The 115343-nt window shown below is 54.3% G+C and carries 101 protein-coding genes, 2 tRNA genes and 2 pseudogenes (2 of these 105 cut by a window edge); 63 read left to right on the top strand and 42 right to left on the bottom strand.

What is annotated here, in order from left to right; translation table 11 throughout:
• The 4 genes from ACOSDR_RS01060 to ACOSDR_RS01045 form a co-directional block, all read left to right on the top strand.
• Positions 1-994 carry the 3' portion of an ABC transporter permease gene (locus ACOSDR_RS01060; RefSeq protein WP_420730138.1) on the top strand. The gene continues 1526 nt to the left of window position 1, outside the view, so the window shows 994 of its 2520 coding nt (coding positions 1527-2520); its start codon lies off the left edge, out of view; the stop codon is at positions 992-994.
• A 177-nt stretch (positions 995-1171) separates the two neighbouring features.
• Positions 1172-1906 carry a Bax inhibitor-1 family protein gene (locus tag ACOSDR_RS01055; RefSeq protein WP_420722976.1) on the top strand — a complete coding sequence of 245 codons (735 nt, stop codon included), beginning with the start codon at positions 1172-1174 and terminating at the stop codon, positions 1904-1906.
• A gap of 181 nt (positions 1907-2087) precedes the next feature.
• Complete coding sequence (locus tag ACOSDR_RS01050; RefSeq protein WP_420722975.1) at positions 2088-3305, top strand: MFS transporter; 1218 nt, start codon at positions 2088-2090, stop codon at positions 3303-3305.
• A 101-nt stretch (positions 3306-3406) separates the two neighbouring features.
• The gene (locus tag ACOSDR_RS01045; protein ID WP_420730137.1) at positions 3407-3937 is read left to right on the top strand and encodes a class I SAM-dependent methyltransferase; all 531 of its coding nucleotides are present in this window, start codon (positions 3407-3409) and stop codon (positions 3935-3937) included.
• A gap of 16 nt (positions 3938-3953) precedes the next feature.
• Here ACOSDR_RS01045 and pobA read toward each other — a convergent pair whose 3' ends face one another.
• Positions 3954-5150 carry a 4-hydroxybenzoate 3-monooxygenase gene (gene pobA / locus ACOSDR_RS01040; RefSeq protein ID WP_420730136.1) on the bottom strand — a complete coding sequence of 399 codons (1197 nt, stop codon included), beginning with the start codon at positions 5148-5150 and terminating at the stop codon, positions 3954-3956.
• A gap of 153 nt (positions 5151-5303) precedes the next feature.
• Here pobA and ACOSDR_RS01035 point away from each other — a divergent pair, with 153 nt between their 5' ends.
• The 7 genes from ACOSDR_RS01035 (at position 5304) to ACOSDR_RS01005 (ending at position 13657) form a co-directional block, all read left to right on the top strand.
• On the top strand, positions 5304-6638 hold the full coding sequence (locus tag ACOSDR_RS01035) for a Rieske 2Fe-2S domain-containing protein (RefSeq protein WP_420730135.1): 1335 nt from the start codon (positions 5304-5306) through the stop codon (positions 6636-6638).
• An 8-nt stretch (positions 6639-6646) separates the two neighbouring features.
• On the top strand, positions 6647-8071 hold the full coding sequence (locus ACOSDR_RS01030) for a glutamine synthetase family protein (protein ID WP_420730134.1): 1425 nt from the start codon (positions 6647-6649) through the stop codon (positions 8069-8071).
• A gap of 1 nt (position 8072) precedes the next feature.
• Positions 8073-8849 (top strand): IclR family transcriptional regulator domain-containing protein, encoded by a 777-nt coding sequence (locus ACOSDR_RS01025; RefSeq protein WP_420722969.1) that lies wholly within the window; start codon positions 8073-8075, stop codon positions 8847-8849.
• A gap of 290 nt (positions 8850-9139) precedes the next feature.
• Positions 9140-9745, top strand: a complete 606-nt coding sequence (locus ACOSDR_RS01020) for a helix-turn-helix domain-containing protein (RefSeq protein WP_420730133.1) — start codon at positions 9140-9142, stop codon at positions 9743-9745.
• Between the two features lie 56 nt (positions 9746-9801).
• Complete coding sequence (locus tag ACOSDR_RS01015; RefSeq protein WP_420730132.1) at positions 9802-11001, top strand: glycine C-acetyltransferase; 1200 nt, start codon at positions 9802-9804, stop codon at positions 10999-11001.
• Positions 11002-11025: 24 nt separating this feature from the next.
• A complete protein-coding gene (tdh, locus tag ACOSDR_RS01010) occupies positions 11026-12054 on the top strand; it encodes an L-threonine 3-dehydrogenase (protein ID WP_420730131.1) in 1029 nt (342 codons plus the stop codon).
• Positions 12055-12100: 46 nt separating this feature from the next.
• Entirely contained in the window at positions 12101-13657 is a 1557-nt protein-coding gene (locus tag ACOSDR_RS01005; RefSeq protein WP_420730130.1) for a trimethylamine methyltransferase family protein, read from the top strand.
• Positions 13658-13681: 24 nt separating this feature from the next.
• On the opposite strand, the gene dgcA is transcribed toward ACOSDR_RS01005, so the two are convergent.
• Positions 13682-14665: an N-acetyl-D-Glu racemase DgcA gene (gene dgcA / locus ACOSDR_RS01000; protein WP_420730129.1), complete on the bottom strand. Its 984-nt coding sequence runs from the start codon at positions 14663-14665 to the stop codon at positions 13682-13684.
• Positions 14666-14669: 4 nt separating this feature from the next.
• Positions 14670-15665: an N-acetyltransferase DgcN gene (dgcN, locus tag ACOSDR_RS00995; RefSeq protein WP_420730128.1), complete on the bottom strand. Its 996-nt coding sequence runs from the start codon at positions 15663-15665 to the stop codon at positions 14670-14672.
• Between the two features lie 151 nt (positions 15666-15816).
• Between dgcN and ACOSDR_RS00990 the strand changes: the two genes are divergently transcribed.
• Both ACOSDR_RS00990 and ACOSDR_RS00985 read left to right on the top strand, forming a co-directional pair.
• Entirely contained in the window at positions 15817-17184 is a 1368-nt protein-coding gene (locus ACOSDR_RS00990) for a DUF1800 domain-containing protein (RefSeq protein ID WP_420722962.1), read from the top strand.
• Positions 17185-17191: 7 nt separating this feature from the next.
• Positions 17192-18400 (top strand): DUF1501 domain-containing protein, encoded by a 1209-nt coding sequence (locus ACOSDR_RS00985; RefSeq protein ID WP_420722961.1) that lies wholly within the window; start codon positions 17192-17194, stop codon positions 18398-18400.
• Between the two features lie 7 nt (positions 18401-18407).
• Here the strand turns inward: ACOSDR_RS00985 and ACOSDR_RS00980 are convergent, their stop codons facing one another.
• From ACOSDR_RS00980 to rfaD, 7 genes are all read right to left on the bottom strand, one after another.
• A complete protein-coding gene (locus tag ACOSDR_RS00980; RefSeq protein ID WP_420722960.1) occupies positions 18408-18854 on the bottom strand; it encodes a VOC family protein in 447 nt (148 codons plus the stop codon).
• Between the two features lie 105 nt (positions 18855-18959).
• Positions 18960-19838, bottom strand: coding sequence for a hypothetical protein (locus ACOSDR_RS00975; RefSeq protein WP_420730127.1), 879 nt, complete (start codon positions 19836-19838; stop codon positions 18960-18962).
• Between the two features lie 85 nt (positions 19839-19923).
• Positions 19924-21075 carry a M24 family metallopeptidase gene (locus ACOSDR_RS00970; RefSeq protein WP_420730126.1) on the bottom strand — a complete coding sequence of 384 codons (1152 nt, stop codon included), beginning with the start codon at positions 21073-21075 and terminating at the stop codon, positions 19924-19926.
• An 11-nt stretch (positions 21076-21086) separates the two neighbouring features.
• Positions 21087-21893: a peptidoglycan editing factor PgeF gene (gene pgeF / locus ACOSDR_RS00965; protein ID WP_420730125.1), complete on the bottom strand. Its 807-nt coding sequence runs from the start codon at positions 21891-21893 to the stop codon at positions 21087-21089.
• 3 nt (positions 21894-21896) lie between these two features.
• Positions 21897-23045 (bottom strand): class I SAM-dependent methyltransferase, encoded by a 1149-nt coding sequence (locus ACOSDR_RS00960; RefSeq protein ID WP_420722956.1) that lies wholly within the window; start codon positions 23043-23045, stop codon positions 21897-21899.
• Positions 23046-23053: 8 nt separating this feature from the next.
• Positions 23054-23878, bottom strand: a complete 825-nt coding sequence (lgt, locus tag ACOSDR_RS00955; protein WP_420722955.1) for a prolipoprotein diacylglyceryl transferase — start codon at positions 23876-23878, stop codon at positions 23054-23056.
• 16 nt (positions 23879-23894) lie between these two features.
• Complete coding sequence (rfaD, locus tag ACOSDR_RS00950) at positions 23895-24878, bottom strand: ADP-glyceromanno-heptose 6-epimerase (RefSeq protein ID WP_420722954.1); 984 nt, start codon at positions 24876-24878, stop codon at positions 23895-23897.
• 163 nt (positions 24879-25041) lie between these two features.
• Here rfaD and ACOSDR_RS00945 point away from each other — a divergent pair, with 163 nt between their 5' ends.
• Complete coding sequence (locus ACOSDR_RS00945) at positions 25042-25398, top strand: accessory factor UbiK family protein (RefSeq protein WP_420722953.1); 357 nt, start codon at positions 25042-25044, stop codon at positions 25396-25398.
• Here ACOSDR_RS00945 and ACOSDR_RS00940 read toward each other — a convergent pair.
• Complete coding sequence (locus tag ACOSDR_RS00940) at positions 25395-26012, bottom strand: LysE family translocator (RefSeq protein WP_420722952.1); 618 nt, start codon at positions 26010-26012, stop codon at positions 25395-25397. The two genes, ACOSDR_RS00945 and ACOSDR_RS00940, sit on opposite strands and share 4 nt — an antisense overlap.
• Positions 26013-26097: 85 nt before the next feature.
• Here ACOSDR_RS00940 and ACOSDR_RS00935 point away from each other — a divergent pair, with 85 nt between their 5' ends.
• Complete coding sequence (locus tag ACOSDR_RS00935) at positions 26098-27627, top strand: trimethylamine methyltransferase family protein (protein ID WP_420730124.1); 1530 nt, start codon at positions 26098-26100, stop codon at positions 27625-27627.
• Positions 27628-27635: 8 nt separating this feature from the next.
• Here the strand turns inward: ACOSDR_RS00935 and ACOSDR_RS00930 are convergent, their stop codons facing one another.
• A complete protein-coding gene (locus tag ACOSDR_RS00930) occupies positions 27636-28544 on the bottom strand; it encodes a helix-turn-helix transcriptional regulator (RefSeq protein ID WP_420730123.1) in 909 nt (302 codons plus the stop codon).
• A gap of 169 nt (positions 28545-28713) precedes the next feature.
• On the opposite strand from ACOSDR_RS00930, the gene ACOSDR_RS00925 reads away from it, so the two are divergent.
• The 6 genes from ACOSDR_RS00925 to ACOSDR_RS00900 all read left to right on the top strand — a co-directional run bounded on the left by ACOSDR_RS00925 (position 28714) and on the right by ACOSDR_RS00900 (position 33116).
• Positions 28714-29394: a hydrolase gene (locus ACOSDR_RS00925; protein ID WP_420730122.1), complete on the top strand. Its 681-nt coding sequence runs from the start codon at positions 28714-28716 to the stop codon at positions 29392-29394.
• A gap of 61 nt (positions 29395-29455) precedes the next feature.
• Entirely contained in the window at positions 29456-29740 is a 285-nt protein-coding gene (locus tag ACOSDR_RS00920) for a XapX domain-containing protein (RefSeq protein ID WP_420730121.1), read from the top strand.
• A gap of 29 nt (positions 29741-29769) precedes the next feature.
• Positions 29770-31635 carry an amidohydrolase gene (locus tag ACOSDR_RS00915; protein ID WP_420730120.1) on the top strand — a complete coding sequence of 622 codons (1866 nt, stop codon included), beginning with the start codon at positions 29770-29772 and terminating at the stop codon, positions 31633-31635.
• Position 31636: 1 nt separating this feature from the next.
• A complete protein-coding gene (locus tag ACOSDR_RS00910) occupies positions 31637-32059 on the top strand; it encodes a DoxX family protein (protein ID WP_420730119.1) in 423 nt (140 codons plus the stop codon).
• A 1-nt stretch (position 32060) separates the two neighbouring features.
• Positions 32061-32747, top strand: coding sequence for a YoaK family protein (locus ACOSDR_RS00905; RefSeq protein ID WP_420730118.1), 687 nt, complete (start codon positions 32061-32063; stop codon positions 32745-32747).
• A gap of 192 nt (positions 32748-32939) precedes the next feature.
• On the top strand, positions 32940-33116 hold the full coding sequence (locus tag ACOSDR_RS00900) for a hypothetical protein (RefSeq protein ID WP_420730117.1): 177 nt from the start codon (positions 32940-32942) through the stop codon (positions 33114-33116).
• Between the two features lie 73 nt (positions 33117-33189).
• Here ACOSDR_RS00900 and ACOSDR_RS00895 read toward each other — a convergent pair whose 3' ends face one another.
• Positions 33190-35532 carry a sulfotransferase gene (locus tag ACOSDR_RS00895; RefSeq protein WP_420722943.1) on the bottom strand — a complete coding sequence of 781 codons (2343 nt, stop codon included), beginning with the start codon at positions 35530-35532 and terminating at the stop codon, positions 33190-33192.
• A gap of 362 nt (positions 35533-35894) precedes the next feature.
• Between ACOSDR_RS00895 and ACOSDR_RS00890 the strand changes: the two genes are divergently transcribed.
• Positions 35895-36314: a Tat pathway signal sequence domain protein gene (locus ACOSDR_RS00890; RefSeq protein ID WP_420722942.1), complete on the top strand. Its 420-nt coding sequence runs from the start codon at positions 35895-35897 to the stop codon at positions 36312-36314.
• A gap of 25 nt (positions 36315-36339) precedes the next feature.
• On the opposite strand, the gene ACOSDR_RS00885 is transcribed toward ACOSDR_RS00890, so the two are convergent.
• The 3 genes from ACOSDR_RS00885 to ACOSDR_RS00875 are packed head-to-tail and all read right to left on the bottom strand — an operon-like array spanning position 36340 to position 40508.
• Positions 36340-37488, bottom strand: a complete 1149-nt coding sequence (locus ACOSDR_RS00885) for a PepSY-associated TM helix domain-containing protein (protein WP_420730116.1) — start codon at positions 37486-37488, stop codon at positions 36340-36342.
• A 47-nt stretch (positions 37489-37535) separates the two neighbouring features.
• Complete coding sequence (locus tag ACOSDR_RS00880; RefSeq protein ID WP_420722940.1) at positions 37536-38216, bottom strand: Fe2+-dependent dioxygenase; 681 nt, start codon at positions 38214-38216, stop codon at positions 37536-37538.
• A gap of 57 nt (positions 38217-38273) precedes the next feature.
• Positions 38274-40508 (bottom strand): TonB-dependent receptor, encoded by a 2235-nt coding sequence (locus ACOSDR_RS00875; RefSeq protein WP_420722939.1) that lies wholly within the window; start codon positions 40506-40508, stop codon positions 38274-38276.
• Between the two features lie 304 nt (positions 40509-40812).
• On the opposite strand from ACOSDR_RS00875, the gene ACOSDR_RS00870 reads away from it, so the two are divergent.
• The 4 genes from ACOSDR_RS00870 to ACOSDR_RS00855 all read left to right on the top strand — a co-directional run bounded on the left by ACOSDR_RS00870 (position 40813) and on the right by ACOSDR_RS00855 (position 43092).
• Positions 40813-41517 (top strand): Crp/Fnr family transcriptional regulator, encoded by a 705-nt coding sequence (locus ACOSDR_RS00870; protein ID WP_420722938.1) that lies wholly within the window; start codon positions 40813-40815, stop codon positions 41515-41517.
• A gap of 113 nt (positions 41518-41630) precedes the next feature.
• Positions 41631-41843 carry a YgaP family membrane protein gene (locus ACOSDR_RS00865; RefSeq protein ID WP_420722937.1) on the top strand — a complete coding sequence of 71 codons (213 nt, stop codon included), beginning with the start codon at positions 41631-41633 and terminating at the stop codon, positions 41841-41843.
• Positions 41844-41860: 17 nt separating this feature from the next.
• Positions 41861-42745: an MBL fold metallo-hydrolase gene (locus ACOSDR_RS00860; protein ID WP_420722936.1), complete on the top strand. Its 885-nt coding sequence runs from the start codon at positions 41861-41863 to the stop codon at positions 42743-42745.
• Positions 42746-42759: 14 nt separating this feature from the next.
• Positions 42760-43092 carry a TIGR01244 family sulfur transferase gene (locus tag ACOSDR_RS00855; protein ID WP_420722935.1) on the top strand — a complete coding sequence of 111 codons (333 nt, stop codon included), beginning with the start codon at positions 42760-42762 and terminating at the stop codon, positions 43090-43092.
• Between the two features lie 60 nt (positions 43093-43152).
• On the opposite strand, the gene ACOSDR_RS00850 is transcribed toward ACOSDR_RS00855, so the two are convergent.
• Together ACOSDR_RS00850 and ACOSDR_RS00845 are read right to left on the bottom strand one after the other, a co-directional pair.
• Positions 43153-43228, bottom strand: a tRNA-Gln gene (locus ACOSDR_RS00850).
• Positions 43229-43335: 107 nt separating this feature from the next.
• Positions 43336-43623: a hypothetical protein gene (locus tag ACOSDR_RS00845; RefSeq protein ID WP_420722925.1), complete on the bottom strand. Its 288-nt coding sequence runs from the start codon at positions 43621-43623 to the stop codon at positions 43336-43338.
• A gap of 237 nt (positions 43624-43860) precedes the next feature.
• Between ACOSDR_RS00845 and dnaG the strand changes: the two genes are divergently transcribed.
• The 7 genes from dnaG (at position 43861) to ACOSDR_RS00810 (ending at position 52776) form a co-directional block, all read left to right on the top strand.
• Positions 43861-45789, top strand: a complete 1929-nt coding sequence (gene dnaG / locus ACOSDR_RS00840; RefSeq protein WP_420730115.1) for a DNA primase — start codon at positions 43861-43863, stop codon at positions 45787-45789.
• A 50-nt stretch (positions 45790-45839) separates the two neighbouring features.
• Positions 45840-47945 carry an RNA polymerase sigma factor RpoD gene (gene rpoD / locus ACOSDR_RS00835; RefSeq protein WP_420730114.1) on the top strand — a complete coding sequence of 702 codons (2106 nt, stop codon included), beginning with the start codon at positions 45840-45842 and terminating at the stop codon, positions 47943-47945.
• Positions 47946-48276: 331 nt separating this feature from the next.
• On the top strand, positions 48277-48543 hold the full coding sequence (locus ACOSDR_RS00830) for a helix-turn-helix transcriptional regulator (protein ID WP_420722922.1): 267 nt from the start codon (positions 48277-48279) through the stop codon (positions 48541-48543).
• Complete coding sequence (locus tag ACOSDR_RS00825; RefSeq protein ID WP_420730113.1) at positions 48544-49833, top strand: type II toxin-antitoxin system HipA family toxin; 1290 nt, start codon at positions 48544-48546, stop codon at positions 49831-49833.
• 154 nt (positions 49834-49987) lie between these two features.
• Complete coding sequence (locus ACOSDR_RS00820) at positions 49988-51115, top strand: peptidase C39 family protein (RefSeq protein WP_420730112.1); 1128 nt, start codon at positions 49988-49990, stop codon at positions 51113-51115.
• Positions 51116-51138: 23 nt separating this feature from the next.
• Positions 51139-52614, top strand: a complete 1476-nt coding sequence (locus tag ACOSDR_RS00815) for a RimK family protein (protein ID WP_420722919.1) — start codon at positions 51139-51141, stop codon at positions 52612-52614.
• 85 nt (positions 52615-52699) lie between these two features.
• Positions 52700-52776: transfer RNA gene (locus tag ACOSDR_RS00810), tRNA-Ile, on the top strand.
• 358 nt (positions 52777-53134) lie between these two features.
• Here the strand turns inward: ACOSDR_RS00810 and ACOSDR_RS00805 are convergent.
• A complete protein-coding gene (locus ACOSDR_RS00805) occupies positions 53135-56965 on the bottom strand; it encodes a hypothetical protein (RefSeq protein WP_420730111.1) in 3831 nt (1276 codons plus the stop codon).
• Between the two features lie 877 nt (positions 56966-57842).
• On the opposite strand from ACOSDR_RS00805, the gene ACOSDR_RS00800 reads away from it, so the two are divergent.
• From ACOSDR_RS00800 to ACOSDR_RS00745, 12 genes and pseudogenes are all read left to right on the top strand, one after another.
• Positions 57843-58175: a type II toxin-antitoxin system RelE/ParE family toxin gene (locus tag ACOSDR_RS00800; protein ID WP_420730110.1), complete on the top strand. Its 333-nt coding sequence runs from the start codon at positions 57843-57845 to the stop codon at positions 58173-58175.
• Position 58176: 1 nt separating this feature from the next.
• Positions 58177-58545, top strand: a complete 369-nt coding sequence (locus ACOSDR_RS00795; RefSeq protein WP_420730109.1) for an XRE family transcriptional regulator — start codon at positions 58177-58179, stop codon at positions 58543-58545.
• Positions 58538-59449, top strand: coding sequence for an ABC-three component system protein (locus ACOSDR_RS00790; RefSeq protein WP_420730108.1), 912 nt, complete (start codon positions 58538-58540; stop codon positions 59447-59449). Before ACOSDR_RS00795 ends, ACOSDR_RS00790 begins: the two co-directional genes overlap by 8 nt.
• Positions 59446-59691 (top strand): ABC-three component system middle component 6, encoded by a 246-nt coding sequence (locus ACOSDR_RS00785; protein ID WP_420730107.1) that lies wholly within the window; start codon positions 59446-59448, stop codon positions 59689-59691. The genes ACOSDR_RS00790 and ACOSDR_RS00785 overlap by 4 nt, the downstream gene beginning before the upstream one ends.
• Complete coding sequence (locus ACOSDR_RS00780) at positions 59688-61451, top strand: ABC-three component system protein (protein ID WP_420730106.1); 1764 nt, start codon at positions 59688-59690, stop codon at positions 61449-61451. Before ACOSDR_RS00785 ends, ACOSDR_RS00780 begins: the two co-directional genes overlap by 4 nt.
• Before the next feature lie 8 nt (positions 61452-61459).
• Positions 61460-62275 carry a hypothetical protein gene (locus ACOSDR_RS00775; protein WP_420730105.1) on the top strand — a complete coding sequence of 272 codons (816 nt, stop codon included), beginning with the start codon at positions 61460-61462 and terminating at the stop codon, positions 62273-62275.
• Between the two features lie 8 nt (positions 62276-62283).
• Positions 62284-63081, top strand: a complete 798-nt coding sequence (locus tag ACOSDR_RS00770) for a TIGR02391 family protein (RefSeq protein ID WP_420730104.1) — start codon at positions 62284-62286, stop codon at positions 63079-63081.
• A 637-nt stretch (positions 63082-63718) separates the two neighbouring features.
• Positions 63719-64363, top strand: a complete 645-nt coding sequence (locus ACOSDR_RS00765) for a Tn7 transposase TnsA N-terminal domain-containing protein (RefSeq protein WP_420730103.1) — start codon at positions 63719-63721, stop codon at positions 64361-64363.
• The gene (locus tag ACOSDR_RS00760) at positions 64360-66237 is read left to right on the top strand and encodes a Mu transposase C-terminal domain-containing protein (protein WP_420730102.1); all 1878 of its coding nucleotides are present in this window, start codon (positions 64360-64362) and stop codon (positions 66235-66237) included. The genes ACOSDR_RS00765 and ACOSDR_RS00760 overlap by 4 nt, the downstream gene beginning before the upstream one ends.
• Complete coding sequence (locus tag ACOSDR_RS00755) at positions 66234-67223, top strand: TniB family NTP-binding protein (protein ID WP_420730101.1); 990 nt, start codon at positions 66234-66236, stop codon at positions 67221-67223. Before ACOSDR_RS00760 ends, ACOSDR_RS00755 begins: the two co-directional genes overlap by 4 nt.
• Positions 67220-67618, top strand: a pseudogene (locus ACOSDR_RS00750) (TniQ family protein); the annotation flags it as partial. The gene ACOSDR_RS00755 and the pseudogene ACOSDR_RS00750, both read left to right, overlap by 4 nt.
• Before the next feature lie 186 nt (positions 67619-67804).
• On the top strand, positions 67805-68791 hold the full coding sequence (locus ACOSDR_RS00745) for a hypothetical protein (protein ID WP_420730487.1): 987 nt from the start codon (positions 67805-67807) through the stop codon (positions 68789-68791).
• Positions 68792-68857: 66 nt separating this feature from the next.
• Here the strand turns inward: ACOSDR_RS00745 and ACOSDR_RS00740 are convergent, their stop codons facing one another.
• The 3 genes from ACOSDR_RS00740 to ACOSDR_RS00730 all read right to left on the bottom strand — a co-directional run bounded on the left by ACOSDR_RS00740 (position 68858) and on the right by ACOSDR_RS00730 (position 70648).
• Positions 68858-69751 carry a 3'-5' exonuclease gene (locus ACOSDR_RS00740; protein ID WP_420730100.1) on the bottom strand — a complete coding sequence of 298 codons (894 nt, stop codon included), beginning with the start codon at positions 69749-69751 and terminating at the stop codon, positions 68858-68860.
• A gap of 198 nt (positions 69752-69949) precedes the next feature.
• The gene (locus ACOSDR_RS00735; protein WP_420730099.1) at positions 69950-70234 is read right to left on the bottom strand and encodes a HigA family addiction module antitoxin; all 285 of its coding nucleotides are present in this window, start codon (positions 70232-70234) and stop codon (positions 69950-69952) included.
• A gap of 30 nt (positions 70235-70264) precedes the next feature.
• Positions 70265-70648, bottom strand: coding sequence for a helix-turn-helix domain-containing protein (locus ACOSDR_RS00730; protein WP_420730098.1), 384 nt, complete (start codon positions 70646-70648; stop codon positions 70265-70267).
• Between the two features lie 156 nt (positions 70649-70804).
• On the opposite strand from ACOSDR_RS00730, the gene ACOSDR_RS00725 reads away from it, so the two are divergent.
• The gene (locus ACOSDR_RS00725) at positions 70805-71152 is read left to right on the top strand and encodes a hypothetical protein (RefSeq protein ID WP_420730096.1); all 348 of its coding nucleotides are present in this window, start codon (positions 70805-70807) and stop codon (positions 71150-71152) included.
• 71 nt (positions 71153-71223) lie between these two features.
• Here ACOSDR_RS00725 and ACOSDR_RS00720 read toward each other — a convergent pair whose 3' ends face one another.
• The 18 genes and pseudogenes from ACOSDR_RS00720 to ACOSDR_RS00635 form a co-directional block, all read right to left on the bottom strand.
• Positions 71224-71532 (bottom strand): DUF3325 domain-containing protein, encoded by a 309-nt coding sequence (locus tag ACOSDR_RS00720; protein WP_420730094.1) that lies wholly within the window; start codon positions 71530-71532, stop codon positions 71224-71226.
• Positions 71529-73073 (bottom strand): PepSY-associated TM helix domain-containing protein, encoded by a 1545-nt coding sequence (locus ACOSDR_RS00715; protein ID WP_420730093.1) that lies wholly within the window; start codon positions 73071-73073, stop codon positions 71529-71531. Before ACOSDR_RS00715 ends, ACOSDR_RS00720 begins: the two co-directional genes overlap by 4 nt.
• Positions 73074-73093: 20 nt before the next feature.
• Complete coding sequence (locus ACOSDR_RS00710; protein ID WP_420730092.1) at positions 73094-73378, bottom strand: DUF3649 domain-containing protein; 285 nt, start codon at positions 73376-73378, stop codon at positions 73094-73096.
• A gap of 10 nt (positions 73379-73388) precedes the next feature.
• Positions 73389-75842, bottom strand: a complete 2454-nt coding sequence (locus ACOSDR_RS00705) for a TonB-dependent siderophore receptor (protein ID WP_420730091.1) — start codon at positions 75840-75842, stop codon at positions 73389-73391.
• A gap of 139 nt (positions 75843-75981) precedes the next feature.
• On the bottom strand, positions 75982-76935 hold the full coding sequence (locus tag ACOSDR_RS00700) for a FecR family protein (protein WP_420730090.1): 954 nt from the start codon (positions 76933-76935) through the stop codon (positions 75982-75984).
• 115 nt (positions 76936-77050) lie between these two features.
• Positions 77051-77563 carry a sigma-70 family RNA polymerase sigma factor gene (locus ACOSDR_RS00695; protein WP_420730477.1) on the bottom strand — a complete coding sequence of 171 codons (513 nt, stop codon included), beginning with the start codon at positions 77561-77563 and terminating at the stop codon, positions 77051-77053.
• Between the two features lie 297 nt (positions 77564-77860).
• Positions 77861-78369: pseudogene (locus ACOSDR_RS00690) on the bottom strand (transposase); the annotation flags it as partial.
• A 161-nt stretch (positions 78370-78530) separates the two neighbouring features.
• Entirely contained in the window at positions 78531-79388 is an 858-nt protein-coding gene (locus ACOSDR_RS00685) for a TauD/TfdA dioxygenase family protein (RefSeq protein ID WP_420730089.1), read from the bottom strand.
• A 28-nt stretch (positions 79389-79416) separates the two neighbouring features.
• Positions 79417-80250, bottom strand: coding sequence for an ABC transporter permease (locus ACOSDR_RS00680; protein ID WP_420730088.1), 834 nt, complete (start codon positions 80248-80250; stop codon positions 79417-79419).
• On the bottom strand, positions 80247-81068 hold the full coding sequence (locus tag ACOSDR_RS00675) for an ABC transporter ATP-binding protein (protein ID WP_420730087.1): 822 nt from the start codon (positions 81066-81068) through the stop codon (positions 80247-80249). Before ACOSDR_RS00675 ends, ACOSDR_RS00680 begins: the two co-directional genes overlap by 4 nt.
• Entirely contained in the window at positions 81061-81576 is a 516-nt protein-coding gene (locus ACOSDR_RS00670; RefSeq protein ID WP_420730085.1) for a hypothetical protein, read from the bottom strand. Before ACOSDR_RS00670 ends, ACOSDR_RS00675 begins: the two co-directional genes overlap by 8 nt.
• Positions 81573-82850 carry a 3-isopropylmalate dehydratase large subunit gene (locus ACOSDR_RS00665; protein ID WP_420730084.1) on the bottom strand — a complete coding sequence of 426 codons (1278 nt, stop codon included), beginning with the start codon at positions 82848-82850 and terminating at the stop codon, positions 81573-81575. The genes ACOSDR_RS00670 and ACOSDR_RS00665 overlap by 4 nt, the downstream gene beginning before the upstream one ends.
• Positions 82847-83716 carry an isocitrate lyase/PEP mutase family protein gene (locus ACOSDR_RS00660; RefSeq protein ID WP_420730083.1) on the bottom strand — a complete coding sequence of 290 codons (870 nt, stop codon included), beginning with the start codon at positions 83714-83716 and terminating at the stop codon, positions 82847-82849. Before ACOSDR_RS00660 ends, ACOSDR_RS00665 begins: the two co-directional genes overlap by 4 nt.
• A 39-nt stretch (positions 83717-83755) precedes the next feature.
• On the bottom strand, positions 83756-84823 hold the full coding sequence (locus ACOSDR_RS00655) for an ABC transporter substrate-binding protein (protein WP_420730082.1): 1068 nt from the start codon (positions 84821-84823) through the stop codon (positions 83756-83758).
• A 192-nt stretch (positions 84824-85015) separates the two neighbouring features.
• Positions 85016-85792: an enoyl-CoA hydratase/isomerase family protein gene (locus ACOSDR_RS00650; RefSeq protein ID WP_420730081.1), complete on the bottom strand. Its 777-nt coding sequence runs from the start codon at positions 85790-85792 to the stop codon at positions 85016-85018.
• Positions 85789-87120 (bottom strand): phenylacetate--CoA ligase family protein, encoded by a 1332-nt coding sequence (locus tag ACOSDR_RS00645; RefSeq protein WP_420730080.1) that lies wholly within the window; start codon positions 87118-87120, stop codon positions 85789-85791. Before ACOSDR_RS00645 ends, ACOSDR_RS00650 begins: the two co-directional genes overlap by 4 nt.
• Positions 87117-87767 (bottom strand): TetR/AcrR family transcriptional regulator, encoded by a 651-nt coding sequence (locus ACOSDR_RS00640; protein ID WP_420730079.1) that lies wholly within the window; start codon positions 87765-87767, stop codon positions 87117-87119. The genes ACOSDR_RS00645 and ACOSDR_RS00640 overlap by 4 nt, the downstream gene beginning before the upstream one ends.
• On the bottom strand, positions 87764-88951 hold the full coding sequence (locus ACOSDR_RS00635; RefSeq protein ID WP_420730078.1) for an acyl-CoA dehydrogenase family protein: 1188 nt from the start codon (positions 88949-88951) through the stop codon (positions 87764-87766). The genes ACOSDR_RS00640 and ACOSDR_RS00635 overlap by 4 nt, the downstream gene beginning before the upstream one ends.
• A gap of 193 nt (positions 88952-89144) precedes the next feature.
• Between ACOSDR_RS00635 and ACOSDR_RS00630 the strand changes: the two genes are divergently transcribed.
• From ACOSDR_RS00630 to ACOSDR_RS00555, 16 genes are all read left to right on the top strand, one after another.
• On the top strand, positions 89145-90008 hold the full coding sequence (locus ACOSDR_RS00630; RefSeq protein ID WP_420730077.1) for a MaoC/PaaZ C-terminal domain-containing protein: 864 nt from the start codon (positions 89145-89147) through the stop codon (positions 90006-90008).
• Between the two features lie 29 nt (positions 90009-90037).
• On the top strand, positions 90038-91201 hold the full coding sequence (locus ACOSDR_RS00625; RefSeq protein ID WP_420730076.1) for an acyl-CoA dehydrogenase family protein: 1164 nt from the start codon (positions 90038-90040) through the stop codon (positions 91199-91201).
• A gap of 12 nt (positions 91202-91213) precedes the next feature.
• Positions 91214-92146 (top strand): SDR family NAD(P)-dependent oxidoreductase, encoded by a 933-nt coding sequence (locus tag ACOSDR_RS00620; RefSeq protein WP_420730075.1) that lies wholly within the window; start codon positions 91214-91216, stop codon positions 92144-92146.
• Positions 92147-92159: 13 nt separating this feature from the next.
• Positions 92160-93623, top strand: a complete 1464-nt coding sequence (locus ACOSDR_RS00615; RefSeq protein ID WP_420730074.1) for an OB-fold domain-containing protein — start codon at positions 92160-92162, stop codon at positions 93621-93623.
• A 30-nt stretch (positions 93624-93653) separates the two neighbouring features.
• Positions 93654-94853: an acetyl-CoA acetyltransferase gene (locus ACOSDR_RS00610; RefSeq protein WP_420730073.1), complete on the top strand. Its 1200-nt coding sequence runs from the start codon at positions 93654-93656 to the stop codon at positions 94851-94853.
• Positions 94850-95641, top strand: coding sequence for an SDR family NAD(P)-dependent oxidoreductase (locus ACOSDR_RS00605; protein WP_420730072.1), 792 nt, complete (start codon positions 94850-94852; stop codon positions 95639-95641). The genes ACOSDR_RS00610 and ACOSDR_RS00605 overlap by 4 nt, the downstream gene beginning before the upstream one ends.
• 49 nt (positions 95642-95690) lie before the next feature.
• Entirely contained in the window at positions 95691-97775 is a 2085-nt protein-coding gene (locus ACOSDR_RS00600) for a 3-hydroxyacyl-CoA dehydrogenase NAD-binding domain-containing protein (RefSeq protein WP_420730071.1), read from the top strand.
• 515 nt (positions 97776-98290) lie between these two features.
• On the top strand, positions 98291-99484 hold the full coding sequence (locus ACOSDR_RS00595; RefSeq protein WP_420730070.1) for a tyrosine-type recombinase/integrase: 1194 nt from the start codon (positions 98291-98293) through the stop codon (positions 99482-99484).
• Positions 99485-99660: 176 nt separating this feature from the next.
• A complete protein-coding gene (locus ACOSDR_RS00590) occupies positions 99661-99855 on the top strand; it encodes a hypothetical protein (RefSeq protein ID WP_420730069.1) in 195 nt (64 codons plus the stop codon).
• 440 nt (positions 99856-100295) lie between these two features.
• On the top strand, positions 100296-101000 hold the full coding sequence (locus ACOSDR_RS00585; RefSeq protein ID WP_420730068.1) for a hypothetical protein: 705 nt from the start codon (positions 100296-100298) through the stop codon (positions 100998-101000).
• A gap of 534 nt (positions 101001-101534) precedes the next feature.
• Positions 101535-107981 (top strand): hypothetical protein, encoded by a 6447-nt coding sequence (locus ACOSDR_RS00580; protein WP_420730067.1) that lies wholly within the window; start codon positions 101535-101537, stop codon positions 107979-107981.
• Positions 107982-108237: 256 nt separating this feature from the next.
• Positions 108238-108381 carry an IS66 family insertion sequence element accessory protein TnpB gene (tnpB, locus tag ACOSDR_RS00575; protein WP_420730476.1) on the top strand — a complete coding sequence of 48 codons (144 nt, stop codon included), beginning with the start codon at positions 108238-108240 and terminating at the stop codon, positions 108379-108381.
• A gap of 375 nt (positions 108382-108756) precedes the next feature.
• Positions 108757-108969 (top strand): helix-turn-helix transcriptional regulator, encoded by a 213-nt coding sequence (locus tag ACOSDR_RS00570; RefSeq protein WP_420730066.1) that lies wholly within the window; start codon positions 108757-108759, stop codon positions 108967-108969.
• A gap of 434 nt (positions 108970-109403) precedes the next feature.
• A complete protein-coding gene (locus tag ACOSDR_RS00565) occupies positions 109404-110045 on the top strand; it encodes a hypothetical protein (RefSeq protein WP_420730065.1) in 642 nt (213 codons plus the stop codon).
• A 592-nt stretch (positions 110046-110637) separates the two neighbouring features.
• On the top strand, positions 110638-111534 hold the full coding sequence (locus ACOSDR_RS00560) for a hypothetical protein (RefSeq protein WP_420730064.1): 897 nt from the start codon (positions 110638-110640) through the stop codon (positions 111532-111534).
• Positions 111535-111721: 187 nt separating this feature from the next.
• Positions 111722-112399 carry a hypothetical protein gene (locus tag ACOSDR_RS00555; protein WP_420730063.1) on the top strand — a complete coding sequence of 226 codons (678 nt, stop codon included), beginning with the start codon at positions 111722-111724 and terminating at the stop codon, positions 112397-112399.
• 497 nt (positions 112400-112896) lie between these two features.
• Here the strand turns inward: ACOSDR_RS00555 and ACOSDR_RS00550 are convergent, their stop codons facing one another.
• Complete coding sequence (locus ACOSDR_RS00550) at positions 112897-113718, bottom strand: N-acyl homoserine lactonase family protein (protein ID WP_420730062.1); 822 nt, start codon at positions 113716-113718, stop codon at positions 112897-112899.
• Positions 113719-113748: 30 nt separating this feature from the next.
• Positions 113749-114465, bottom strand: a complete 717-nt coding sequence (locus ACOSDR_RS00545) for a GntR family transcriptional regulator (protein WP_420730061.1) — start codon at positions 114463-114465, stop codon at positions 113749-113751.
• A 194-nt stretch (positions 114466-114659) separates the two neighbouring features.
• Between ACOSDR_RS00545 and ACOSDR_RS00540 the strand changes: the two genes are divergently transcribed.
• Positions 114660-115343 carry the 5' end (the start) of a thiamine pyrophosphate-binding protein gene (locus ACOSDR_RS00540; protein WP_420730060.1) on the top strand. It continues 1011 nt past the right edge of the window, so the window shows 684 of its 1695 coding nt (coding positions 1-684); its start codon is at positions 114660-114662; the stop codon falls past the right edge of the window.

Below are 115343 nucleotides of genomic sequence, written 5' to 3'. Positions count from 1 at the left end.
GCCAGGATTCTATTTCATCGATATTCAGCCGGATCAGATTGATGATTTCCGCACAGATCTGGACAATTTCAATGGATTGGATCGATATGACACGGTCCCCATGCTGCGCGGGCGTATAACCGCCTTAGCCGGGGTTCCTGTGGAACAGATTGAACCCCCGTCAGAGGTCGCGTGGATTTTGAGGGGGGATCGCGGCATCACATGGTCGCGCACGCCCCCAATCCAAGGAAGCGAAATCGTCGAAGGTGACTGGTGGCCGGAAGACTATTCCGATGCCAGCCGGACCCTGGTCAGCTTTGATGCAGAAGCCGCCGAACTGCTGAATCTCAAGATCGGTGATAAAATTACGGTTAATGTCCTGGGCCGGGAGATTGAGGCAGAAATCTCAAACCTTCGGGATATCGACTGGACCACTCTGGGGATCAATTTCGTCATGATCTTTTCCCCCGGTGTAATTGAAAGCGCCCCGCAGATGTATATCGCCACCGCCTATTTGCCTGCGGATCGCGAAGTCGCCCTGGAACAGGAACTGACCGACCAATTCCCCAATGTGTCAGCCATCCGGGTCAAGGAAGTCCTGGAAGGCGTCGATAAAATTCTGAAAGACCTGGGGACGGCTGTGACCGCCATCGCTGGCATCGCCATACTGGCCGGTATTCTGGTTCTGGCAGGTGCCGTGGCCGCAGGGCACAATCGGCGGATTTATGAATCCGTCGTGCTGAAGGTATTGGGGGCAACCCGCCGGGATATCCTGATCGCCTATTTGCTGGAATTTGGCCTGTTAGGGCTTATGACAGCGGTGATTGCCGGTGTGGTTGGGGGCATCGCAGCCTATGTTGTGATTGAATTTGTGATGCAGGCAGAATGGATCTTTGTGCCCGAAGCCGCTGCCCTGACAGTGGTGGTCGCCCTGATCGCAACCGTGTCTATGGGCTTTGTCGGAACATGGTCCGCCCTGGGCAAGAAAGCGGCCCCCCTGATGCGAAATGAATAAGCCAAAAAGATGAAATTTTTGGCACATCTTACTGTTGAAACAGTGTATAAGAATGTCCATATGAGTTAAGAAAATCGCGCTTCGGTGACCGGCATGGGCATCACCCTCCCCATACCGGCCACGACCGGGCGCGGCTGGAGAGTTTCACGGGGGTGACTACTAAAGGGGCAATGAGCCATGGCTCTCAATCCGAATCGTTATGCATCACAGACTGGTAGCGTCAGTCAGGCGGAAATCGACGCTGGCCTGCGGTCCTATATGCTGCGCGTCTATAATTACATGGCGCTGGGCGTCGCCTTCACAGGCGTGCTGGTCTTCGCATTGGCGCAAAATCCTGAAATCATGGTCACCATCGCCGTTGGGCCCATGAAATGGGTTCTGTTTGCGGCCTTGATTGGTATGGGCTTCTTCTCCCACCGCATTATCTCAATGAAATCCACTGCGGCTGCACACGCCTTCTACTGGGTCTATTGCGCGCTCTGGGGCGTGATGATTTCCCCCATGGTGGCCTATTTCCTGCAATCAACCGAAGGGTCGATGGATGTCGCGCGGGCGTTCTTCATCACCTCTGGCATGTTTGCGGGTGTCAGCCTGTTTGGCTACACCACCAAAAAGAACCTCAGCGGGTTCGCAACATTCTTCATGATGGCGATGATCGGCCTGGTGATTGCCATGGTCGTGAATATGTTCCTGGCCTCCACGGGCTTTGCCCTGCTGATTTCGTTTGCTGTCGTGGTTATTTTTGCCGGGGTTACCGCCTATGAAACCCAGATGATCAAGAACATGTACCACGAAAATCTGGGTGATGATCAGGTGACCAAGTTCGCCCTGTTCGGTGCCTTGGCGCTGTATGGCAGCTTCGTTACGCTGTTCATTCACATCCTGAACATCCTCAGCATCATGCGGAACTGATCCCGCATCATCTGAATAATGTTACGCCGCCCGGCAGGTCTCTGCCGGGCGGTTTTGCTTTTGGACAGCCCCATAAAGCTGATCCGTGATATCCAGGCGAAAAGCTCTTGCAGCGATTTCGCAAGACGAAGCCCGTCTTCACGTCTATGAAGAGCGCCTAATCTATTCTGGAGTGATCGATATGACATCGGAACGCAACGCCGCCCTGGTTCTATTCGCAGGCTTCCTGATTCTGGCCGTTGGCTTTGGCGCGAGAATTTCGTTTGGCGTTTTCCTGCCCAGCATGCCGGCAGAAACCGGTTTTACCATCGCCTCATTGTCGCTGGTCCTGGCGGTTCAGAATCTGATGTGGGGTGCGGCACAGCCGTTTGCCGGTCGTTTGTCAGATCGATTTGGGGCAGCACCCGTCGTGTTCTTTGGTGCAGTTCTATACGCTGGCGGCCTAGCAATGACTGCAATGGCGGAAAACTTTTGGGTCTTTGGGATGTCTGCCGGTCTGATCCTGGGCGTTGCACAGGCCGCCGTTGGCTTTCCTGTTCTGTTGGGTGCCATCGGGCGCACGGCGTCGGACAAACGCCGTGGTCTGTATCTGGGCATCGCAACGGCGGGGGGCAGCTTTGGACAATTGGTCTTCTCCCCCGTCAGTCAGTTATTTCTGCAAAGTTTCGGATTGATTGATGCATTTCTGGCGATGGCGGCTGTCTGCCTGGCTGCGTCGGCACTTGCCTTAGTCATTCGCCGCGAAACCAGGCCTACTGCCACGCAGCGGGCCTTTATCGCCGCACAGCCCGGTGAAAATCTGAAAGCCGTTCTTGGACGCGCCATGACTGATCGCAGCTTCCAGCTCTTGATCGCGGGATTCTTTGTCTGTGGCTTCCATTTGGCCTTCATCGCTGTTCATTTACCGAATTTCGCCCTGGTCTGTGGCCTATCCGCCGCCGCTGGGACGGCTGGGCTGGCGCTGATCGGTGCGTTCAATATCATCGGCACAATTACGGCGGGCCAGATCAGCGGCACATTTCGCCCAAAATACCCGCTGTCGATCATATATGCTTTGCGCGGTGTGGCCGCGATGGGCCTGTTGATCGTTCCCGTAACTGAAACCGTGCTGCTGGTATTCAGTGCCGTCATTGGTTTGTTGTGGCTGTCCACTGTGCCGCTGACCAGCATGACAGTTGCCAAGCTGCACGGTCCGAACAATGTCGGCATGCTGTTTGGCATCGTCTTCTTCAGCCATCAGGTTGGCAGCTTCACTGGTTTGGTCATGGCGGGGGAATTCTATGAGATGTTCGGCAATTATGACGCCATGTGGATCGCCAGCGCGATCCTGGGCTTTGCCGCCGCCATCGTCCATCTCCCCATCGAAGACAACCGCAAACTGACCCCGGCAGGGGCTTAGGACTCCTCACCTCCTCGTGAGGTGGGGTTGGAATGTGCCGGTTTGGCCCTACATGAGTTTTGTATCGCTATGGTGCGATGCACACTTTAATGGGAATTCTCATGTCACGTTTAGACTCGGCTATCCGGCGGTTGCAGGCGCAGCGGCGGTTATTGGATCAGGCAGCGTCAGACATCCAGTCCTTGGAGGGGGTTGTTCTGGAACTGGGTCTTGGCAATGGCCGGACCTACGATCATTTGCGGCATATTCTGCCAAACCACGACATCTATGTGTTTGAACGGGAAGTTCAGGCCCATCCGGATTGCGTTCCAGAGGATGACCACTTGTTTCTAGGAGATGTGATCGACGGGCTGCACCGCGCGCAGAAAACACTAAGGGCCAGAGCTGTGCTGGTGCATGCAGATTTGGGAACCGGCGACAGTCAGGCTAGCCGTGATTTCGCAAAGAATCATCTTAGCCCCGCCATCATTCCGTTACTGGCCGAAGGTGCACAGATACTCAGCGATCAGCCGCTCTCCCTCCCTGGCGCGACCAAGGTTCCTTTGCCCGAAGGAATGGATGCGGATCGATATCACGTCTACCGGGTGGATGGGCCATTAGAGGCGCACAAGCGCTTTCATAAGGCAGCCTGAAATCCGCCTGCCCCTCCTAAAAGGGCAGGCCCACATAATTCTCCGCAACGACGGTCTGGGCCGCGCGCGAAGACATAAGATAGGCGATTTCCGCCTCCTGCATGCGGTTTTCAAAGGCGCGATCATAGCCAGCCTCATTCGGGAACTTGTGTAACAGGCTGGTCATCCACCAGGAGAATCGCTCTGCCTTCCATACCCGGGCCAGGGCTTGATCAGAATATCGATCCAACAGATCAGACATGCTTTGTTTATAAAACTGGACCAGGGCGCGGTACAGGTAATAAATATCTGATACCGCTAGGTTCAGCCCTTTCGCGCCGGTGGGCGGCACGATATGGGCAGCATCCCCAGCCAGAAACAGCGATCCATGGCGCATCGGTTCGGCGACAAAGCTGCGCATGGGGGTGATGCTTTTATCCAATAGGGGACCTTCATTGATGTGGTGCCCATCTGTATCGCCTATGCGATGGCGCAATTCATCCCAGATACGGGCATCCGGCCATTTCGACAGATCCTCATTCGGGCTGCATTGCACATAATGGCGGGAAATCGATTCCGAACGCATGCTGCACAAGGCAAAGCCCCGGTCATGGTGAGCATAGATCAATTCATCCGCCGCCGGCGCCGCCTTGGCCAATATCCCCAACCAGGCAAAAGGATAGGTCCGTTCAAATGTGCGGATTGCATTCTGTGGCAGGGATTGTCGGCACACCCCGTGAAAGCCATCACAGCCAGCAATAAAGTCGCAGTCCAACCGATGTTCTTGTCCCTGGTGGGAATACGTCACAAACGGCTTTGAACCATCGAAAGCATTCGGCGTTACATCCGCCGCTTCGAAGACGATCTCCCCCCCAGCCGCCAGGCGGGCTGCGATCAAATCCTTCGTGACCTCTGTCTGACCATAGACCGTGACAACCTTGCCATTGGTCAATTCATCCAGCGCGATGCGGTGGCGTCGCCCATTGCCTGCAATTTCAAATCCGTCATGAACCAACCCTTCCCGGTCCAGCCTGTCCGCAACTCCAGCCTCCCGCAGCAAATCAACCGTGCCCTGTTCCAGAACACCGGCGCGAATGCGGCCTTCGACATAGGCGCGATCTCTTCGCTCCAGTATTACCGACTCGATACCCTGTCGGTGAAGCAACTGTGACAACAGCAGGCCCGCCGGACCACTGCCGACAATGCAAACCTGCGTGCGACGTGATTTGCCCATGAAAAGGGTCTCCTGAAATAGCGCGTTTCCTTCCGACAGATTAGGCCTGCCCCGGTCAGGAACCCAGAAAATGAAACAGTTTACGCCCATAGATTCTTTTGGCATACTATATATCGAACAAATGTTCGATATTCGAACAAATTGGAGGATGAGATGATCAATGCAGAGATGAACCGGAAACTGACCGAAATTGGCGCAGGGACAGAGGCCGGGGCCGTGCTGCGTCGTTATTGGCAGCCAGTCGCACTGGTCGATGAATTCGACGGGCCACGCCCGGTCCGCCCGGTCACTCTGTTGGGGGAAAAGCTGGTCGCCTTTCGCAACGAAGACGGAACCTATGGGCTGATCGATCGCCACTGCCCCCATCGCGGGGCAGATTTATGCTATGGGCGGTTAGAAGATGGCGGCATTCGCTGTCCCTTCCATGGCTGGAAATTTGATACGGATGGCCAATGTCTGGAAACCCCTGCGGAGCCAGAGGAAAGCCAACTGGCCAGCCGCATCAAGACCACGGCCTATCCGGTCGCGGTGCGCAACGGCATCCTGTTTGGCTATCTGGGCACGGGCGAGCCTCCAGCCTTTCCCAAACTGGATTGCTTCACCGCACCCGACAGCCACACCTTTGCCTTTAAAGGCCTGATCGAAAGCAATTGGCTGCAGGCGCTGGAAGTGGGGATCGACCCGGCCCATGCGTCCTTCCTGCATCGGTATCTGGAAGACGATGACCCGGCAGATGCCTATGGGAAACAATTTCGCGATTATGTCGGGGATACCGATATCCCGATGACTCGCATTCTGCGTGATTTCCCGCGCCCAAAGATTGATGTGGAAACGACCGATTACGGCCTGCGGATCATGGCGCTGCGGGATCTGGATGGACAGGCGATGCATGTCCGCGTCACCAATCAGGTCTTCCCCCAGGCGATTACCATCCCGATGTCCAACGAAATGACCATCACCCAATGGCATGTGCCGATTGATGATGAAAACTGCTATTGGTATGCGATCTTCACCAGTTTCGGGAATACCGTGGACAAGGTCAAAATGCGCCAACAACGTGAAGCCCTGTATATCATGCCGGATTATATCCCGAAGGTCGGCAAGCAGAATGGTTATGGCTATGACCCGGTAGAACAGAAAATGCGCACCTATACCGGCATGGGCGATGATATTAATGTCCATGATCAATGGGCGGTCGAATCGCCCGGCCCGATTCAGGACCGGACCAAGGAACATCTGGGCCAGACCGATGTTGCCATCGCCGCCTATCGCCGTCTGTTGCTGCGGGCGATCAAAACCGTCGCAAAAGGTGAAGGAACGCTGCCAATCCTGGATACACCGGGCGGCCCTGGCGCTATCAAGGGGCCAATCGCCATCGATACATTGGCCCCGCATGACACCTGGCGCAGCGCATGGCTTGCCAGCGAGCAAAAACGGCGCGAGGCTGCTCCCTGGTATTTGGGCACTGACAGTATTGCTGCGGAATAGGGTCAAACATGAAGCTTTCATTTGAAACCGTCGGTCCATCGGACCGGCGCACCCGGATTCAGGATATCCTTGATCGCGTTTCCTCCGCCGGGGTCGAAAGTGTCCGGCTGTCCTTCGCCGATCAGCATGGATTGTTGCGGGGCAAGACCATCCCTGTTTCAGGGCTTAAAGACGCCTTGGAAAACGGTTGTGCCATGACATCCACCCTGCTGCTGAAGGACACATCCCACCGCACCGTCTTTCCGGTATGGACCAAAGAAGGCGGCTATGACTTGCCCGGCCTGAAGGGGGCCGGCGACATCTTGATGATGCCCGACCCCGACACGTTTCAAATTCTGCCCTGGGCGGAAAAGACCGGTTGGCTGTTATGTGACCTGGCGCTGAAGGACGGAACGGCCATGCCATTCTGTACCCGCTCTCGCCTGCGCAATGCCTTAAGTCTGCTGGCAGAGGCCGGCTATGAGCATCGCACTGGGTTGGAATTGGAATTCACGGTCCTGAAATTGGAAAACAAGAAGCTTGCCTACCAGGATGCGGGCCATCCACCGGCCCCTGTTGAAACATCGCTGGTCACGCGCGGCTATCAATACCTGACCGAAAGTCAGGCAGATGAACTGGAACCGGTTTTCGAGACCATCCGAACCGTCTGTGAAGGCCTGTCCCTGCCCTTGCGCAGTCTGGAAGTGGAATTCGGCCCCAGCCAGGTTGAGGCGACGTTCCACCCCCAGGAGACGATGAAAACCGCCGACTGTACCGTGCTGTTCCGAAGCGCCATCAAACAAGCGCTGCGCCGCATCGGCTATCACGCGACCTTCATGTGCCGCCCGGCCTTGCCAGAAGTATTCTCCAATGGCTGGCATGTGCATCAGTCCCTGATCCATCGCGACACGGGCAAACCCGCCTTTGTCGATGCGCAAGAGCCCCTGTCCCCATTGTGCAAGAATTTCCTGGCCGGATTGCTGGACCACGCGGCCGCAAGCTGCCTGCTGACCACCCCGACAATCAATGGTTACAAGCGCTATCGACCCTTCGTCCTGGCGCCAGATCGCATATTATGGGGCATGGATAATAAGGGGGCGATGCTGCGCGTCGTCGGTGCCCCAGGAGAGTCTGCAACCCGGATTGAGAATCGCGCACCGGAACCCGCCGCCAACCCCTATCTGTGCATGGCGTCTCAAGTCCTGTGCGGTATGGACGGCATGAAGCGCAAGGCCGAACCGCCACCCCCGACCGAAGCCCCCTATGCCGAAGGTGTCTTGTTGCCCCGCACGATATTGGAAGCCATTGATGCTTTCAGCGGCAGCGCCTTCTATCGTAAAGCCTGGGGCGATGCCTTTGTCGATTATCTGGTCACCTTGAAAAAAGCGGAACTGGCCCGATTCTTTGCAGAAGTCACCGATTGGGAACAGCGCGAATATTTCGAGATTTTCTAGAATGAACGATGTCACGGAGGTCAAAGACAGCGAAATCGTCCAGACGCTGGCCAAAGGCCTGACGTTGATTGCTGCTTTCGGTCCAGACACCCAGACTATGACAATTGCGGATGCCGCCCGGTTGACGGGGTTCAGTCGCGCCGGGGCAAGGCGAATTCTGCGCACTCTTGAGGCAATGGGCTATGCATCCCAGGAAAATGGGCGGTTCAATTTAACACCCAAGATCTTAACCCTGGGATTTTCCTTCCTGCGATCCAGCGAGATTGGCGACCGGGTAAACCCGATCCTGCGTAAGGCGTCGAATGCCATGCGGGAAACCTGTTCTCTGGGTCTGCCCAGCGGCACGGATATGGTCTATGTTGCCCATGCTATTTGTGAGGATCGCCTGTTCTCCACACGGTTTACCATTGGGGCAAGATTACCCATGGCGGCCACGGCCATCGGGCGCGCCTATTTGGCCCATGTCAGTGAAACAGAGCGTGATCGTTTGATGGCCCAGATCGCCCCAAGATCAGAAACCCCCAACACCGTGATCGATCGCGGCGCATTAAAGGTGATCCTGGATCGCACTAGAAAGCAGGGGTATGCTGCCACCGATGAAGAATTTGAAATGGGGGCGCTTTCGGTCGCTGTCCCGGTCCTGGGTGTTTCAGGCACTGCGGTAGGGGCGCTGAATGTTGTCGTCAATAAGGGCCGTGTCGCGGTCAAGGACATGATCGAAGAATTCACCCCTGCCCTGAAAGAAGCCGCCCATGATGTGGGTCTGGCCCTAGGTTAGCGTCGCCTTCCCTTTGCCATTCCAACGCAGGCGTGACTCCAGAGCGGAACGCCCGACTCACGACCTGCCGCCCTGGACCCCGGATCATGTCCGGGGTGACTAAATAGAGAGGCCGTCATTCCCGCGCAGGCGGGAATCCAGAGCCACACGCACCAAATTCACCCGCCGCCCCTGAACCCCGCAACAAGTGCGGGGTGACGAAATGAGTAAAGACAACACTGTTCTATGTTTTTATTTCAGTTTTTCGATATATTGAACTTTCGGAATGCTTAGACTTGGGAGAACCCTGCGTGAAAGACAACCTGGTGCCACCGCCACAGCTTGGCGCAATCGTCCGCAAGGCGCGTAAACAGCACCGCCTGACCCTGGAACAGGTGTCGGAACGCAGTGGCGTGTCAAAATCCATGTTAAGCCAGGTAGAGCGCGGCACCGTCAACCCGACCTTTGCCGTGGTCTGGAACCTGATGCAATCGCTGGGGCTGGATATGGCCGATTTGACCGAAACGATTCAGGCGGAAACGCCGGTCATCGAACACAGCCACGCCTATTCGACACCCACCCGCAAGAGCCGCGATGGATTGGTAACATTACAGATGTTAAGTCCCTATCGCACCGTGCTGCCAATAGAATGGTATGAAATGCGGATGGAGCCCGGCGGTGTGCTGGCTTCTGACCCCCATGCCATGGGCACGTATGAGCATTTAACCTGTCTGGATGGGTCTGTTGCCGTCGAAGTTGCCGACACGCGGGTTGAAGCCAGGGCGGGAGACACGTTACGCTATCAGGCAGATCGGGCGCATCAGATCATCAACACAGCCACCGGTCCATCGCGTGCGATCCTGCTGGTTGCCCTGCCCCAACAATATGATGCGCAGGCTAGGCAAATCATCCGTTGACAGTGAATTCCAGTATATCATACAAATTCCTGGATATCGAAAATAAAGGTAATGCCATGACACGCTCCCTTATCCAACATGCACAAGATGCCCTGTCACAAATTGATGCCGACGGGCTGATGAAGCGGGAGCGCACGATCACCAGCGCCCAATCCAGCGAGATTGATACCCTGGATAACGGGACCGCCCAGCATGTTATCAATTTATGCGCAAATAATTATCTGGGGTTGGCCGATGATCCCCGCTTGATCCACGCCGCCAAGGAAGCGCTGGACAGCCATGGATTTGGCATGGCGTCGGTTCGGTTTATCTGTGGTACCCAGGACCTGCACCGCCAGTTGGAAAGTCGTCTGGCAGATTTCCTGAAGACCGAAGATGCGATCCTCTTTTCCTCCTGTTTTGATGCCAATGCTGGGGTTTTCGAGGCATTGTTGGGTCCGGAAGACGCGATTATCTCAGATGCTTTGAACCATGCTTCGATCATCGATGGGGTGCGGCTGTGCAAGGCACAGCGCTATCGCTATGCCAATAATGATATGGAGGAACTGGAAGCCCGCCTGAAAGAAAGTCAGGATGCCCGCCTACGCCTGATCGTCACCGATGGTGTCTTCTCTATGGATGGCATTATCGCGGATTTACCGGCCATTTGTGCCTTGGCCGAACGCTATGACGCCACCGTCATGGTCGATGACAGCCACGCTGTTGGCTTCATGGGACCCCGTGGAGCCGGAACGCCCGACCACCACGGCGTCGAAGGGCGTGTGCAATTGCTCAGCGGCACATTTGGGAAGGCTCTGGGCGGCGCGTCAGGCGGCTATATCGCCGGCCCTGCCCCCATTGTCGCCCTGTTGCGCCAAAGGGCACGGCCGTATCTGTTCTCAAACGCGTTGGCCCCATCGATCTGTGCAGCCACTCTGGCCGCGCTGGATTTGCTGCAGAGTGGTGGGGAACTGCGCGAAACCTTGCGGCAGAATGCCAAACATTTCCGCCAGGGCATAATGCAGGCCGGTTTTGATCTGGTGCCCGGTGATCACCCGATCATCCCTGTCATGACCGGGGATGCGGTTCTGGCAACCAAGCTGGCCGCGGGATTGATGGCGGAAGGCCTGTATGTGACGGCTTTTTCCTATCCCGTCGTGCCAAAGGGCAAGGCACGAATCCGCACCCAGATGTCTGCTGCCCATACCCGCCAACAATTGGATCATGCCATTAGTGCCTTCACCAAAGTCGGTCGCGACATCGGACTGATCGCCTGACCCTCGTTTCTAAGGACCCCAGCAATGCGCGCACTGTACAAATCTGAACGAGCCGTCGGCCTGTCTATGGGAACAGCGGATAAACCTGTTCCCGGCCCGCATGACGTGTTGATCAAGGTTCAGCGGGTCGCAATTTGCGGCACTGATTTGCACATCTATAACTGGGATGCCTGGGCACAGAAGACCATTCCCGTGCCCATGGTGGTCGGCCATGAATATTGCGGAATCGTTGAGGCCGTGGGCGAAGAAGTGACCCTGGTGAAACCAGGCCAGCGCGTTTCAGGGGAAGGGCATCTGGTCTGTGGGAAATGTCGCAATTGCCGCGCGGGGCGGGAGCATTTGTGCAATCACACCGTCGGTGTTGGCGTCAATCGCCAGGGGGCCTTTGCCGACTATCTGACAATCCCTGAACACAATGTCTGTGCCATTCCAGACGGCATTTCAGACGATATCGTCGCGATCATGGACCCGTTGGGCAATGCCGTACACACGGCCCTGTCCTATGACCTTGTGGGCGAAGACGTGCTGATCACAGGCGCGGGACCCATCGGCCTGATGGCAGCCGCCGTCGCCCGGCATGTGGGGGCACGCCATATCGTTGTCACCGATTTGTCCGATGATCGTCTGCGCCTGGCAGAAAAAATGGGCGCGACCCGTGGCGTGCGGGCCGATAAGGAAAAGCTGTCCGATGTGATGCGGGACCTGGACATGACCGAAGGCTTTGATGTCGGGCTGGAAATGTCCGGGGCCGGGCGTGCCCTGAATGACATGGTTGGTGCCATGAACCACGGGGGCAAGATGGCGCTTCTAGGACTTTTTGCGACGCCGGTAGAGCTAGATTTAACCGCCGCGATCTTTAAAGGTTTACAGTTCAAGGGCGTCTATGGGCGCGAAATGTTTGAGACCTGGTACAAAATGATCGCCATGCTGCAAAGCGGCCTGGATGTCAGCCCGGTGATTACGCACCGATTGCCCTTTGAGAAATTCGAAGACGGTTTCACCGCCTTAAATTCAGGCCAAGCCTGCAAGGTCGTTCTGGATCTGGCCGCCTGAAATATCGCCTAGTTCTACAATCATCGGCCTTTGAAAAGGATCGTGTATGGCCCGCCCCGGACGCTCATCAGGACGCTCAACCCGCCTCCAAAACCGCGACACTGCCGATACGGCAAGCGCCCTGCATCAAATGCCCTGGGGACAGCTGACCTATATTGATAAACCCACCGAACCATTGGATGAAGAGGGGGTGAACAAGATCCACGACACCGCGATGCGCGTGCTGGAAGAAGTCGGTATTCTGTTCCTGAACGAAGAAGCCCGGGACATCTTGAAAGAGGCCGGATGTGACGTGGATCCGGTCACATTCAATGTGAAATTTGATCGCAATTTTGTCATGGAAATGGTTGCCCGTGCCCCGGAAAGCTTTTCCATAACCCCCAGAAACCCGGCACGAAAGATTGAGATTGGAAATGGCCGCGCCGCCTTTGGCATGGTCGCAAGCCCGCCCAATACGATGGATCTGGAAAAGGGCCGCCGGGTCGGCAATCGCGCGGATTATCAGAATATGCTGCGCCTGTCGCAGTCCTTCAATTGTATCAATTTCAATGGCGGCTATCCGGTGGAGCCCATCGACATCCATGCATCGATCCGACATCTGGATGCGATCTATGACCTGTTGACCCTGACAGATAAGGTTTTCCACGCCTATTCCCTGGGCCCGGACCGGGTTGAGGATGCGATGGAAATGGCCCGGATCGGGGCCGGATTGACCCATGCGGAATTCGACGAAGAACCCCGCATGTTCACCAATATCAATTCCTCCTCCCCCCTGAAACATGACTGGCCGATGCTGGATGGTGCCATGCGTCTGGCGCGTCGTCGCCAACCGGTGATCATTGCGCCTTTCACGCTGGCCGGTGCCATGGCACCGGTCACGATTGTCGGCTCCATTGTGCAGCAGACGGCGGAATGTCTGGCCGCTGTCGCCCTGTTGGAATACATCACCCCTGGCACACCGGTCGTATTCGGGGCGTTTACTTCCAATGTGGATATGAAGTCCGGCTCCCCCGCATTCGGCACACCGGAATATATGCGCGCCATGCAGATTTCCGGTCAGATGGCGCGATTCTATAAGCTGCCCTGGCGCGGGTCTAACGCCAATGCCTCCAACGCGCCGGATGGCCAAGCGATCTGGGAAAGTCAGAACTCGCTGTTTAGTGTTCTAAGCGGCCATTGTGGGGTGATATTCCATGCAGCGGGCTGGGTTGAAGGGGGGTTGAGTGCCTCCTTCGAAAAGGTCGTGATGGACTGTGAAATGATCCAACAATGGATGTATTACAACCGTCCGATTGATATGTCCGATGATGAATTGGGGCTGGATGCGATGAAAGAAGTCGGCCCGAACGGCCATTTCTTTGGCTGTCAGCACACGCAAAGCCGCTATCGCAATGCCTTCTATAACCCATTCCTGTCCGACTGGCGGAATTATGAGGCCTGGGCCGAAGCTGGGTCGCAGATGGCGCATGAGCGTGCCCATACGCTGTATAAGGAAATCCTGGCGGAATACACACCGCCCCCTATCGATCCGGCGATCAAGGAAGAATTGGAAGCCTTTGTCGCCCGTCGCAAGGAAGAAGGCGGCGCACCAACCGATTTCTAGCATTCTGCAGGCAGGAAGTCAGTATCACCCCCAAAGCTCAGGCTTTGGCGGATGCATCAGGGAGCCTTCGAATTCGAAGCCCGGTTCACGATCCACCGCCAACAGCAAGGGGCCATCCAGATCAACGAATTTGGCCCCCTGGGCGACCAGAAAGGCGGGGGCCATGCCCAGGGACGTCGCCAGCATACAGCCGATCATGATTTCCATACCCGCCGCTTCTGCCTCTGCCCGCAACAGCAGGGCCTCTGTCAGACCGCCGGTCTTATCCAGCTTGATGTTGATCACATCATATTTGCCGATCAGCGACGGCAACCCCTTACGGGCATGGGCGCTTTCATCCGCACATAGGGGCACCGGATGGGCCAGATCGGCCAGGATCGCGTCCTGTGCGGCGGGCAAGGGTTGCTCGATCATCTCAACCCCCAGCGCGCCCAGTTTCTCCGAAAACGGCTCCACCATTTCCGGCGACCAGCCTTCATTGGCATCAACGATCAAGCGGGTATCGGGGGCGGCGGATCGCACGGCAGCAACCCGGTCCAGATCGCCGTCGCCCGTCAATTTCAGTTTGAACAAAGGGCGCGCGGCGTTCTTTTCCGCCGCCTTTGCCATATTCTCCGGCGTATCCAGACTGAGCGTATAGGCGGTCACCAGGGCCTGTGGTGCCTGCTTGAAACCCGCTGCCTTCCAGGCTGGCACCCCACTGCGCTTTGCGTCCAAATCCCACAGGGCGCAATCAATGGCATTGCGGGCCGCCCCGGCGGGCATGGCGGCATTCAAAGCATCACGACCCATGCCCTGACCCAAGGCACCTTCCATGTCCTGGATTTGCGCCATGACAGACGCGATGCTTTCCCCATAGCGGGCATAGGGAACGCATTCACCGCGCCCCGTTACACCATTTTCAGTCAATTCCACGACAACAACTTCCACCGTTGTCTTCGACCCGCGAGAGATCGTGAAGGTTCCGGCGATGGGAAAGCTTTCGTGCTTCGCTGTCAGCTTTATCATCGGGTTACAGCGCGTCTACCAACCGGCCCGCGCCCTGGCGGAAGGCATCGACCGTCGGCAGACCGACCTCCCGTTCCACACTTTCCAGATAGTCGTCCTGACGATCCTTGGGCAGGCCTGATGTGTTGACCGAAACGCCGATCACGCGACAGGCCGGATTGACCATGCGCCCCATCTGTTCGTTGACCGCGATGCAATCCTTAAGAGACGGCAAGGCGAAATCAGGCAGGCCGCGCATATGGGTCCGCGTCGGTTCATGACATATCACCAAGGCATCGGGCTGTGCCCCATGCAACAGGCCAAGGCTAACCCCGGCGAAGGATGCATGAAACAAGGACCCTTGCCCTTCCACGACATCCCAGTGATCGGGTTCGTTGGCGGGGCACAGCTTTTCCGTCGCACCGGAAATGAAATCGGCGATCACCGCATCAACAGAAACACCGCCCCCTGCGATAAAAATTCCAGTTTGTCCGGTCGCGCGGAAACTGGCCTTCATGCCGCGTTCCCGCATCGTCTTTTCAACCGCCAGAGACGTGAACATTTTCCCAACCGAACAATCGGTCCCGACCGTCAGCAGACGCAGGCCGGGGCGCTTTGTGCCGCTGGCGACCTCAAAAGTTTCCGTTGGGTGGCGCACATCATACAGCTTGCGCCCATGTTCCTGCGCCAGGCTGGAAAGCGTTTCAATATCCGTCAGCTTGTTGTGCAGGCCGGATGCAACGTCAAAGCCCATGACCAGCGCTTTTTCCAGCGTCGCCCGCCAGGACGGAGGAATAACGCCCCCGCGATTGGCAACACCAACGATCACGGTCTTGCACCCAGCCGCCTGGGCCTGTTCCAAGGTCATATCGGGCAGGCCAAGGTCGGCCTTGCAACCATCCAGGCGCAGCTGGCCCTTGCACCAGTCCGGGCGCCATTTCGCAACACCATTGGCAACCTTTGCCGCCAGATCATCAGCAGCATCACCCAAAAACATCAGATAAGGATTCTCAATTTTCATGCGCGTGGAGCCTTTTCAATTTTGTGTATTTCACTGTTTCGTCGTTGCACCGCACTATAAAGAGGCCAATGCGGTGCGTCACGCCTTGTTGCAATCAGGAATCGCGCTAGGCTGAATTCCAGCGATAACAGAAAGCTTTTCGGCACCTGCCATGGTCCAGCCTTATCCGAAACAGTTCCCCCCCGGTTTGCGTGATGCTGCTATTGCCGCGTCACGGTTTGGATATGGCGCGCGCGCCGGGGAATTGCAGGGCATTTCCGCTGACCCACAAGGCTGGCTGTTGGCCCAATTGGAAGAAAGCGCCGTACCGACGGATTATTTCCAGGGACTGCCCGAAACCTCTGAAATCACGTCCCAATTGGTGATCGCCCAGGCATCAGGCGATCCTGCCTTACAAGCCCTGAGGCGCAGTCGCAGCACCGAATCCCAGGCGGAGGCAAAAGTGCATGCGGCTTATGCCATGGCAACCGGCGCGCCATTTCGCGAACGGCTGGTGCGGTTCTGGTGCAATCATTTCAGTCTATCGGCCCTGAATCCCCGAATTTTTCCGCTGACCTATGCCTTCGAACGCGATGTTATCCGTCCAAATCTAAGGGGCAGTTTCGTCAATCTGCTGACCGAAGCCGTGCGCCATCCGGCCATGCTGCTGAATTTTGAGAATGCCCGTTCCATCGGGGCCTATTCCTATGCGGGGCTGAAGGGGGCAGCGGCGCTGGATGATCGCCTGGCGCAAGCCATTCTGAAACTCTACACGTTTGGGCCACAGCGTGAACCCACGCCAAAGGATATCTTTTCCCTGGCGAAAATGCTGACCGGCTGGTCGGTCACCGGCCCGGAAGAACCCAATCCAGGCAGTTTTATCTTCCGACCGAAATGGCATGAACCGAATGCGAAATATTTCCTGGAACACAGCTTTCCCCCCGCGGGCGTTCTGGAAGCGGAGGCCGCCCTGGACAAGCTGGGCCGCACGGAACAGGCGGCGACCTATATCGCGACCCAAATGGCGCAGTATTTCATAACCGACACACCACCGTCTGAGTTGATTAACAGCATGCTGCGCGGTTTCACCGACGGCGCGAACAGCCTGGCAGGAATGGCCAAGGGCATGGTCACATCTGAAGCGGCCTGGTCGCCCATACAAAACAAGATAAAGACGCCGGAAGACCTGGTCCTGTCCACCGCGCGTGCGCTGGGGATGGGGGGAGAGGCTGGCAGCATGACCCTGCGGGCCCAGCGGGTTCTGGGTCAGTCCCCCAAACATGCCCCATCGCCCGAAGGGTGGCCCCAGCAGGCGGGGGCCTGGATTGCACCACAGCAGATGATGGATCGGTTGGCCTGGACAGGTGCCATAGCCAGACGCGGTGCCGCCCTGATGCCCGACGCACCGGTTACAGAAACCGCACTGGACATTCTGGGTCCCCTTCTGTCGCCGGTCACCTATCGGCGGATTGCGGTCGCAGCAGACCGGGGTGAAGGATTGGCCGTGCTGTTCGCATCCCCGGAATTCCAAAGGCGGTGAAGAGACGATGACACACGCCCCCCATCATTTCACCCGCCGACGCTTGCTGGCCCTGACCGGCGCGACCGTCGCAACCGCCGCGCTGGCGCCCCAGATCAGCTTTGCCGATGGACCAAAAGACAGGCCCCTGATCCTCATTCTGTTGCGGGGTGGGTTGGACAGTCAGGCCCTGTTCCCGTTATACACCGACCCCAATTACCGATCCCTGCGCGGGCCGCTGGCGCTGGCACCGCCTGGCAGTTATGGCGGATTGCTGGACCTGGATGGCAGTTTGGGACTGCATCCGGTTGCAGAACCGCTATTAGCCTATTGGCAGGCCGGACAGATGGCGGTCGCCCCAGCCGTCGCCAGCCCCTATCGCGGGCAATCCCATCAGGAAGCGCAGACCATCCTGGAATCAGGCCTGCAAAGCTATGACCCTAGCAACGCCGCAGGGGGATGGCTGAACCGTGCCCTATCGGCCAGCGGCGCTGGCGATGGATCTATTCGCGCCCTATCCCTGGGCACGACCGTTCCCCTGATTCTGTCAGGGGCAACACCGACCGAGCCATGGCTGCCATCGGAACTGGCCCCCAATCGGGCCGGATATCTGGAGCGGATTTCAACCCTTTATGCCAATGATCCGATCCTGTCAGAAGCCCTGACGACCGGCATTCGGGCGCGAAGCCTGCGCCATTCTGTCATGGGGCCTGATCATGTCGCCGCTGATACCGCAGGCATCGCCGCCCAGAATTTAAGCATTGCAACCGAAATGGTCGGACGCGCAGTATCGGCACCAGACGGACCGCGCGTGGCCGTTCTGGAATGCGGGGGATGGGACAGCCACCTGCAACAAGGGTCCCTGGAAGGACCGCTGGCCCGTGCGATGGCAGGGCTGGCAAGCGGCCTGAGCGCCCTGGCGGATGGGTTAGGGCCCGTTTGGGACAACACCATGATTGTCACAATCGGGGAATTCGGGCGGACAGTTCGCCCAAATGATCAGGGTGGCACGGATCATGGCACGGCAGGAATGGCGCTGATCCTGGGAGGGGCCTTAAAGAAATCCCAGCGGCTGGGCGATCTGCCAATGCTGCAAGCAGGGGGCCTGGACCCGACCCTGGACAGCCGCGCCCTGTTTAAAGGCATCCTGGCCCAACATTGGGGACTGACCCGATCCGTATTGGATAAACGTGTGTTTCCAGACTCCGCCAGCGTTGCGCCGATCAGCGGTCTTTAAGCGGTCATTAAATAAGTGGGACGGACGGCACCCAACAATACCAATCGGGATCAAAGATATAGCACTCGCGAAGGCCGTGGGGCTTGTCTATCGTGCCTTCCAGCATCTGATAGCCCCATTCCCGCGCCCGTGCCTCGGCTGCATCGGGATCGACACCATACAGGCGCAATTCCACCCCGGCACCGCGCCCCTGCACCGACCGCACCAGCCCGGAAAGACGATGCTTGTTATAGGTATGATCGGCATGCAAAAGCCATTGCGCGCCGCTGACCGGTTCCGCCATCACAGCAAAGTCTTCATCTTCATAGACGGCCTTGGCCCCCAGAACATGGCTGCAAAACCCGACAGAGGCGGCAACATCTTTCACCAGCAGATTGATGCCTAATCCCTTTGGAATAGATTTACCGAAATCCGCCGGCTCCATCCATGGCTCTTTAGTGCTTTTCGCTGTCATTTGCTGTGATCCAATCCTTAAACCTTTTGGGACTTTCGTCCCATGCCTTGCGGCCTATGACAAGCCGTGCCTCGATACAACGTGTGCCAGTCCACAAAGACAAACCTATTGAACAGACGGTTGCACTGATCGAACATTATCAATCTTGCCCAGAATATCTTGAATCGCCTGAACATTGGCCAGGGTCGCGTCAAAAGCAGCGCCGCCCCATTTGTCATTCAGGCTGCCTTCCGGCACACGGTTTGATTGTTGAAGGGTACCCAGAACCGTCCCTGTGGCATCCATCAACCACCAGCGGATGGTTATCTCCTGGAATCCATTCTCGGGCTCCCCCTGAAGGACCGATCCGGCCAACAGTAGGGTCGCATCTTCGGGATTGTCCGCAATGTTCACACCCCCTTCTTTCAGCACGGCCGTCATGGCGTTTGCGAGGGCGGTGTTTCCATCCCCCGGCGCGCCTTCCACCCCCATGACAGCAACGCTGCGTGGTCCCGTCTGTTCTATCAGAACAGCCGTATCCGGGCGCAGGGAATCTACCACCAGATCGGCCCCCGCATCCGCTAATTCCTGGATCAGCAAAGGATAGCCCTGATCATAGGCGGTGCGGGTCGCAGGTACTTCCGCCTGAACCAACGCCACCTGATTGCCCAGATGATCCGTCAGACGCCAATCAACCTGCACCTTGCGGTCCTGCCAATGGGCGGCGCCTTCCAGTAATAGGCCATTCGTAAGCGACCCTCCGGCGGTGGCGGGGATTTCGCGCGCGATCAATGCTGCCACAAGGGCTTCGGTCAACGGACCGGACACATTGGCGTTTGCCCCTTCCACCGGGGTGACCGTCACGCCGGCCCCGTCGGGGATCGCCAGCAAAGGGTTGGACAGTTTTGCCGCCGGGGCGGAATGAAAAGGTTGGGGAATTGGGCCGCACGCGCCGAGCATGCTGAACCCGATAAACAACACAGACAGCCACCCGCGCTTAAACAAGGCACGCCACCATAACAAGCAGCAGGCTGACCACCACCATCTGAATAAGCCACGGCATAGGCGCTGATCGCTTCCCTTATCCTACCTACAGACGAACCATGTCCAGGGGACTGCGTGACACGGTTTTTGACCCGGTTTCATCCAGGATCGAACTGCGCCCCAGACACATGGCCAGCCCTTTGTCAGAATTTACGATAATGATATGGATGAAAAACGCCATATTGGAAGCCAGAACCACCGGATTATCCGCATAGAACATCGGATAATCCATCCAGCAGGGCGTAAAGCGTGCGCTCATGCCATAGCCACAGGCATTCAACCGATGTTCCCGCAGACCATAGGAATCCAGCACCGTCGCATGGGCCTGAAATACATCCCCCATCGTATTGCCGGGCTTCAGCGTCGCCTCACATTCTAACAAGGCGGCCTTTCCGGCCTCATACATATGCAGATGTTCCGGCTGAGGCTGGCCGATAATAAAGGTATTCATCATTGCAGCGTGATAGCGGCGATAGGACCCCGCCCATTCCAATGTCAGTTGATCATTCGGCGACAAGGCGCGACGACCTGATTTATAGCGGCACAGCAAGGCATCCCGGTCCGACCCAATGATGAATTCATTGCCCGCATAATCACCGCCGCCTTCAAACACAGCACCTTGCATGCGCGAGAGAATAAGGCCTTCATCCACGCCAGCCGCAGTTACGGCAACCGCCGCGTCATAGGCATCATCCGCCAATTCCCCGGCGCGCCGGATACAATCCAGCTCAGCAGGGCTTTTCACAATGCGTTGCTGGCTGATCAGGTCATTGGCGGGAACAAGGGTGCAGAACCCGTCCAGCGCCGCCTCAACCTGTTTTCCGCGATAGGCGGTCAGGCCGGCGGCTTCATACTCCACGCCCAGTTTCTTGCCCTTCGCGCCATAACTGTCCAGCAGGTCGCGCAATTGCAGGGCGGGTTGTGCGCCTTCCTTGTCGACCCAGATCTGAATGTCTTCAATAACGCTGGTATGCTGGGCCTGCCGCAGGTCTGGCGCGCGCGTCAACAGGAAGAATTTCCCATCCGCCCCCAGATAGAATGCCTGAAAGAAGCAGAAGCCGAATGTGTCATAGCCGGTGAGCCAATACATGCTTTCCTGAAGGAAGATCAGCATGCCATCCAGACCTTGATCCTGCATCGCCGCACAGGCTTTGGCGCGACGGGCGGCAAGTTCTTCAACGCTGAAATGAACGGCCATGTTGGGGTCTCCTATTCTGATACAAGGGCAATTGCTGACAGTAACCGCCCATAATCAATGGAACCATCCGCGTTGCGCTCTTTTCGGTGCGTCGCGCGACGGAAGCTGTAAAAGCGATCAGGATCGGCATAGGTGTCTTCCGCGATATGGGCAATACGCCCAACACCGCTAACCCGCATACGATCCAGCACAAATCCGGGCAGATCGAACTGAAAATGTCCGACCTGCGCAGAGGACACAAAGAAACGATCCAATGCGGGATCCTGGGCCACAAACTGCGCCTGAAACTCAGGTCCGACCTCGTAGGAGGGTTGATGAATGCAGGGGCCTAGAACCGCCGTGATATTGGATCGATTGGCCCCCAGGCTTTCCATCGCCGCCACGGTCGCCTGGACGACGCCACCAATCGCGCCCTTCCACCCGGAATGGCAGGCACCGATAACACCCGCGCGACCATCCGCAAACAATACCGGTGCGCAATCTGCTGTCGCGATCCCCAGGGCCAGTCCAGGCCTGTCGGTCACCATGCCATCCGCCTTGGGCAAAGCGTCTGGATCAAACGCCCGATCCACCACGACCACATCCGGGCTGTGAACCTGATATAAAGTGTTTAAGACATTTGCGGGTAAGTCCAGGGCCGCCATGGCCCGGGCGCGATTGTCCGCGACCACCGCCTGATCATCAGCAGACCCCAGGCCGATATTCAGACCGGCAAATATCCCCTGGCTGACACCGCCCTTTCGCGTGAAAAAGCCATGCACAATCCCTGAAAGTCCAGATAAAGCATCATCCTGCAGGGGGATCGGCGCATCGGTCATGGATCAGGCGGGCTCCAAACCTGGCAACAGGGGCGTCATTGGACCGGCAAGGCCCAGAACTTTGAACAGAGTGCCCATTCCATCGGCCCCGATCAAGCGATCGCGTGCACTTTCAATCTGTTTCGCCCCTGAACCGGATGCCACCTTCATAAGATTCTGGGCACGGATCTCAATGCCCAGCGCCCGCAGGAAATCCCCCTGGGTGCGCAAGGGCGAAACGCGCGCGCCTGCTTCTGCCGCAGCTTTTGCCAGGGCCGTGAAATCAACATGGGCGGTCAGGTCCGCCTCCCCCGGTGTTTCCAGAACGCCACAGGGCTTATGTGCCTTCACCGCCTGCAAGGTATCGCCTGTAGCGGGACCCGCATAGCCGTAATCGATGATCAGCGCCGCGCCGCCCTGGGCCGCCAAACGTGCCCCCAGATCCGCGGCTATACGCCAGGCCAGGGGGGCCAGTTCAACCACACGGCCCACCTTTGCGCGGTCCCTCAGCGTCTTATCGATCAAGGGCTCCAGGACGCTAGGGCCCGGCGAAAGGGTCAATGCCAAGGCATGGTTTCGGGGGTCAATCGCCAGCAAACGTTCCCGCCATCCGCCTTGAACGCGCTGAATCTGACGGATCGGTAAGGCGTCAAAGAACTCATTCGCGACGATCAACAGGGGCGCATCTTCTGGCAGGGTTGCGATATCACTGTGCCAGGATACAGGCACGGGTGCGCGTTCCAGACTGCGGGCCTGAACATCGCGCAGGACTGGGCTGGTTTCCACCAGATGCAGATCACTGGCCTTCAGGAAGCCCGGCAAACGTTTTCCCGCCCGCAGCAGATCGGCAGACAAGGTGCCGCGCCCAGGGCCAATTTCCACCAGATGAAGTTTATCAGGCGCCCCCATCTGTTGCCAGACTTCGGCGCACCACAAACCAATCAATTCCCCAAACATCTGAGAGATTTCCGGGGCCGTCGTGAAATCGCCTGCCCGCCCGAATGGATCGCGGGTGATATAATAGCCATGCTGAGGATGGCCCAACGCATCCCCCATGAAATCAGCGATGGTCAGCGGCCCTTCATGCAAAATGCGCCGGCGAAGATGTTCCTCGCAAGGCGTCATAAGGGCAGAGACTGGTGTCTGAGCGGGCATAGAATACGGTACCGTCACTTGCTTTGTTAAGCCTTCTTGGGGGATTTCGACAAAGGCGCTTGCTGCAAGGCCCGATAGACCAGATAGGCACCGCCCAACAGCATGGGAAGGGATAGCCACTGGCCCCATGTCGTGCCAAAGGGCAATGTCTGCATCAGGATTTCAGGCTCGCGGAAGATTTCCCCCGCCATTCGCGCACAGGCATACCCAATCAGAAACACACCAGATTGCAGCCCGGGGCGCGCCAATCCATTGAACCGCCGCTGGACGATGATCAGAATGGTCAGCAGCAACACACCTTCCATCGCACATTCATAGAGCTGGCTGGGATGGCGGGGCAGCAAGTCACCGGAATGAGGAAATGCGATTGCCCAAGGCACATCGGTAACACGTCCCCAATGTTCCCCATTGATGAAATTGGCGATCCGCCCCAGCATGATGCCAAAGGGCGCTACGGTGCAGACGATATCGGTCAGGGAAAACAAAGGAATCTTGTTCATCCGGGCGAAAATCAGCATCGCCACAAGGACGCCCAGCACCCCGCCATGGAACGACATCCCGCCCTTCCAGACCATTAGAATCTGGATCGGGTCCGCGAAGTAAGCCGCTGGATGATAGAACAAGACAACGCCCAAACGCCCGCCGACAATCACCCCGATTACCGCCCAGTTCAGGAAGCGATCAACATGATCGGGCTGAATGGCTTGCGGGCTTTTTGCGGCCAATCGCATGCCCCAGCGCCACCCGACGACCAGCCCTACGATATAGGCCAGGGCGTACCAGCGAAGATCAAATGGGCCGATTGAGAAAATCACCGGATCCAAATCATGTATCCAGACGCTTTGTTCCATAATCTGTCGCCTTTATTCAGCGGTACGGATCGTCTGTCGCCAGATAATCACGAATATAGCAGGCAACGCCCGATTCCAGTGTCGTTGCGGGCAGAGTATAGCCCGCCTGAACGATGCGGTCCATGCGCGCTTCTGTGAAATATTGATAATGGCGGCGAATTTCCTCTGGCGTGTCGCGCCAATCAATCGCCTCGGGCAAGCCCATGGCGGCAAAGACAGCCCGTGCGAGGTCCAGGAAACTGCGGGCCTTGCCCGACCCACAATTAAAAATACCGGAAACGGGTTCGTTGTCATACAGCCACAGCATCAAATTGACGCAGTCGTGGACCCAAACGAAATCGCGCATCTGACCACCATCCTCATAATCTGGATGGTGCGAGCGGAACAGCGTCGCGCGTCCTGTCTCCTGAACCTGACCAAACACCTGATGGACGACGGACCGCATACCGCCTTTGTGATACTCATTCGGGCCATAGACATTAAAGAACTTCAGCCCAGCCCATTGCGGCGGGGCCGCCCCTTGATCCGACAACCGTCTGGCATTGCAATCAAATAACTGTTTTGACCAGCCATAGGGATTTAACGGTCGCAATGCGGCCAGGGCCTGGGGGTCATTATCATCGTCAAAGCCCAGCGCCCCATTCCCATAGGTCGCCGCAGACGAGGCATAGATGAAGCGAACATCATTTTCCGCACACCAATACCACAGCTTCATAGACAGGTTCAGATTGTTTTCCAGAATCGCATCAACATCCGTCTCTGTCGTCGCGGAAATCGCGCCCATATGGAAGACACAGTGAATGCTGCCACCATTCTCCCCCAGCCAATCCATCAGGTTTTCCGGCAGGATCGTTGCGGCAATCTTATGCTTCGCAACATTCTTCCATTTGGCATCCGTGCCGAAGCGATCACAGACTGCGATCTGTCGCGTCCCTCGGGCAGCCAGGGCCGCCACAAGGTTGGACCCTATAAAGCCCGCACCGCCGGTTACCAGGATCATTCGGCTCTCCTAACCTGACACACTGAATACAGGGTTCCTTCATAATCCCCAAGACCGGGGCCCGCAACCATTGCCCCACCCGATTACCCCGCCCCATTGCCCTATAGGGGGATCAGGAATATGTATAGGGCAACTAGTCCTTCGCAATCAGGGAGCCTGTATCATGCAGACCAAAGGCAAATTCTTCGACGACGTCGCGAAAGTGGCCGGTGGTGCCATGGGCACCCTGGGCGGCATGAAACAGGAAGCGGAATCTGCGGTGCGGCAGCGGGTGGAACGCCTGTTGTCCGATATGGATCTGGTCCCCCGCGATGAATTCGACGCCATGGCCGCCGTGGCACGCCGTGCGCGGGAAGAACAGGAAAAGCTGACCGTTGTAGTGAAAGACCTTGAGGCCCGCCTGGCAAAGCTGGAAAAGGCATCAGGTACCAAGCAGGCGGCACCTGCCAAGAAAGCGCGCGTCAAGAAGACGACTGTGAAGGCGAAGGCTGCTGAACCGACGGCCAAACCCGCCTCTTAAGCTGATTTCGCTGCAACGACGACTGCGGCCCCGGTCAAGCATCCTGCTGCTGTGCGATTAAGCAATCGCAATGCCTTTGGTGTGCGCAATAAGGTCCGCGCTCGCCCGGCCAGAATGACATAGGGCAACAGGACAAGTATCAATACGACGAATGTAAGCCCAATCAGAAGACCTAAATCCAAGCCCGTAACGCTTCGCAGGTCGACAAAAGTCGGCAACAGCGCAAGATAAAACACAATCACCTTTGGATTTCCTAAGGAAATCGCCAAGCCCCCCAGAAAGCTTACAATTGGCCCTTGCGCTCTCTGCGTCTGGAACTGACTTGTCTCTGGCTTCGCCTGAAAGAATTTCCAGGCCAGAAACAGCAAATAGGCCGCGCCAAGATATCGAATGATCGTAAAGACCATCCCAAATGTGCTGGCAATATAGGCCAGGCCCAGCACCGCAGCGGTCAGATACACCACATCCCCCAGTGCCATGCCCATCATCATAGGCAGGGTCGGACGATAACCAGCCCCTAAAGATCGGGCCACAAGCGCGATCACGCCGGGACCGGGAATAGCCACAGCAATCCCCAGTGCAACCGCATACGTGATAAATCCAGAGACTTCCATCGCCACAAATCCTCTTTGAACTATGATCAGGCTATAGCGTATGGTCTCCCGATTGGGAAGATCAGTGCGACACTTAGGGGGAACAATGGACAGACGGCGCGGCGGCAGAAAATCAAGATCCGTAGCAGCAATTGCCCGGCAGCCAGATTACAGACAGCTACGCCATCCTTTTTCTCAACAATCTGTTTTCTCAGACGAAACCATCGCCGCCATTCATGACAAAGCCTTGCGGGTTCTGGAGGAATTGGGGATGAAAATCCTGCATTCGGAAGCCAGAGAGCTTTTGCAAAGTGCCGGTGCTCTGGTTGATTCTGACACGCATATGGTGCGGATCGGGCGCGATATCGTACAGGCGGCCCTGACCACGGCGCCTAAGTCCTTTCAAATGCGCGGTGCCAACCCTGCACGATATCAACAGTATGAACCTGGCGCGATGTTGTTCGCCGCCGGAGCGGGTTGTCCCAATGCCACAGACTTAACACGGGGACGACGCCCAGGGTCGCTGCGTGATCTGGAGGAGATCACCAAATTGGTGCAGTCCTTTGATGTCCTGCACATGTTCGGACCGAATGTGGAGCCACAGGATGTTCCCAGCAATTTGCGGCATTACGCCACGCTGAAAACGCAACTGGCCTATGGCGACAAGCTGATGTTCGTTTATGCGCGCGGTCGAGCGCAGGCGATGGAGAGTTTCGAACTGATCCGCCTCGCTCTTGACCTCAGTGACGCAGACTTCGATAGCGCTGTTTGGGCCTCCACCGTGATCAACACCAATTCTCCACGCCAGATTGATATCCCGATGGCCGAAGGCATCATTGATTTCGCCCGTGCCAATCAATTGAGCATCATCACCCCCTTTTGTCTGGCGGGCGCCATGGCACCGGTCTCCATTGCCGGGGCGCTGGTGCTGCAACATGCAGAAGCCCTGGCGGCCATCACACTGGCGCAAGTCACCCGCGCTGGTGCCCCGGTCAGCTATGGTGGTTTTGGGTCCAATGTCGATATGAAATCCGGCTCCCCTGCCTTTGGCACGCCGTCGCATATGCAAATGACCATCGGGTCCGGGCAATTGGCGCGCCATATCGGCCTGCCCTGGCGATCGGCCGCCGGATCTGCCTCCAATGCCAATGACATGCAGGCCGCTGGAGAGAACCATATGGGCCTTTGGGCTGCGATGATGGGGCATGCGACACTGACAGTGCATGCTGCAGGCTGGCTAGAGGGGGGACTGACCTTCGGCTATGAGAAATTCATCAACGATGTGGAAGCATTGCAAACCTTAGCCGAACTGTGCCCACAACTCCCTCAGGACGATGACAGCTTGGCCTGGGATGCGATCAGCGATGTCCAACCCGGCGGGCATTTCTTTGACACTGCCCATACAATGTCCCGGTTCAGCACGGCATTCTATGCGCCGCTGGTGGCGGACCTGCGAAACCATGGCACATGGGAGGAGTCTGGCGCAGTCCATTCTGCCGAACGGGCCACTAAAATCTGGCAACAGCGACTGGCACAATACACACCTCCACCGACAGCCGCCGACGCCTGTGACCGCATCGCAGCCTATATCGAAAGCCACACTAAAGCGGGCGGCGCAGCGCCAGTTGGTGGGTAACGCCCGCCTTAATGCTCAGCATTTCGCAGCTTTGCGGGTGGCAATCCATATTCCTCTTTCAAGCGTCGTGTCAGATGGGACTGACTGGAAAAACCAACCTGAAACGCGATTTCCGAAATGGGCATCTGCGTCTCCCTTAGTAACTTAACGGCCTGGGAAAGGCGTATTCTCATCAGATACGCATTCGGGGTTTCACCGGTTGTGGCCTTAAACTTTCTGGCAAAATGATAGGGGCTGAAACCGGCAATCTCCGCCATGTCGTTCAGGCGAATTTTTTCGTTCAAACGGGACAGCAGGTATTGTTTGATTTTGCTTACTTCCCGTTCCTTCAGGCCCGCCTGCAAAACTGCAGTGTTCTGAAGAGCCGTTCCTTCAACAACCCGCAATAATCCCTGGATCAAAACGATGGCCCGCGCGTCCATTTCCAACGTTGTTGGTGGACACAGCGTGTCTTTGGCCCGTTCCAGATAGGTCATAATATCCCGCTGCCATGTGATATCTACCAGACCAAAAAAGTCTTCTTTTGGCTGCTTCTGAGACGTAACAGACACTGTCTCTAACGCCGCATCCAACAGGGATTGTTGGAAATAAAGATGCGCATATTCAACCGCACCATTGCCTAAGGACCGGAAACTTCCCCCACTGCCTGGCAATTGCAACGAAATGGACCCGGTTCTGGCAAGCTGGGTTGATTCTTTACGATCAGCACGTTGCACGGGGGATCCTGAGATATGATAGGTAAGCACATAGTGTGACACACCTGCGAAATCTGCCCCCTCCCCCAAAATGCTTCGGTGGCGCACAACGGGCATATCCCAGGCATCACCCAAGCCATAAATTCTCGGCAAAGGGTCTACTGTGATCCGCCGATAGGCCAGACAATGTTCTGGATCTTCTGTGAAGGCGTGTTTTCCCATGCCGTTAAGCTCTTCGTGTACCAGAACCGTCACAAATTCTAGTCAGCTCAAAAAAGCAAAATCGTGCAAAACCAAATCGTGGAATTATAGAAGATATGGTTTGGGAAGTATGTAAAGACTTCGTCGGAAACAATGACCCTATCACCAACCGACGAATGGATGGCGCATAATGACCAAAAAGCTGGAATTGCTGACCCCTCACAATTGCCAAATCATCTTCATTGATCATCAACCGCAAATGGCTTTCGGCGTTCAATCGATTGACCGCCAAGTGCTTAAAAATAATACGGTTGGATTGGCGAAGGCTGCGAAGATTTTCAATATCCCAACGACCATTACGACCGTCGAAACAGAGAGCTTTTCTGGGCATACCTATCCTGAACTCTTAGCTGTCTTTCCTGAGACCCCTCTGTTGGAACGCACCTCCATGAATTCCTGGGATGATCAGAAGGTGCGCGATGCCCTGGCAACGAATGGCCAGAAGAAAGTCGTCGTGTCTGGTCTGTGGACGGAAGTGTGCAACAACTCTTTCGCCTTCTCCGCGATGCTGGAAGGGGGATATGAGATCTACATGGTGGCGGACGCCTCCGGCGGCACTTCAGCCGATGCGCATAAATATTCTATGGATCGCATGGTCCAAGCCGGCGTTGTGCCGGTGACGTGGCAACAGGTCCTGCTGGAATGGCAGCGCGATTGGGCCCGTCGGGATACCTATGATGCCGTTATGGACCTGGTGAAGGAACATTCCGGTGCCTACGGTATGGGCGTCGATTATGCCTATACCATGGTTCACAAGGCCCCGGAGCGGGTCCCCCACAGCGATCGACTGGCACCGGTTCCCGCGAAGTAACCGTCGCCCCTATCCTTGAAACAAGCCGCGCAGCATTGGCTGTGCGGCTTTTGGAGGCATCATGAAGATGTATATCATCGCAATCGCCGTTGGGCTATTGGTTGGCATTATTTATGGGGTGTTGAACGTCCGTTCTCCCGCACCGCCGATTGTGGCGCTGGTTGGACTGTTGGGCATTTTGGTTGGGGAACAAATCCCACCCCTGGTCAAGAAAATGATCAGCGAGCAAACAGTATCCCTCTCAGTCATCAAAGAAACCTGTGCCAATCATATGTTCGGCGCCCTGCCCGAGCGTCATGGTGAAACCGATAAGAACGATCAAAACCCGCCTAAGACCGTTGGTTGAGTGATCCACTGTTTTTAAGGGACGAAAACATGACAGCGCCTGACACGATCCTGATCAATGGCAAGTTCGCGACGTTGGACCCGGCAAATCCCGCGCCCGAAGCCGTTGCAATTACTGATAAATATTTTTCTGCCGTCGGCGATGCATCCGAAATCCTAAACAGCGCTGGACCATCCACAAAGGTCATCAATTTGTCGGGCCGTCGGGCCATTCCCGGCCTGTGCGACAATCATATTCATGTCATCCGCGGGGGGCTGAATTTTAACATGGAACTGCGCTGGGATGGCGTTCCCAGCTTGGCAGATGCCATGCGCATGTTGCGCCATCAGGTCAGCATCACCCCACCCCCGCAATGGGTTCGGGTCGTTGGCGGTTTCAGTGAACATCAATTTGCCGAAAAGCGGTTGCCGACCTTGGATGAAATCAACGCGGTCGCACCCGATACGCCGGTCTTCATTCTGCACCTATATGACAGGGCCTTGTTAAACGCCGCCGCCTTACGCGCTGTCGGATATACCAAGGACACACCAAATCCGCCGGGTGGGGAAATCCAGAGGGATGCCGCAGGCAATCCAACAGGATTGCTGATCGCCAGCCCCAATGCAGGGATTCTTTATGCGACCCTGGCGAGGGGACCGACTTTGCCGTTTGACTATCAGGTCAATTCAACCCGCCACTTCATGCGGGACCTGAACCGGCTTGGCGTCACCTCCGTGATCGATGCCGGGGGTGGGTTTCAGAATTACCCCGATGACTACAAGGTTATCCAACAACTGCATGATGAGGGTCAGCTAACCTTGCGGATTGCCTATAACCTGTTCACGCAGAAGGCAAAAGAAGAGAAGGAAGATTTCCTGCGCTGGACCAAGGAGAACAAATATCAACAGGGCGATGATTACTTCCGTCTGAATGGTGCTGGGGAAATGCTGGTTTTCTCAGCCGCCGATTTTGAAGACTTTCGCATGCCCCGCCCGGACATGGCCCCGGAAATGGAAGGGGAATTGGAAGATGTTATCCGCATTCTAGCCCAGAACCGATGGCCGTGGCGTTTGCATGCGACCTATGACGAAACCATCTCCCGCGCCCTGGATGTGTTTGAAAAGGTCGATAAGGATATTCCGCTGGAAGGAATCCATTGGTTCTTTGACCATGCCGAGACAATTTCAAAGCGCTCCATTGATCGGGTTGCGGCGCTGGGGGGAGGAGTCGCTGTTCAGCACCGGATGGCCTATCAGGGCGAATATTTTGTGGAGCGTTATGGTGCCACCGCTGCTGAGTCGACACCGCCCTTTAAGGCGATTTTGGATGCTGGCGTGGAGGTCTCAGCCGGAACCGATGCAACCCGTGTGGCGTCTTACGATCCATGGGTTTCGCTGTCCTGGCTGGTGACGGGGCGCACCTTGGGGGGAACGCGTTTGTATCCCGATGCAAATTGCCTGGACCGCGAGACGGCTTTACGCATGTGGACAGAAAAGGTCACCTGGTTTTCAAACGAAATAGGCAAGAAGGGCCAAATCAAGATTGGACAACTGGCCGATTTGGCCGTTCTGGATCGGGACTTCTTTTCTATTCCCGGCGATGAGATCCGCCAGACGACATCTGTGCTGACGCTCTTGGGTGGGCGGGTGGTTTGGGGATCGGAAGAATTCGGCCCCCTGGCACCACCGCCCCCCAAAGCCATGCCAGATTGGTCACCGGTCAATTCCTTCGGGGGTTATCACAAGGAAGCATCCGTTCCCAACACTGTGCAACGGGCCGCCGCAACGTCCTGTGGCTGTGACATTGGCTGTGCCGTACATGGTCATGATCATGCCCAGGCCTGGACAGCATCCGCCCCCGTTTCTGACCTGAAATCCTTCTGGGGGGCCTTGGGATGTGCCTGCTGGGCGGTATGACATGGCATCCTATTCGGTAACGTCCGCAATCAATACTCTGTTGGAAAACAACGTGCTGCGATGGGTCGCCCTGGTTCTTTTGACCTGTCCATACTGGACCAGCGGCATTGCCAAATTGACCGCCTTCTCTGATGCCATGGCAGAAACGGCAGGGCTGGGTTTACCAGCACCAATGCTGATCACGGCTCTGATAATTCTGGTGCAATTGCTGGGCTCGCTGTCTCTGATTATCGGCAGGTTTGGTTGGTTGGGGGCGGGTGCTTTGGGGGTCTTCAGCTTCCTGGCAACCTTGATCGCTCATAATTTCTGGAACGCCCCACCGGAAGACACCATACGTCAATTCATTACCTTTACGGAGCATATGGGGTTAATTGGCGGTCTGATGGTTGCCGCCATCCTGGCCCGAATGAGGGAAATTCTCTGATATGCCCGCCTTCCGCGCAAATCTTCTTCTGTCTTTAATTCTAGCCTTTCTGTCGGGCTATATTGATACGGCGGTTTTCGTGCATATGGGTGGATTGTTCGTCGCCCACGTCACAGGCAACTTTGTTCTGTTGGGTGCAACTGTTGCGGGGTTGGAAAGTGTCGGACATGGCAGTTCAACCGTGCTGCAATTGATTTCCTTCCCCTTGTTCTTCCTTTCTGCCGCGCTTGCAGGCGGTGTTTCCGGGCGCCTTTCCAAAGACAGTCAAACTCTGCTCCTGCTCTTCCTTTCTGCCCTGCTGATCACAGGGATTGGGGCCGCGTGTCTGAGCCCATCCATACCCGATACCATCGCCTCCATGGGCTTGGTGGTCGCGATGGCTTGGCTCAACGCGGCCCATCGGCTTGATAGTCGGCTGGGCGCGCCCTTTACGGTAATGACCGGCAATGTGACCGGCATTGCGCTGGAATTGGCCTATACGCTGAAGATCGGCAAACGTGAAGAGACTCCCAACACTACCAAGCCTAATGCTTCCCCAAAATTTCGCATGCTGTATCTGGTTTTAAGTTTTGCGGTCGGTTGTGCCCTGGGCGCACTGTCTCAGCGTGCATATGGGTTAGAAACCATGCTGTTGCCCGGTTTCGTGTTGGTTTTGGGATTATTGAGTATAACCCTGCGCCGCCCCTGAACAATTTTTCACCATCGGGTAGATTCACAAGCACTTCCTTCCATAAAGTCGCGATTTTTTTACAGCAAACAGCTTTATTTGAGAATGATTATCATTATTATTGTGCAGCTTGATCCTTATCCCAGCCTTGTTGGGACGGGTACATCACCACGAATTTAAAGCCAGCGTGTAAATCGCCGGAAAGGAAAAGAAATGAAAAAGAGTCTCGCATCCGCGCTTCTTGCGGTGTCCATGTTAGCCAACACCCCAGCCTATGCTGCAGAACAGACGATCCATGTCGAATTGAACAAGACCGAAACCAAAGGGGATGCCTGCCGCGTTTATATGATCGTTGGAAATGAAAGCGGGCGGCGCAGCGCCAGTTGGTGAATAGAATCAGCGATAATTCTTTGGTATTTGCAGCCCATCCGAACCATCAATCTGGTGCCTTCCGATAGGCCCGTTAACTTTGCACCGCTTTCTCATTTGCGGGGGTGATGATGGGAAACGTAGTTTGATCAGAGGGAGAATATGGAATTTTGAGATGTTTCGCCACCTGTGCAATCACAGTTTCAATCTCAGATTTCTCTTGCGCAACCAGGGAGGCGAAGGAAATCTTGACCAGACGATGCGGTGGGATCTGAGCAAGTTGTTCTGCGATGGCTATCTCTAGACCGCGTTGCTGTGCCGCAGCGGTTTCCTGCGCTTTCCCAACCGGGGCCACGCGAGGGAAATCAGGTGTGGGGCGTAATCCCCAAATAAATCGCACATCACCGTAGAATGCTTTGTTTGCAGTTAGAACCGATCGAATCACGGCGTCGGGGTCGCGCTCAACATAAACAAAAATTGCCTCAGGCAGAGCCAGGGCAAGCATTCCTGCTGATAATGTCGCCCTGTTATTCTTTGCGAGAACCGCTGTGTTGGCTGCATCTGCCAGACAGGAGAAGTAATTCTGGATGTCAACAGCAGCACGATGCCTGTCATCCGGCATTCTGGGATGGCTGTGATCAACACCAAACCAGCGGTCCCAGACCTCATAACAATCGCTTATTCCAAAAAAGCCCGCAGAAAAGCCGTAAAAGTTCTTACTGGTCGTCGCGACCGTGCCCTTTACGAACCGAAACAGGCTGTAGACGACCGGGGCGTTTGGAAACAGAATCGACATATTTCCCATGGGCGCCAGGGGCAGGGTGTTTTGCAGCACCTGAGCAAGGATTGTTGTCCCACTGCGGTGGTTTCCGATGACGATTACCGGACCAAGATGCCGCGCTGCCCTGTCATCGCGGGGGCCTTGCCAACTGAACCATGAAAGAATGAAATCTAACGGAAAACATACCATGCGAAGAAGCTTGAATAAGATTATCTGATACGCCACCGAATTGCGGCTTCCCAGAATGGTTACAGCGATCATGAGGACCTTGCGGGGGCTGCTTTGACTCCACCAGTCCCGGACATCGCGTCCGAGAGCGGACCATCCAAACGTAGCCAGCAACACTAGGGCGGCGATGAAGGGTGTCCGAAAGCGGGAATCCAATGAGGCACTGGATGACAGCACAATGAAATACGCAGACACAATAAACAGAACGAAGAAAAAGCTCTTGATGTCATTTGGCCAGCGGGGAAAGCGAAGAAGTGCCAGTATCGTCCCCATCGCGACACACAAAGTCAACGCACTGGAAAAAATCAGCACAAGAAAGAATCCAGGGACCTTCGCTATATAGGTTCCCCACAGGGTACGGGTTTCTTGACTGAACCCCAAGAAATCAAGGTTTCCCGCATTACCATCAAGTTCATCCGCAAAAAAGCGTTCCAATGGCCCTTGAGACGGAGCGAGTAACAGCTTTGCACCACCGACAGCGACATCGGTTACAAACGCCACCGGATACCGAGCAATGATTTTAAGGAATTCCTGGCGTTGATAGGCGTCACGGGCTGCGGGATCATCTCGGATATCTTCGGGAATGGCAGCTTCCATCTCAGCCCGGACAACCCATCGATCCTGGCCTGTTGCGCGCGACACAATTGACGGGCCGCGCCACAGATGCAGATGCTGCCCCACTGAGCGGACGCTCTCTATACCCAATTCCTTCTGGTTATAAGCGCTCCAGGCCGTGGCAACACCGATAGACGGGGCTGTCGCGATCACAAATACCAGAAAAGCCTCTCGCCACCGCATCGTTTTGGTAAGCGCATGAATTAGAAAAATAGCTGCGAGAACTGCGGGAAACATCAGCATGACATGCCGAACCGTCAGCGCCAGGGCCGCAATCCCCCCTAATACGACGGCATATAGGAACAGCTTTCTGCGGCTCCCCAATTCCAGCGTCAAAGGGACACACAGAATCCAAAGGATCAATGTCACCAGAAACGCAAAAAGCGTCTCTGTTAAGACCATCGTCTGGTAGTAAAAAAGTGTTGGATCGACACTGATGATCAAGGCGGCAACACACCCGATGCGCCAATGTCCGGCGCGACGCGCAATATCAAAAACCAGCAACGCCATGCCCAGACCAAGCGCCACATTGGCCAATACAAAATGGATTGACTGATCAAATCCCAGCAACCGCATTCCAGCCAGAAATGCCGGATAACCAGGTGCCCGAATTAAGTAGTCTGATGTGTACCAATCAGGACTTTCCTGTGCGATCAACCGCGAAAGATCAATGTAATCTGCGGCATCCCCAACTACTGAAAACTCCGGATTCTGCGTCAGGAATGAAAGAATGAACCCAACCTTAGCAAACGCTATGATCCCGATTGTTACTAATAACCACGCCGGTTTTATTTTTAGTCTACCTGTGTCCATAGGTCCCCAAATATCCAATTCTGAATTCATATCGATAAAATTCAACTCACAACATTATCTAAACAATTATTGAGGATAACCTTCCCATTTCATCGCAAGAAATAGCATGCAATTCAGTGCACGCATATCAGAAAACCCAGTTGCCCTAATGCTTCAATAAATCTGCATGTCACTAATCAGCATGCCCACGGCTCAGGCATTCTGACGCAGATCAATGTGAAAAAGTATTTTCTGTTTAAAGACTTTATTTGAGAATGATTATCATTATTATTGTGCAGCCTGATCCTTATCCCAGCCTTATTGGGACGGGTACATCACCACGAATTTAATGCCAGCGTGTAAATCGCCGGAAAGGAAAAGAAATGAAAAAGAGTCTCGCATCCGCGCTTCTTGCGGTGTCCATGTTAGCCAACACCCCAGCCTATGCTGCAGAACAGACGATCCATGTCGAATTGAACAAGACCGAAACCAAAGGGGATGCCTGCCGCGTTTATATGATCGTTGGAAATGAAAGCGGGCGGGCGTTGGAAACGTTGAAGCTGGATCTTGTCCTGTTTGATACAGACGGCGTTGTCGCCAAGCGGTTGGCAGTTGAGACTGCGCCACTGCCCATCGGCAAGACAGGTCTGAAGATTTTCGACATCGCCGACATGGCCTGCCCGACCCTGGGCCGGATGTTGCTGAATGATGTCCTGGCCTGTGCGGACGCCAATGGCCCTGTGGCCAACTGTCTGAGCTACATTACACCCACGGCAAAAGGGGACCTGACTTTTATCAAATAACCAATCGCATAACGCCAGTGCGGGGTCAGGCAGCCCGCCCCCGCTTCTGGCGTGCGCGGCGTTTGATCCACCACATTGAAATGCCCGTAATCGAAAACAACAGCGGCAGAAAGCCGGAGATAAACACCAGACCATTCCAGATTGGTCCCAGTCCAACGCCCGCATGAAGCGGACGCTGCCATGCGACAGCCATATCCGTTCGGCCAAAGGCTCGGGGATCTTCGACTTTTACAACATCAATCTTCCAAGGATCGATCATCACCGTCACTTTTGGGGCGCCTTCTGCTGAACCAGGCACGTTATACTGAACGCGCAGGGGTTGTCCGGGGCGGAACGGCATCATCGCCAGAACAAAGTCCACATCAGACACGACCGTATCAGCCAGACGCACCGCATCCTGCAATCCCATTTCAGGAACGCCCTCAGCCGCCTTCACCGGGGGACCTGGCGGGGATGAGCGTTCCTCCATCAAGACTGTTTCCATCAGGCTGGCGACCGGATTGGGAAATGCGATATAAACGCCCGTGAAGCTGACAATGGTAAAGACAATCAAGGTCCAGAACCCCACAGCGCCATGCAGGTCACGATGCAAACGCAAACCGCGCGCCCCCCGCTTTATGGTCAGGGCCGCCCATAATTTTCGGGGCTTGGGCCACCAGATAATTAATCCCGATCCACACAGGAACAGCATGATAACACCCAGCCACCCAACAATAGGGCGTCCAATTCCACCCGGAATCAGCGCGTGACTGTGAATATCATGCATAATCCCTGTTAACAGGCTACGCCCGCCAACGACCTCTCCCAAAACATCCAGAGTGACGGGATCAACGGCAATGCTTTTCGCACGGGGATCCCGAAAGCTTGCGCCATCGGGCCCAATGCGCGCGATGACAGGTTCCCCTGCCCCGTCTGGCATTCTGATCATGCGCAGACTAAAGCCCTGGGGCGCGGCGGCGGCGGCCACAGCGATAATGGCGTCAACACTTTGGGATGTGCCATCTGATACTTCAAAAGCCGGCCCCCCCGCCACTAGGGCGTCGAGTTCGTCATGATACATCAGATAACTGCCGCTTAATCCTAACAGCACCAGGGGTGCACATAGAATTAGTCCGAACCATAGATGGATTTCCGCCAACAGCCAGCGCAGCCCTTTGCCACTAACTTTAGTCATAAAGGACTTGCTTTCAGATTGCGTCGTATCAAGGTTGCTCATCTTGGCTAAAGCTCCGCCCATTGCCGCAAAAGGTTGTGATAAATCGCCGTCAATTCCATGATGCTTGAATGATCCGGGTGATCCCGCCCCAGGCGTTGAATGGACTGGTCCAGATCGAACAGGATTGTGCGATGCCCGTCGTCCCGGATCAGGCTTTGCATCCAAAAGAAGGAACACACACGTGCGCCGCGCGTGACGGGGCGGACATGATGCAGGCTGGTGGACGGGTAGAGCACCATGTCACCCGCCCCCAGTTTTGCAGAATGGCTGCCATAGGTGTCTTCAACGATCAGTTCCCCGCCGTCATAGTCTTCCGGTGCACATAGAAACAGGGTGGCGGACAGGTCCGTTCTGATTCGCTCATTGGTGCCTGGAATCTGGCGAATGGAATTATCAACATGGCTGCCAAAGCTGTGCCCCCCGGCATAACTGTTGAAAAGAGGTGGGAAAATTCGCTTCGGCAACGCCGCAGAAATAAACAAAGGATGCCTGTTGAGGATCGACACAATGGCATCCCCAATCTGGCGAGCGACCGGGTGGTCTTCCGGTATCTGCTGATTTTTCTTAACCTGTGCGGATTGATGTCCCGCAGTCACCCGCCCATCAACCCATTCAGCAGCATCCAAATGCTTTCTGCATTCAGCGACCTGATCCAGGTCCAGAACATTTGGAATCTGCAACATCATGAATAGAGCCCTCCGACCGACCCCCCACAGGACGCAGGGGGTCGGGTATTTCCGTCGTTAGAATTTAAAGCTGGTGGACACTACGGCTGATCGACCTGTCCCTACCGTCGCAAAATGGGTCGCATACGGTTTCACATAATAGGTCGTATCGAACACATTGTTCACGTTCAGGCGCAGGTCGACATTCTCCTGGACGGTGTATGTCGCGACCGCATCGAACAACCAATAGGCTGGGACTTTCTTGTCATTTGACGAATTGGCAAAGCGATGGGAGACATAGGTGACCCCACCCCCCAGATTCACATCTGGAAGAATGTCATAGGTCGACCAAATGCTCATGCTATGGGCAGGAACATTGGGGATCTTGTTGCCTTCATCTGTCGAAACGGGGCCGTCATCGACAATTTCGGAATGCATGAAGGTATATCCCCCAAAGACATGCCACGCATCGGTGATATCCCCGGACACGCCAAGTTCGAGCCCATTGACTACCTGCTCACCTCCCAATGCCTGAGGTGCCCCGCGCCCCGGTGCCGTTGAATATCGCGCATTGGTCTTTTCGGTCCGGAAAACAGCCGCCGTTGCCGCAAGCTTTTGTTCGAACAGATCCCATTTTGTCCCGATCTCATAACTGCGGGATTCTTCCGGATCCAGGTCGGCATTGCTGGTTGAGATGTTATCACCCCCCTCTCCAGCGGTGGAACCCGGAGGTTCTGAAGACGTACCATAGGACACATAAATGCTGCCGTTAGACGCCGGCTTGTAGACCGCCCCCAACTGGTAATTAACGAATGTCGATTCATTCTCCAGCGCGCCGGATGTCGTTTTATAGTCATCTACCCGCAGACCAAAGTTCACCAGCCATTGCGGATCCAATTCGATCGTATCAAAGCCATAGATCGACCGCGTGCTGACCGTAGTTTTCGTAGAGTTTGCACTCGGCGTGATGGATCCGGTCCATGGATCGTTTGGATTCGGTGCGGCCAGGGTCGTACAATTGAACCCACCCGCAGCACCGACACCGCCAACAGAACAATCACGATTGCCGGTATCGACAACATAGTTCCGGTTGCGGCTGGTTTCATAGCTGATTTCAATCCCGGCATTGAAGCTGTGCTTCAGATTGTAGGTTTCAAAATCACCAGACAGATCGGTTTGATTGGACACGACTGTGGTGTCTGAATTGCGGCTTTTAATGGCGCGCCAAACACTGCCTTCAGAAATGTTATCCGCCGCACTGTCATTCGGGTTGGTAACGATATAATCATTCTCAGACCAGCTATAGCGCGACACGTTGCGCAGGGTCAGGCTGTCATTCAGTTCATGTTCAAAATCGAACGTGGCTGAATCAACCTGGGTTTCCTGAAAATCACGGTTGGTCAAACCATAGAAGTTATCACGATCAACATCGACAGGCTTTCCGGTCGCAGGATCATAGGGATGACCATAGTCAGGCATATCATCGGTTTGCAGGTGATACAGACTCACCGTCGCCTTGGTCGTGTCATTAAATTGCAGGGCCATTGACGGGGCAAAGCCTAAGCTGCTGGTTGTCACTTCGTCACGCCCTGGGACTTCGCTGTCTTCTACCAGCACATTCAATCGAATTGCCGCATGTTCGGATAGGACATAGTTCGCATCCCCGGCCGCCCGCTTGCTGAAAGGCCATCCAACAGACACGTTCCCACCAAGGAAATCTTCATCCAGGGTGGCTTTCTTCGTCACCAGGTTAATGCTGCCCCCGGTAGAGCCGCGCCCGCTATAGGCGGATCCTGGACCTTTGACAATTTCCACTTGTTCCACATTGAACGTGTCGCGTGTTTGTGACCCGGTATCACGAATACCATCGACAAAGATGTTTCCTTCAGAAGAAAACCCGCGAATATTCGGTCGGTCCGCACTGGGGATGCCCCCCTCACCCGCACCCAAGGTAATGCCCGGCGTGGTTCTAAGAACCTCATCAAGGCTGGTTGCATTCCGTTGTTCAATAATTTCCTGAGGAATGACGGTGACGCTTTTGGGTGTATCAACCAATGGTGCGGTAAATTTGCTGGACGCTGATTTATCCGTCTTGTAGCCGCTGTCTTCTTTCCCTTCGACAGCGATCGGCGCCAATTGAATGGGGGTGTCACTGGCCTGCGTTCCATTGGCGGGCTGATTGGTCGATTGTGCATGCGCCGGTGCGGCCATCATACAGGCCAATAGTGCCCCAATGGCTGTTCCCGCCTTAAGGCGATGACTAAAAGGGATGTCTGTTGCGGTAAGTCTATTCAGGGATAAGTCGTTATACATGTCTTACAGCTCCAATAGCTTCAGGTTTCGTTGAAATCCTGGCTGGCTATAAGAAGTGCAAACGCGCAGATCTTGGCTGGCTGGTTCAGTGTGTGTCACGCGCCCTTCACTGGCTGCGCGACCACAGCGTTCTGTAAAGAGCGAATGGGGTCATAGAGATGAAAAGATTAATATGCAAGTGATAATTATTCGCAGCGTTAAGTCTTAGCGAATATATACAGCGGTTTAGAACCGCAGATTAATCTCCCCTCGCCATTCATCACGTGCAGATATATCGTCGTAAGAAAGGGTGAAGGGTGAGCATATGCAAGAAAAAGACACCTCCCTGGAAACGGGAAAGCCTGCTGAGCTTTGGATCGAAAAGTTTGAAGGCCTTTCAAAACTGGAGGGCACGATCAAACAAACCCTGATGCGGGAAAGCACGATTGTAACCGTACCCGAAGGCACGATTATATTCGGTCCCGGCAAGCCCCCGGAAAATCTATTGCTGCTGTTGGAGGGGCGCGTTCGGGTGCACCAAACCTCAGAAGGTGGTCGCGAAATTGTGCTGTATCGCGTCGAAGCCGGGCAAAGCTGTGTCCTTACGACAGCGTGTCTATTGGCCTATGAGGATTATTCAGCGGAAGGCGTTGCGGAAACAGATATTCGGGCAGCCGCAATCCCCCGCCCTGTATTCGATACCCTGATTTCCCAGTCGGTCGATTTTCGAAATTTTATCTTCACCGCCTATTCAAAACGGATAACGGATCTGTTCCTGGTGATAGAAGAAATAGCCTTCCAAAGGCTGGATATCCGGCTTGCCCAGAAGCTACTGAATCTTGCGCGGGGGTCGGATCACATCAAGGTGACCCATCAGCAGCTTGCAGCAGAGCTGGGCACGGCACGCGAAGTTATCTCGCGCCAATTGGGTGAATTTCAGCGGCGTGGGTGGATTCTACAAGCACGGGGAACCCTGGGCCTGTTGGACAGAAACGGCCTGACGCATCTGGCTTCTTTAGATCCAGCATAGATTTCCACATTCAACAGATGATGCATCAAAAGCCGACGGTTTGGTGACTTCGTCACCGACAGCGTGCTTCCCGGGCGTTACAGTCAGGAACATTCTAACCGGAGGATCATTTTATGACAGTAAATGTTGGAGGTCTCGATCGATTGGTGCGTCTCGTAATAGGTGCCGCCTTGACCGCATGTGCCTTGCTCAGCGGCCTGGAGATTTTCGATGACGCATTCGTCAAATATGGTGCCGTCGTCGTCGGCCTGGTGCTGATCATCACAGGACTGGTGCGTCTGTGCCCACTGTATTCCATTCTGGGTATACGTACCTGCAAAACCTGAAATCTTAGGGGACGGAGATGACCTCCTATCCAATAAACATCACCATCAAACCCAAAGTCGCGGCTTTCTTTGACCCCGCAACCAACACCATCAGCTATGTGGTAGCGGATCCTGCCTCCCCGGCCTGTGCGTTGATCGATCCCGTATTGGATATCGACTATGCTGCGGGGCGGATCAGCTTCGACAATGCAGACCGGATCATCGATCATATCCGCCAGCAGAACCTATCGCTGGAATGGATTATCGAAACCCATGTGCATGCCGATCATCTATCGGCGGCCCCCTATATTCAGGGGCTCTTGGGAGGCAAAATCGGCATTGGCAGCAATATTACCATCGTGCAGGATACATTCGGAAAAGTCTTTAACGAGGGCACTGAGTTTCAGCGGGATGGCAGTCAGTTCGACGCCTTGTTCAAGGACGGGGATACCTATTCAATCGGGCAGATGCAGGCCATCGCCCTTCATACACCAGGGCACACCCCGGCCTGTATGACCCATGTCGTTGGCGATGCCGCCTTTGTCGGGGATACTTTGTTTATGCCAGACGGCGGGTCAGCCCGTGCGGATTTCCCGGGCGGTGACGCAGGAACACTGTATGACAGCATACAAAAGGTTCTGTCCCTGCCGGACGCCATGCGCCTGTTCATGTGTCACGACTATGGTCCAAACGGTCGTGACATTCAGTGGGAAACCACTGTCGCAGATCAGAAGGCACAGAATATCCATGTCGGCCAGGGCAATACCAAAGCTGCCTTCGTGCGGTTCCGGACCGAACGAGACGCAACACTGGGAATGCCGAAATTGATCATTCCCGCCTTACAGGTCAATATGCGTGCCGGAGCCATACCCACTGACAAAGACGGTCGCCGGATGTTGAAAGTGCCCGTCAACGCCCTTTAACCCATAGGAGCATCATGCAGCCCTATCCCGTATCCCCAACCCTGTCCGTCAGCCCCCAAATCTCACCTGATGATGTCATTCAGGCACAGAATCTGGGGTTTCAATCCATCATATGCAATCGACCCGATGGGGAAGAGTTGGGCCAGCCGACATTTCAAGAAATCGAAGCGGCTGCAAACAAGATCGGGCTGCCGATCCGTTATATCCCAATCTCACCGGTAGGAATTTCAGAAGTGGATGCCACAGCCTTCCGCACGGCAATGGACGACCTGCCCACCCCAATCCTGGCCTATTGCCGCTCGGGCACACGCTCCGCCACACTATGGAGACTTGTCGGAAAGAGCTAAAAGGGCAGCCAAACCTCGCTATTCAGATCTGACAACTATGTTGGATTGGGTGCAAGAGAGTGGCTGGGGCGCTAGGATTCGAACCTAGGTATGCCGGTACCAAAAACCGGTGCGTTAACCGCTTCGCCACGCCCCATTCGCCGCTCTTGCTGAGCGGGCCGCACTTTAATCGGAGCGTCCGGTTGGGGCAAGACAGCAAAATCATCAAAAGTGACGATTTTTGTCATGCGGCAAAATTAACTGCTATTTCTGCTTTGCCGCGATCATCAGCATAAAAGGCGCCGGATCTTCGCCATGTTCAAAATGCAAATCACCCATGGCGGTCACAACATGGCGCTGTTTGTTCTTCAATGCCGCGTTCAGTTCATAGTCGACATGCTGTGTCGGCAATACATCGCGATCGATATATTCCATAAAATGACGAACGATTCGCACTGGTGTTTGGCCCATAAGATCGTCTGGCCCTTCAAAATCATATACCCCTTCATTGCCGCTTTTCGCGTCCAAAAGACGGGCCGTATACATCGCCATAATTCCAACTCCTGCGTGAAAGACTGTTTCTGGGGCGCACTATCCACTGTATTCATGACGGTTGCGTGACACCATTCGGCCCCCCTATACCGACCTGGTCGACATGCGCCTTAACAGCCATTCGGGATGTACTAATTTCGCACGATATGTTATGATGCCCGACGCACGGTTTCGCCCGCCCATCCCGACCGGTCGCGCCCAAAACGACACACCCAAACGGACAGGTTCTCGCGTTCCATGGCTTTTCCGCAATCCTTCCTTGATGAAATCCGCGCCCGGGTTTCCCTGTCGCAATTGGTCGGCAGGCGGGTGCAGTTGAAACAGAAGGGACGCGGGGACTGGTGGGGCAATTCGCCCTTTACGAATGAAAAAACACCGTCTTTCCATGTCGTTGACGACAAAGGGTTCTATCATTGCTTTTCCACGGGGGAGCATGGCGATCATTTTTCCTGGCTGATGCAGGTTGAAGGACAGAGCTTCCCTGAGGCGGTCGAGATACTGGCAGGCCTTGCCGGGCTGGAAGTGCCAAAATCTTCGCCAGAGGAACGCCAGCGCGAAGAACGCCGCAAAGATCTGGGCGATGTCATTGCCTTTGCGCGGGATTGGTACACACGCCAATTGGAGAGCCCGGCTGGCAAGGAGGCCCGCACCTATCTGCAAGGCCGCGGGCTGGAGGCCATGACGATTGAGGCGTTCCAACTGGGCTTTGCCCCGGATGATAAGGACGCCCTGGCGACAGCGGCCAAGGAACAAGGCATCGAGATGGCGCAATTGCTGGAGGCCGGCCTGTACCGTGCCCCGGATGATGGCCGCGCGCCCTACCCGCTGTTTCGCAATCGCATCATGTTCCCGATCAATGACCGGCGCGGCCGCCCGATCGCCTTTGGCGGGCGTTTCATGGGCGATGCCAAGGCCATCGGGGTTGGGAAATACATCAATTCCCCGGAAACACCGCTGTTTGATAAATCCCGCACCCTGTACAATCTGGATCGTGCGCGAGAACCCGCCCGCCAGGGTGAGCAATTGCTGGTCGTCGAAGGCTATATGGACGTGATTGGCCTTTGGCAGGCTGGCTTCCCTGCCAGTGTCGCCCCTTTGGGCACGGCGGTAACTGAATTACAGATTGCTGAACTGTGGCGTCATGCAGATGAACCGATCCTGTGCCTGGATGGCGATGTCGCTGGGCAAAAGGCCGCCATTCGCGCCGCAGAACGGGCATTGAGCGGATTGGAACCCGGCAAAAGCCTGTCCTTTGCCTTTTTACCGGAAGGGGAAGACCCAGACAGTCTGGTCAGCGGCCATGACGGCATACGCACCATGAATGAGATACTCGGTGGTGCCCATCCCCTGGCGCAATTTTTGTTTGAAACCGAATCAGATGGGATGCGACTGGACACACCGGAGCGCCGCGCCCGTCTGGAGGCAGACCTTTTTCAACTCGTCTCAGGCATTCAGAATGATCTGGTGCGGAAGGAATATCAGCACACATTTCGCGATATGCTGTTCAATCTGCATCGGAAACACAGCCAGACGCGGCTGAAGCAAGCCCGCCGCCAGGCTATCCGCGAATGGCGTGGAAACCGCGATACATCCTTGGGCCCGAAGGCGGAATCCCCGTTTGGCAAACGCCTGATGGACGATGCCGCGCGCCGCCTGGTGCGCCGCCGCCAAGAGATCGTTCTGGCAACCCTGGTTAATCATCCAGATCTGATTTCAGAGTTTGATGAGGTTTTAGACGTCTTCGCCTTTGATGCCGACCTTGACAAGCTGCGCGCCGAACTCCAAAAACACGCTGTGTTGGGCATTACGCTTGACCCGGAGGCGCTTACACACCACTTGATCGCAAGCGGGGTGCAAGCGTCTTTGTCTGCTGTTACCGTTCCGGGCGTCTACAGTCTGGCTCCGCAGGCGAAACCCTCTGCCTCCTCATCGGAGGCGCGAGAGTTGCTGGAGCATATCCTGTTAATCCGGCAGCAAGGGGCGCTGCTGGGGGAATATCAAACAGCAGGACGGGATCCCGTGGCGCAAGCGTCCTCGGGTCCTGACAGTTGGGGGCCAGGGGACTGGGAAAAGCGAGATGCCCGATTGGCGGCTTTGCGCCGATCGGTGGATGATGGAGAAGGCCAATTGGGCCAGGATCTGTCGGACTATAGTGACAAGAGCTAGGACGCTGGCGCATATCGCGTCAGGGTATCGGTGGAAGGAAGACGGGCAATATGGCGAGCAAAGCCGAAGCGAGTGAAGCGACCGAGACAACAGAAGAACAGGCAGACGGTCCGGTTCTTGAAGACGCGCACTCAGCGGTAAAGAAGCTTCTGCAAAAAGGCAAAGAGCGCGGGTTCATCTCAATTGATGAACTGAACGAAGCGCTGCCGCAGGAGCAGGTATCCTCTGAACAGATCGAAGACGTGATGACCATGTTGAACGACATGGGCATTAATGTTGTCGATGGTGAGGAGCCTGATAGCGACCCGGAAGCAAAGCCGGCGGAAGAGCGGACCACCGAAGCCTCGGGCGATGCCGGTAATATCTCGGATGATGAAGTCGGGCGCACCGATGACCCCGTGCGCATGTATCTGCGCGAAATGGGCTCTGTTGAGCTGTTGTCGCGCGAAGGCGAAATCGCGATTGCCAAACGGATTGAGGCCGGGCGCGAGAAGATGATCGGCGCCCTGTGCGAAAGCCCGCTGACCATGCGCGCGATCACGGACTGGCACGATCAATTGCTGGAAGGCCAGATTCTGCTGCGCGATGTCATTGATCTGGATGCGACCATGTCGTCGGGTCCTGATGCCGATGATATGGCCGATATCGAATCCGGGGATGAAGAAGCCGGTGAATCCGAGGCGCTGAAAGCAGCAGAGAAAGCCAAAGAAGACGCCGAAGAAACGGAAGACGACGACGACACTGAAGAGGCCCCCAAGGTTGCGGCGAAACCAGAAATCGTCAAACCTGTCGAGGCCGCTAAAACAGCCGAACCCGCTGCGGATGGCGAGCCTGTCGATGGCGTTTCGCCATCAGGTGACAGCGATGAGGACGAGGACGGCGAAGAAAACAATATGTCGCTGGCTGCCATGGAGCAGGCCTTAAAGCCGACCGTCCTGGAGACATTCGAAAAGATTTCCGACACCTATGGCAAGCTGCAACGGGCGCAGGACAAGCGCGTCAGCAGCATGCAAAAAGGGGAATCCGTCTCCCGCTCTACTGAGCGTACCTATGACAAGCACCGCAAAGAATTGATCCAGTTGATGGATGAGGTGCGTCTGAACAATATTCGCATCGAGCAATTGGTTGAAGAGCTGTATTCAATCAACAAGAACATGATCACCCAGGAAGGCAAATTGCTGCGCCTGGCACTGGAATGCAAAATTGACCGCGAAGCCTTCCTGGAAAGCTATTACGGGCGCGAGTTGGACCCGAACTGGCTGGAAGAAATGGCAGACGTTTCCAACGCCTGGGCCAAGTTCGCTGCGAAATACGCGATCAAAATTGAAGAGCTGCGCGCTGGTATTGGCGAAATCGCTAATGAAGCAGGAATGCCCATACAGGAATTCCGTCGCATCACCTCGACCGTTCAACAGGGCGAGCGGGAAGCCAGTCGCGCGAAAAAGGAAATGGTTGAGGCGAACCTGCGCCTGGTGATTTCGATTGCGAAGAAATACACCAATCGCGGCCTGCAATTCCTGGATTTGATCCAGGAAGGGAATATCGGTCTGATGAAGGCGGTGGATAAGTTTGAATATCGCCGTGGCTATAAGTTCTCGACCTATGCGACCTGGTGGATTCGCCAGGCAATCACGCGGTCCATCGCGGATCAGGCGCGCACGATCCGTATTCCCGTGCATATGATTGAAACGATCAACAAGCTGGTACGCACATCCCGCCAGATGTTGCACGAGATCGGGCGCGAACCGACTCCGGAGGAATTGGCCGAAAAACTGGCCATGCCGCTGGAAAAAGTCCGCAAGGTTCTGAAGATTGCGAAAGAGCCGATCTCTCTGGAAACCCCAATCGGAGACGAAGAAGACAGCCATCTGGGCGATTTCATCGAAGACAAGAACGCACTGTTGCCGTCTGATGCCGCAATCCATTCGAACCTGCGGGAAACCACAACACGGGTTCTGGCCTCTTTGACGCCCCGTGAAGAGCGCGTGTTGCGCATGCGGTTTGGTATCGGGATGAATACCGACCACACATTGGAAGAAGTCGGTCAGCAGTTCAGCGTCACCCGGGAACGTATCCGCCAGATCGAGGCAAAGGCCTTGCGCAAGCTGAAACACCCCAGCCGCAGCCGCAAACTGCGCAGCTTCCTGGACTATTAGAGCAAATCCCGAGCAAACGGAATCGTTTGTGACGACGTATTTGCTTAGAAAACAAATGGTTAGAATATCCTGTCTGAGTTCATGATGCTCTAATTCCAATCGCTTCCTCTGCCCGGCGCATATCCTCATCATGGGGTCGCCGGGCCAGGGGGTGCTGAATTAGCCCCCAGTCAAATAGTGCAGTATAAATTGCAGCGACCCTCCTGTTGGGGCTTAGCTTATTATCCGATATTTCAATTAAATTCATTTATCCGAAATATCGCTTATATTGATTTATCCGTAAAACCGTGTAAAATAAACTGAGAATCAGGAGATAGGGACCGGACATATCATGACCCCTAAAGTAAAAACCCCTTTTGACATTGGGGCCATAATACGGGCGCGTCGTATGGCAATGGGCCTTACCCAAGCCAGCCTGGCAAAACAGGTTAGAATTCGACAACAGACCTTGTCTGGAATCGAAAACGGCGCGCAAGGAACGTCAATATCCACTCTGCTCGCCCTGTTCCACACATTAGGGCTTCAGATAACATTAGGGGATATTCCCCCCCCTTCTAACACTTCAGACACTATCAATCTCAGCGAGATCGTTGATTAAATGGCACGGGGGCAAAAGCTAGGTCGACTTGCGATCCTGATAGACGATACCTCCGTCGGCATGTTATTCAAAAGGTCAGGGTCTACAGTGTTCGTCTATGATGGAAGTTGGCTCGCCAATCCTAATGCCTATACTTTGTCGATCAGCCTTCCCCTCATTCGCGGGGAACACCCTGCACGAATATCAGAGGCTTTCTTTTGGGGATTGCTACCGGATAATGAGGCAATCCTTCAGCGAATTGCTGAGGACCATAACACATCTGTCCGCAGCCTAATGGGGTTGCTGCAGGCCATTGGCAGCGAATGCCCGGGTGCAATACGCATTCTGCCCGATTTGACCGATGCCGCCTTGGAGGCGGAACCAGAGGAAGTAACCTGGTTGTCGGAAACTGAAATCGCAGATCGCCTGCGAAACTTGGCGCGCCATCCATTAGGACGCAAGACAACTGATCATGGACAGTTCAGCCTGGCAGGGGCGCAGCCCAAAACTGCCTTCATACGAGACTCCTCTGGCCGCTATGGCATTCCCAGCGGACGTATCCCAACAACCCATATCATAAAGCCTCCAGTATCCGGATTTGATGGTTTCGTTGAAAACGAGCATTTCTGCCTATCGCTTGCAAAACGATTAGGCTTATCAACCTGTGCAACTAAGGTGGAGCATTTTGGCGACCAGATTGCCATCGTTGTGACGCGGTTTGATCGGCGGTTTATGCCAGATGGACGCATTCTGCGCATTCATCAGGAAGATTTCTGCCAGGCTGCGGGCATTCATCCTGACAACAAATACCAAGCCATGGGAGGTCCGTCCCCAGAAACCTGCCTGGCTTTGCTGGACTCCTCTGATCGACCGGAGGTCGACAAAACCAACTTTATCCTGGCCTTGGGGTACAATTGGATTATCCGCGGCACAGATGGGCATGCAAAAAACTACTCCATGCTCCATACCCCGAACCAAACACGTTTAGCCCCCCTGTATGACATTGCCAGTGCGACAGCTTATCCTCAAAAATATGAGCGTCGCGATTTAAAGATGGCAATGAAAATAGAACAGAAGGCGGAATTTGATCAGGTCATGGGTCGACACTGGCAACGACTGGCGGAAAAAGCCCGATTGGACGGCGACTATATTCTACATCGCTTAAGGGAAATAGCAGACTCTGCCCCTGATCACGCACTTTCCGTTGCCACACAGTGCCAGCAAGAAGGTCTGGAACACCCGATCCTCCACAGACTTGTCGATGCCGTAACCCACGGTGCAAGGGCCTGCCACCATCAATTGACGCTGTGATACAAATCCCAGCCATGCATTCAGTGCGGGGATATGATCTAATTTTCGCAGCATGAATTCATTTTAAGTTTGCGTTGGTTTGCCCGATATAGCGTTCTGAACGCGCTGGTCCGCTCATCGGGAGTTAGACTAGGCGCGTTGGGATTTCCCCGTTATGGATAGTATTGTTTCCGAAGCAACCATTCGCCCTGCCGTTCTGGAGGACCTGGACGGCCTGGTGGATGTAGAAACCGCCTGTTTCCTGACCGACCGTATCAGCCGACGCAGCTTTCGCCATTTGTTGATCAAGGGCCATCAATCGACCCGGGTGCTGTGTGACCCGACAGGGCAGTTGATCGGCTATGCGATGGTTCTGTTTCATCAGGGGACCTCTCTGGCGCGCCTGTATTCACTGGCGGTCCTGCCGGATCGCCGTGGAAAGGGCTATGCACGGGCGCTGCTGGCGGCCGCAGAAGACGCCGCTGCTGAGGGGGATGCGGCCTATCTGCGTCTGGAAGTCCATGCCGGCAACGAAGGGGCCATCGCACTGTATCGCCAGGCGGGGTACAAGCCCTTTGGTCGCATTACCGGCTATTATGAAGATGGCGGCGATGCCCTGCGCCTGGACAAGGCCCTGATCGGCAGCCGCCCCACATCCGCCGACCGCATTCCCTATTACGCACAAAGCCTGGATTTCACCTGTGGGCCAGCCTGTCTGATGATGGCGATGACCGCGCTTAAGCCCGAAACACCGATGACACGCCGGGAAGAATTGCGCCTGTGGCGGGAGGCGACGACGGTTTTTATGACCAAAGGCCCTGCGGGATGTTCCCCCTATGGCATGGCGCTGGCCGCTGCGGCCCGCGGCTTTGACGTGCGGGTGCATGTGCGCGATCCAGACGTGATGTTCATCGACTCCGTCCGCAGCCAGAAGAAAAAGGACGTCATTCGCCTGGTTCAGGAAGATTATCTGGCGCAATTGCAGGATCTTGAAATTCCCGTCGACAATCGGGCCCTGACATTGCCGGAAGTACAGGAAGTGTTGGACAGCGGCGGCATCCCCATCGTGTTGATCTCGACCTATGCGCTGGATCGTGAAAAGGTGCCCCATTGGGTTGTCGTGGTGGCGCTGAGTGACCGTTTCGTCTTTGTGCATGACCCCTTTGTCGACCCGGATGTGATCCAAAGCCAGACCGATCGGATGGCCCTGCCCATCCCCCGGGAAGATTTCGAACGCATGTCCCGCTATGGCCGGGCCCGCCAGCGCGCCGCATTGGTGCTGCGCCTGACGGCAACAAGCTAACCTTACAGGAGTTTCAGCCAACAATGAGCAGAACCGTTTTCGTCGTTGATGATGCGACTGATTTCCCCTTCCCCGGTCCCGGACGCGAAGCGATCTCCGCCCATGATTACCTGACACGCTCCAAACCCTATCCCATGCGCACCCGTGTGGTGAATTTGTGCAGCGATTACAGCTATCTGGGTCTTGGATACTATTGTGCCCTGACAGCCGAAGCACGGGGCGACAAAATCATGCCCTCTGCCGAAGCGATGTTATGGGTGGGGTGGAAGCGGATTTACCGCCGCGCGCTCGGCGATATGGAACGCTTTCTGAATAAAGCAATGCGCTCAGCCGCCACCGATGCCCCGACACCATCGATCACGGTATGCTTTGGACTGACCGACGAGCTTCGTTTCAAAACACTGGCCCGCGCCGTCTTTGATGCGTTTCGGTGCCCGATTGTGCGCATTCAATATGAACGCGGTGAAACCAAAAGGGGGGCGGCCCTGTATCGCATCAAGGATGTCAAAGTCCCCAATTGGAAGACCCTGCCCAATGCCGACCGCGCCTTGTTTGAGCGTGGCCTGGATCATTATACGAAGCGGCACCGGCCAATGCCCACCATTGGTAAATTACCGAAATATCATCTGGCGGTGCTGATCGATCCGAAAGAGGTCATCCCCCCCTCCAGCCCGCTTGCCATACAACGGTTGACCCGCGTTGGCGCGACAATGGGGGTGAAGGTGGACACAATCGGTCAGCGCGACCTGCCTCGTCTGGCTGAATTTGATGCCTTGTTTATTCGCGAGACGACGGCGTTGGATCACCACACCTATCGCTTTGCCAAACGGGCAGATGCAGAGGGTATTCCCTGCCTGGATGACGCGGCCTCGATTCTGCGCTGCACCAACAAGGTCTATCTGGCGGAACTGTTCCGAACCCATAATATCCCGTCCCCCAAAACAGTGATCATCGATAGGACCAATCTGGAAAAGGTCTCAACCGACTGTGACTATCCCATCGTTCTGAAAGTGCCGGACGGTGCCTTTTCCAAGGGTGTGAAGCGGGCCGACACGCCAGCCCAGATGATCCAACTGGGCCGGGAAATGCTGAACCATTCCAGCCTGATCCTGGGCCAGGAATATCTGCGCACCGACTATGACTGGCGCATTGGCATCCTGAACAATCAGCCAATCTTTGCGTCGAAATATATGATGGCGCGCGGTCATTGGCAGATTATCAACCACGCCAAAAAAGGCGAACCGGATCAGGGAGGCTTTGAAACCGTTGAAATCGATGCCGTCCCGCCCAGCATCCTAAAGGCAGCCCTGGCCGCCGCTGCCCCCATCGGCAATGGCCTATATGGCGTAGATGCCAAACTGATTGGCGACCGCGCCGTGGTGATTGAAGTAAACGACAATCCGAACCTGGATGCAGGAGTCGAAGATAAGCTGCTGAAAGATGAATTATGGCGGATTATTTTGAATGATTTCATTCGCAGAATTGAGGCTGTGCGATAAAAACCTCAAAACACCGTCACCCAACTCTGGTGAAACCCCGAAAGCTTTGCTATAGCGCTCCCTACCGGTCACAGAACCGGTCGGTGGGCCTGTAGCTCAGCTGGTTAGAGCGGACCGCTCATAACGGTTTGGTCGCGGGTTCAAGTCCTGCCAGGCCCACCATTCCTTCCATCTGTGATTTTTCATAGTTAATAGTCAAAATTTGCGCATGAAGCTGCATATACCATATTTGTTCATTTTAAGAAACATATCTAAATTTCAACAATTTTTAAGTAGAATCTTATTGTCGGATTTCACTAATTTTTGCGCTGAATCTCACTAAGGCTTACATATACGAACATAACAAGAATACACTGGTTGTCGGATTTCACTAATTTTTACGCGGAATCTCACTAAGGCTTACATTCGGGAACAATGCATGAATATATCTAAGGGAAAGTTACTTGTAGTTACGCAGCCTTTTGAATAGTGAGCAGGCATCGTAGGGTCGCATTGAACTTCATTAAGCGGACGAACTTTGTCAGGGAATTTTGCGCCGCAGGGGGTCACCATAGAGGTGCATTGCTAGGCAGTCGCGCGGCTCCCCACTGAATTTACCCCGTACATTGGCGTTGGCATCAAAGACGGCATCGATCACCGACGATCCGGAATGCCAAAGTTCAAGGAATATCGGAATCCAATAGGACGGCACTCTCGAGTCCAAGGGCCAGGGTGAGGCGACAACAGACGTACATCCGTTGCTCAGCAATTGGCGCACCAACCCGAGTGTCGTATTGGCCATCGGGTGCTTGTCCATCCGCCCTCCACTGCAAACAAAAAGAATGACCACGCCGACGCCGCTGAGAGCATCGGCCAGTTCGGCAGAAGACGCTTTCAAGTTTGCGTCGTCCTGCACGACCTGAAAGAAGCGCCCTTCCGGAATGAGACCGCCGTGAGCCGTGACGATGGCCAACTCCGCGCCTCGTAAATCGGCAGGAATTATAGCGCCTTCGTCCAGAGCGACTCCGTACTTCGCCAAGGGATCGCGGATGCGGTCTGCCACTGTCGTCAGAGTCGCGCTGCCCTCTGTCGGGCCAGTGGTCGGTATCCAGGCTACGTGGCGTGTATTGGCTGAAGGTTGCGCAGTCCGGGCGCTTTCCAGCCACGCCAGTGAAGGCACTACTGCGAGGCGCCGGGAAAAGCCGGCAAGTTCGTTCCCGAGGCGTAAGAGGTTTGCGGGATAAGGCTGCAGTTCTGCACTCATGACCAGTACAGCACGCTCCAGAAGTTCAGAGACCCCGATACCTTCCGTACTGGTGTAGAACAGGTTCATGGCTTGCATATCGATGCCGTAGCGGAACGGAAATTCCTGAGACCAGTTATCAAGGCGGTTCTCGGAAAATGTTTCAGAGGTTTCGCAGACAGGTGTGTGTAGGGTGCCGTCGGCGGCTGTTGTCCGGAGCAAAAGGCCGCGCGAATCCATGCCGATCATCACTAACGGAAGACCTGTGCTGTCCGAAAGTTCCGCAGCGAGTTCGCCCGGCTGTCTGATTTGATGCGGCGATTGCCAAGCGGGACCGTTGGCACTTGTTGGCAGGGAAATGGCATGATCTGCCATAAGCTCGATCGCGAACACGGCCGTCCAGGGATCGCCCGATGCTTCGGCACTGGCAAGCAGCCGCTCAGCTAATATGACCAATGATCGAACATCATAGGCGGTATCGTCAGCCTGCATTGCTGCTTCAATCTGACGGGCGACAGTCAAAACCTGGTCGGCGGAAGGGCTCTCCGCCCCTATTGCGGCAATAATTGCAGATTGGGATTGTGAGCAACGCTCTACGAGTTGCTTCAGAACGTCTCTGGCTTCCGAAGGTACCGTCCCCCCTTGGATAGTGCTCTGACGGATCGCTTCACTGAGAAGGGCCGCAACTGGCTCAGGTTCGTCGTGCCTTTCAAGGACCGCCTGTGCATTCGCCACGATAGGAGCGAAGAGGTCCTCAACCGCAGCCTGCCCGCCTGCGCCGTTCTCCAGAAAACGGGCCTGAAGAATGAGAGTTTCGATTCGCTGTTCGTACTTGTCGAGAACCCCCAAATTCTGAAGTGCAGCTCTCCCAGCCTCCAGAAATGAAATGGCGAAAGGAATCATCCGAAGATCCCGCGTTATGCGGAAGAGTAGCACGCTCTCGTACCAAACCTGCTCCGACGTCGCCAAACGATCAGCGCTCAATCCGCAGGCAATGGCGACGAACCCCTGGATGATCTCTCCAGTTCGTTGATAGACATCGCTAAAACAAAGCCAAGCAAGACGTACCCTACACGGATCGGCACCGGCAAGCTGAAGAGCGTGCTCGGCATAATCACGGGCCTTCTGAAAATGGCTGGCAAGTGCGAACCGGACTGCTGCAATTCGGATGATCGTAAGGTCGGCGTTCTTGTCCGTTCCGTGAGGTACGATGGAAATGGCTGCAGCGATGAGCATTCCAAAAGTCTCAGCATCGGTTGCGCTGACGACCGGGTCGTAGTGTGCCAACAGAAGCTTGGCACCTTCGATCAGCCCATCTGGAGGACCAGTCAGAAGACTCTCCGGCAAGGTCGTCCGACCCAGATAAATTGGGCCGTTGTCCGAGAGCCAAGGCAGCGCAACGCGCATGAAGGCAAGAACATCCTCGGGGCTTGACGTCGCTGACCGATTCCCAAGCTTGGGAGCCGGTCGCGGGATCGAAGGTTCTCTCGCAAAACGTAGGACTAGCGTGGCGAGCACTGCCAGACCCAGCCCACCCATTGACTGGGCTGACATGACATCGACAAGTCGTATGCGCATTGAGCCGTCGGCCGGATGGTGTGCGACGTATCGGAGGACATGTGAAATCGCGATACTGGCGGTATCCGGGTCAACGCCAATGCGGCCTTTGTCATCACGTGTGAGGACTACACGCTCAAGCGCGGCCAATATCGAGGAGGCCGTTGCCTCCTCGATTTCCGCATTTTCCGAATCCGGAAGGATGGTTTCCAGTGCCTGCGCGGGTTGACCATTCAGGAGGGCCTCCCTGCCAAGAACACGCTTGGTGAGGTCCTTTTGGGAGGGAACACGTGACTCTATGGCCTGAAGAATCGCGGCATAGTCCGTTGTCTCACCCTGCAGTGCCTCGGCGACGATGCCATACATCTCGGCGGCAGTACGCTCGCCATCGCTTGTACTTTCGGCAAGCAGGTGGGCAAGATCACTGTATTGCCGCTTCGCGAACAATTCATTGATGCGGACCTCACGCAAGGCAAGGGATGGAGGATACATCGCGGTCAAAAGAATTTTGCAGCGTGCGAGGACGTCATCCACGCGGGTTCGCTCCGCCAGCAGCAAGGCACTTTCGAGACGCTCTGGCGGCAACCCTTCCAGACGAGTGTTCGAAAGAAGTGTACGGGCAATATCGGGCGCACCGGACGCGAATGCAATACTGGCCACCTGCAATGCAATTGTCGGCGGCAGACCTTCGGTAAGTTCGGGCCTGTTTCGCAACTCGTCCAGTACCATCGGGTAATAGCCGACTTTCTCGAGCGCCTGGAGCCGAAGCAAAGGTTTTGAGCGGTCGAGAGTGGAGGGCAGAGCATCGATTTCGGAAAGGACGGCACCGACTTTTCCCGCAGCGATCTTGGCATTCCAGTCATCGATCCTGGTAGCAAGTACGGCGTCAGGGCTGTCTTTCACTTCCCCGGAAATCACGCCACAGCTGTCGATCGACAAGAGCAGCTTACGATGCGACTCTCTAGCTGGCCACTCCTCGCCCGCATCGAGCGCGACATAAGTCTCCGATTGCCCGGCGGCCCCGATGGCCCTTTGGCATAGCGCATTAAAATGAGGCACCCAGAAATCTTCCGGCATGGCTACGGCACTTTCCGCAGCTATCGGTGCGAGTCCGTCGGCATCGGGAGTGCGGTACAGAGCCCCCTGCGTAACAATGATCGCAGTGCAGGCGGGTGCGGCTTCGATCACGGACAAGACTGAGGAAGCCTGCATGTCGCGGGTCGCCGTGACCTGGAGCCGCTTTGCCAGAGCCCTTTCCTCGCTCTCGTCCAGTGCGGTGCCGCGCCACCTAACAAATGTGCCCCGGATTTCCTCCCGGAGCGCCTCTTCGAAGTCAGCCTCGTTGTCGGTGCCCGGAGGATGGACGAGTATGATGTTTCTGACCGCCAGCGCGCCGTCTTGGTTCTGACCCACCGCCAAAACGGTGATCAGTTCGGCAAATCTCTCAAGGGGACGGTAAGGTCCCACTACAAACATGTCGCCCGCACCCCACTGCATGCCGTGCTTCTGATAGAAAGCGGTGAAATCGACGCCCGATCCCTCGGACATATCTTTAGCGGGTGCATTGGGCATTATAGTATTAGCTACCTCTTAGAACCTGACCGAAAAAGAAGTTGAGTGAATTCTGTCTGTTATGATTCAGTCGGAGTAGCGACTCTTCGACGGAGAATGACCAGTGGACCGAACTCACCCGTAAGTAGCATGCCCGAAAGAGGCTGCGCCTGCCAAGCAACTTTATGGACGCCGAATGGGCGGTGCCGGAGCCGCTGATGCCGACACACACGAGACCGCCCGCCGCTTTGGACCCACTGGCAGATCGACGAAATGTTGTTGTACCTTCTGCACGGCGACTTGACATGGCGAATGCTGCCGCCGGGGGTACCGACAATCAATCCCGTCAAGCTTGATCTGCGATAAAGGGGATAGTTCAACGTTGAGGTCTGCCGGATCATGCTTCCTTCCAGGAAAAAGCCCGATAGAAAACGTAATCGTTCATGATATACGAAATGGAAAACGTAAGCGGTAGTGATACGAAATGAAATTTGAGGTGACATTCCTCGATCAAGAACCCTAGTAATGCATTGTTGCCAACGTAATCGCTAATGAAATCCGACACTGGTGATCTCGCAAATGTTAACTTAGGTAAGTGTGACGTTCCTTCTTTTTCTTCGGTGCCGAGATACTCATCAATTTCCGGCTAGTGGACACAGCAGCCACCGCCAGCTGCTATCTGATGCCAGCGTTGGTCGGGGGAGGCGAGAAGAAAACGATGCCGAACAAGACTGGCCGCGCAATGACGCCCGCGCCTTTCATATCCCTCCGATCCCACGTAAGCTGCCGACTAATGAACACGGCGTCGTCGGCCCAGCCGCACATCCTTCCCATTGACCAAACATAGCTTCCAGGCTATATCAATTTGTGAGAAATTAGACTAGACGATACCTTCGAGATGGAATTTCTGGCCTTCGAGCGACAGGTGCCAAGCGAATTGCTGGCTATTACCGAGCTGCTTGACAATTATGGCTCGCAGCTTGGTCGTCCGCACGCCGACACGCCCAAAAGGTCGAGACACGATAATATGAAGGAAACGCGCTTCGGGGCTACCGATGGCCAATGGCGTGCCGCCTTCGCCTTCGACCCAGAGAGAAAGACAATCCTGCTGGTGGCGGGTGATAAATCTGGCGGCAGCCAGAAGCTCTTCCACGAGCAGCTTAAAGCAAAAGCGGATTTGCGGTATTCCATGCATATGGAAAACCTGAAAGCCGCGAAAAAGGGAATGTGAGATGGGCCGGAGCCTGAATGAAGTCATCGCCGCGCTGCCTGTTGAAGAGCAGGCCGCAATCGACGTGCGATATCAAGCCCTGAAGCAGGAGGTCGAGGGTCTGCGCGAGTTGCGCGAGATTACCGGCAAGGCACAGGCCGATATCGCTACCGCGCTTAACATCAAGCAGCCTTCGGTCTCCAAGATCGAGAATCAGGCTGACATGTATCTCTCGACACTCCGCAGCTATGTTGAAGCAGTCGGCGGCAAGCTGGAACTCATGGTGAAACTGCCGAAGCGGCCGGCCATGCGCATTCATCATCTGGGTGACATCGCACCGACGGTGCGTGCGCCAAAGCCAATCCGGGCGGCCAAGCAGCACCATGGATGAACTGCAGCACTCTATCTATGTCGATCGCTTTCGGCTGGCCTTCCACACCCATCACGGCACGGCGTTCCAAGACTGGTTCGTTCGTCTTGCGGGTTACGCTTTCGGGGCCGATTTCGAAGAAGTGCGCCCCTACGGCCCCTTTGGCGATCTGAAATGCGACGGCCGCCGCATCAGTACCAAGTCCGTCTTCCAGTGCTATGCCCCCGACGCCATGAAGGAAGCCGAACTCATCGCCAAGGTCGATGAGGACTTTCATGGCGCACGCGGCCATTGGAATGCCGACATGGCCGAATGGGTCTTCGTCCATAATGATGGTCGAGGCCTTCCGCCGAATGCGGTCCGGCATATCGATGGACTCCGTCAGGTGCATGCGCCGGTTGTCATCGAGACTTGGTCGGAGCCGGAACTCCTGAAGCTCACCATGGATCTTGAACCGGCCGCCTTGCAGGCGCTGTTCGGCCCCGCGGCTTCGATCGCCATTGTCGATCGCCTGGTAATGGCTGACCTCGTGCCGATAATCGAAGCGCTGCAGCGTCAGGAGCCGAATGCCGGCGATCCACCGCTCACCCCGCCGTCGTTGGAGAAGCTGGAAAAGAACGCGCTTTCCGATGAATCCGGGCTCCTGCTGCGGATCGGCCGGCGCAAGTCGAGCCTCGTTGACATCTTCTTTCGCAAAAGCCCCCGACCGGATCTCGGCGAGAGGATCGCGGAAGCGTTCCGCATGCGCTACGCCGAACTGAAAGCCCTCGATCTTCCGGCCGACAAGATCTTCAAGCACTTGCAGGACTATGCCGGCATGAATGGCGAACCCAAGCGCCAGGGCGCCGCGCTGGCCGTGCTCGCTTATTTCTTCGATAGCTGCGACATCTTCGAGGATCCTCTCGTCTCCGTGGAGGTGTCATGATTCTGCCAACAAAGCATGTCCGTCCAGACCGCGCTCTCATCGGCGTTGGTGCCGAGATCTTGGAAATCCTGAAGTGGCCGATGACCATGTCCCGCCTGTGGGACGAGGTGCGCGGCCGGCGGGCGCAACATGCTCCCAACGCGCCGATCGACTATCAATGGTTTATTCTCGCACTGGACCTGCTCTACACGATCGGAGCGCTCGACTTCGACCGCGGCCTCGTGCGGAGGATCGCGTCATGATCCGTCGTTTTGGCAGCGACCTGGCTTCATTCAAGACCCTCGCTTTCAAGCCGGGCCTCAACATCCTGCTGGCCGACAAGAGCGAGGGCGCAAATGACCGCCAGTCTCGCAACGGCGCTGGCAAGACCAGCTTTGTGGAGCTGGTGCATTTCCTGTTCGGCGCCGACGTCCGTAAGGAGAGCATCTTCCGGTCCGAGGTTCTCACCGAATGGACCTTCGACGTGGTGGTCGATGTCGCCGACGAGGCAATTTCCGCGGCCCGCAGCGGCGCCAAGCCTAGCCAACTCATGATCAACGGCGCCGTCGAAAACTGGCCGCTTGCACCGCAGTCCAACCTGGCGGCCGGACATTTCGAGTTTTCGAACGAACAGTGGAAGGCCAATCTCGGCAAGCTCTGGTTCGGCCTGCCGCTCGCTTCTGGTGACGAAATCGAACGCTTCCAACCATCCTTCCGCTCCTTGTTCTCCTATTTCGCTCGCCGCCAGCTCAGCGGCGGATTCCAACAGCCGATGCAGCATTCTACGATGCAACAGGCATGGGACCAGCAGGTCTCGATCTGTTACCTGCTCGGCCTCGACTGGACCATTCCGGGCAAATTCCAGGAACTGCGCGGGCAGGAGAAAGTCGCCCGAGAATTACGCAAGGCCGCCAAGAGCGGCGACCTTGGCCGCTATTTCGGCAAATCCGCCGATCTGCGCACACGCCTCACCCTCGCAGAGGCCCACGCCATCAGGCTGCTCGAACAGCTGGCCTCATTTGAAGTCGTGCCAGCATACAAGGACCTTGAACGCGAAGCCAACCTTATCACCCGCGAGATCGACGTACTCAATGTCGACAGCGTGATGGACGGTGAATTGCTTCAACAACTTCGCGCCTCACTCGGTGAAGAAGGTGCCTCCGATCTCAGCGACGTCACCAAGCTCTACGCGGAAGTCGGCGTCATCTTGCCAGACATGGTACGGCGGCGTTTCTACGAGGTGGAACGGTTTCATCGCTCGATCATCGAAAACCGCCGCGCCCACCTGAGTGCTGAAATCACCTCCACCGAAGCGCGTATCGACGAGCGCGACCAGCGCACCGCTGAGCTCGATCGCCGGCGTCGCCAGATCATGAATGTGCTGAGTTCGGGCGGCGCGCTAGAGCATTACACGAACCTGCGCGAGGAGGCTGGCCGTGCCGAGGCCGAGGTAGAGGGTTTGCGCCAGCGCCTCGAGACTGCAGAGCGTATCGAGAGTACCAAGGCCGAACTGGACATTGAGCGGGCCAATCTGACCAAGGCGCTTCGGGACGACCTGCACGAGCGCAACGACATCCTGCGCGAGGCGATCCTGACTTTCGAGTACTTGTCGGAATCCCTCTACGAGAAAGCCGGAAGCCTCACCATCGCCGAGACAGGCGGTGGGCCGCAGTTCGACGTCCATATCGATGGGCAGCGGAGTAAGGGCATCACCAACATGCAGATCTTCTGCTTCGACCTGATGCTCACCGAAATCAGCCTGAAGCAGGGTCGCGGGCCCGGCTTTCTCCTGCACGACAGCCACCTGTTCGATGGCGTCGACGAGCGACAGGTCGCCAAAGCCCTTCAGCTTGGCGCCGAGCGTGCCGAGGCCGCTGGTTTCCAGTACATCGTGACGATGAATTCCGATGTTCTTCCCCAGGAGGGGTTCCGAACTAGCTTCAGGGTCAAGGACCATGTCCTGGAGACCAAACTCACGGACGCGACCGACACCGGTGGGTTGTTCGGGCTTCGTTTCAACTAGGAGCGCCGATGCGATCTGCGCCCTTCACCCGTCCTACCCTTGTCGCCGCCGTCGAGTTGCTTGAGCAACACAGCCAGGCGCGGTTCAACCAGATGGTCCTCCGCCTTGGCCTGGAGGACGAGATTTCCTCCAGCTCCTCCCTCAGTGTCGCCAACAAGTGCGCCCTGCTCGGTCGGATCGTTGTGCAACGGGCCGAGGCCGTGCTCGACACGCTCGAAGGCAGCATGACCTTGGGCGAGGCGGTGATCCGGCAAGCTGCGCAGCTAGCGCAGCAAAACGCTACGCAAGCTTTGCAAACGGCCTTCGCACGGGGCCTTGCGCGTGACGGATACATTTTGACGTGGGACGACTTCGGGCGAAACACGTCCATCCGTGCGGCATTGCCCGGCGAAATCCAGCTCCCCCAAACGGACGACGAGGTGCATCAGCTTCTCAAGTTCTTCGGCTTCACAACCCCTCTCGGTCATCTTGACCAAGCCGTTGCAGCGCATACGCGCGGCAATTGGGCGGCTTGCAACAGTCAACTCCGGACCTTCCTGGAAAGCCTGTTCGACGACATCGCACGTAAGTTGCTACCGCAGCAAGCGGGTCAACAGCTGAGTTCAGAAAACCGGCGCGCCTTGCTCGCAGAAATCGGTTTCCTCGCGATGGATCGCAACGAGTGGACCCAGGACGGGAAGAACTACGTCAACGGGCTCTTCAAAATGCTCCACACGGAGGGTTCGCACCCGGGCCTCTCGGATGAAGATCACAGCACCTTCCGCCTGCATGTCGTTCTGGTCACCGCCAGGACCTTCTTGCGGCGGCTGGTCTACGGCAAGTGAGGCCCGACATGGCGTTCTTCTCGCAGGACCAGTTGGAAGCCATTGCCGGCGCCCTGGGCGACACCAACCAAGGCCTTACAGGGCTGGAGATCCAGCACCTGATCGCGTCCAGCAAGATGATCGATCCAGGCCCGGTGATGAAACGTGTCCGCATCTACAATGCCTTCGTAGAGAGCCAGAACACCAAACAAAACCGCACGCACGTCCTGGAATTCATTCGCCTCGCAATGAAGCCAGCTCGATATAACCATGACCCGGATCGGTACGAGCCGATGCGAGCACTTCTAAATCAGGCTTTGGCATTTGCCGGCCTTGTCGTGGATCAGGCCGGAAACCTCACATCGGCAGAATCCGCCCAGACATTGCCGGAGGCACAACGGCGCGCCCGCAACCTTCGAGCCGATCTCGAGGGCCGAGGCGTACATCCGGACGTGCTGAAGTTTTGCCGCGCCGAGCTGGTTTCGGACAACTACTTCCATGCTGTCCAGGAGGCGGTGAAGAGCGTCGCGGACAAGATGCGTACACGCACGGGTCTGACGGACGATGGGGCACCTTTGGTCGATAGAGTGCTCGCTGGTGACCCTCCACTCTTAGCTATTAATCCACGCAGCACAGTCAGCGAACGCAGCGAACAAAGCGGGTTTGCCAACCTTGTCCGTGGCACCTTCAGCATGTTCCGCAACCCGACCGCGCATGAGGCACGCATTCACTGGGTAATGTCCAAGGAGGACGCCGAAGACCTACTATCAATCGTATCGCTGATTCATAGGCGCCTGGACGCCGCTCATATGCCGGCACGCATTTAAGGCTCAGGCCATATGAGCTGAATCGAAAGCGAGCTAGATCCAGACCGCATAGGTCGCATCGGTGAGCGGCAGTTCGAGTTGCTCTAGGAGCGCGAGTGCCTCTAGTTCAATAAGAGCACCGTCGACGTGATGGGCTGGGATTTCATCGTAGAGTTCTCGTTGATTTCTTAAAACTTATAATCAATCTAAATTTTTCCATTTATTTCAACTATGCAGTCGACATTTAATATTACTTTTTTCTTCTGATAAATAAATTGTAGTTAAATACATAGTAAAATCAATGTTGCTAAGGAGTTTCCTTTTGTGGTTTTCCGAGGCAGTTATTGAAAGTCATAAAATAAACTTGGGATTCTCAGTATATAGAACGAAAATTTCTATTATTTTCGGATGATTTTCAGAAATAATTTTTGATTCTTAAGAATCCGTCGGATAATTCCGTTTGGTGATCCCATTGGGTAATTCCATGAGATTAATCCATTGGGGAAATTAAATGGAGGAAAAAAAGAGCCACGCAGTTACCCGCGCAGCCCATTTTGATTTAGTTAGCACTTAATCAATACAGCAGCGGCGGGAATTCTTCAAGTCTGAAACACGATTCAGGCAATGGATTTTTATTGCCTAAAACAAGGAGACTCAAATGCCGATGAAAATTCGCAAGATTATCACCCGCTCAACGGCCCGTGTGATAGGCCGCTTTCCAAGTCGGAAGGCGCGAGGAATGGTTGATTATGAATCACAGATCGAAAAGGACTTCGTATACCGCCTAGAGGCATGTCCATTCGTTATCGATTTTAGGAGCCAGCCGACCAAGATTGAGTTCAGTCACAATGGTAATCCCTCACATTACGTTCCAGATTACTGGGTTAGAACTTGGCATGGGTCGTTTTTCGCTGAGGTGAAACCAGACAGTATTTGGGATGATCCACAGATCTTAAGTCGGCTAAAGAGCATTTCGGTTGCCTTTGGCGAACGCAATGAGCGGTTCCGAATTTTCACTGCGAGTGAAATTAGGCGCTCACCTCATTTCCAGAATGCTAGGCTAGTAAACGATTTCCGATACTCAGCATTTGTGCCTTCTAAAGCTGACCTTCTCGCTGCACGAGCGTTTTTTCATCATACCCCCCAAACAACAGCATCAAGCTTATGGGAGCACTTGAGGGGGGACACTCTTGAGAAGACCGTTTTGCCATTTATTGCATTTGGTCAAATCAGGATGAACTTCGGCGTTAGATTTGGTGAGCATTCTAAGCTTTGGATTCCAAGCTGGGAGATGGGCCAATGATTGATCATCTCTTAAAACATGATTGGGTATTTGATGACGAAAGTTGTGTGAATGATTCTGACAATGAAGAGTTTTCTGAGAAACCGGATTTCAAAAGCGTATTTGATTTTGAGTCTCTACCTACAGATAGAAAATCCGAGGTAAAACAGCGCCTGAATATATTGAAATTAATTCAAGATTTTGGGCATGGTGGCGTGACACGAGAAGCATATGATTTCGTCGTGGAAACCAAGCTGTATTCAGTTCCATCTCAAACAACGGTTCGGGGTTGGTGGCAACGTTGGGTCTATTCTGGCTTTAAAGTCGAAAGTTTGCTCCCACGGTATCACCTAAGAGGAAACCGAACATCCAAGGTTTCCCCTGCAGTTGAAAGGATGATAGCTGATGCTATCCGTTCCAGATACCTGACAAAGAAGTGTCACACTGTGGGTGTGGTATATATCAAGTTGTTGGAAATGCTGGAGAAGGAGAATGTAGGTAGGTCAGTTGAGTTTCAGTTACAAGCACCGGCCCTATCCACTTTGACCAGGCGAATCCGAGCATTAGATCCATACGTTGTAGCTGTTGCACGAAAAGGGAAAGCCCATGCCGACAGGCTTTACAAGCATGTTGGCATGGGGGTAACAAGCCGGTTTCCACTTGATGTTGTGCAAATTGATCATACCGTTTTGGATGTAATTCTAACGGACGAAAACGGTACATTACTCGGTCGTCCTACGCTTACTGTCGCGATAGATGTCTACAGTCGCGCAGTTTTAGGATTCCATATTTCTTTTGACGCGCCCGGGTGGAAATCTGTGATGCGTTGTTTGTCGATGGCAATACAGCCCAAGGATTCAATTTTCAAACGATATAGTTCTCTGAGGTTTGGCTGGCCATGCCATGGCATCATGCTGACAGTGCTGCTCGATAATGGCCCGGAGTTTCATGGCCATGCCATCGAAGATGCAGCTAACGGCTTAAGTATTGAGCTTAGATACTGCCCAGCTAAAAAACCTTACTATAAGGGAATTGTTGAGCGCTACTTTGGAACGGCTAATACAAAGCTGGTGCATCGCCTACCAGGAACCACGTTCTCCAATACTAAGGCACGAGGAGATTACAAATCTGAAAAAGAAGCGTGTGTCACGCTTCCTAAACTCGAGGAGTGGTTTACTCGGTTTGTGATCGAAATATATATGCCTAGCCTTCATATGGGTATACTGGAAGCACCTTTAGATCGCTGGGGGAAGGGTGTTAAGTTAACGTCTATCCGGTTGCCAGATCCATCGATTCCAATGGCCGTCTTGCTTGGTGAAATCGTCTTTCGATCTCTAACACGCAGGGGGATCGAGTTGTATGGGCTTATGTTTTCATCTGAAGAGCTAGCACTGGATCTGCGCAGACGCATCGCTGTGCTTGGGAAAAACAATGCAAAAGGGAAGGTAAAAGTTAAATTCGACGCGTCGGATATGGGACGTGTTTGGGTACACGCAGTCCCGAACGAACCTCCAATTTATGTGCCTTGTATTGATCAGGAAGCCTCTGATGGAATACCCCTCTGGCAAGTAAAAGCAGTTCGAAGCCGGCTCTTAGCGGACGCAAAGATTCAACAGAAGGGGCGGCGTAAATCCCTGGTTGAAGGCACCGCCGAGTTGCAAAATGACATCCAAGAATATGGCGAAACTGCTCGTCGCAAGAAGCGCACGGCGAAACGATTAGGCCGCATGAAGGAAGGCGCCACGATTCGCGCGGCAGCGGATTATTCCAAGTTGAAACCAACCAATACTTTAAATGACGATAATATTTTTCGTGAAAATGAACGGGTGGAAGCGACTGAGAACATCACCTGGGAAGTGGGATTTTTGAAAGGTATTAAGGGAGCAGGCGAATGAACCAGGCTTCAAATGCACAACAACCAAAATCGCCATTAAATCAACTCAGTGACTCTGATATCGCGAGACTATCCAAGCTGGAAACGCTTTACGTCAATTATGATCAAACGCAGAGGGCCTGTGAGATGTTACGTCGGTTTCACATGGGCGCGCGCGAAACATCTGGAGGGAAGTTCATTTCCCTGATTGGAGACTCCGGTGCAGGGAAAACAACTGTCATTGAGCTCTACTGCGCTTCCATTGCTGTTCCAACGGTTGACCTGGACAAAAATGATGTAACCCCCGTTGTCTTTGTGACTGTTCCGGAAGACTGCACAGTCAAAGAGTTATGTGTTCGTCTTCTGGCGGCACTTGGAGACCCTTATTCCCACAGGGGCACAAAGTTTGAAATTGAGGCCAGGATCAAGCCACTTGTACAAAACAAGGGGGTGGAACTTATAATACTGGACGAATTCCAACACATGATTGATCCAGAACGAGGGAAAGTCGCTCATACGACTTTGGAATGGCTTAAGACCCAAATGAATACTTTAAATGTTGGGTTTGTATTGGTCGGACTTCCTGAATTCGAAGAGGTTGTGCACGACAATTTACAATGGCACCGGCGTTCCCGAGGTCGTTTTCAACTTCATCCTTTCAGTTGGTCAACTCCAGATGACCAAAACCGGTTCCTAAGTTTTCTGGGAACGATCGAAGCTTTAGTGCCTGTTCCCAATAACGACGGCTGCCTTCGAACTGGTAATCTGCCGGCAAGAATAATCCACGCTACTGGCGGGCACGTTGCGTTTGTAATGCGCCTTATTCGACAGGCTGCTGAAGAGGCTATTGATCAAGAGGCGGAAACACTTACGGCCCATCACTTCCAAAAAGCCTACAATGTTCTCGAGGGGTTCTCGAAACCAAAAGAAAACAATCCATTCATGCCCAACTTCAAGAGAAAAGGCGTCATACATGATATCCACCGGAAGACGGAGGTGCTGCAATGACTTCGTTTCAGAAAGTTGCTGTCGCTGTTCGACCCTTCGATGATGAATGCCTTATGGGATACATTATTAGAGTATCTGAGATAAATGGATATCCAACCCCCACGTGGGTCACGCAGCTGTGGGGATCAGAGATTTCTAACAAAAGTCCACTGTCTCTCTCCGATCATACAAGCGGAATGTCGATTTGCCTTAGGCAAGATAAAGCAGTGCTCGAGAGGACGCTTATAAGAAATATCGACAATGAAAATCACCGAGTTCTGCTGCCATCTGGCGACTTCGTTCGATATGAAGATCTCTCACTAAAAGAGGTCAGAGTGTGTGAATGTTGCCTGCACGAGTTCGGTTACATCCGATGGCATTGGACAATAAAGGCAATCCCAGTATGCCATATACATGGGGTCACGCTTCGAACCCATTGCAGCTCGTGCAAAACCAAATTTCGGCATTTGAGACCAACAGTAAAGTGTCTTTGTGGCAATCGCTCTAAAGAAAGACCGTGGCCCTTACTTAAGGAAGAGCGCGACATCATAGATTGGCACATTCAGCGGTGGAGTTCGCAGGGGAAGCTGAAAAAAAACAGAGTGGAAGGTTTTCTTCCCCCAAAGGGATACTCCGAGTTACCCGCTGCCCGGCAACTCGCGGTGCTGAAGCTGCTGCGCGCGAGCGCCGTCCTAAAAGAAGATCAGGAAGAGGTTTCTACAACAAACCAGGACCCTTTGTTCGGTTTTCGCCTGCTGGGGGACTGGCCTTACGCCTACCATGCTCATTTGCGTAACATTGTTGATCGTTCAATGTCTAAGGTCACTGTTTTTCACCTGAAGAGTCACTTCAATACTCACTATAGAGCTGTATTAGAGAGCAAGCACTTACCTGGATATTCAATGCTATGGGCCGAAATCAAAAACTTCATGGATGCCCTGATTGGTGAGATTCCAGTCAACAGGCGTGGAAATGCAGCAGCGTTACCTGAAGAGGAGAAGGCAAAATACATTTCTCGTCAGACAGCAGCTCAAAAACTGAAGATGTCAAAAAGCAAGCTTCGAAATTTGGTTGGTTCTGGAATCATTGTTGGGCAGTCATTCCGTTACGCTAACAATACCAAGCAATTTCTCTGCGCTGAATCTGTTGAAGCATATTCGGAGCTTCAATCAAGGGCATTAACATTAGGCGAGACGGAGAAACTTCTAGGTGTTACGGCGCATGTTTTATCTCAGTTGATCCGTGCGAAATTGATTCGGAAAATTCCTGTTCTCGCTGCTGCTGATCGATCTCTGAGCTCCAGGATAGACCGCCGTTCAATTGAAGAATTAATCGATCAACTTTCAGAAATCTCTTCTCCATTCGATGGTGGCCGCATCTCTGAATTCACATCGCTTCCTAAAGCTGTAGCGAAGTATAACGCGAATGGAGTTTCCATGTTGGACATCATCCAGTTTGCACTGTGTTACTCATTGCCAATCTGGCGCGTTGGTTGGGCATCTAATGAGCTCTTAAAGCAATTTGTAATTCATGGAGATGATCTAAGAACAATGGGAACATCAGATACCTCGCGAGCGACCAGAACTTAATCAATGTTCGAAGCGGCACACTTCTGAGTGCATTGAGGACAGTTCATCAAAAACATTTCTCGGCCATCAGACCCGCCCCGAATAGCGGGCAAAGGCGGTAATGTTGGTAATATCAATCCAATCACCGCGGCCAGAATAAATTTCAGATGTTAGCCATTCTACTTCATCCTCCACATGCTCCTCCGAAACATCTCGGTACCAAGCCCTCAGCCGCCCGTCCTCTCCGCCGCTCCAGCGGTACCCACAGCGCTTCAGGGCATCTTTCCGCTCGTAGGGTGAATTAACCGCCCAGAGCCTCTTGGTGGGCATCCTGGCGGCCTCCAGCAACTGTGCAAATCCAGTGCGCCCAGAAATAGGCAAGGTGAGTGATAAGAGCTCCAGGACCGCTTGACAGTCCTGAAGTGCTCTATGGGCTTTAAAAAATAGACCAAAAGTGAGAGCGATCCATTCGAGTTTCCGACTGGTAACCCCTTCCTCTTTCCAAGCGATGTCATTCATTGAACAGGCCCATGCCTTTTCCTGAAATACTTTGCTGAGCCTTTCAACAAAGGGCCGATCAAAGGCTGCGTGATGAGCTATGATCAATACGGCAGGTTCGATCGCAGCCTCCAGGGCAGCGATATCAATCGTCTGTCCAGCAAGATCCTCGTCCTTGAGGCCCGTGACTTTTGATATTTCTGGATCAAGTGGCGCAAGCGGTTCCTGCAGTGCCTGAAAAGCTGTGCCAACTGAGAACAGTCTGCCGTCCCGGGAGAATGTGAATGGCAGAGCGGCGATCTCGATCACGCTGTCATGTTCAGGGTCAAATCCCGTTGTTTCGGTATCCAGAATGATACCAACCAAAACTTCTTCGTTTGGGTCGGGCTCGCCATAGGAATCTTTCGGCACCAGGCGTCTCTGTATCTGGTAGTTGGGCGAAGCTTCTAGAACCTTGGCGGCATTTTCAAGATCATCAGTCATATTTTGAGTTTCAGGCTACCCCATAGGCCCCGTCAATAGGATACACCAATGGGATCAACATTTACCCGAGGGGAAGTTGGATACCCATTACATCGGCTGCGGGCTTAAGGCCGAGGACATAAATATTTTGGAGATTTCTCAGAAATGTCGATGCGCTCTGAATGCAACGGGTATCTAGGGAAAGCCCAACGTGTAACCTTAAAGAAGTGGTTCGATGTTGGACACATCGATCTCTTTGGCTGCTTTTGACATATCAAAGTTGGTTTGCATGTTGAGCCAATAATGCGGTGTCGTGTTGCAAGCGCGTGCCAAGCGCATAGCTGTGTCAGTTGAAATCGCAGCAGTCCCTTTTATAATTCGGTCAATCCGGGTCCGAGGTACACTAAGGTGTTTGGCAAACGCTCCTGCACCGATGCCCATGGGCTCGAGATACAGTTCCTTCAGGACCTCGCCAGGGTGCATTGGGCTTTCTAGCATGCTCATTTTCACAATCCTTCCAGTAAACATTACTGCTTACGGTTTAACCGCAAGACGCGTTTCTCTGATCAGAATTTCAGCTGGGATGTGCCATTCATTGTGCAAAGCTCTAATTTGCGCAATAGACAGCGCCTTCTTTCGCCCTAAAATTTCTGACGCGCGCGATTTGCTATGCAACACTGTTGCGAGCGCCTTTTGGTCCAGATCATTCTGCTCCATGTGAAAGCAAATCATATCTACAGGATCGGGGTTTTGGACGGGATAACGCGTGTCTTCGTAGTTGGACGCCAAGTCGGACAGGACCATGAGGTATTCGAACTCAGGTGTCCCTTCCTCCGCAGCCCAAAACAAATCAATCTGACCAACCGCCCAGGCGAGGTCTTCATCGTTTTTGATTGTTCTTATTTCAAACCTCTTCATAGCACATCTCAGTCCGTGACTCGTGCTCTACATTCTAAAATTTGCTTCTCAATAATATGTTACAAAAGTCGCATCAATGCGATCATAATAAGCATGTACTCGGATAGCCTTCAGGTGAGGCACACTACTAACGCTGTCAAATTGGGAAAAATACGGATGATGAGCGCCACAGAAAAGATTTATCAGGAAGCAATAAAAAGGGGCTTTCTTGCAAGGGAAAGTAATCTGAAAGAGGCAGGCGGAGTTTACAGTCTTGATGCTGTATCGAAATTACTGGGCGTCTCAAAAGATGCCGTTCAGCAACAGGTAAGTGAACGACAGCTGATTGCTGTTCTCGAGAAGGACGAAACTCTGTTTCCGGTCTGTCAGTTTAGTGAAAATGCTCCGTTGAAGGGCCTTAAGGACGTTCTTCAGGAACTTAACACAGGCCAGCCCAGTTGCCACCTGTCTGTCGTGTCTGCGATTTCTGTCTCATCTTCATTCCCCTTCGGGTCATTACGATGAACCAGAAATCCTCTCCTATGCAATTCCACTAATCCGTCCCATAGGCGATGACGTCAGACAGTCCAAATATTTTAACGACGGGCAGAGGGGGCACCGCGTTGTCGTCGTTCGTCCTCTCGCGAAGTCATGGACAAAAGAAGGACCAGCAAGAAGGCAGAACCGGTTAATACCCCGAACCAAGCAACCGGACCCTGCTCCGGACCCCATGCGTCAGCTGAAGCCCAAAGCGATGCTGCAATCATGAACGCGCCTACCCAGCGGAAAATCGACCTATATGACGACGCAGCTGGCGGAAATCCAAGCTGGCGCTGGTGGCGATGCATGGAGAGCGACAAGCACGTCCAGCCAACAAAGGCGAGTAGAAGTGCAATAACGGTCATCCTGATACCTCACATGGGGCGGCAATCGGTCGCCTGTTCACCCGGGCACGGAGTTGCAAACTGGCCGCCGCGAACCCAAACCCGAATAGAATGAACGTGATATCCACGGCCGCCAGATCCCATTGCTGTTGCGATATGGATGCAATGAGATGCCGGTTCGTGCTTATCAGGTTGATGATGGGTATCGAACCGAACGCAAAGGCTGCAAACCCGCACTGAAGGTACCATCCGCGCTTTGCCGGGAAATTCAGGGCATGTATTGCCATAAGCCCCCAAACAATGAAAATTGCGTGTCCTTCCCATGCCGCGCGCTCCGCAAAGTCGGTGGGTATTAATCGGTTCGCCCAGAAATACGCAGCAAGGGCGACGGGAAGACCGCAAACAATCGCGACGTTCAGACGATCGACAATTTCAATGTCCCGTTCTGGCTGATCGCGACGGCGTCGGTTTTGCCGCCTTTTAACGGTCCATAGGATTAGTCCAGAGGATACCATTGCCGCACCGGCCAAACCCGACAGTATATATAGCCACCGGACGAGCGGCGTTGCGAAAAGGCCCTCGTGTAATCCCAAGAACCCATCGAACGTGCCGCGTGCGGCGTTTGTGACCCGGGGGGTCGTCCCGGTAAGTCTGCCGGTATCAGCGTTGAAGTGAAGCAATTCGGCACTGTTGACCGGGGCACGGATGTGATGGGCAAACGTGATATGTCGCGCGGTATCGCCGGGAAAATCGATGGAAATTGACCGAATTGTTTCTTCTCCCCATCGGGATTCGGCCGCAGTGATCATAGGCGTGAAGTCAATCGGCGGCACCGGCGTGCCGGATCGCTCCAACGGGGCCGACTTCTGGTACTGTTCGCTTTCATACTGTTGCATTGGGTCGTCCGAGCCCGCGTAGAACCCTGCAACAATCAATGGCATGTAATAGATGGCCAGAAATACCAGACCGGAATAGGTGATCATGATCTGGAACGGCAGCGTCAGAACGCTCAGGACGTTGTGCGCGTCGAGCCAAGCGCGTTGAGATGCACCCGGCCGAAACGTGAAGAAATCCCGGAAGATACGTTTGTGGGTGATGACCCCGCTCACCAGCGACACCAACATAAACATCGTGGCAACACCGACAATAATAATACCGGCGATCACCGGCATGTAGTGCAGTTTATAGTGAAGACGATAAAGAAATTGCCCGCCCCCGGTGTCACGTCCCACAAGTTCCTCGCCCGTGATGGGATCGAGAAACTTGGTGTGCCTCGAGCCGGTTCCAGGATTCGTGCGGTCAGCCCATATCACGCGAAGATAGGGGTTTTCTCGCTGTCCCGGAGGGTTGATGAACCAACTGTCTGCATCAGCGGCATACTTGCTCAGATAGGCCTGAGCCGTTGCGACGCTGATTGCCGTCTCGACATCGGCGACATTCGGCCGCTCCGGCATCATCCACCGATCAAGTTCCAGATCCGCATATCCGGCGGTGCCGGTCAGAAATACAAAATATAGGACACCGCCAAGAAGAAGCCCGGACCAGCCGTGCAGCCAATCCATGGACTGTCGGAATGTTCCTTTCATTGCATGCCTCCTTGTATCCAATACCAGAGCCCGGCGCTGATGAGCGAAGGGATCGTCAGCCCAACCCAGGCAAGAGTTGCGGTGCGCGCGGAAAATGCCCAGATGGCAGCCGCCGCATGGACGGCGAAGCTGAGCATCAAGGCGATGGCCGTCGCCTCGACCCTCGGCAATGGGAGCATGCTGGCGAGGAAAAGAGGGATCGCCTGGGCCGCAGCATAGCCGCCGAATACCGCCAAGATCGTGCGTGAAGCAATAACCAATTTTTCGTTGAGATGGTTCATGGTCTTGGGATCAGAACTCGCCCCGCAACGTGAACATGACACTCCTGGGCGCACCCCATCGGTTGTTCCGGGTCGTTCCGCCGAGACGCTCGTAATAGACCTCGTCGGTAATGTTGTTGACCGCAAACTGGGCTGAAAAATTGTTGGTGAGTTCATAGCCGACAAAGGCATCAAGTATGGCAAATCCTTCCTGCGTCACCCGCACGTCGTTGTTGGCATAGAAATAAGAGCTCATCACGCGCAGGTTGCCGCCGATCGAGAGACCGCCCAGATCCTCACCGCTGAACGAATAGCGCCCGGACAGATTTAGCATGTGCTTGGGGATGTCTTGGGCGAATACGTTTCCTTGGTTTCTGTTGTCTTCGACGTATTTGGTATTGGTGTAAGCATACCCGACCAGAGCCTGCATCCCTGGCAGGATTTCGCCGCTGACCTCCGCCTCGATCCCCTGGCTGCGAACCACGCCAGCGGCCTCGGCGCAATTGCCGGTGCAGTTGTCGATGGTGGTGACGCGGTTCTTGTCCTCGATCCAGTATGCCGCCAGGTGCCCGATCAGCGCACCATCCATCAGCTCAACCTTGGTGCCGACCTCGTACTGGTTACCTTCGCGGGGTTCTACAATATTGCCGGCTGGGGTTCGATCGGTTTGCGGCTCAAAAATGGAGGAGTACGAGCCGTACACGGACACATGCGGCAGCACGTCCACGATCAAGCCGGCGAAAGGCGTAAACTTGCCATTGATCTGCACATCCGACGATATGGTGCCAGCGTCGATGTCCCGGTTCACAGCGTTCCACCAAGTGAACCGTCCGCCCCCGATGGCTGTCAACCAATCGACACCTGGCTTCAACCTTGCCTGTCCATAAATGCCGAACTGCTCCTCGTCGTTCTTTTCCAGGGTGGTGTGGGCGATGTCCTGTTCGGCGATGCCGTGATCTGGGTTGAACGCATTCTGGGTACCGGCCGCGCCGACTCCTTGCTCCCTGTCCTCGCGCGAAAATAAATAGTCCGATCCGAATATGAACGTCTGTTCTTGCCCCATATAGTCCACTGGCACCATAACATTGGCGTCTGTGCTGACGTCCCACTTGGAATCATCCTGGCTGATCGGGCGAACCGTGACGTTGCCTGAGGTTGTGTTAACCGTGGAGAAGACATAATTGGTTTTGTTCACGCTATTTTGGAAAACGGCGCGGTTCTTCAAATTGGCTTCGATGCCGTTATCGAACCTATGGGAAAGGTCCAGATGAAGCTCGGATCGATCGTCCTCGGCCTTGCTCCAGGGCGCGCCGATGTTCGTGTTGCGTGAAAGCCGCACCGGCGTGTTGTCGGAATAGAGTATGGGAATGCCCTGAAAGGTGTGATGATTGTGTTGCTGATACAGCGCGGACATCGACGCGGTTGTATCTTCCGTCAGGTCAACGTCGACCACCCCGTACAACAGGGCCTTTCTGCTCTCGAACAGATCGACGAAATCCTCGCGATCGTCGTAGACCGCCACCAACCGACCGCGCACCTTGTCCTCTTCGCTTAGCGGCGACGAGACATCGACCTCGCCTCGATATGTTTGCCACGACCCGATCAACATGGATGCGTTTGCTTGCTTGTGGTTGAGAGGCTTTTTGGAAACGAGGTTGATGGCTCCGCCGGGCTCTCCCGACCCCTGGAACAGGCCTGACGGGCCGCGAAGAACTTCAACCCGATCAAAAATAGCCATATCAGGCGCCGCATCCGTATTCGTGCTGTGCAGGACGTTGATGCCGTCGCTCAGGATTGACGCCGTATGCCCGCGTGATCGGAAATCCGCCCGCGCATGGTCGTAATTAGTGACGCGCATACCCGTCGTTTCGGCGATGGCACCTTGTAGATCGGTATAGTTCCGATCTGTTATCCGTTGCTGTGTGATGACGCTGACGGATTGCGGAATTTCGCGGACGTCTAAGGGAATTTTCGACCCGACAGAAGATGTGGGCGAGGCGTAGGAGTCGCTGCCTTCCGTCCGTCCTGGATCTGCGAGCTGCCGCCCCTCCACCGTGATCGGACTCAGCACCATCGTCGCGTCATCGACGGGCGTCTCTACGCTCACCGCGCGCGCCGACGTGAACCGATAGGTGAGCCCGGAGCCAGCCAAGAGGCGATTCAGCGCGTCCCGCGCCGTCATGGTGCCGCTGACGGAGGCCGCTGCCTTGCCCGCGACGGCGTCGGCGGTTACTGCGATCTGCACGCCGGACTGATCACCGAACACAACCAGTGCATCGCCAAGTGGCCCGGCTGGAATGTCAAACAAAGTCGGTTCATTCGCCTGCGTCAGCAAATCTCCCGTCGGTGCCGACGCGTGAACCGTGCTCACCGGCAACGACGCCTCGCCATCTGGGCCGGTTTCGGCCGACGCCGTAAACGTCGCCAACAGCGCCGACGCCGCGACGCCCAACCCAAGCGAATGCATGTACTTCTTAATCGTCATCTCTACCCCCCTAACCCGTGCCCTCAAAGATCGTCGCTCTTGCTCTATTGAAAGTGCGACTTACTCGCAATCATGAAGATGACGGACGGGTGTGGACGTGTTTAAGGGGGGTACGTTAAAAATTTCACAGCGTTTGTCTTCAGCGCCCACCGACCACCAGGAGATAAGGCGTCAGGCGGATTACTGAGCCCTTGCCGGCACGGACGACGGCGTCGAGCGCTTCGGCCGGATGCGCGAGGTCGAAATTGCCGGTTACGCGCGTGCTGCCCAACGCCGGATCGCTAATCACGATCACGCCAGGATGGTAGCTGTTTAGACGCTCGACGACGTTTGCCAACGTCTCGTTCCGGATGATTAGCCGACCCCTGCGCCACGCCGCGATTTCGGCAATGGTCGCCTTTGATTTCTCAATGCCGCCGGACCGCGCCACGATTGCGCGTTCACCGGGCGCGAGACGTACGGGGGCCACGGCAGCACCGATCCGCATCACTTCGACGCCCCCCGACGCCAGCGCCACCGTCACGTCTTCCGCGCCTGTGCGAACGGAAAACTTTGTACCGGTGACTGTCGCCCGCACACCCCCCGCGTCCACCGAGAAGGGACGATTTGGCATTTCGACGATGTCGAAAAACGCCTGCCCCTGCAACAATTCTATTTGCCGCAGCCCATCATCAAACCGAACGTCGATGCCACTTCCGGCGTCCAGCGTCACGACACTGCCGTCGGCCAGCGTCACGTTGCGTACCTCACCGGTGCCGGTAAGGTAATCCGACTTGAGGTAAAGTTCGACCGTTGGAAAAATGGCGAGCAGCAAGCACGCGGCCAGGGCCGCCGTAGCGACAAAGACCACCGGGCGGCGGCGCGACGAATACCGGACGTCCCGCTCTGACATGTGCCCGGCAACGCTCCACATGCGCGAGATGCGCGCATAAGCGTCGGCGTGGGCTGGGTCGGCGTCGATCCATGCTTGCAGCCCGGCACGAACGTTCATGTCGCCGGGCGCCGCCTCCAGCCGCAGCAACCATTCGGCCGCCACGTCCAGCAACAGTTCCCCGTCATTGTCGTTCTCACCGGTCTTAAGATCGGATTCCATATTCGTGCGACCTCGATATTCCTTGCGGAGGTTGGTGTTATGTGGGGTCGATTCTAGGACGTCCCAGCGATTCCGATTTAAGGGCCTAGATCAAGAATTCTTGTCTCCAGCCCGGCTATTCGGACGCGTTGTCGAGACGTTTCGCGCCGTGCACCATCGCCTTGCGCACCAATTGATGCGCGCGCACGACCGAGATACTTAAGCGGTCGGCAATTTCCTGCAGGGAAAGCCCTTCGACCCGATGCATCAGAAAAGCGTCACGGGTCCGGGCTGGCAATTCTTCAAGCGCCGCCGAAAGCCGCCGTAGGTCGTTGCGATATAACAGTGTTTTTTCTGCATCCGGCGCTAACGAAGGAATACTATCGAGATCATCCGCATTCGGGAGTGATCGCTCCAATGACTGTCGGCGGATCCGGTCGATCGCCAAGTTTCGAACTATGCGAAAGAGGTAACCGACGGGATTGTCGATGGCACTGGGCTTACCGTTAGCAGCGTCGAAGCGGATGTACGCCTCCTGTACCACGTCCTCGGCATGTGCCCGACAGCCGACGATCGGAAATGCGTAGTCGATCAGCGCGGTGCGCTGTTCAACAAATATCCTAACGTGCGGACCATTCCGCTTCAGCATGCTGTCCACGCGGTTTCATCCCTATTTCCGGGCGTGCGACGAAGATGTACCTGCGATAAATTTGCGCCAAGTCTCAGCTTCGCCTTTAAGTGCGAACGATTATCAATTGAAGTCTTATCGGGAATTGCCGCAGCGCGCAACCGCATTGGTGTTGCATCTCATTGGCCGTATCACGCCGGGCCGACACTCGCGCGCGGCGGCTACTGATGGCACTGCCACCGCTCCAACCTGGTTGCTGGACTTGTCTAAAAAAATGGACCACACCATGCTCTTTAGGATGTCTGATTTTCTGACACGTCCAATTGGGTAGCGGTCGTACCACCGATATAATGTGGTGCGGGGGATGCCCAGCTTATCCAGCGTCTGTTTGATTGGCAGATGGGATTGCTCAACAAGCCGGATGGTCTCAAGTTTTTCAGATGCGGGATATCTCATTCGTCGTCTCCCCCATCCGCGATCATGCTTTTTTTGAGCAACCGCAATTCCAATGTCTGCTCTGCAACAACTTCTTTCAGATCACGCGCTTCCCGGCGAAGGGCCGTCACCTCACCCGTGGAGGCTGCACGCGCTGTATCACCAGCAAGTCGACGCTTGCCAGCTTCAAGAAACTCCTTCGACCATTTGTAATAAATGCTCTCGGCAATGCCTTCGCGCCGACACAGCTCGGCAATGGATTCTTCGCCACGCAAGCCGTCCAGAACGATACGGATCTTTTCTTCAGCAGAATATTGCTTCCGGGTCGCCCGGCGAATGTCCTTAATGGCTTTGTCGCCACCTGTCTGTCGTGTCTGCGATTTCTGTCTCATCTTCATTCCCCTTCGGGTCATTACGATGAACCAGAAATCCTCTCCTATGCAATTCCACTAATCTGTCCCATAGGTGCTGACATCAGACAGTTCAGCACAGCGCTGTACTTATCAAATGGCAGCAATAGCGGAGCGAAATCAATTTTCCAAGTGAGACCAACTCACGCTAGTTCGCCACTGGGTTCTCCTCGCAGGGTGGTGCGATACATCACGCGCCGGGCATCATCGTGGTAGTCGCCCATCGCCATATGGATGGCACAACGGTTATCCCACATTAACAAATCACCCGGTTGCCAGCGGTGCCGATAGGTATTTTCTGGTTCCGTTGAATGCTTGTAGAGGTACTCCAAAACTGGACGGCTTTGTTCTTCCGTCAGTCCTTCCAATTCAACCGTCGTCATTTCGGCAACATACAAGGCGGGCTTGCCGGTCTCGTCATGATATCGGACGACAGGTTGCAGTACCGGCGGATTGCGGCGGCGGATGTCTGCCAATTCTTCCGCGGAACGGCGTGCCCTGGTTTCACGAGCGACCGTCATGTCGTGCTTTGCGCGCATGCCAACCAACATCCGCTTATAAGGTTCTGGCAGGGTTTCCCAACTGCGATACATATTGCCAAACATCGTATCACCGCCAACTTCCGGGGCTTCGTCACAGTATAAAAGCGACCCCAGCGCCGGTCTTGTCGTGGTCGACAGATCAGAGTGCCATTGTCTTCCAACGACGAGCTTCTTTCCGGTGTTTTCAAAATTCGTCACCAGCAGAATTTCAGGATGGTCTGGATGACAGAATTTTGGGATCGCCTCATGCGTTTCCAATTCACCCAGGCGGCGACTGAACGCAATATGCTGTTCATGGGTCAGGTTCTGATCCCGAAACAACAGAACCAGATTATCCAACCAGGCCTGACGCAGGAATGCGACGGTCTCATCGGACATGGTCTCATCCGCAAGATTGACCCCAACAACTTCTGCCCCGATGGCGCTGGCCAACTTACGAACGACAATGTTGCTTTGCATGACTGGAAATCCTTCAATTCGTTTGTTGTTACGCGGATGGGACATTGCTGTCATTGGACCAGAAAAGCAGCTTCTTCTGGATGAATTTCATTATCAGATGCAGGCAAATGCCAATTGTCGACAGGCAGACCAGCGCACCAAACACACCTGCAGTATCCAGATTGAAGTTCATTTGCAGGATCAAGTTCCCCAACCCCTTATTGGATCCGACAAACTCACCCACGATCGCCCCAAGGATTGAGAAAATGATCGCTATTTGCAGTCCCGCAAAGATCATGGGCAGGGCGCTTGGCAATCGAACGGTCACGAAAATCTGCCAGCGCGTCGCCTGAAGCGACCGCATAAGATCAATCTGTTGCGGATCCGTTGAGCGCAGACCGGCAATGACATTCACCAGAATTGGGAAGAATGCGATCATCGCCGCGATGATGATCTTTGACGTGATACCAAAGCCGAACCACAGAATGAATAAGGGGGCGATAGCAACTTTCGGGGTCGTTTGAATGGCAATCAGATAGGGATAGAGGGTTTTTTCCACAATTCGGAATTGCGCGATGAAACTGCCAATGACGATCCCCCCGACCATCGCCAGCAGGAAGCCCAGAAGCGCCTCTGATAAGGTGTACCATGCATGCTCAATATAGAGCCCATTTCCCAAGCGCTCCACCAAGGCATAGAAGATATTCGATGGTGCCGGGAAAATGTAGATGGGCACGTCCATCCAGTGGATCGCAATCTCCCAGCCCGTGGTGACGATTATAAACAACAGTGGCACCAGGATAATTTCCGGGCGGTTCTTGATCAGACGGATCACGGGATTAGCGCGCGGCGTGCTGATGGCGGCGGTCGTTTCTGTGCTCATTCGATTGCTCCTTGCGCCTTGAACTGGTTGCGCACGCGATTGGTATAGGTGCCAAAGCGGTCGTGGGTCATCGTTTCCAATGTCCGGTCTGTCGGTAGGTCAACGTCAATCAAGTCCGCGATTGTTCCGGGTCGGGACGATAGGACCAACACCCGGGTCCCCAGGAAAACAGCTTCGGGAATGGAATGCGTGACGAACAGAATTGTCTTTCCAGACTCCTTCCAGATGCGACGCAATTCGACATTCATGTTCTCGCGCGTCATTGCATCCAATGCGCCAAAGGGCTCGTCCATCAGCAAAACCGCCGGATCGTGAACCAAGGCCCGCGCGATGGCGACACGCTGTTGCATTCCGCCGGAAAGCTCTTGCGGATACTTCTCTCGGAAATCGCCAAGACCAACCAGGTCCAACAGATCCTCTGCGCGCTTGCGATAGTCATTCATATTCAATTTCAAGATTTTCACAGGCAGAAGAACGTTTTGAATGACCGTCTTCCAGGGAAGGAGAACGGGGCTTTGAAAGACCATTCCGAAGTCTTTCTGGGGGCCTGTAATTAGCTTATCTCGAATGAAAATGTCACCCGACGTGCGGCTCATCAGGCCAGCCAGCATCCGCAGCAGTGTTGATTTACCGCACCCGGACGGACCGACGATGGAGATAAACTCACCTTCCCCAATTTCCATTGATATGGGACCCAGGGCCTGAATGCGGCCACCATCCCGTGTTTCATATATCTTGTTAAGATTATCGAGGCGGATAACAGACGAGCGATCATTTGGCGCTTCTGATGCCGATTCAACGATTGACGTTTTATGCATTGGGAACTCCCTCTGGTCCAGTGATGGAGCGTGCATAGGCAAGCCCGCCACCAGACGTCACGATTTCAAGCAGGAACGGGGAAACCGGATCAACGTTATGGACCTGGCCTGATGTATTATTCCGGATGCGCCCGGATGAAAAATCAACTTCAAGCTGATCTGCATCCTTCAAACTCTCAATGACCGATGCGGGCGCGATCAGAATTGGAATGCCGATATAGATTGCCAGACGAAAGGGCCCGCGTGAGACGGACTGGCAGATCAGGGCAACATTCATATCTTTCAATGCCAGGAAAGGGTGGCTGTGAATGCTGCCAGTCGCAAAATTCCGCCCGGCAACAAGGATATCACCCGACACGGCCTGTTGGGAAAACTCTGGTCGCGCACCTTCCAAAAGATGGCTGCGCAGCACTTTAGGGTCGTATTCAAACACATGGTTTGGGGCGATCATCTCGTCACTGGCAAGATCATCGCCAAAGCGCCAGCAGCGCCCGGTATAGGGTTTCATTTTACATATCCCCCTTTCACATAATTTCGGGGGTCCGTAATCCGGCCAACAATTGCCGATGCGGCAACGGTTGAGGCGCTGCCCAGATAGATATTCGCCTTGCGCGATCCCATGCGTCCTGAATCATTGCGCGTGCTTGTGCTGATACGGGTTTCGCCGTCGGCCAATTGTGCCAAGCCGCCGAAACACGGCCCGCATGTCGACGGCGAAATCACCGCGCCGGCCCGCATCAGACGGGTCAGAACACCCTGTTCGAGCGCCTGCTGATGGATCCGCCGCGTTGCCGGAATAACCAGCAGTTGGACCGATGGATGAACGGTATGCCCATCCAGAATATCAGCGGCCGCAGTCAGTTCGGCCAATGTCCCGGATGCGCAGGATCCGATATAGGCATGCTGAACAGGCGTATCCGGCAGGTCTATAACTGTGCTGACATTGCTGGGAAGCGGCGGCATGGACACACGGGGGGACAATTCCGCCAAGTCTATCGTCAGGCGGGCGGCATAGACACAATCAGGGTCACTTCGTTCCATTGAAACGCCCTCGATACCACAGTCCTTCAGGAATCGTTCTGTCACAGCATCGGCTTCCGCGATTGCCGTCTTGGCCCCCATATCGATGCACAGGCCACACAGTGTCATCCGCTCCTGTACAGAAAGGCTGGATAGCCCCGGACCGCCAAATTCAATGACGCGGTAATTTGCGAAATCCGCATCGATCTGTTGCATAACTGAAAGCACTAGGTCCCGTGCCGTAACACCCGCAGCCAAGTGGCCGGTCAGATCGATCCGAATTGTTTCAGGTACCTGTACCCAGATCTTGCCAATCGCCATGATCATGGTGACTTCAAACCCAAAGGGGACGGCAAAGGCACCAGCGCCCCCGATCGAAGATGTATGCGTATCCGCCCCGGCAACGAACATACCAGGCGTGATCAGGCCCCGTTCAACCACCAGCGGATGGGTGATCCCTTCCCCATCGAACAGATGCGCGACATCGGTTTCCTGGGCCAATTGGCGGGTCAAGCGATTGCGCTCGGCCCCTTCTTTCGAATGAACGGGCACTTCGTGATCGATCACGACGACCATGGTTTCCGGTCGGGCCAGTTTTGGAATGCCATTATCCCGCAAGCGCTTAACATAGGCCGGGAAAGATACTTCCGGCACGGTCACGATATCGGGCCAGGCCCAGACGACATCCCCTGGGGCAACACTGTCCGCATTGCTGGCACGCGCCAGGATTTTTTCGACTAAAGTAGCGGGTCGCTTTGTCATACTGTCGCCTCGCGGATCTTAGCTTCGAATGCGGCTTCGCGATCAACACCCAGCAAGGCATTCACATCGGCAAACCGTGTCATGCGATCCACCATATCTGCGGTGGTGCCGGTTTCACGCAGCGCGTCCAGAACGGACTTTTGGGCAGCAACCGCCATCTGAATTAGGGACAGCGCATAAATGGCCATGGACCAGCCTGCATCCGCCAATTCCTGTGTGGAGAAAATCGGGCGTATCGTTTCTGCGGTCAGATAGATCACCGGAACATCCACCGCATCGGCGACCGCCCGTAATTCTTCAACAGTCGTCAAAGACGGCACCATCACCGCATCCACGCCGGCTTTTTCCATGGCTTGAATTCGGGCAATTGAATCATCCAGCCCCGTCAGCGTCATGGCGTCCGTGCGACCAAAAATCAGAAAATCCTTACTGGATCGCGCCGCAAGAGCAGCCTTGAGGCGAAGGGTCATTTCCTCAATCGGGACCAGTGCTTTGCCCGGCATCGCACCACATTTCTTGGGCATCACCTGATCCTCAAGATGAATTGCAGCGACGCCCGCGCGCTCAAATGAACGAATTGTTTCCGCGATATTGGATATTCCGCCATAACCGGTATCCGCATCGGCGATCACGGGCTGGGAGGTTGCGTCAACGATCTGTTGTGCGCGCCCAACCATATCCGTCATGCTCAGCAGTCCTATATCCGGCTTCCCGAAACTGGCAGAGACCGAAAAGCCGGACATATAGACCGCAGGAAAACCCGCTTGCTCAATCAGCAAGGCACCAAGTGCGTCGTGGCACCCCGGAACAGGCGCACAGCCCTTCCCAGTCAGCAAATCACGGATGATGGACCCCGGATGTGTCACGACGCAATCTCCTTGGCTTCTGTTTGATCAGCGTTGGGTTCAGTTCAATTCGGCAGCGCGCTTCAGCACGGCGTCTTGATCAAAATCATTGATCTGATCGATGAACTGATTGGTGTACAAAGATTCAGGGTCAACCGTGCCGCCCAAGTCTTCAGTTGCAGACATGAATTCCACCAGATCCACAACGGCTTGCGGTGGGAATTCGCCCCATTTCTCGGCTTCTTCCTTTGTCAGGAATTCTGAGCGTACTTGGAAGATATGCAGGCCAGCCTTGGTCGCTGTCGCATCATCCACACCGGACTGTTTCGTGGCCGGGAAGACCTTGAAATGGGTGGCAACAGTGCCTTCAGGGTTTTCCAGGGCCATCATTGTACCCTGCGCAACGCAACGCAGAACCTTAACAATCAAGTCAGGATTAGTATCAACATAGTCATCCCGAACAAAGTATGAGCTGCCGAATTTCAGCTTTTCTGCATAAGGTGAGCTGAACCGACGCAGCTTCAGCCCCATGTTTTCTGCTGTCGCAATTTGTGAATCCCAGGTTCCCCAGATATCAACCTGGCCAGATTCCAATGCAGCGACCGCCTGTGCACCGACACCGGTTTCAACAATCGTCAAATCCGTGTTCGGGTCCAGACCGGCTTCAGCAATCATGCCTTTGATGATCGATACCAACTGCGCGCCATAGGAAACAACGCCCATGGTTTTGCCTTTGAAATCCTCGATGGATTTGATGTCGCTAGATTCCAGGACAACAGGGAATTGGAAATTCTTCCGCATGTTCATGTAAACGGCTTTGATTGGGGCCCCTTTGGCGCGGGCTTTCACAGCCGCACCCGGTCCCATCAGAACCATGTCGGCCTGGCCGCTAAGGACGGCCTGCATCGCCGCCGATGAATTGGTCGGCTGAAGGGTTACGTCAACGCCTTCATTTTCCCAGCATTTCGTTGCGATGGGCAGCGAGGTATTGTTGGCCTGTGACGTATCCAGAACCTTCGTACCAATGGCCAATGTAAAAGGCTTCAGTTCAGCGGCCGTTGCACTGCTGAGTGCAGATGCGCCGATACCAATGGCGACAAGTGCGCCAAACGCGATAGATTTTTTCACAGTTTCTCTCCCGAAGTTAGATTTAGGCGTCGTCTTCCAGACGCCACGCTATTGTTTGATGTATGTATCCGGCCTTCTTATGGGCGGCTGATTGTCCGGGATGCTTTGTGCATCTACGGCCATAGGGAACGGCTTGATTTAAGCCGTTATTTGGTTCTTCGATAGGGGGCGCATTGGCGTGACACATGACCGTCAACGCCCCACGAATCCAGGTTGCCGTCGCTCTTGAAAAGCGCGGCGTCCCTCGCTGAAATCTCGACTTGAGAACAGCAGTATCTGATGGTCGATTTCTGCCTTCAGGACATCATCCAGCGGGGCCGGCCCGCGTGCCAGAATGTCCTTGGCCGCGGCAATAGACAGGGGGGCTGTCTCCAGAAACGCGCCCGCGGCTGCGACCGCCGCGTCGACAACATCCCCTTCTTGCGCCACCTCATCAACCAGACCCAACTGCAACGCTTGGGCCGCTGTCAGCGTTCCAGACCGAAACATCAAACGCTTTGTTTCCGCGATGCCGATGCGTTGTGGCAATGACCACAACAGCCCCATATCACCCGTCAACCCGACCTTCCCAAATACCGCACCAAAACTTGCATTCGGGGTGGCAAAGACAAGGTCACAGGCACAGGCCAGCGACAGCCCAGCCCCAAAGGCGTATCCCTGCACGGCGGCAACGACTGGTTTAGGCCCGGCGGCGACCAGACGAACCAGCCGGTGCGACGTGCTCAACCGCAGTCGTATCGCCGCTGGATCGGATTCCGGCAGACTGTTCAGGTCACCCCCGGCACAGAATGATTTTCCGCTTCCTGTCAGCACAATGGCGCGACAATCGGCATCTGCGACGGCATCTTCCATCGACCCCAGAAGGGCGTCGCGCAGATCCGGCGTAAGGGCGTTTCGTGTGTCCGGCTGATCCATGGTAATGACCCGGACACCCTTATGATTCACAATAGAAACAGCAGATGAGGTCATGGCTGCACCACCAATCGGCTGGCCTTGTGTTCGGTTCGGGGCAAAGAGCCCTGTGGCATAGCCTGCACTGTCGCGCGAATGTTCAGCTTTTCCTTGATCGCCGCAGCCAGCACAGCGGAAAGTGCGTCTTGATCAGCACCATCCTCCACTTCTGCCTGAATGCGAATTCCCTTCAGCAGACCAGAATCAGGGTCACGCACGCTGTCATCCACAATCAGACGGTATTCATTCAGGAATCCGTCCGTGCCCCGCACGATTTCTTCGACCGCAGAGGGGAAAACATTCACACCGCGCACGATCAGCATATCATCAGCGCGCCCTTTAACGCCCCCCAGAAGACGCGCATGCGTGCGACCACAGGAACAGGGGGACTGGTCGCGAACAACCACATCCCCGGTCCACCAGCGCACCAAAGGTCCGGCTTCTTTGTCCAGATGGGTCAGGACAAGAACACCCGGTTCCCCATCCGCAACATCGTTGCCCGTTTTTGCATCCAGGACTTCTGCATAGACGAAATCTTCGGCGACATGGGGTCCCTGACGTTCTGGACAGTCAAAGCCAATCGTCTGGAATTCCAAACTGCCATAGGCGTCATAGCACCGCGCATCCCAAAGCTTTTCAATCCGTTGGCGCGTCGCCGGAATATTTCCTCCGGGTTCCCCACCAACCATGATGCTGTGCACTTTTGAGTCCGCCGGGTCATAACCAAGCTTCTTTGCCACCTCGCCCAGATACACCATGAAAGACGGCGTGCCGCAGATCACCGTGGACCCGAATTCGAACATGGTTCTGATCTGACGTTCTGTATCCTGGCTTCCAGCCGGAATAACGGCAGCGCCCAGGCGTTGATATCCCGCCGTCGCACCAAGGCCACCCACAAACCAGGAATACGTGAAAAGACACTGGAAGATATCGCCACGCCGGACGCCCTGAGCATAGGCGTATCGCGCATACAGGTCGGCCCAGCGCTCTAAATCACGCGCGGACCAGAATTGCGGTGCGGGTTTTGCAGATGTGCCAGATGAAAAATGGATCCGCGCCAGATTTTCGCGGTCAACCGCCAAAAAATCCCCGAAAGGCGGATCATTTGACAAGGCCGCGACATAGTCGACTTTCTTTGTCAGCGGCAAGCGCTTCAGGTCTTCAAAACCATTGAAATCCCCCGGCTTGAAACCGACTTCCGCAAACTTCTTCTGATAATAGACACTGTTGGCACCCACATAGCCAAGCTGGCGCTTTAAGGCTGCCAATTGATAGGATTCTAGTTGATCGCGAGAAAAGGTCTCCCGCTGATCCCAGAATGTTTCGTTATGGGGAAATGTCGTCATCGCACGCGCGCCCCAAGGCCACGCAAAGCAAAAGTCGCAACCTCATCAACCAGTTTCCGACGATCTTCTTTGGATTGATTGCGACGCTCGCGATACCAGATTGTGGTCCAGTTCAGCGATCCCAGAAACGCCTTTACGGTCAGGCGCGTATTTTGCTGCGGCACCTGACCGGCAGCCATCGCCTCTTCAATTTTTGAGGCAAAAAGGCCCTCATACTCATCACGCAATAAAAGTATTTGCTTCAATGTCTTCATCTGCTTCGGGGTGGTTGCCCCGGTCAAATGCATTTCAAGACCCTGAACAGCGACCCGTTGATACGCAATGTTGGAGATAATGACTGTCAGATGGCCAACCGCCATATGGTATAGCTGTTCCAGCGGGTCGTGACCTTCGGACATCGCCTCGCGAACCGCCCCGATATCCATCGCCATGCCGCATAAATGCACATCAAAGAACAGGTCGGCCTTGCTGCGGTAATGGTGATAAATGCGCCCCTTGGTGCAGCCCAGAATATCGGCAACATCATCAATGCTGGCAGCGGCAAAACCTTTGCGCATGAATGCCTCTGCGGCGGCATTCAGAATATCGATCTTCGAATCATCCATATCGCCAAAGGCAGCTGAATGGGCGCGCATAAGATCACTCATGCCGTCACCCTTTCACTTTCGGAGGAAATTTCCGTATGTTCCGCCTTAATGGCTCTGGCAATGACCAGCCGCTGGATCTCTGATGTTCCTTCATAAATTTCCGTGGCGCGCTGGTCGCGGTACAACCGCTCCACCAAATTCGGCTTCACATAACCGGCACCACCGAAAATCTGCACACCAAGATTAACGGTGTCATGCGCCACCTCACTGCAGAACAGCTTTGCCTGCGCCGCGATCACCGACACATCCTGACCAGCCTGATAGGCTGCTGCTGCGGCATACATCAGCATGCGCGCGGCACTTAACCGTGTGGCAATATCGGCCAAGGGGAATCCGATCCCCTGATGATCAATGATATTGGACCCAAAGGTCACACGCTGCGCGGCATGTTTCGCAGCCGCATGATAGGCCGCCATCGCAATGCCACAGGACTGTGCCGCAACCGAAATGCGCCCGACCTCCAGCGCACCCATGGCAACACGAAAGGCCTGACCCGGCCCTGCCAGCATCGCACTGTCATCGACCAGCGCATCAAAACGCAATTGCGCGTTAACCGTGCCGCGCATCCCCATCTTGTCTTCATACCGGACAACCGTCACGCCGCCCTGTGCAGCATCAACCAGGAATGCAGCGACCCCCCGATGACCGGCGCCAGGCTTGGTTTGGGCGAACACGACATAGCTGTCAGAAACACCACCACCACCGATCCAGCATTTCTCGCCCTTCAGGCGCCACTTGCCACCTTCACGCACAGCGGAAAGAGAAATTGCCGCCGGGTCGGAGCCTGCGCCTTCCTCACTCAAGGCAAAGGCAACAGACTTCAACGCTCCATCCTGTTTCAGCAGGAATCGACGCTTTTGTTCATCGGTTCCCGCCAGAAGAACCGGGCTCACCCCCAATTGAAGGGTTGCGATAATGCCAGAGGTGGACGCGCATCCCGCAGCAACCTCTTCCATAACAGCACACAGCGCGGTGATGGATGCCCCGCCGCCATACGGCTTGGGAAGAATCATGCCGCCAATTCCGGAGTCACGCAGAATATCAATGTATTCGACGGGATACCGCTGCTCGGCATCCAGGACCGCGGCCGCCGGCGCAAAATGATCAGCAGTCAACCGCCGCGCCATTTCCTGCCACTGCGCTTCCTCAGCCGTTAAATTTGGGGCCCAAATCGTTGAATTCACACCAAACTCCATCTCAAAAAAGTCATTTTCAAAGCACTTTTTTAGGCCACCTCCAGAAAAGGTGTTGCAAAGAACCTACTAGGTAGTATGTATTTGTCAACGTGTTTTCACATGGTTAGACGAATTTTCGTTTTCGCTAACCCTGTATTTTCACAAAGAGCATCAGAATAAGCATCTTCGCGACGGGGCCTGCATGACAGCGGATTTACAGAACTTATTGAATTGGTCGATCCCGACGGCACGACAAAAAATCGCGCCAAAGGATGTCATGTTGTATGGGCTGGCAATCGGGCTGGGGGGCGACCCTCTGGACGAGCGTCAACTGCGATATGTTTATGAAAGTGACCTTCGCGTTGCGCCGACAATGGCCGCGGTACTGGCCTATCCTGGCTTCTGGCAAAAGGAACCTGGTACGGGTCTGGACTGGGTGCGCCTGCTCCATGCGGAGCAATCGATAGAAATTCACGCCCCCCTGCCCACCAATGCCGAATTGATTGGAACAACACGCATCACCGGCGTTGTCGACAAGGGGGCCGACAAGGGTTCCTTGATGTATCAGTCTCGCGACATCACCAATGCCGAAACGAATGAGCTGATCGCAACATCTTCCATGACGTCTTTCTGTCGTGGTGACGGCGGCATCGGCAATTATGGGGATGCGCCAGCACCTGCTGCGGAAATCCCGGATACTCCGGCGGATGCCGTGTGTGACATGACGACATTGCCGCAATCTGCGCTTCTGTATCGGTTGTGCGGTGACATGAACCCCCTGCATGTCGACCCATCCACCGCCAGGGCGGCCGGATTTGATCGACCCATCCTGCATGGATTGTGCACGTTTGGCGTATGCGGTCACGCGATCCTTAAGGCGATCTGTGACTATGACGGCAGCCGCCTCAAATCGATGCGTGTTCGGTTTTCCGCGCCTGTCTATCCCGGAGAAACATTGCGCACCGAATTCTGGCGTGTAACGCCGACCGACATCCGTTTTCGCAGTCGAATTGTAGAGCGGGATCTGTTGGTGCTGAACAATGGTCAGGCCCTTCTGACCCACTGATTGACTCTAACGAAATGGAATAAACTGCTGTGCTGGAACAGGAAACACGCCAACAAATTCGCGACATGCTGGAACGCTTTGTTGCAGAGGAACTGATCCCCGCTGAAGCGGAAATGGCTGCGAACAAAGCCGTTCCGGACCATCTGATCACCAAGATGGCCGATATGGGTCTGTTTGGATTGTCGGTCCCGTCCGAATGGGGCGGCTTGGGAATGACGCTGGAAGAAGAGGTCGAAGTTCTGCTGATCCTGTGCCGTGCAAGCCTGTCTTTCCGATCTGTCCTTGGAATCAATAATGGTGTCGGGTCCTATGGCATCCTGGTCCATGGCAGCGACGAGCAACGCGCGCGCCACCTTTCCAGGCTGGCATCCGGGGAAGAAATTGCGTCTTTCTGTCTGACAGAACCGGATTTTGGATCAGATGCCGCAAGCATCCGCACACGCGCCACACGGGACGGCGATAGCTGGGTCCTGAACGGCACGAAACGCTATATCACCAATGCCCCCCATGCTGGCGTTTTCACCATCATCGCCCGCACGGACCCGAACAGCACCAACCACAAGGGCCTGAGCGCCTTTCTGGTGGAGCGCGGGACACCCGGGCTGGAAGTCGGCGCGACCGACGAGAAAATGGGCTTGGTCGGATCCCATACCGCCGATGTCATTCTGAACAATTGCCGCATCCCCGCAGAATCAATGTTGGGACAAGAGGGGGACGGATTCAAAATTGCAATGTCCGCCCTGGAGCGCGGACGGATCGGCATCGCCGCATCCGCAGCAGGGATGAGCCGCCGCCTGATCGATGAAGCAATCGCCTATGCGCAGACCCGGACGACATTCGGCAAACCAATTGCAGACCATCAATTGATCCAGGCGATGATCGCAGATTCAGAGACAGAGGCTTTTGCAGCAGAATCCATGATCATGGAATCGGCCAGACGCTATGACGCCGGTCAGGACTGCTCCCGAGAAGCCAGTTGTTGCAAGTTATTCGCCACAGAAGCGGTCGGTCGCATCGCAGATCGCACCCTGCAGATTTTCGGCGGTGCCGGATATATGCGCGACTATCCAATCGAGCAGCTTTATCGCGATGTGCGTGTTCTTCGAATCTACGAAGGCACGTCACAGATCCAACAATTGATCATCGCAAAAAACCTGTTGAAGCAAGGGGCATCTTCGATGCGCCGGAAATAGGGAGGACCCTCCATGACACAAAGCACTAATCCAGACCGCGTTTTAGAAGGCAAGGTCATCATCGTTACGGGCGCAGGACGCGGAATCGGACGCGGCATTGCCATGCTGGCCGCCCAACATGGCGCAAAAGTCGTCGTCAATGATGTTGGGGCAAGCGGCGACGGTAAGGGCAAGGATGGCTCCCCCGCGGACGACGTCGTGACTGAAATTCGCCAGGCTGGCGGGGAAGCCGTCGCGAACACAGACTCTGTCGCTGAATATTCCGCTGCTGAGAAAATTGTCGCCTGTGCGATGGACACATTCGGTCGCCTGGACGGGGTTATGAACAATGCCGGCATTCTGCGCGACACGATATTCCACAAGCTGGACCCTGCGGATTGGGAGGCCGTCATCGGCGTGAACCTGCATGGCCCATTCAATGTTTCGCGCGCAGCGGCCCCGCATTTCCGCAATCAAAGCAGCGGGGCCTTTGTCCATATGACATCCGCGTCGGCATTGATCGGAAATCTGGCACAGGCGCATTATTCTGCTGCAAAGCTGGGTGTTGTTGCTTTGTCAAAATCGATTGCGTTGGACATGGAACGCTATTCTGTCCGGTCAAACTGTATCTGCCCCTTTGCATGGACACGACTGGTCGCAACGATCCCGGGCGATACGCCAGAGGAAAAGGCCCGTGTGGAACGCATGCAGCAAATGTCACCGGACAAAATAGCCCCCCTGGCTGTCAGTCTGCTGTCAGACCTCGCCGCATCGGTAAACGGGCAGGTCTTTGCGTCTCGCAATCACGAGATTTTTCTGATGGGCCAGCCGCGTCCCTTGCGCGGTATGCAGCGCAGCGACGGCTGGACACCGCATCAGATCGCCACCCATGCTTTCCCCGCAATGGCCGCGCAATTCTATCCTCTGGACCGTTCCAATGACGTGTTCGGTTGGGACCCGGTGTAAGGAAAGTCACACAATGAAAAACCCTGAAAACTCCACTGCGCAAATTGGCATTGTTGGTTACGGTGTCTCCATCCCAAAACGCCGGATCGACCGAAAGGTTATTGCGACCGCACATCGCTGGTTCAATCCAGGTCTAATGGGGGCCGCAAAGGGTCGCCGATCCCAATGTCGTTGGGATGAAGATGTGATTACACTAGCGACGGCGGCAATCCGTGACGCTGTGCCAACTGACAGAATTGACACTGTGCAGGATCTATTCCTGTCCTCCACGACATTGCCCTTTGCCGACCGACAGAATGCAACTGTCGTCGCAGAAGCCTGTGGCATGTCCTCAGAAATCCGCACGCTGGACAACACAGGCTCCCTTCGCGCAGGCACCAGTGCCTTGATAACCGCCTTGGAAAAGGCCTCGACGGGGGTGAAAATTTGTGTCGCCGCCGACAGCCGCCGCGCAAAACCAGGAAGCCTGGACGAGCTTTCTTTTGGCCATGGTGCTGCTGCGATCGCCATAGGCAGCGACACGATCATTGCCGAATTCATAGGCTCCCACAGTGTCAGCGACGACTTTGTGGATCACTATCGCGCCGCACACAGCCCCTTTGATTATCAGTGGGAGGCACGATGGGCCCGCGACGAAGGAACCACGAAAACTTTACCGGGTGCTGTATCAGCGCTGTTGGGAAAAGTCGGCCTTGAAACTAAAGACATCAGCCATGTCGTAATTCCCGCCGGATCACAACGGGACGCCGCGCGACTGGCAAAGGTATCCGGCCTTTCTGACCAAGCCGTCATTGCGCCCCCTGAACTGGAATGCGGGCATCTTGGCGCGGCACAGTCTGGTCTGGTGCTAAGCCGTGCCTTGGATGCGGCCCAGCCTGGACAATATATTCTGGTCGCTGGCATCGGTCAGGGGTGTGACGTTCTGTTGTTCCGTACCACCGATCACCTGCTTGAATATCGTGACAGAAAACGGGCAGAAGACGCGATTGGCAGCGGCATCGAAGACGACAATTACTTTCGGTTCCTAGCCTTTGAAGGCACATTGGAAATGGAAGCAGGCATTCGCGCAGAGGCTGACCTGAAGACAGCCCATTCGGTCGCATACCGAGCGCATGATCAACTTACCGGCCTTCATGCCGGTCGGTGCGGGGCCTGTGGCACAGTCCAATTCCCGAAAGAGAGAAAATGCGTCAATCCAGACTGTCATGAAATCGATCAGATGCAGCCATATCCCTTGGCGGACAAACCGGCAAAGGTTGTTTCCTTCACGCGCGATGCGCTGGCCTATCATCCAGATCCCCCTTCGGTCTATGGCATGATCGCCTTTGAAGGCGGCGGGCGATTGATGATCGAATTTGTCGAATGGGATGACACGCCTTTGACGGTGGGCGCCCCGGTTCGTCTGGTCTTCCGCATCAAGGACATCGATCACCATCGCGGCTATCGCCGGTATTTCTGGAAAGCTATTCCGGCCTGAACAGGTCGCGCTGAATAAAGGGAGAGTTTCATGGCACAGGGCATTAAAGACAAAGTCGCGATCATCGGGATGGGATGCAGCCGGTTCGGCGAACGCTGGAATGACAGCGCCGAAGACCTGATGGTCGAAGCATTTCAGGAAGCCATCGCTGACGCCGGGATCGGTCAATCGGAAATCGGCGCGGCCTGGTTTGGAACATCCTATGAAGAAATTGGCGTTGGAAAGTCATCCATTCCCTTGGCGTCGGCGTTGCGTTTGCAATCAATACCGGTCACCCGGGTTGAGAATCTGTGCGCGTCTGGATCAGAAGCCGTCCGGGGCGCGGCCTATGCCGTCGCATCGGGTGCTTGTGACATCGCCCTGGCATTGGGCGTCGAGAAATTAAAGGATACCGGATATGGCGGTCTGCCGGTCCGTACCCGCGGATCCTTTAACGATTTGTGGATGCCATCCATGTCCGCCCCCGGCATGTTTGCACAGCTGGCATCCGCCTATACCGCAAAGCACGGCGCAGATCCGCAGGATCTGAAACGCGCATTGGCCCATATATCGGTGAAGAGCCACCGCAATGGTGCCCTGAACCCAAAGGCGCATCTGCGTAAGGAAATTTCTGAACAACAGGCCTTGGGGGCCCCGATTGTAGCGGAACCCCTGGGCATATTCGATTGCTGCGGTGTGTCGGACGGTGCGGCGTGCGCGATCGTAGCGACGCCAGAAATCGCGGCCGCTTTGGGCAAGAAAGACATTGTGACGATCAAGGCAATGCAGCTTGCCGTCAGCGACGGCAGCGAGATGTCCCATAACAGTTGGGACGGTACCAGCATCGTCAATACCCGGACGGCCTCTGCCCGCGCCTATAAGGAAGCTGGAATTTCTGATCCCAGCACCGAGATCGGCGCAATAGAAGTTCATGACTGCTTTTCCATCACCGAAATGGTCACTATGGAAGACCTTGGATTCTCAAAAGATGGCGAAGCAATCACTGACATTCTGGATGGGCGCTATGACCATGACGGCACCATCCCATGCCAGATCGACGGTGGTCTGAAATGCTTTGGCCACCCTATCGGGGCGTCAGGCATTCGGATGATGTATGAAATCTATCTGCAGCTTCTGGGCCGTGCCGATGCACGCCAGTTAAAGAACATAGATTTTGGCCTGACCCACAATCTGGGTGGCGCGCCTGTTTCAAACGTTGCATCCGTAAATGTGCTTGGGCGGCTGCGGTGACCAAAGGGGCGACACCCTCTCCTGTCCTAGCTGCGGGATGTTTGATCAATCATCACGCGCTGGTGACAGGCGGGGGCAGCGGCATTGGGCGCGCAATCGCTGTGCGACTGGCAGAATTGGGCGCGACAGTGCGGATTGTCGGACGACATGCCGCCGCCCTGGAAGAGACCTGTGCAATGGGCCCCAAAGACCGCATCCTTGCGATACAAGGGGACATTCGGCAAGAACAGGATCGCCATCGAATAATCAATGCCCTGCCCGTCACCGATGGCCTGGATATCCTGGTCAACAATGCCGGTGGACAATTCTATGCGGCCGCGCGGGATATTTCAGACCGGGGCTGGGACTCTGTCATAGACCTCAATCTCAACGCGACCTTCAAGCTAACGCGCGGCCTGTTTGATCATCTGGCCCAGCGTGGCGGCAGCGTGGTCAATATCTCGTTATCCGGTACGGAACGCGGCACGTCTGGATTGGCGCATTCCATCGCCGCCCGCGCCGGGGTCTTAGGTTTCAGTCGCACCCTGGCCCTGGAATGGGCGAAACATGACATTCGGATCAATTGCCTGTCACCCGGCACCGTTCTATCCCCCGCATTTGTATCGGCTGCGACGCCAGAAACCGTTGAACGCCTGATCTCAGCAACGCCTGCTGGACGAACCACGCACCCGGAAGAAGTCGCCGAAATGGTCGCCTTTCTGGCCAGTTCCAGTGCCGCAATGCTGACCGGCCAGATTTTCATGCTGGATGGCGGTGCGCATATCGGACCCGGTCTTGGCATGATTTGACCTGAAGTACGTGAAAGATTCTAAGAGCCAATCAAGAAAGTGAGTTCTCATGACATATTCGTCCCCCGTTCATATCGAAATCGTGGATGCGATCGCCCTGATTGCAATAGACAACCCGCCCGTGAATGCGACGTCTCATGCCGTTCGCCAAGGCCTGTTTGACGCCATAGAGAAAATCACAGCGCAATCAGAGATCAAGGCTGTTGCAATTTATGGCATGGGCCGAACCTTTATAGCAGGTGCAGATATTCGCGAATTCGGTAAACCCCTGCTGCCCCCGTCATTGCCTGATATCTGCCTGTCGATTGAAAACCTGAATAAACCGGTCGTGGCTGTTCTGCATGGAACCGCGTTGGGTGGCGGACTGGAAGTCGCCCTTTCGGCCCATGCCCGTGTCGCCCTGCCAGGCACAAAGCTGGGCCTGCCTGAGGTCAATCTGGGCATCCTGCCGGGCGCTGGGGGCACACAACGCACACCGCGACTGATCGGCATTCCTGCGGCACTGGACATGGTTACCACCGGACGACATGTTCCAGCAGAAGAAGCCCTTGAATTAGGTCTTATCGACCGCATCCAGGGCGGTGACCCGCGTGATGTTGCACTCTCCATGGCGACGGCTGCACTCAAAGGCGACCTCCCTACGCGCAGCACAGCAAACCTGACAGTCGTTCCAAACGACGCCGCGATAAAGGACACGGCTGAGACCCTGAAAGCCAAAAAACCGCATCTGTTTTCCCCGCATAAATGTGTTGAAGCAATTGCAGCGGCATCCACTTTGCCGTTTGCAGACGGATTGAAGCGAGAGCGCGAATTGTTTCTGGAATGCATGGAAAGCCCCCAGAGAACGGGCCTGATGCATGCCTTTTTCGCTGAGCGTGCCGTGGCCGATATCCCCGAAAAGACTGCACAGGCCAGACCTATTGAGGCGTTGGGCGTTATCGGGGGCGGTCAGATGGGATCTGGCATTGCGACCGCTGCGCTGATTGCGGGCCTGCCGGTGACGCTCGTGGAACGAGACACAGCATCACTGGAAAAAGGGAAAGCTTCGATTGAAAAGAACCTTGCCGCGGCTGTGAAGCGTGGAAAATTGAGCCCGGAAAAGCATGACGAGATTCTAGGCCACGCATTGACCTGCACGACCAACCGACAGAATCTTTCGGAGTCAGACCTTATCATCGAAGCCGTTTTCGAAGATATGGAGGTGAAGAAGGAAATTTTCCGCGCCCTGGATGGTATTGCAAAAGACGGCGCGGTTCTGGCAACCAACACCTCATATTTGGACATTAACGAAATTGCTGCTGTCACCAAACGGCCCGCCGATGTGATTGGCTTGCACTTTTTCTCCCCCGCCCATGTCATGCGGCTGTTGGAAGTCGTCGTCCCGGACAAGACCGCGCCACAGGTTGTTGCGACCGGCTTCGCCTTGGCCAAGAAAATGCGAAAAATCGCCGTGCGCGCCGGGGTCTGTGACGGATTTATCGGCAACCGCATATTGTCACATTACAAGAAAGTGGCTGATTATCTGGTCCTGGACGGTGCGACCCCGCAACAAGTGGACCAGGCGCTCGTGGAATTTGGTCTGGCCATGGGACCGTTTGCAGTTTCTGATTTGGCGGGCCTGGAGATTGGCTGGGCGACCCGCAAACGTCAGGCCGCAACCCGTCCATCGGAAGAACGCTACGTTGCCATCGCAGATCGGATTTGCGAACGCGAATGGTATGGGCGAAAGACTGGACAGGGATTTTACGTCTATCCCGAGTCCGGGAAACCCTATGCCAACCCCGAGGTCGACGTCATTATTCAGGAGGAACGCCAGAAAGCGGGCGTCACTCCCCGTGAGTTCAGCAATGACGAAATTGTTGCCCGATTCACCACTGCAATGATTTCAGAAGCACTTCGTGTGCTGGAAGAAGGCATCGCCCTGCGCCCCATAGACATTGATGCCACATTCTTGTTTGGCTACGGCTTCCCGCGCTTTCGTGGAGGCCCGATGCATTATGCCAACACGGTCGGCGTGCCAAATTTAATTCAAAGTATCGAAACCTGGAGCATAGAGGACGCACATTTCTGGAAGGTTCCGGACCTCCTATCCCAACTGAATAAAGACAGCGCAGATATCGCATCACTGAACTGATGCATATTTTCTGAAAGGCGAATTGAGGTGAAGCAGCATCTCAGAACGGTCCCTTGTGGCTGGATACTGCTATTGTGCCCGGATCTTCAAAACATCAGAAAGCCAGTTCCATTGCGAAGAACCAGCAACCAGCATTGGTGCGGAAAATTTATGCCTATCTCAAAATGAGCCAACCCAATTTAAATCGATCCTACTCTAGCAATTCCTCACCCGCCGCTTGCATCCCGCTTGCTTACCGACGTTGAGTTTAGCGAGGGGAATGAGACAGCAAAAAGCCCCTAACCTATTGGGTCAGGGGCTCATTATTTGATTGCGGGGGTAAGATTTGAACCTACGACCTTCAGGTTATGAGTTTGAAGTCCGCTTGTTCTCTCAGGATGCAGGGAGATGGATGGAGATACTTTCTTATTGATATTATTATATTTTCTGTTGACTCGATGATTGATCATGTCACACCATGATGGCCCAAGATACAGATATCTTGCTTACCTATTGCTTACCCAATGGAGGGAGTGATGTCAAAGCTCGCCAAGGCCACAATCGATAAGACACGTGAAGCGGCCCGCATACAAGGTCAGGAGATCGTTGCATGGGACACCACGATGCCAGGCTTTGGCATTCGGGTTAAACCGTCGGGCACAGTGAGTTTCATGATCCAGTACCGCAATGAATACAACAAATCACGCCGCCATACGATTGGCCGCTTTGGCATTATGACACTGGAGGAAGCCAGGACCGAAGCCCGAAACCTTCTCAGCGCATCAAGCCGGGGTAGAGACCCTCGAGCAGATCGCCTGCGTAAGCGAAACGAGAACTCAGTCGCAGATCTGGCAGCCCGGTACATGCAAGAGCACTGTGAGGGACGCTGCAAGCCGTCGACCATCGAAGCGCACAACTGGCTGCTGAATAAGTTTATATTGCCAAGAATAGGACGGTTTCTACTCTCCGAACTGACCAGTGCTGATATTGCTCACCTACACCAATCCTTAATTGGTACGCCCTACAACGCAAACCGGGTCCTTGGACTTCTGAAGGCCATGATGGGACATGCCGAGTTGTGGGGCTTGTTGGAAAAGGGTGGCAATCCAGCAGTATCCGTCCGCCCATTCAGAGAAAAGAAGCGCCAGCGGTTCCTCTCCCGAGAAGAGCTTGCCAGACTGGCGAAAGCAATTGATGACAGCGAGAATGAACGTCTTATCTCACCGCATGTTGCAGGGGCGATCCGCCTGTTAATCGTTACCGGCGCACGGTCCGGTGAAATCATTAACATGTGCTGGAGTGATATCGATTGGGATCGACGTTTGCTTATCCTGCGCGAACACAAAACAGATGTCAGCGGCATAAAGGCACTTCCTCTTAATGCGATTGCGCTCGACATTCTAAAGGAGATACCCCGTGACCCAGAGAACCCCTACGTGATCACTGGGCTCAGAAAAAATGCACCCCTGGTCAATTTGCAAAAGCCATGGCGCAGGATTCGGAAAAGAGCTGGCTTGGACGATGTTCGTATACATGACCTGCGACATTCTTTTGCAAGCTTCGGCGTAACAACTGGAGCATCGCTTCCTGTTATTGGCGGATTGCTGGGCCATCGGTCTATGTCGGCCACGTCTACATATGCCCATCTATCTCAAGATCCGCTTAGGGATGCATCTGACAAGGTGGGGGTATTGGTCGGAGACATTATGCGTCCCAAAGCGGTGCTTTGATGATCAGGCAGTTGAAGGCAACCGCACAGCGATGACGCGGTAAAATCCTGTAATCTGTGGTAGTTTACAGGTTGGCTGAAGGCACGATTGTATGTCGAAGGGCCAAAAGCAGCTTCAACTCTCAGACATCCACCAGATTTTCGGATCAAACCTTAACCAAAAGCAGGAGATGTTCCATGGACGGTAATGACGATCAGACTAAGGACGAGAAGCCAGAGGAAACAAACCCTTTCAAAAACATCGTGGCTTTAGGACATTACCGCGGTACTGGCGGCCAATTTACCGGTGGCTTCATGTTGACCAAGAAAGACGGCGAAACAGAAATGGTTACAACAGAGTCCTTTGTAAGCAAGACGCTACCCGCCGATTGAATCTCAAAATTGGGTAAGCAAAGGTAAGCACTCGAGCTCATACGCAGTGCAACTCAATGTAACTCAACCAATCAACCGGGTGCAGGGCGATGCCATCTCAAAATATCTCTATCCATCTCCCTGCATCCTGAGAGAACAAGCGGACTTAAAACTCAATTTACAAGAACTTCCCTCGTTTAGATTTTGGGAGTTTTCACTATACTTTAGAAATTATTTTCTTCATAATTCTTTTGGCTAAAATGAAGGAACTCCTAAATGGGATTAAAGATAAGTTATCCAGACAACATCAAATATTTTACAGAATGTCACAAGTCTTTCATTTGCTGTTTAATTCTTATCACCATAGCTGTTGTGCATAGCATAGTATTTATAGCTCTTAACGAGGTTCTTTTAAATGGTACGATAGAAATTTTTATTTATTGCATCTGTGTAGTTTTTTTTTGATTATTTCATATCAATTTGCTCTTCTCGGAGTAAAGGCCCATAAAATTATAAAAAAACATGAGTATTCATTTTCAGATTTCATTTTGGACTGTGATGCCAATGGATTGATAATTTTAGATACAAAAAAGTCAAAAATATTCATGATTTTTGTTCATCGGGGGAACCCGATATGTTTGAAAAGAAGTGATTATTTATATGTAGATCGAGAAACTGTTAACCATTACTTTCGAAAAAAGACATATATTTATAATATCCACTACTTAGATAATGGTGTGAAAACAATTTGGCAATTTCCATGTCATAGCAGTTGGCGGGAAAAGAAGTTTTCACAGCTATTGAGCAAAACGAAAGAGAGAATTTACCCGTACGGAGCGAAAACCTCTGCCTGTACAGAATTGCAAAAAAGAATTGCAGGACGTGAACCTAGCATCTTAGAAAAACCAGGTAAGGGAAAGCATATAACACCCGAAACTCTTCGACCGCTGGAAAAAGCAATTATTGAAAGTATAAAAGAAATGAATGAAGCATATTTAGATATGCCCACGGTTCAGGATGTCGCTTGGTGTATTATACCATATTGTGAGAAAATTGAAGAAAGGCGATTTGCTAAGAGACTATCCGAATCTTTGTCAAATAAAGTTTACATTCAATTCGGAATAATACTAAGAAATGAGCTGGTTCGGCATAATGTTAGTGCTTAAGTCATTCATTCTGAATAGGTTCAGGACTCATTACTACCTCCATATGACGGTACCGACAAGAGCAATAGAGACGAAGAAGTTCTTGATGTTGCAGAGAAAACGGGTTGCGATGCGTCGCCAAACTTTGAGACAGCTGTAATGAGTTTGGTCCGCAAAATCTTTATCAATCTTTAAAAAGGCATATCATCAACCAGAGCAGATTTGAAATCTTCTCTACCTTGCCGACTTGGGCGTTCGAGTCTCCTTGAGCTCACCAAGCTAAGTACCATGTAAAGCCATTTCGCTGCCTTGGTTTGGACGAGAGCGACATTTCCGTGCGGCATATGTAGACTTTGGCTTTCTACGCTGAATGACGTTAGGTTCATCACAGTTGCAGCACCATCCGCATTCCGCGAACTGCTGTTAAATCCGGGCACAATCCATACGCTCTCAGGAAACTGGTTCAGTGTTGTCTGCAATCAAGCGTCTTGATTTTCTCCACATTTAGCGTGCACCATGTGCATAAATTCAACATAGAGTATACGACAAACAGCCATGGCAAGGAAAAACAACATCAATATGGTCGGCGCGCAACGCGATGGCCATGAGTACCATACGGCTTGGGTGGCACGCAAAAGTCTTCAGCTGCTTTGGCCGGACGAACCGCTGCATGCAATTGCGGTTGAAGGTCTATCAGAAGAGGACGAAGAGGTCGTAGAGTCGGGTACCGTCGAAATTGCCGATGTCACTCTTTACTTCGGTAGGGCAGCAACTATCGAATATGCGTCAAAAATTAGGGTCTGCCAGCTGAAATATTCAGTTGCTCGTGAGAATACCGCTTTCACGGCGAGCGACGCCGCAAAAACACTTAAAAAATTTGCTAGTAGCTATGTTGAAATTCGGAACAAATTTGGGGTTGCAACTGCACGAGAGAAGTTCAGTTTTGAGCTAATCACAAACAGACCCATACACCCCGACTTTTCAAAATCCATAAATTCAATTGTGTCAGGCTCACCTGCATCTGGCACGGTTGCTAAACAATCCGATCAAGTTGCGATCTCGACAGGCCTAAAAGGAAATTTACTTCAAGAGTTTGCCCGGTTGATAAGCCTAGTTGGGAAAACTGGCGATCTTCAAAATATCCAAAGCAATCTGCTTGGTAGAATTATCGACTGGTCACCGTCACTTTCGCCATACGCCAACGCCCGGTTCGGCGATTTAACCGCACTCATTCGAAAGAAGGCCGGAGCACAACCAGGGCCGAGCGGCAAATTGATATTTCAAACGGATGTTTTAGGGGCGCTTGGCGTATCCGAAATTCGCGACCTCCTTCCATGCCCAGAGGCGTTGCCTCCAGTAAAGCAAATTTTAAACCGGGTTCAGCTTCCTGACGCCTTGGAGCAGTTGAGGAACCTGACCGGTACACTCCTCATTCATGCCGAGGGAGGCGAAGGCAAAACGGTTTTTATGGAGACGCTGGCCGCTAGTCTGGAATCGAATCAAGAGTATGTCTTTTTCGATTGCTTTGGAGGCGGCGCGTATCGTTCTAGGGAAGACGCTCGGCATCTTCCCCAAAACGGACTTCTGCATATTGCGAACACGTTAGCGTTTAAAGGTCTTTGCGATCCAATATTGCCCGGCGGCCATGACCTCCCACTTTTGTTGAGGACTTTCCGTCGTAGATTAGAACAAGCGATAGAGGCTCTTCGGCGCGTCAAACCTGAGGCCGAAGTTATTTTGTTTCTTGATGCCATCGATAACTCTCAGGACATCGCGACGGAACGAAGAGAGCAGGCCTTTCCGTCCATTTTGATAGATGCTTTGGATGTTAACCCCATCGCAGGCTGCAAAATTGTCGCTTCTAGCAGAACACATCGAATTCCTGCTGTCGAAGCATCAATGGAGAAACTACCACTAGCCCCGTTTTCAGTTGCTGAAACCGAACGGTTTTTGTCTAGCAGGCTAGAAGATGTCACATCCGCAGAAGTGCGAGTAGCGCAATCACGGTCCCTCGGAAACGCTCGCGTACTGGAACATTTCTGTAATGGGGACAGGAGCGAACTGATTGCATCTAAGGCCAACCTATCGATCGAATTAGATGATTTGATCGGCCAAAGAATTGAAAATGCACTACGGGACGCGGGCATTAAAGGCGCATCACAAAACGATGTGAACGCCTTTGTTACAGGTCTCGCAATTCTGCCTCCCCCAGTGCCGGAGCGTGAATATGCATCCGCACTCGGAGTTTCGGTACAGCAAATACGAAGCTTTGCGTCGGATTTATGGCCTTTGCTTGATCGCAATGAACATGGGCTCGTATTCAGAGATGAACCTACGGAAACTTTCGTGAGGGCAAAGTATGCCTCCAAGCCCGAGTTGTTGCAGGCAGTAGCAAAAAACCTCAATGCAGTGCAGGAAACCTCCTTTTATGCAGCCCGATCTCTTCCAGGGCTACTTCATGCTATTGGGGATGGTGACGCCTTATTTGAACTGGCATTCGACCCTCGACTTCCGAACATAATTAAAAGTGCGGTTGGTAAACGTACGGTGCGAAAATCCCGCCTTATTTCGGCTGTCCGTTATTTTTCTAATGGCCAGGACACAGGTAAACTTGTCCGCCTTTTGGTTGAACTGGCGTCAGTCGCCGCAGTAGAGCAAAAGGGGTCAGACTTTGTTTTCGAAAATCCAGACTTAGCTGTAGTGGCAAAGGACGAGAATGCCTTAAGGCGAATATTTGAGACCCAGAAGGGATGGCCAGGTGCACGTCACGCACGCCTGGCTATAGCCAATGGCCTGAACGGTTTTGACGATGAAAGCATCCGGCACGCAATTTCAGCGGAAAACTGGATAGATCACTATCGGAGAACCGATAAAGAAGATCAGTATCATGCGCCTCGGCCAGACAAGATAGATATTGCATCAATTCCATTTGTGCTCATTAGAGATGGTAGACCTGAGGTTGCCGCTACGTCGATCCAGGGATGGCATGCTTGGTATTCATATAGCCTAGCGGAAACAATTTTACGGTTGGCCCGGCTAGCCGTGCAGTTAGGCACAATTAAGCCATCTTACATTACCCGATTTTGCAAAGCCTCTAATGATATTGGGGTAATTTCGGGGTCTCTTGCATATCAAAACCTTCCGCGTCCGCTTCGGAAAGAGCTCTTGGGAAAGCTTGCAAAGAGGTGCAAACGCGAAACGAATTTACATTATCCACACCACTTACATCGCCGAGATATCCCTGACTTTAGAAAAGGGTTCCTTAAGGCTTCGGCACTCGCCTATTTCGCTGGTATGAACAGCGAAGCGAAGTCGATTTTACTTCGAGCAAAAGCCGGCCGCCCCGGCATATGGTCAATGAGAGATCACCTTGGTGTTCGTGATGCATTTCCGTTCATTGTCCGTACTATTCTGAATTCATTGATAAACGGGAAGCCGTTGCATGAACGCGATCTATTGCCATCAGAACTCGCTCCAAAATTGTCGAGAGTACCGAAGACAATAAATGGTCCCCAGTTCAAAAATGTTGCACTGGAAGCACTAAAGAGATCCCGGTCTTTGGCGTCTACGAGTGACGATCGAACTTCTCGAAAAGCGGCATATAGATCGCGCCAAGAGGAAGAATCTTTCATCCAAAACGTGCTTGACCCAACGCTGACCCTGACCCGTAACGTATCGGACATCTTCAAAAGTCGGGGAAGGAAAGCCGATCAAGCTTTTGCCGAATTCACGAAAAATTGGGCCGAGTTCGTTCGTAGTTCAAAGTGGTATGGCGGAAACAGGCACGAATACTACCTGTGTGATCTCGGCTTTGAATTAGGTAGTTTCATACTTTGGACCCATCCGAGCCTCTCGGAAGCGTCCGTGAAAACGTTTCTAGATTCGAGTTTGGAGCTGCTGCCATTTGTATATCGGTTGCTTGATTTGCTTCATATTTGCGCCGCTCGATCTGACTCACACGAGTTGGCTGGTAAGTTAGCTGCGCAGATTCGCGAGCTTATCGAGAAAGAAGATGATGTCGCGACACGCGGAGAGCAATTTTCTGAACTTGCGCGCGCAATTCTCCCTGCCAGTTTGAACGACGCAGCTGTTTATTTCGCAAATGGCCTTGACCAGATGGATGCGATTGGGTCTGGCGACTATGCTTTCGTAAATCAGCTGCTGCTGTTTGTATCGGAGATGCAGGGCGATGAACTTGACCCTCATGATTTTCATACGCTTACAAACATCTGCGAACTGAATATCCCAGAGGAAAGTGAGAAGTTCTTTTGGGGCGCATTTGCTCGGGCCATGTCGAAAGCGTCAGGCGCGCGCGGTCTAGCTAAGATTTGCCGATGGGACGATAGGCAAAAAGCAGACTTGGGCGATGCCTTGATGCCATATCTCACGGCGCTGCTCGAACACAGAAAAATCGATCCTGACCTTGCGTTGGCGCTCAATTACCTCGCAGAGCCGCCCGAGTATTATGAACTGGGAACTAAAGAGTTTTCCAAGGCGCTTTTAGCAGACTCTCCGCCAAACCCTACGCAGCTAGCAACTGACCTGATTGAGCGGTTTGAGCGAGAGAACCCTAATCTAGCTTATTCTCATCTTTGGTCAGAAATCGGTGACTTTGCTGAGCAGTATCTGGGGCCAAAAGCAGCCGCCACAAAGAGGGTGCGCGAGATACAACAATGGCAAAGACGCCCCGACAACTCGGTACGTTCATCCGAACATGTTGACTTGGAGCAATCTGTTAAAGCAGCCAAAAAGAAAGAAGAAAAAGTTGATGAGTTGACCAGACTTGCGAGTGCCACTGACCCTAGTGATGGGAACGCACTGGCCCTAGCGCTTGGGCAGATTGGGACAATGAGAGACGTTTGGGATATTCGCGGAAAATTTCTAGATGACGTTCGCAAAAAGGTGCCATTTGGCGGTCGAGCGGATTACCTACGAGCGATCTCTGTATCAGAGGGGTGGAATCATATCTGGAAGCTTGAGGAGCTCAAAACCTGCGTATCTGCATGGTCGAGCTCGTCTGCTAGTGTCTCTGTATCTATGAAAGAACTTGCTCGGCCTATCATCCGGCAACACGCGTTTGATATCATTTATCATGATACCCTGTCTGGATCGTTCATTAGAGAACTATCGACTCTCGCTGAAGTTAGCACGTTCGATCTTGCGATGGAGCTCGTTGACGTTTTTGCCCAGCCAGATGCGTATGTATCTGGTGCAGTCTGGATGGACCTCGCAACGCATCTTTGCTCCTACGCGCCTGCGGGCACGGGGCAAGTCGCCTTAAGGCGACTTCTTGAGAGTGAGGCTGCGAAACTCGCCAATAGTGTAATCGACGGTGAATGCGAGGCAGAAAGTTATCCTAGCGGTGACCAGGATGAAATCGCAGCTGGGCTAGTCTGGCGAATGTTGGGAGCACCAGACGCCGAGAAACGATGGCGTGCTGCACACTGTGTACTGCATCTCGCTCGATATGAGTGCTGGACGGCAATTGACAAGCTTGTTGCAACGCTGTCCTCAGAGAAAGCCGGCCCGTTTCAAGCGAAAGAGCTAAAGTTCTATTACCTCCATGCCCGCCTTTGGCTTTTAATCTCGCTATCCAGATTGGTGAAAGACCACCCAAAAGAAATTGCTCGGTATTGCGATACTTTGTTGGCCGTCCTAGGTGACACACATTTACCTCATGTCCTTACACGGCATTTTGCGTCTCGAATTGTCTTGGCTTGTGACGAAGCAGGGCATCTAGAGCTGTCTTCCACAGAGCGGGAATTAATCACGAACGTCAATCGGTCGCCTTTCCCAGTGAAACCGCACCGTGATGACTATCGATGGGATAGCTATCGCGGGAGGCCAGATACAGCCCCCAAGCCAGCATTTGAGTTTCATCCAGAGTACGACTTCACAAAAATGGAGATCGATGGCCTCGGACGAGTGTTCGACATGGACTGTTGGAGAGTTTGCGACCTTTTATCTGAGACTGTAGAGCAGCTGGATAGCGCACATACGCATATGTACGCTTCGGGCGGGAGGGATCGTTCATTTAGGCAGGATGTCCGAGGAATTTCTCGTCGACATCATGGCTACGGAAAGTATCTCGGATGGAGTGGTCTTTGTATCGTGGCAGGGAAGCTACTTGCGACCTATCCTGTATGCAATGATACTTGGGAGTCTCTCGATCGTTGGCACGAATGGTTAAACTACGAGTTGCTGGCACGGAACGATGGCTATTGGTTGTCCGACGGCATGGATCAAACTCCTTTGGATACTCTAGTTCCTCTCTTGGAAACTGCAGAGACAGACAAGAAAGTTTCGAGTGACCCAACGAAGCTTCTATCCCTCCTTGGGCTTACCGAAGGATTGCTTAATAAACTTGTGGTGTATGGTCACTGGCACTCAACCGATAATGTCTCGATACGGATATCGTCAGCACTAGTCGAGCCATCAAAAGCAAGTAAAAGAGCAAGCGAACTGGTCAAAGAAAACCCGATGACGGTTGGTCTGCCGATAGCTCCCCATGATGATCTAAGCGAACATTTTTTCGGTGACTTTGGTAAAAATTATCATATTTGGCTGGTGTCGCCTGAGAACGACGACCGGTTGGACTCCGAAGATCCATTCGCTGTAAACGCGGCAAATACTAGAGCACGTCCTAGTAGAGAACTAATTGAAGCTGATGCTTTGGTGTCCCGAGATCCATTTGGGCGGGTATGGGACAGCCGGGACTTAACGGCTGTTTTTGAGGCAGAGGTTTGGGGTGCGGAAAATCGGTATCACGACGGTGGGCCATACCCTGGTGAGCGTCTTTGGTGTAGTCGTGACTATCTCTTTCAATTGCTCAAGAGGCTAGGGCGCTCGCTTGTGATTGTGATCCGGCTACGGCGTTACGAGAAAGAGTATGATTCAAGCGGTGTTTATCATCATACTGTTGGCGTGATGACGATTACCGAAGACCAAGATGTAACTTTCCAACTAGGTGCGATTAACCAAATGTATCAACCTAAATATTAATGGTGATGGCTGCTGCCCCCCTGCCACACATAACGAGAAGGCTAAGACATCCGCTTCTAGTTCCTGTTGGTACTAGTTTGGTGTACGTGGGGGAATAGCCGACGCCCAAAAATTATCGATCAAATGACATTGAAATCGGCATCCGTGACGATGGCGGAAAATTATAAAATCTGTTCGAACAGCTTCCAAAAACCGATGGTCTTGGCAATAGCCCTGCGACGAGGGCCGGATTTTGCGGAGGTGAGGAACATCAGAAATCCTACTACAAACTCTAGGAACAGTCCTTTGTTTGTTCGCGAAGAAACTGCAACTCGGCCGTTTCAACTGGCGGTTGGCATCCGATAGGTCAGTGGTGCTCACGTCCGCACAGGTCAGTTATCTGCTGGAAGGTATCGATTGATAGATGCCGCAGAAAACTTGGCGGTCAATGTCAGCGGGATGAGTGAAAGCACTGGCCTGGCGAAATCGAATGTAATTCCATCCTATCATGAGCACCGCATGCAAACAGTTTCCCGATGACCTTGCCAGTGCGCTTACCCTGCTGGCGCCGAAGCGATGCAACAGCGCTGCGACGCAGACCGGTCATCCGCGTGTTGAACCGTTTTCAGTGCACAAAGCTCTTATTCTGCATTGCTAACGAAAAGCACAAGTCAGAAATACATTTCTTCTCAATGGGTTATATGGTGCAACAATTTGCAACTTTGTGCATGCCCAGAACTGCAAGCGTGAGGCGTAGGATACACGGTGTTGACCAACCACATCGGAGTATATCCACATGACACAAGACTCTGAAGAATGCCGTTTGCTTCTTAAACCAATTGAAGCAGCGCATATTTTAAATGTATCTCCAGCAACTCTCGCAGCTTGGCGTGTTCGACGATCGGATGGCCCGCCGTTCTATCGAGTGGGAGGTCGAGCCATTCGATATCCTTTTGAGGATTTAAAGGAATGGCTCGAAAAGCAAAGACGTACATCCACAGCGGGCTAGAGCCATGGCCCGCAATCCAACAAGTTTTCGGCTGTGCTCGGACGCACTAGCTGCGCTGGAATTGCTTTGTATTGAGCTAGGCTGCTCCCGCACAGAAGTTATAGAATGGATGCTTTTGGGCCAAAGCAGCTCAAAGCAACGTCGCTCATCTGAGAAATCGAAGACACGGCATAATGCGAGGCACCATTCAATAGCCGATACTATTGTCCTTACTCGGGCGGCCCACTCTCTGATCGTATCTGGCAAAGCCAACGAGGAGAACAGCGGGCTTGCCCGAACCCTGCTGATCCACGCGGCCACACTTATCAAACGTCATATCCGTGCACGAACGGGCGGTGGGTCAATCGCTTCCGTGCTGGACCCCCATCTGCTGCCACCACCGAACACCCCTCACCCGCGCCTTGTCGCGACCATCATAGAAAGGATCAACAATCATGATCACCCGTGAAACACGCGGGCGGACCGCCGCCAATGTACTGCGCTATGTGCTCCGCACAGGAGCCCATGACGATCAGGACGATACCAAAGTAACGGACATCTATCTGCTGAACAGTGGATTATCGGTACTAGGGCCCATGAAAGCCTCTGAGGCCATGCAGATCGTATTGGAAATATCGAAGACTCGCGACGACCTGAAGCACACAGTCCTGCACCTCACCTTCTCTCCCTCCCGAGCGGAGGAAGGCCGGTATCTGGAAGATACCAAAGATACCCTGATTCAGTCGTTCTTCGCTGCGACGGATGCGCTTGGCGTACAGGATAGAGTGACCCTTCTGGCCTTTCATCAACCAAACATTCCGGCTGCTGCAAGTACCCCATCGGTGCATCTCCATGCAGTTATCGCCCTTCCCTCTCCTGAAACAGGGCGAAGCGTTTCCATGCACCGCATTCGGGAACGGCTTAACGAAGCCTGTCCGTTCGAGATGGAGATTGAAGTCGCCTCGGACAATGAGGTCAAAGAGGAAGAGGTCAAGCGTGAGGCGCCTCCGCCGCCCGTTGTCCCCTTCGAACCCCCTCGCCCAGTCACACCACCCCGCAAAAAGCGTCGGCGCGTGCGCGACGATTTCGAGATGTGAGGTGAATGATGCCCTGGGCCAAACATGTAGTGCGATACGGTGTAAGTCCCTCTCACAAATCAGGGGACCTTATCGCAGCGGCAACCGCATCATTATGTACAGCGCGAGCCACAGCGAAAACCGCAGCAACTCGCACATCGATCTGCGCAGCGAATTCCGGGGCGCTGCCATGAAAGAGCCTTTCGATATCCGCTTGAAGCGAGCAGCGGAAGAGCTTGCCACCCAAAAGCGGGAACAAAGTCTGCGTCAGGGCGTGGGGCCGTTCGTACGGTTGAACCGCGATCTGCTCCTGACACTCCATGCGGAACTGGGCACCTGGTCCAATGTCGCGGAACTGCTTTCGGGCGAAGGCCTGCGATGGAAATCAGGTGGACCAGTGACTGGCAGCCAGTTGCGATCGCTCCTATCCCGGACCCGAACGCGTCCAAACAAAGCAACCAGCCAACCTAGCGCAGACAACCTTGTTACCGGACCGATACCGTCAAAACCCTTGATCCAGAACATGCGGTCAAGGCCCCGGGATAGTCCGCAACAAAAGCCGATACGTGGCCTCTCCGATCTCCTCGATACCTGACATATAAAGGAAGCTAAAATGACTAAGCACGACACATCCTCATCGAAAAGACTGTACCGGACCCTTACCTCACCACAGTGGGGTGAGAAGATTGATCCTAAATCCTGTTCTGTGATTGTATGCAACAGGACCGGGGGTCAGGGGAAGACCCTTATCACCCAGCTGATTGCCCTCGCCTTCGAACAGGCTGGGCTTTCCAAGTTTCTCGCCTCCGCAGATTCGTCAACCGCCGAGGCGGTGTCAAAACTTGGAAAGATCCATCGTGGCTCTGTCCTGGAACTCGGTATCGGCGCGGAATTCGATGCGGTACGGTCGGATTCGTCGAAAGTTGTTTCCCACTGGGACCAACTCGGCAGCATTCTGGCCTCAGGCAATGCACTTGTCGATATCGGTGCGAACCTGGTGGATACGGTCTGGAACTGGGCCCATGCCCGCAATGCCGGGGAAGTGCTCCGCAGCGCAAAGGCGCCACAGATTGTCCTTGTCGTCCCGGTCCGCGCGCAGGCGCAGGCTATCGAAGATGCACTTGCCGTCCTGGAGCGTTCCATCCGGGAGGATGCCTTCCTTCCGATTGCAGCCCGCATACTTGTCCTGAACGAAGCCAGCGGCGGTTTCGAGCGATATGGCAGCAGTGGTGATTTCGAGCGACTGAGCGCAATGAAGCACAATGCAGGTCTGAAGATCGTCCGCCTGCCACAGTGCCGCAGCGAGATATGGCCCTCTCTGGAACGCAATTACACACCCCTGCGCTCCATCATCCCAATGACCACTCAGGATGTGGCGCAGGAGTTTCATCTCGACATGTTCGCGGCCAGCGGCGCGCGGGCGGATCTGCTGCAATGGATCTCGCACGCCATCGAAAGTTTCCACATTGCTGGACTGGTTCCACATGAGCAGGGAGGTGACGATGAATAGTCAATTGCCCGTTCCGTTGGGTAGAGTAGCGGAAATAGCCAAACAAGAGTTGGCAATGCGTATCAGGGAAAAGTCACGACGTCTGCTAAGTCAACTTGTTGGGAGTTTCCTTCTAGGCGCTATCGTGCTCGGTGCGGTGATATGGAGGTTACAACCTCCTTCCGATCATCTCGACAATCTCCGTTCTATGAGCGGAAGTGAACGTCAGATTCTCGAGCGATTGCAGGCCATCGGGCTGGATCGCTTTGATCTGTCAGAACCGGAATTGGAAGCCCGGCAGGGTCTCTCCAACGAGGCCATGGCATTGACGATGAAGCTGGATCGGCCGGTCGGAGATACGCAATGGCGACACTACCTGCCGGAATGGACAGGCCTCAAGGGCGAGGCCCAGATCGGCAAGGATGGCGCCATCCAGATATTTGTTCGTCATATCGCCAACCTGCCTGAATCCAAGATTGGTCCGGTTCTTGTCCTGATCAACGACGCTGTTAACGCTGTCGGGAGGGCACCGACCCTGTTGCGCTGGCTGCTTTTACTGACACCGGAACAGCGAGCCGGCCTGGACAAAACGACAATCGAGTATCTGGGCACCCAGGAAGGTCGCGATCTGCTGCAAGCGATGGCGGCGCTGCAGCGGCCGGGGCTCGACCTTGTGCGTGCCGCGACCAGCGCCAATGCCCGAATCCTGACGAACCTTCTGGCGGTCGGTCCAGAGCGTCTGGATAGCTTTTATCGGATAGAACTGGCCTATAGGGGCACATACAAAAATCAGGGCTCCGCCCCGTTCCCCTGCGTCAGCAGTGTCCGAAGTGTCCAGACGAAGAGTGGTAATAGTCTGTCAATTTGTGAGATTATCCTGCATTGAGGATTAACCGCATATCATTTGAGAATCGATAATACCGCGGAAGATTTTGCTGGCAGAACAGATTACCAAGTTTGCTAGCATTGATATTCAGGATCGGCGGCGGTGTGTACGAAACTCCCATCATCCCAGTCAATATTCTGCTTGACTGCCGAGCATGATCAAAAATATGGGCGGGAATTCGAGGGTATGACAATGCTGAAAAGAATCGATCATGTTTGCTATCTCTGTTTTATCTTCATTCGCCTTCGGGTCATTGCAATGATTTAGAAACCCTGTCCTATGCAATTACATTAATTTGTTCCGCAGGCACTTACTTCAGACAGATCATATCGAGATGAGCATCGGCTGACGCGACCTACTTCCAGTTAAAGAAACGGCCTATCTTTCACACTTCGTACATTCGGAGTTTCTAATCAGCCAAATTCATCGAACGGCAGAGATATGTGTAGGTTCAGAAGCCATCAAAAGCGTAAATGCTCCTTCCCACGATAACCTGCTTACTTATCCGAGAAAATCGTATTCGGATCTCTGGATGGCCCCAAATCAAGACGTCTGGCGAAGTCTGGGGTTCCATCGAATTTGGGGAATAAGTCGCCGACTATGGGATCATGACCGGGCACAACAAGGCTCGGTGATGAAGCCAGGGACTGAATCCTATCAAATCCGGCAAGCATCTGCCCAAGGTCCACAACAAGGGGAAACAGCCTTTTTTGCAAAAAATTCTCGTAGTAATGCGCGGCGTCCGAGGCTAAACAAAGCCATCCAGATTGAGTCTTCACTCTGACGACTTGCAATCCCCGCGTATGCCCTCCCACGAGATGCACGGTCACGCCGGGCGCGATTTGTCCCTCTCCATTGTGGAAAATCACGCGCCCGGAATAGACCTGCTTTACAACATCACAAATATCGTCCGCGGCATAAGCAAGATTGAGCGGTGCATGAGCCATACATGGACCGCAGGCATAGGCCATTTCTGATTCCTGCAAGTGAAAGACAGCATTCGGGAAACGCGCCAAGCCACCCGCGTGATCATAATGGAGATGCGTAATAATCACTTCGTTGATCGCGTTTGGGGAAATGCCAAGTTCAGAAACGGCAGTGGCAGCATCACGTTGTATCGGGCGATTCCGACGAGTGGCTTCGCGCAGGTCAAATCCGGTATCAACCAGAATTATCCGCTCTCCCGATTTCAGGACCCAAACAAAATAGTCCATGTCATGCGGCGAATCGTGATCATCTTCAAAAAGAAAACTTTCTACGCGGGTCCGATCCCGGCGTTCCGCATATTTCAGAGCGGTGACTTCCCATACCTGATCCATTTGACTAAACTCCGCTTCCTCCCCGTCACTCTAAAAGACGAGACTTTGATAACGCTCCAAACAGGCGCGCGCCGTCCGTATAATTTCTCGCTTATAGCGCTCTGCTTCTTCCGTTTCCCGTGCCACCATATGGGTCAGCATTGTGTGATGCATCACACAGCCCTCTTCCGCCCGACCGGGCAACAAGGTCACGCGTTGGGCTATGACACGGGCTTTGTCCAGAACAAGATCAAGAAAATGCGAGATATGTGCGCTATCTGCCCACAGCAATGTGCGGTCGCGCAGTTCATCCAGTGCATCCAGGTAAATTTCAATTTCACCCCCTTTGATCTTTTCAATCATCGACGGCCCGAATGTTTCAATTATATCGTCCCAGGTGCCATCCGGCGCATTCTGTGTGGCAAGTCGAACAGCCAGTCCCTCCAGAACCTCCCGCACATCAAATATCTCAAAAATCTCTTTTGCTTTGAGCTGAGCAACCACAGCGCCACGGTTAGGAATTCTTTCTACCAAGCCGCGTTGTTCCAGCATTCCCAAAACTTCACGAACTCGCGCTCTTGAAATTTCAAACTCAGAAGAGATCAGGACTTCCTGAATACGTTGATTGGGCTTCAGATCATGGCGGGATATGCGAGCTCGGAGAATATCCATCACCTGCTCAGCGGTCGCCCCATCTCGACGCTTCCTATCCGATTTATCACTGAATGCGGGTGGCTCATCAAGAACTCCATCGACCGAGAATTTCATACTCCGACTTCCTTTCTAAAGATCTACCTTCCCTACCGAGATAGACCCACGACAGCCGTCGTTAAAGGCTCTATTCATTTCTTTATAGATTATAAACAATATTGTTGGCAATCTTGTTTATAATCTACTATGGTCCGGAAATGAAGAGTTGAACGAACCAAATCGATGAATCTGAAATAGAGAAAGACCCCAACATGACTGAAATGACAGGTGGACAGGCTGCCGTTGCCGCACTTCAGAATGAGAAGGTTTCACATGTATTCGGGCTGATCGGTTCCGCGACCATGGAGATGTTTGACGCGCTGTACGATGCGCACGACATTCAGATGATCGGAGTTCGGGATGAGCGTACTGGAACACATATGGCTGACGGCTACGCCCGCGCCTCCGGCAAGCCAGGCATCATCCTTGCGGGACAGAACGGACCAGGTGCGACCAACCTTGTCACCGGTCTAGCCCAGGCGAAAGCCGCCTATTCCCCAGTGATTTCTATCGCCGGCGCGATTTCCTCCGGGCATCTCTATCGCGATGCATTCCAAGAAGTGGATCAACAGTCCCTCTTTACACCAATCACAAAAAAAACTTGGAGCGTGCCCTCCACAAACCGGGTTCAGGAGATCCTGCGCGAAGCCTTTCGTGTTGCTCTCAGCCCTCGCATGGGGCCGGTCCATATCAATCTACCGCGGGACGTTCTATCCGGGCAGGCGACATTCGACCCCCAACCGACACCGGTAAGCTATCGCGTACAAACTGCTCCGGCAGCGCCCGTAGAAAGTATAGAGAACGCAGCAAGACTGTTGGCGAACGCCAAACACCCCGTCATCGTCACCGGGGGAGGCATAAAATATAATGGCAGATATGAATCCGTCCTAAAGTTG

It is taken from the genome of Hwanghaeella sp. 1Z406 (assembly GCF_048892425.1).
In the GTDB taxonomy this organism is placed as follows: Bacteria; Pseudomonadota; Alphaproteobacteria; order UBA8366; family Aestuariispiraceae; genus Pacificispira.
The sequence above is the reverse complement of the archived record's forward strand: the minus strand, read 5'-3'. Positions and strand labels throughout refer to the sequence as shown.

What these genes read in the sequence shown, in the direction of transcription:
- ACOSDR_RS01055 (WP_420722976.1), top strand. Translation starts at nt 1,172, where the DNA reads ATGGCTCTCAATCCGAATCGTTATGCATCACAGACTGGTAGCGTCAGT.
- ACOSDR_RS01050 (WP_420722975.1), top strand. Translation starts at nt 2,088, where the DNA reads ATGACATCGGAACGCAACGCCGCCCTGGTTCTATTCGCAGGCTTCCTG.
- ACOSDR_RS01045 (WP_420730137.1), top strand. Translation starts at nt 3,407, where the DNA reads ATGTCACGTTTAGACTCGGCTATCCGGCGGTTGCAGGCGCAGCGGCGG.
- pobA (WP_420730136.1), bottom strand. Translation starts at nt 5,150, where the DNA reads ATGGGCAAATCACGTCGCACGCAGGTTTGCATTGTCGGCAGTGGTCCG.
- ACOSDR_RS01035 (WP_420730135.1), top strand. Translation starts at nt 5,304, where the DNA reads ATGATCAATGCAGAGATGAACCGGAAACTGACCGAAATTGGCGCAGGG.
- ACOSDR_RS01030 (WP_420730134.1), top strand. Translation starts at nt 6,647, where the DNA reads ATGAAGCTTTCATTTGAAACCGTCGGTCCATCGGACCGGCGCACCCGG.
- ACOSDR_RS01025 (WP_420722969.1), top strand. Translation starts at nt 8,073, where the DNA reads ATGAACGATGTCACGGAGGTCAAAGACAGCGAAATCGTCCAGACGCTG.
- ACOSDR_RS01015 (WP_420730132.1), top strand. Translation starts at nt 9,802, where the DNA reads ATGACACGCTCCCTTATCCAACATGCACAAGATGCCCTGTCACAAATT.
- tdh (WP_420730131.1), top strand. Translation starts at nt 11,026, where the DNA reads ATGCGCGCACTGTACAAATCTGAACGAGCCGTCGGCCTGTCTATGGGA.
- ACOSDR_RS01005 (WP_420730130.1), top strand. Translation starts at nt 12,101, where the DNA reads ATGGCCCGCCCCGGACGCTCATCAGGACGCTCAACCCGCCTCCAAAAC.
- dgcA (WP_420730129.1), bottom strand. Translation starts at nt 14,665, where the DNA reads ATGATAAAGCTGACAGCGAAGCACGAAAGCTTTCCCATCGCCGGAACC.
- dgcN (WP_420730128.1), bottom strand. Translation starts at nt 15,665, where the DNA reads ATGAAAATTGAGAATCCTTATCTGATGTTTTTGGGTGATGCTGCTGAT.
- ACOSDR_RS00990 (WP_420722962.1), top strand. Translation starts at nt 15,817, where the DNA reads ATGGTCCAGCCTTATCCGAAACAGTTCCCCCCCGGTTTGCGTGATGCT.
- ACOSDR_RS00985 (WP_420722961.1), top strand. Translation starts at nt 17,192, where the DNA reads ATGACACACGCCCCCCATCATTTCACCCGCCGACGCTTGCTGGCCCTG.
- ACOSDR_RS00980 (WP_420722960.1), bottom strand. Translation starts at nt 18,854, where the DNA reads ATGACAGCGAAAAGCACTAAAGAGCCATGGATGGAGCCGGCGGATTTC.
- ACOSDR_RS00970 (WP_420730126.1), bottom strand. Translation starts at nt 21,075, where the DNA reads ATGGCCGTTCATTTCAGCGTTGAAGAACTTGCCGCCCGTCGCGCCAAA.
- pgeF (WP_420730125.1), bottom strand. Translation starts at nt 21,893, where the DNA reads ATGACCGATGCGCCGATCCCCCTGCAGGATGATGCTTTATCTGGACTT.
- lgt (WP_420722955.1), bottom strand. Translation starts at nt 23,878, where the DNA reads ATGGAACAAAGCGTCTGGATACATGATTTGGATCCGGTGATTTTCTCA.
- rfaD (WP_420722954.1), bottom strand. Translation starts at nt 24,878, where the DNA reads ATGATCCTGGTAACCGGCGGTGCGGGCTTTATAGGGTCCAACCTTGTG.
- ACOSDR_RS00945 (WP_420722953.1), top strand. Translation starts at nt 25,042, where the DNA reads ATGCAGACCAAAGGCAAATTCTTCGACGACGTCGCGAAAGTGGCCGGT.
- ACOSDR_RS00940 (WP_420722952.1), bottom strand. Translation starts at nt 26,012, where the DNA reads ATGGAAGTCTCTGGATTTATCACGTATGCGGTTGCACTGGGGATTGCT.
- ACOSDR_RS00935 (WP_420730124.1), top strand. Translation starts at nt 26,098, where the DNA reads ATGGACAGACGGCGCGGCGGCAGAAAATCAAGATCCGTAGCAGCAATT.
- ACOSDR_RS00930 (WP_420730123.1), bottom strand. Translation starts at nt 28,544, where the DNA reads ATGGGAAAACACGCCTTCACAGAAGATCCAGAACATTGTCTGGCCTAT.
- ACOSDR_RS00925 (WP_420730122.1), top strand. Translation starts at nt 28,714, where the DNA reads ATGACCAAAAAGCTGGAATTGCTGACCCCTCACAATTGCCAAATCATC.
- ACOSDR_RS00920 (WP_420730121.1), top strand. Translation starts at nt 29,456, where the DNA reads ATGAAGATGTATATCATCGCAATCGCCGTTGGGCTATTGGTTGGCATT.
- ACOSDR_RS00915 (WP_420730120.1), top strand. Translation starts at nt 29,770, where the DNA reads ATGACAGCGCCTGACACGATCCTGATCAATGGCAAGTTCGCGACGTTG.
- ACOSDR_RS00910 (WP_420730119.1), top strand. Translation starts at nt 31,637, where the DNA reads ATGGCATCCTATTCGGTAACGTCCGCAATCAATACTCTGTTGGAAAAC.
- ACOSDR_RS00905 (WP_420730118.1), top strand. Translation starts at nt 32,061, where the DNA reads ATGCCCGCCTTCCGCGCAAATCTTCTTCTGTCTTTAATTCTAGCCTTT.
- ACOSDR_RS00900 (WP_420730117.1), top strand. Translation starts at nt 32,940, where the DNA reads ATGAAAAAGAGTCTCGCATCCGCGCTTCTTGCGGTGTCCATGTTAGCC.
- ACOSDR_RS00895 (WP_420722943.1), bottom strand. Translation starts at nt 35,532, where the DNA reads ATGGACACAGGTAGACTAAAAATAAAACCGGCGTGGTTATTAGTAACA.
- ACOSDR_RS00890 (WP_420722942.1), top strand. Translation starts at nt 35,895, where the DNA reads ATGAAAAAGAGTCTCGCATCCGCGCTTCTTGCGGTGTCCATGTTAGCC.
- ACOSDR_RS00885 (WP_420730116.1), bottom strand. Translation starts at nt 37,488, where the DNA reads ATGACTAAAGTTAGTGGCAAAGGGCTGCGCTGGCTGTTGGCGGAAATC.
- ACOSDR_RS00880 (WP_420722940.1), bottom strand. Translation starts at nt 38,216, where the DNA reads ATGATGTTGCAGATTCCAAATGTTCTGGACCTGGATCAGGTCGCTGAA.
- ACOSDR_RS00875 (WP_420722939.1), bottom strand. Translation starts at nt 40,508, where the DNA reads ATGTATAACGACTTATCCCTGAATAGACTTACCGCAACAGACATCCCT.
- ACOSDR_RS00870 (WP_420722938.1), top strand. Translation starts at nt 40,813, where the DNA reads ATGCAAGAAAAAGACACCTCCCTGGAAACGGGAAAGCCTGCTGAGCTT.
- ACOSDR_RS00865 (WP_420722937.1), top strand. Translation starts at nt 41,631, where the DNA reads ATGACAGTAAATGTTGGAGGTCTCGATCGATTGGTGCGTCTCGTAATA.
- ACOSDR_RS00860 (WP_420722936.1), top strand. Translation starts at nt 41,861, where the DNA reads ATGACCTCCTATCCAATAAACATCACCATCAAACCCAAAGTCGCGGCT.
- ACOSDR_RS00855 (WP_420722935.1), top strand. Translation starts at nt 42,760, where the DNA reads ATGCAGCCCTATCCCGTATCCCCAACCCTGTCCGTCAGCCCCCAAATC.
- ACOSDR_RS00845 (WP_420722925.1), bottom strand. Translation starts at nt 43,623, where the DNA reads ATGGCGATGTATACGGCCCGTCTTTTGGACGCGAAAAGCGGCAATGAA.
- dnaG (WP_420730115.1), top strand. Translation starts at nt 43,861, where the DNA reads ATGGCTTTTCCGCAATCCTTCCTTGATGAAATCCGCGCCCGGGTTTCC.
- rpoD (WP_420730114.1), top strand. Translation starts at nt 45,840, where the DNA reads ATGGCGAGCAAAGCCGAAGCGAGTGAAGCGACCGAGACAACAGAAGAA.
- ACOSDR_RS00830 (WP_420722922.1), top strand. Translation starts at nt 48,277, where the DNA reads ATGACCCCTAAAGTAAAAACCCCTTTTGACATTGGGGCCATAATACGG.
- ACOSDR_RS00825 (WP_420730113.1), top strand. Translation starts at nt 48,544, where the DNA reads ATGGCACGGGGGCAAAAGCTAGGTCGACTTGCGATCCTGATAGACGAT.
- ACOSDR_RS00820 (WP_420730112.1), top strand. Translation starts at nt 49,988, where the DNA reads ATGGATAGTATTGTTTCCGAAGCAACCATTCGCCCTGCCGTTCTGGAG.
- ACOSDR_RS00815 (WP_420722919.1), top strand. Translation starts at nt 51,139, where the DNA reads ATGAGCAGAACCGTTTTCGTCGTTGATGATGCGACTGATTTCCCCTTC.
- ACOSDR_RS00805 (WP_420730111.1), bottom strand. Translation starts at nt 56,965, where the DNA reads ATGCCCAATGCACCCGCTAAAGATATGTCCGAGGGATCGGGCGTCGAT.
- ACOSDR_RS00800 (WP_420730110.1), top strand. Translation starts at nt 57,843, where the DNA reads ATGGAATTTCTGGCCTTCGAGCGACAGGTGCCAAGCGAATTGCTGGCT.
- ACOSDR_RS00795 (WP_420730109.1), top strand. Translation starts at nt 58,177, where the DNA reads ATGGGCCGGAGCCTGAATGAAGTCATCGCCGCGCTGCCTGTTGAAGAG.
- ACOSDR_RS00790 (WP_420730108.1), top strand. Translation starts at nt 58,538, where the DNA reads ATGGATGAACTGCAGCACTCTATCTATGTCGATCGCTTTCGGCTGGCC.
- ACOSDR_RS00785 (WP_420730107.1), top strand. Translation starts at nt 59,446, where the DNA reads ATGATTCTGCCAACAAAGCATGTCCGTCCAGACCGCGCTCTCATCGGC.
- ACOSDR_RS00780 (WP_420730106.1), top strand. Translation starts at nt 59,688, where the DNA reads ATGATCCGTCGTTTTGGCAGCGACCTGGCTTCATTCAAGACCCTCGCT.
- ACOSDR_RS00775 (WP_420730105.1), top strand. Translation starts at nt 61,460, where the DNA reads ATGCGATCTGCGCCCTTCACCCGTCCTACCCTTGTCGCCGCCGTCGAG.
- ACOSDR_RS00770 (WP_420730104.1), top strand. Translation starts at nt 62,284, where the DNA reads ATGGCGTTCTTCTCGCAGGACCAGTTGGAAGCCATTGCCGGCGCCCTG.
- ACOSDR_RS00765 (WP_420730103.1), top strand. Translation starts at nt 63,719, where the DNA reads ATGCCGATGAAAATTCGCAAGATTATCACCCGCTCAACGGCCCGTGTG.
- ACOSDR_RS00760 (WP_420730102.1), top strand. Translation starts at nt 64,360, where the DNA reads ATGATTGATCATCTCTTAAAACATGATTGGGTATTTGATGACGAAAGT.
- ACOSDR_RS00755 (WP_420730101.1), top strand. Translation starts at nt 66,234, where the DNA reads ATGAACCAGGCTTCAAATGCACAACAACCAAAATCGCCATTAAATCAA.
- ACOSDR_RS00740 (WP_420730100.1), bottom strand. Translation starts at nt 69,751, where the DNA reads ATGACTGATGATCTTGAAAATGCCGCCAAGGTTCTAGAAGCTTCGCCC.
- ACOSDR_RS00735 (WP_420730099.1), bottom strand. Translation starts at nt 70,234, where the DNA reads ATGAGCATGCTAGAAAGCCCAATGCACCCTGGCGAGGTCCTGAAGGAA.
- ACOSDR_RS00730 (WP_420730098.1), bottom strand. Translation starts at nt 70,648, where the DNA reads ATGAAGAGGTTTGAAATAAGAACAATCAAAAACGATGAAGACCTCGCC.
- ACOSDR_RS00725 (WP_420730096.1), top strand. Translation starts at nt 70,805, where the DNA reads ATGATGAGCGCCACAGAAAAGATTTATCAGGAAGCAATAAAAAGGGGC.
- ACOSDR_RS00720 (WP_420730094.1), bottom strand. Translation starts at nt 71,532, where the DNA reads ATGACCGTTATTGCACTTCTACTCGCCTTTGTTGGCTGGACGTGCTTG.
- ACOSDR_RS00715 (WP_420730093.1), bottom strand. Translation starts at nt 73,073, where the DNA reads ATGGATTGGCTGCACGGCTGGTCCGGGCTTCTTCTTGGCGGTGTCCTA.
- ACOSDR_RS00710 (WP_420730092.1), bottom strand. Translation starts at nt 73,378, where the DNA reads ATGAACCATCTCAACGAAAAATTGGTTATTGCTTCACGCACGATCTTG.
- ACOSDR_RS00705 (WP_420730091.1), bottom strand. Translation starts at nt 75,842, where the DNA reads ATGACGATTAAGAAGTACATGCATTCGCTTGGGTTGGGCGTCGCGGCG.
- ACOSDR_RS00700 (WP_420730090.1), bottom strand. Translation starts at nt 76,935, where the DNA reads ATGGAATCCGATCTTAAGACCGGTGAGAACGACAATGACGGGGAACTG.
- ACOSDR_RS00695 (WP_420730477.1), bottom strand. Translation starts at nt 77,563, where the DNA reads ATGCTGAAGCGGAATGGTCCGCACGTTAGGATATTTGTTGAACAGCGC.
- ACOSDR_RS00685 (WP_420730089.1), bottom strand. Translation starts at nt 79,388, where the DNA reads ATGCAAAGCAACATTGTCGTTCGTAAGTTGGCCAGCGCCATCGGGGCA.
- ACOSDR_RS00680 (WP_420730088.1), bottom strand. Translation starts at nt 80,250, where the DNA reads ATGAGCACAGAAACGACCGCCGCCATCAGCACGCCGCGCGCTAATCCC.
- ACOSDR_RS00675 (WP_420730087.1), bottom strand. Translation starts at nt 81,068, where the DNA reads ATGCATAAAACGTCAATCGTTGAATCGGCATCAGAAGCGCCAAATGAT.
- ACOSDR_RS00670 (WP_420730085.1), bottom strand. Translation starts at nt 81,576, where the DNA reads ATGAAACCCTATACCGGGCGCTGCTGGCGCTTTGGCGATGATCTTGCC.
- ACOSDR_RS00665 (WP_420730084.1), bottom strand. Translation starts at nt 82,850, where the DNA reads ATGACAAAGCGACCCGCTACTTTAGTCGAAAAAATCCTGGCGCGTGCC.
- ACOSDR_RS00650 (WP_420730081.1), bottom strand. Translation starts at nt 85,792, where the DNA reads ATGACCTCATCTGCTGTTTCTATTGTGAATCATAAGGGTGTCCGGGTC.
- ACOSDR_RS00645 (WP_420730080.1), bottom strand. Translation starts at nt 87,120, where the DNA reads ATGACGACATTTCCCCATAACGAAACATTCTGGGATCAGCGGGAGACC.
- ACOSDR_RS00640 (WP_420730079.1), bottom strand. Translation starts at nt 87,767, where the DNA reads ATGAGTGATCTTATGCGCGCCCATTCAGCTGCCTTTGGCGATATGGAT.
- ACOSDR_RS00630 (WP_420730077.1), top strand. Translation starts at nt 89,145, where the DNA reads ATGACAGCGGATTTACAGAACTTATTGAATTGGTCGATCCCGACGGCA.
- ACOSDR_RS00620 (WP_420730075.1), top strand. Translation starts at nt 91,214, where the DNA reads ATGACACAAAGCACTAATCCAGACCGCGTTTTAGAAGGCAAGGTCATC.
- ACOSDR_RS00615 (WP_420730074.1), top strand. Translation starts at nt 92,160, where the DNA reads ATGAAAAACCCTGAAAACTCCACTGCGCAAATTGGCATTGTTGGTTAC.
- ACOSDR_RS00610 (WP_420730073.1), top strand. Translation starts at nt 93,654, where the DNA reads ATGGCACAGGGCATTAAAGACAAAGTCGCGATCATCGGGATGGGATGC.
- ACOSDR_RS00600 (WP_420730071.1), top strand. Translation starts at nt 95,691, where the DNA reads ATGACATATTCGTCCCCCGTTCATATCGAAATCGTGGATGCGATCGCC.
- ACOSDR_RS00595 (WP_420730070.1), top strand. Translation starts at nt 98,291, where the DNA reads ATGTCAAAGCTCGCCAAGGCCACAATCGATAAGACACGTGAAGCGGCC.
- ACOSDR_RS00590 (WP_420730069.1), top strand. Translation starts at nt 99,661, where the DNA reads ATGGACGGTAATGACGATCAGACTAAGGACGAGAAGCCAGAGGAAACA.
- ACOSDR_RS00580 (WP_420730067.1), top strand. Translation starts at nt 101,535, where the DNA reads ATGGCAAGGAAAAACAACATCAATATGGTCGGCGCGCAACGCGATGGC.
- ACOSDR_RS00570 (WP_420730066.1), top strand. Translation starts at nt 108,757, where the DNA reads ATGACACAAGACTCTGAAGAATGCCGTTTGCTTCTTAAACCAATTGAA.
- ACOSDR_RS00565 (WP_420730065.1), top strand. Translation starts at nt 109,404, where the DNA reads ATGATCACCCGTGAAACACGCGGGCGGACCGCCGCCAATGTACTGCGC.
- ACOSDR_RS00560 (WP_420730064.1), top strand. Translation starts at nt 110,638, where the DNA reads ATGACTAAGCACGACACATCCTCATCGAAAAGACTGTACCGGACCCTT.
- ACOSDR_RS00555 (WP_420730063.1), top strand. Translation starts at nt 111,722, where the DNA reads ATGAGCGGAAGTGAACGTCAGATTCTCGAGCGATTGCAGGCCATCGGG.
- ACOSDR_RS00550 (WP_420730062.1), bottom strand. Translation starts at nt 113,718, where the DNA reads ATGGATCAGGTATGGGAAGTCACCGCTCTGAAATATGCGGAACGCCGG.
- ACOSDR_RS00545 (WP_420730061.1), bottom strand. Translation starts at nt 114,465, where the DNA reads ATGAAATTCTCGGTCGATGGAGTTCTTGATGAGCCACCCGCATTCAGT.